The organism is Tautonia rosea (assembly GCF_012958305.1).
Taxonomy (GTDB): Bacteria; Planctomycetota; Planctomycetia; order Isosphaerales; family Isosphaeraceae; genus Tautonia; species Tautonia rosea.
Genome location: NZ_JABBYO010000004.1, coordinates 173014 through 288356, shown reverse-complemented (window position 1 = coordinate 288356; position 115343 = coordinate 173014). Strand labels below are relative to the sequence as shown.

Below are 115343 nucleotides of genomic sequence, written 5' to 3'. Positions count from 1 at the left end.
CATCAGGCCATCCGCCCCGGCGGCAATCGCGGCTCGAGCCATCGCGGGCACCAGGGCCGCCTTGCCCGTGCCGTGCGACGGGTCGACCACGACCGGCAAGTGCGTTTTCATCTGCAAATACGGGACCGACGCCAGCGGCAAGGTGAAGCGAGTATGGTCCTCGAACGCCCGAATCCCACGCTCACAAAGCATCACGTTCTCATTTCCTCGATCGAGAATATACTCGGCCGCCAGCAGGAACTCCTCCATCGTCGCGCTCATCCCACGCTTCAGGAAGGCCGGAATGCCCGAATCTCCCACCGCCTGCAACAATTGATAGTTCTGCATGTTCCGCGCCCCGATCTGGAGCACGTCGGCGTATTCGGCCACCACCGGGACATGCTCCGGAGCCATCACCTCGGTCACGATCGCCAAACCGGTTTCGGCCCGAGCCGTCGCCAGCATCTTCAGGCCGTCGACCTTGTGCCCCTGAAAGCTGTACGGGCTGGTCCTCGGCTTGTAGGCTCCACCTCGCAGGCCGGTCGCTCCCATTTCCTTCAGTTTCCGGGCGATGCTGACAATTTGCTCCTCACTCTCGACGGAGCAAGGGCCGGCGATCACCCCAATCCGTTTCCCGCCCACCTCCAGCGATCGTGCCCGGACCACCGTCCGCTCGGTTTTCAACTCCGACGACGCCCGCTTGTAGGGCGCCATGATCGGCAAGACCTTGACCACTCCCTCGGCCGGTTCCAACGCCTCGACCATCCCCGGTCGCTCCTGACCGATCGCGGCAATCACCGTCTGGTGCTCTCCGACGATGACCTGCGGTTGCAGGCCGAGCGAGGAAATATGATCGCGCACGTGGGTAATCTGCTCTTCGGTCGCGTCCGGTTTCATCACGACGATCACGGCAATCCGCCCTCTTCTGGTGGGGTCAAAGGTGTCCGACCGGCCTGCCGACCCCACAGTGGGACCGACCGCTGACGACCCTCCGGCACCTTCACTCACTGGCTCCCCTCGAATCGAAAGGGAACGAAACGAAACGGAATGAGAACACGAAACGAAAGAAACAAAAAAAGCCCCGAGACCTTCGCAGGTCTCGGGGCCTTGGGGTGATTCGTCTCACTCGACCTTCCGTCGAGTCACAATCCCAGCACTGCCCGGCGACCTGCGGCCGACCACTCGGTAAACGAGCGAGCCCACCACCAATACCCGAAGGTAAAGGAGAAGGAAAAACGGCCAACGGTCGCGGTGAACCGATCCAAGATCGTTCGGCTCCAGACGTCAGGACATCAGATCGAGCCGAGGGTCGCGTCGCATCATCCACAACGCCCAACAGCCTCGATCATTCGGGATTGAGATTCTGAACTTACCAGACCCATTCGCCAAAATGCAAGAGGCCGGACCCGGCGACCCGGATCCGGCCTCACTTACCGCGTTGAACGGCAAGTCTCAGGGTGCGGCTCCCCGACGGGCACCCGTCGGCTGCCGTTAGGCAAGCCGCCTCTGGTTGTCGCTGCTACACACAGGATCACCTCCTTTCAAAACCGGTTCCCCCTGATTGCCGCCGGAGTCCAGCCTCGGACGGATCAGAGCTCCAGTCTCGCCGCGCCACGTTCACGCGGCCCGTAGAGGCCGACCCTGCGTGTGTCCGCTTGGGTCGACAGGGAAACTATAGCCGCGCGGCAACCCCGAATCAACTCTCCATACGCAACCGATTTCTCCGAAGCCGAGAACGGACGCCCAGGCCGCCCGCGGCCACCAGACCGAGGCCGCACAGCACGACCGACGACGGCTCCGGCACAACCGTAATCTCGAACCGGGCGATCTGGTATCCCGGCGCCGTGAAGTCGGCGTTGAGAAACCGCGGGTCGCTCAGAATCGGGCCGCCGGGGATGAATCCGTCGGCCAGGGTGATCACGCCATTCTCGTCGACTCCGGTATCGGGCATCGACTGGCCGAAGAAGGCCGTGTTCTCCGGCAGCTCGTCGTTCACCTCCGTGCCCGCGTCGAGCACCATCGAGCCGAGCACCGTGAACTCGAAGACCCCCCGCCTTCCGGTATTGCTCCGGAACTGCCCCATCGCATCGAAGATTTCAAACGCGAGCGGGTTGCCGTTGGCGATGAAGAAATCGTTGCTCGGCACGATCATCGAGGCATAGCTGAAATACCGACTCGACGCTGCCATCGGGTCGATCATGAGGTCGACATGGGCCATCCCCCCCGGCGCGATCACCGGGGCCCCTGGAAACCCCGGCCCCGCCCCGGCCCCGAAGATCGTCCCCTGGACGTCTCCGTTGCCGCTGCTCTCGAACAGGGTGTTCAGCGGGCCGACATCGCCGTCCTCCGCAATCCGCTCGATCGCCCCCGAGGCCGGCAGATCTCGGTCATAGAGGTCAAAGCCGCCGTCGTGGAAGCCGAACCAGACGGGAGTCAGGGACGTCCCCCCGTTCGGGGCGAGGTTCGTCACCTTCACCCGAAGCGTAATCGACGAGGCCGAGGCCGTCGGGCTCGGCCCCGTCACCCCCGACACCAGCGCCACGACCGCCGAGGCGATCGCCGGGACTCCCCCCCGCACTCCCATCCACGTCAAAATTCTCATCGATGATTCTCCTTCGGACGGAGCGCACGTCGATCGCCACCGGTCGGGCCGCTCAGCCCGAGCCCCGGTCGTTCCATCCGGGGAAGGCCGATCGCGGTCCCCCGGCGTCCGCTCACCCTATTGGTCGTCGATCGCCGCCCGATCCTGACCGGGCCGCCTCGATTTCAACGTTCCTTCATCGCCCGAGTGATCCGCTCGCGAAGTTCCTCGGGCATCGTCGGCCCGACGCCGGGGCCCGGCCCACGCCGCATCATCTCGCGGATCAATAACACCTGTCGGCGATATCGCCGACAGGCGACGCAATAGATCAGGTGAGACCGATACGCCAGCCGCTCCCCGAACGTCAACCGATCATCAAGCGATCGGCTCACCAGCTCCGAGATCCGATGACACGGCAGGTTCATCAACCGCCAGCCATGCCAGAGTCGGCGAATCAGACGAACCATGAGGGTGATTCCAAACCACGACCAGGAACGAGGTCGAGGAGAGGGTCCGAATGCGGCCCGCTCCCCGTTTAACGGGTGCCGAACCAGCGTAGCTCAAGGCACTCCCTGAGCAAGAGACGAGCCCGATGCATCCGCTTCCAGAAACTCTCCGGCGTGATTGCCAGGTCCCGGCAGACCTCGGGGCCGTCAACCCCCTCCACCTCACGCAACAGAAAGGTCTCGGCAAGGTGCTCGGGCATCGCGCCGAGGCACTTCCGCAGCTGCTCCCAGAACTCGGCCGATTCGAGGGCCAGGCCAGGTTCTTCCCAGCGAGACGGGCCGCGGACCCAGAAACCTCGGCGGTCGAATGGCTCCCCGAATGATTCCCGCTCAGGTCTCTCCGCCCCTTCGGTCGCGGCAACCGATTCACGGCGACGCCGCCGCAAGACATCGCCGATCTTATGCTTCAAGATTCCGAGAAGCCAGGTTCGTTCCGAGGATCGGGCGTCGAACCGCATCCGGTGATCGAGCGCCGCGAGAAACGTCTCCTGCACAACATCCGCTGCCGATTCATGATCTCCGAGCCGAAGCACGGCCCAGCGATACAGCACATCGCCGTGCCGATCGACCCATGAGTCAGGATCAACATTCCCGTTCCCGCTCGAAGATTCCTCGGGCTCGTCGACCCGTGGCGTTCGGGATTGAGGCTCGGTCAGATCCTGTCGACTCATCGACTGGGCGTCCTCCCGCTCACGTCGACAGGAAGACTCGGACGGGCCGGGCACGTCCCCGGAGCCGAGCATCCTCCTCGCGACTCAGGCGATCGAGGGACGCCCCGGAACGGTTTCGTATTCGATCCTCATCGGATCGACCCGGAACCGCTCCCGGACCCAATCGCCGACAGCCAGGTCAGCCAGAAAGCCCAGAAACCCGATTCGTACCTCGGCCACCGGCCCCCTCTCAAGCGTAATTCAAGGGGTCAGATCACCTCGACCCGGGCTTCACGAACGGTTCCGGCACCTCATCGCCCGGCTCTGCGCCCCCCAGCTCCGCAAGGGTCGCCCAGCCCAACCGGGCCAGTTGCCCAAGCCGATCATCCTCCCCATGCCCCAATCGTTCCAGCACCAGTCGAAGTTTTTCGAAAATCTGATCCCGACTCGCGTTGAAACGATTCCAGAACGGATCGCCTTCACGCGCCAGGTCGTCAACCATGCTCCGCATATTGTGCAAACAATCGGCCAGCTTGATCGCCTTCGCTGCCTCCGGAGCAGTGGTCAAGGAATCGAGGTGCTCGTGTTTGCGGACGATCCAGGGACGAACATTCCCCTCGCTGTCGGTCTTCTGCTCCGAGCAGTGCGCAACCAGTTCCGCGACCCGATCACCGAAGCGCTCGTGAATCTCGTCGAGCGTTGCATCGGTATCCTCCACCACATCGTGGAGCAGGGCAGCGATCACCACATCCTCGTCGAATCCGAGCCGGTCGAGGATCCAGGCTACCGCGATCGGATGTTGCACGTAGGGCATGGGGCTGGCCTTGCGATGTTGACCATCGTGCCAGATGGTCGCCCATCGCAAGGCCCGTTCGAATCGAGGAGGCAACGGATCGGTCATTGTCGATCTTTCGTCTCCGATCAGGAAACCGTCCGTCGAGCCACCCCCAGGTGACGCGCGATCCGGGCCGACACTTCCTTGCGGTGCGTCAGGAAGCCCAGGTGCCCGGCTCCCTCAATCGTCACAAACCGCGACGGAGCAATCGCCCGAGCCAGGGCCTTCTGCCGCTCTCCCGTGACGATCACATCCCGAGAGCCGGCCAAGATCAGGGTCGGCGTCTCAACCCGCCAGAGCCGATCGGTCGCGTCAAACAGTTCAAGCGCCCGGAGCCGATCGGCCATCACCCCCTGGTCCGTTTCCCAGCAGCGCCGAACCACAAACTCGGCCAGCGGTCCCGACTCGGGCTTCCCGCCGTGCAGCAGGTTGAAGAACTGGTTGATGAACGGGCTATCGCTCGGCATCGGGAAACGTTCCAGGACTCTGCGGGCAATCGTCGCCGCCCACTTTCGCCCAAACTGCGCCTCGGCCCCGAACAGGGCCAGCCGATGAAACCGCCCCGGCGCCTCGATCGCCATCTCCAACGCCACGGCCCCGCCGTAAGAGACCCCCATCAGAGCCGGCCGCTCCAGCCCGAGCCGATCCACCGCCGAGAGCAAGGACTTCGCCTCGTCCACCACCCCGACTCCCGCGCACCGAGGCAAGAACGCCCCGTCTCCCGAGAGCCCCACCAGATGCACCTCATGCCGCCTCGCCAAACGACGAGCCAGCGGCATCACCATCTTCCAGCCACCCGCCAGCCCCGGCAGCAGGACGATCGGCTCTCCTTGCCCCAGCCGAACCACCTCATGAGCCCCTCCCTGACCCTCGACCTGCCATCGCGTGATCGGGCTCCACTCCGTCTCCCAGCTTGGGATCGCGCTTGACTTCGCCGATCGTCGCATCGTGATTCACATTCCCATAAGGATAAGGCTCATGTTCTCAGTCCTGACGACCCTCCCGCCAGGGATATGAATGACCTCCTCCGCACCTGCCATGCCTGAACCTCAGTTGGTGCGACACTCGCCCACATCTCCCTGATCACCTTCTAACACTCTGCCGATTTTTCGCTAGCGATCATCAGCGCCGAACCTCGCCAACTACGAGAATCAACGTCGAATTCCACAACAGAGAAAACATCTGGCAACGCAAACTCATACCGGAAATGAATTTAGAATCTCTTCTCTTAAAATCTCTTTATTATCTCCAAATTTCCCAATTCCACAACACAAGCCAAATCCCCCAAACGATCAAATGAGATTCCGGCAGCGATTCCACAAAATTCGTCTTCGCCAGCCAGGGTGACGACGGATTATTCGTTGCTTTTCGGCGCCGAATCGCTATCGTGAAATCAGCTTCAACCTGATGAACACCTACGAGACCTCCCTGGTGCGTTCTCTCTTCGCCTCTGGCACTGTACCGCGACGATGGGCAATGCCACCCATTCGGGAATGGTGGCCCAATCACTCCCATCAACTGGCGGTGATCCTCGCCACGGTCGCCGTGGTCATCTATTCACTCTCGGTCCTCTGGGTGGTGGCAACCTCGGGAGACATCGGCATCCGCTGCGTCTTCGGCACTGCGCAAAAGGAGCCCATCAGCCCGCGTTACCACTGGTTTGACCCGGTGCAGGGGCCTGATGTCCGCCAGGTTCCCCAGGTCGGCGACCGCATCTCCCGGATCGCCTCGTCCGATGGGGCCTGGAGCATCGAGATTGCCGACAACGACTACACGGCCATCATTCGAGCGCAACGCATGATCGGCCAGACCCCCTCCGGCTCGACTCTGCTCGTCGAATGGCTTCCCCTTGATTGGGAAGGCGAACGCTCGAATGCCGACCCGATCCAGGCCCTAGCCGAGGTCCGCCTGCGACCGTTTGGCATGTATGTCTGGTCCCTCGTCTGGTTCGCGCAGGAAATGGTCATCTTCGCCCTCGGCGCGATCGTATTGTGGCGACGCCCCAACGACCGATCGGCCCGGGTCTTCTTCTGGCTCTGCGTCTTTACGGTGGGGGCCTTCATGGGGGGCTACCACTGGTCCGAGATCGTCAGCGAACGCCTGTTGATCTTCCCGTTCGTCCCCCTTGCGATGGTCGTGCCGATTGCCAGCCTGCACTTCTTCCTGGTCTTCCCAAGGCCCAACCCGCTTCTGCTCCTGCACCGCCGCTGGGTGATGCTCGGCCTCTACGGCGTCTTCGCGGTCAACCTGGCGATCCTCTGGGCGGCCATGTTCTGGATCTCCCTGACCGGCGAGCCCGACCCCGCCACCCTTGGCCTTCGTCTGGCCGCGCAGAGGCTCATCAAATGGGTGGCCCTCGGGCATGTCGGCTTTTCCGTTTTGATCTTCGCCCTCTGTATTGCCTGCCTGCTTTACAGCTATCGCCGCGCCCGCAACCCGATCGAGCGCAACCAGGTCCGCTGGATATTGCTTGCCTCCCTCCTCTCGACCGTCTTCATCGGCTACCTGCTCCTGCTCGCTGCCGAAGACACCTCGGTCCTTGGGCTCGATAGCGCCGCCTGGCCCATGTACACCGTCTCACTTCTTTATACCTCGGCCTACGCGGTGAGCATCACCCGATACAAACTAATGCAGGCCGAGGAGATCTTCAATCGCAGCGTCCGCTACCTGCTCGTCAGCGTCGGCCTGGGCCTGCTCTACTCGCTGGTCCTGGTCGTCGGTGCGTTGGCGGTTGGCTACTCGCTTCAAGATGAACAGACCTCTCGCGAGGCCACCGTGGTCATGCTCACCGCCCTGGTCATCCTGGTCCTCTCGGGAGGCGTCCGCCGCCGGTTCGAGCAGGCCATCGACCGCCGCTTCTTCCGCGAAAAGTACAAATTTGATCAAGCCATGCGCAAGATGAGCCAGGCCGTCGACCGCCTCGTCGATCGTGGAACCCTGGGCCGTCGCCTGCTCGAAGCCGCCGCCGAGGTCCTCGGCCTCGACTGGGGAACCATCTACCTCCGGACCGCTCCCGACCGCCCGCTCTCCGTCGTCGCCAGCCTCGGTCCAGAGCCCGATCAAACCACCTTGCCCGACGACAGCCCGATCCTCCGACGCCTCCGGGCCCGGCCAACCGTCCGCCTCCCCGGCTCGATGGCACGCGCCTCGCACGACCCCACCGCCGACGCCCTCATCGCCCTCGGCGGCGAGGTCGCCGCCGCCCTCTCCTCCGACGGCGAGTTGGCCGGTGTCCTGGTCCTCGGGCCGAAACGCAACGGATTACCGTATGATGATGAAGAAATGGTCTTCCTCGCCGCCCTCTCCTCGGTCGCCGTTCTGGCCCTGCACTCGGCCTCCATCCACCGGACCCTCGAAGAATTGAACCGAGAGCTGCGCGACAAGGTCGAGAAGATCGCCGAACAGCAGCGTCGGATTCTCGTCCTCCAGGATCAGCTCATCGGCCGACACAGTGAGGATCACGACTCCTCACCCCGAGCCGGCCAGGCCTTGCCTCCCCCGTCCGATCTCGACGCCCCCGATCACCCCGCCACCGACACCCCCGCCCTCGGCCGCATCCGAGGCACCAGTGCCCCCATGAAGCGCGTGCTCGACACCGTCCGCAAGGCCGCCGTCAGCCCGTCGGCCGTCCTCATCCTTGGCGAGAGCGGCACCGGCAAGGAGCTACTCGCCGAGGCCATTCACGCCGGCAGCCCCCGCGCATCGAAACCCTTTGTCAAGGTCCACTGCGCCGCCCTCTCCCCCAGCCTCCTCGAATCCGAGCTGTTCGGCCACGTCCGAGGGGCCTTCACCGGGGCCGATCGCGACCGCGTGGGCCGCTTCCAGCAGGCCGACGGCGGCACCTTGCTCCTCGACGAGATCGGCGACATTTCCCTCGACGTCCAAACCAAGCTCCTCCGCGTCCTCCAGACCAAGACCTTCGAGCGCGTTGGCAGCTCGCAGCCAATCACCGTCGACGTCCGGATCGTCGCCGCCACCCACCGCGACCTCCCCGCCCTCATCCGCTCCGGACGTTTCCGTGAAGACCTGTATTACCGCTTGAATGTCATCAGCATTGTCGTCCCTCCCCTCCGCGACCGCCGCGCTGACGTCTTCGAACTGGCCGTCTCCTTCCTCCGCCACGTTGCTGGCCGATCGGGCAAGCCGATCACCCACCTCGACGACGATGCCATCGAGGCCCTCACCGCCTACGACTGGCCCGGCAACGTCCGCGAGCTGGAAAACGTGATCGAACGCGCCGTTGTCCTCTCCGAAGGCCCTGCCATCACCCGAGACGACCTGCCCGACGACCTCTTCGGCCCCCGCGCCGCCGCCGCCTCCTCGCTCCGCCGACGTGCTGCCGCCGTCTCGACCGGCCGCCGAGGCCGACCCCGACGCCTTCCCAGTTCGTCCTCCTGGACCGCTCCTCCTCCTGCTCCCGAACTCGATGACCCCGAGCTTGACGCCTTCGAACGCCACCAACTCCGCGACGCCCTCGCCGAGGCCCGCGGCAACAAGTCCGAAGCTGCCCGCCTCCTCGGCCTCCCGCGCAGCACCCTCGTCAGCAAGCTCAAGAAATTCGGCCTGATGACCCCCGAGAACGACTCCTCCTGAGCCTCACTTCAGGAGCCTGGAGACATGATTTCAGGGGTGGCTGGGGTCCTCGCAGCAGCCCCCAGAGGCAGAGGCCTTGCACCTGGGGGCTGCTGCGAGGACCCTGGCCAACCCGAGAATGTCACTTGTCCACATTCCTTGATTACACCGCCGCCCCCGTGTACAGCGGCTCGATCGGCGATCCCGTCACCAGTCGGATCGGCCGTCCCAGCATATCAACCACTTCCGCCTCTCCCGAGATACCGAGCGCCCGATAAATCGTCGCCGCCAGATCCGCCGGGGTAAACGCCATCGTGGCCGGATAGGCCCCCGACTTGTCCGACCGGCCGATCACCTGGCCCCCCGTCACGCCCGCCCCGGCAAAGGCGGCCGAGAACACCTGCGGCCAGTGGTCGCGCCCCACCATCGTTTGCCCCGGCAACATCGAGAGCTTCGGCGTCCGACCGAACTCGCCAGCCAGCACCACCAGCGTCTCATCCAGCAAGCCTCTCGACTGCAAATCATCGAGCAAGGCCGACACCCCCTGGTCGGTCGGCGGCAACAGGTCCTCGCGCAATCGCCGGAAGATATCCGCGTGCGAGTCCCACGTCTGCACCCGGCCCAGGTTCACCTGCACGATCGGGATCTCCGCCTCGATCAACCGCCGTGCCAGCAACAGCGACTGCCCGAACATGTGCCTCCCGTAGCGGTCTCGCAGGTGATCCGGTTCCTCGGTCAGATCAAACGCCCGGCCCACCTGACCGCGCTGGAGCATCGTATACGCCTGCTCTCGCTGCTTCGAGAACGACTCCGCCTCCGCCTTCGCCTGCCAGATCTCCGTCTCCCTCGCCAGCACCTCGGCCAATGCCCGCCGACCCCCCAACCGCTCGACACTGAACCCCTCTGGCAGGGCCAGGTTCTCAACCTTGAAATCGTCGCGGTTCGGGTCCTGGGTCAACTGCCACGGGTCGTACTTCGGCCCGAGGAACCCCGCGTGCTGCCCCGGCCAGGTCAACGGGCCTTCCATCAAATAGGTCGGCAGCATCACGCCACCCGGCAGGCCATCGGCCCTCGGACGCAGATACGACATGGCCGAGGCGTAGCAGGGGTAATCCCCCCGCGAGGCCACCTTGTCAAAAAACGCCCCCGGTTGCTCCTGGCCGGTCATCACCCAGTGAGTCGCGTTCAGGTGGTTGTTGTGTTTGTGCGACATCGTCCGAACCACGGCCAGCCTGTCCGCCCGTTCGGCCAGTCGGGGCATGTGCTCGGCGAAGTGGATCCCCGGCACACTCGTCGGAATCGTCCCGTATTCGCCTCGAATCTCCGCCGGGGCCTCAGGCTTCGGGTCGAACGTCTCGTGATGGCTCGGCCCACCCGTCTGAAAAATCAGGATCACGCCTCGCGCCTTCCGCGACGGCGACCCCTCCTCATTCCCCCTCGCCCGCGCCGCCAGCAACCCGGAGAGCCCCAGCCCCACGAAGCCCGAGAACCCGACCTGCAAGAACTCTCGGCGAACGACCCCGTACGGGTGCTGATGCCCGAACTTCATGGCGCTTCCTCCCCGAACATCCCCGACCACACGTCATTCCATCGCCCGATCGGCCCCAACGCCGTCTCAATACGATGTTCAACTCGTGTTGAGCGTAGCCCGACCCAACCGCCCCGACAAGCGGAAATCCCCCATCCACCCTCACCCCAGTCTCACATCCTCTCGTTCCTCGATCTCCCCGCGCCCGTTTCGGCAGAAAATTGTGACTCGACTCACCCAATCCTTCGATACTATGGTTGTGATTCGAGCAATCGGCAAACCGCGGCCCTCGAACCACTCGTCCGGCCCTCTTCTCAAAACAGCAACGATTGGAATCTCCGCCTCCGACCTCGAACCAACACCCCAACCCCCTTGGACCGCGCAGCCAAACCCTCTCGATGTCCACCATGACCCGCTCTCGGCCGAACGCAATCATGGACCCATGGATCCCTGGCCCTCCTTTGAGCCCCCTCGCTCCCGCTTCGCGTCGAGGTGAGCCGAGCGTCGCGCCCCTCTTCCCCGCCGGGCCAGGCTTCTGGGAGAGACGATCGCAACTGCTGCGCGCACTCCTGACGAAACGAACCGGACGATCCTCGCATAACCCCGACATCCTCAAAGCTTTCCGTTTCGCCCCCCTCCCGATTGTTGGCGCACCGGGCCGCGCACCCCAGGCGCACCAACCGCGCACCCCGCCTCGATCAACCCTCTCGACCTCGGGTAACCCCGGTTTCAGGCAACCGGGGTCGCACAGCAACGCGTTTCGTAGTGCCGCTTCCAGTCTTCATCGGTGGGTTCACGGTTTTTTGGCGGGTGCCCCGGGTTCCGCACAGCGGACCCCGGGCGGAGCCGCATGGGCCTGCCGCCCCCCGGCCCGGGGTCCGCTGCGCGGAACCCGGGGCACCCAGATCCCACCAATTTCGACGGGAGGCCGCGCCGCCCCGGTTGGCGAGCAACCGGGGCTAACCGGGAAAAAACCCACCATTGGTGAGGGCAAGCGATGCGACTTCCGCCACCAGTCACCAGGACTGGGCCCTGGGCGGGCACGGTCCCCGCATCCGTCCACCAATCGTGACGGAAACCGGAACGACGCCCTTCCCCTCCCGACGACGAAACGAACCGAAACCGATTCTCGCAAACGCAAATTCAAAAAGAACTTACGCCCCGTTCTCCTTGCGATTTCCAGCGCACCGGGCCGCGCACCTCAGGCGCACCGACCGCGCACCGTACCCCGATCCGACCGCTCAACCGCCTGCCTGACGAAACGAACCCATTCCCCTCGCTCCGCGTCTGGAATCATCGCCGCCGAGGCGCCTGACGAAACGAACCCATTCCGCGCACGCCCCTCGTTCTTCAACCCGTTTTCCGCAAACGACTTCCGCTATGCTGTCCGGCCGTGTCCCCAGCGCACCGAACGCGCACCGAACGGGCGCACCGCACTCTGATTGAACCGTCTTCGAGCTTCTTGATTGACCGCCGGTCGCCAACGGCGCGACCGCTTCTTCGCCTGGAACCCCCTCGACCGTCCATGAGTATCGCCGAGCAACTCCCGAAGCAGTACGACCCCCAGGACGCCCAGGCTCGCTGGTATCCCTTCTGGGTCGAGCGGAACTATTTCCAGGCCGACCCCGGCCGCGATGCGCCCCCGTATACGATCGTCATTCCCCCGCCGAACGTCACCGGCGCCCTGCACCTCGGCCATGCCCTGAACAACACGCTTCAGGACATCCTCATCCGCTGGCGACGGATGCAAGGGTATGACACCCTCTGGATGCCCGGCACCGACCACGCCGGCATCGCCACCCAAGCCGTCGTCGAGAAGCGCCTCTTCACCGAGGAGCACAAGACCCGCCACGACATCGGCCGCGAGGCTCTCGTCTCCCGCATCTGGGCCTGGAAGCACGAGTACGAGGCCCGCATCCTCGGCCAGCTCCGCCTGATGGGCTGCTCCTGCGACTGGTCGCGTACCCGGTTTACGCTGGATGACGTCTGCGCCCGAGCCGTCCGTACCACCTTCTTCCGCCTGTTCCAGGAGGGCAAGATCTTCCGCGGCAAGCGGCTGGTCAACTGGGACACCCAGCTCCGCACCGCCGTCGCCGACGATGAGATCGAGTACAAGGAGACCGACGGGCACCTCTGGACGATCCGATACCCCGTCACCGGGTCCGACTCCGAGTTCCTCCAGGTTTCCACCACCCGCCCCGAGACGATGCTGGGTGACACCGCCGTCGCCGTCCACCCCGAGGACGAGCGCTACAAACACCTGATCGGCAAGACGGTCGACCTGCCGCTCACCGGCATGCAAATCCCGATCATCGCCGACCCGATCCTCGTCGATCCCAAGTTCGGCACCGGCTGCGTCAAGGTCACCCCCGCGCACGACCCGAACGACTACCAGACCGGCCTGCGGCACAACCTGCCGATGGTCAACCTGCTCAACCCCGACGGCACCTACAACGAGAACGCCAACGCCTACGCCGGCCTCGACCGCCGCGAAGTCCGCAAGCGCGTCGTCGCTGACCTTGAAGCCCAGGGCTTACTCGTCAAGACCGAGCCTTACACCAACCGCGTCGGCTACTCCGACCGCTCGAAGACCCCGATCGAGCCGTACCTCTCCGATCAGTGGTTCGTCCGCATGGCCGACGACGAGGACGGCTCCCCCGGGTTCGCCCAGCAGGCGATGGACGCCGTCACCTCCGGCCGGCTCAAGATCCACCCCGAGCGCTACGCCAAGAGCTACCTCGACTGGCTCGGCGAGAAGCGCGACTGGTGCATCAGCCGACAGCTCTGGTGGGGCCACCGCATCCCCATCTGGCACGTCGGGAGCTACACTTGCACCGAGGGCGACCTGAAGCGAGCCTTCGCTGGCCGGAACGACGTCTGCTGGCGCGAGACCGAGTCCGGCGGCTGGCTCATCTGCGCGTTGAACGACCTGGACCCGAAGCAGTTGCCCGGCTTCGCTTTCCAGGATCTGGAGCAGGACCCCGACGTCCTCGACACCTGGTTCAGTTCCGCGTTGTGGCCCCACTCGACCCTCGGCTGGCCCGAGCAGACGCCGGAACTGAAGAAGTACTACCCGACCAGCGTCCTCTCGACGGCCCGAGATATCATCACCCTCTGGGTCGCCCGCATGGTCATCTTCGGCCAGTTCAACATGGGGGACGTGCCGTTCAAGGACGTCTACATCCATTCCGTGATCCAGGACGGCGACGGCAAGCGGATGTCCAAGTCGCTCGGTAACGGTGTCGATCCGGTCGACATCATCGAGACCTACGGTGCCGACGCCCTGCGGTTCACCCTCGCCTCCTCGGCGACCGAGACCCAGGACCTGCGGATGCCCGTCGAGCGCGTCACCGACGATCAGGGACGCATCGCCACCCGCAAGGCCCCCGGCCAGCCGATCGAGTTCGTCCCGCCCGAAATGGCGAAGGACATGCCGAAAGAGCAGCTCGTCAACACCTCGAAGAAGTTCGAGGAGGGGCGCACCTTCCCCAACAAGTTCTGGAACGCCGCCCGCTTCGCCCTGATGAACCTGGAAGGCTACACGCCCGGCCCGGTTCGGCCCGAAGACCTGGCGGTCGAGGACCGCTGGATCCTCAGCCTTCTCCGCCGCGCCGCCGCCGACGCCACCGCCCAGCTCGACGCCTTCCGCTTCGCCGACCTGGCCAAGGGGCTCCGCGACTTCACCTGGAACGAGTTCTGCGACTGGTACGTCGAGTTCATCAAGAACCGCCTCCGCGACGAGGCCACCAGGCCCGCCGCCCAGCGCGTGCTGGCAACCGTCCTCGACGGCCTCTGCCGATTGCTCCACCCGGTCATGCCCTTCGTCACCGAATCGGTCTGGCAGGCTCTCGGCGGCGTGGCGAAGGCCCGCGGCCTGCCCGAGCCGACCGAGGCGAGCGAGAGCGTTTGCATCGCCCCCTGGCCGTCGTATCCCGACTCCTGGAACGACCCCGAGGCCGAGTACGACATCGCCCAGTGGCAGGAGAAGATTGCCGCCTTGCGGAATCTTCGCGCCGAGCGCGACGTGCCGAAGAACGCGAAAATCGAGCCGATTCTGATCGCCCAGGGCCGCGCGGCGGAGGCCCTGACGCGAGGCAGCTCGTACATTCAATCACTCGTCGGGGCCGGATCGGTGACGGTCGCCCCCTCGGCCGATCGTCCGGGTGAGAGTGCCGTCACTGTCCTGGCAGACGCCGAGATCATCCTCCCTCTGGCCGGTCTCATCGACCCGAAGGCCGAGCTGGCCAAGCTCTCCAAGGCGAAGGCCGACCTGGAGAAGCAGCTTGGCGGTATCCGATCGAAGCTCCGCAACGCCTCGTTCGTCGAGCGAGCCCCAGCCGAGGTGGTCGAGCAGCAGCGTACCCGCCTGACCGAGCTGGAGGCGCAGCACGCGGCGCTCGTCGCTCGGATGGCCGAGCTGGGAAGTGCGTCATGATCGCCGACAGCTCCGCGAGCCTCCTCGTTGACCGGCGCGGGGAGCGCCCGTATCATCGACCTGGAACGGATTGGGACACGCGGCGGTCAGGGTCCGACGTTGACCCAACCCACCCGCACAGGCCAAACGGGGCATTTGCCGTGGCCGTTCAGATGGCGCTGTCGCGCATCATCATCAGCGAAACCGGCGAGCAGCAGATCATCTACCTCAAGGAGGTCGGCGGCGATCGGACCTTTCCGATCGTCATCGGCATCTTTGAGGCGACGAGCATCGACCGCCGCGTCCGGGGAATCGTTCCCCCTCGCCCCTTGACCCACGACCTCCTGGCCAAGGCGGTCGAGCAACTGGGGGGCGAGATCCAGGATATTTATATCAACGATCTTCGCGATCACACCTACTTCGCCCAGCTTCGCATCCGCCACGAAGGAGAGCTGATCGAGGTCGATAGCCGGCCGAGCGACGCGATCGCCGTGGCCGTGACCGTCGATGCGCCGATCTACGTTTCGGAGGAGGTGATCGAGGAGGCCGGCCGCTGAGCGATTCGGCGGAACCCCCTGGACACGCCCTCCTGTTCATGCGATCATCACGGGGTCGATTGGATCGGCCCCGCACCGCCGGTGGATGTGGGCCGCCCGGAAGGACTCCGCGAGGACCCTCGTCACTGGCGATGTGTGTCGGGATTGCCCTGGCATGGAGCGAACTGCCCACGGACTTGATCGGGCGGCATCGGCTGGAGCGTCGAGCCCATGAACGTGGGGGGGAGCGTGAGGTCCAGTTCCTCTTCCGCGACCGCGATCCCCGCTTGCCCATCTGGCGCGATGGCCGCCTGCAGATTGTCCGCTGGGGTAACGCCCGAGGGCGGAGCCGCTTCCTCCCCCGAACCGGCTGGACCTGGCGGGAGACGGTCGAGTCGGGCGGCTGGCGGCACGTCGAGCCGGTGCTGGTGGACATCCCCGCCACGCTCGGCCTGGAGCAGGGGGTCTGGTTCCGCATCCGCCAGGGGGTCCGCGGCATCCTCGTCCCCGACGAGCGCGGGTTCGCCGTGGCCTACATGATCTGCGAGCCGGCCACCCACTACTACCACATCATGACCCGCAGCCAGCGCATGCCCGTGCTCATCGGCGAGCACATTTAAGCAGATGCCGATCCACCTCGCCTCACCCCGCTCAGGTGGCCGGAACGGTCCGCAGCTGTCCCCGGCGGTCGGCCTGCCAGAGCTGGCCGGAGTGCAGATCCATCAAGGTCAGCCATCCCCCGCCATAACAGTAGGTATCGATGCAAATCACATGGCCCAGGTCGAGCACCTCGCCGTCCTTCTGTGAGGAGTGGCCCACGATCGCCGTCTTTCCCGAGTGGTGCCGGTCGGGGACCGAGTGGTGCAGCGAGGTCCAGTAGAGCAGGTCTGAGGGCTGGCTGGCCATCGGCAACAGCGGGTCGTAGTTGGCATGCATGAACAGCAGGTTGTCCGTCTCGTGCCAGTTGACCAGCCGGTCGAGAAACGCGCGGTGTTCCGGCGGGACCTCCTCCAGCGACCCGTACGACTCGATCGTATCGAACCCTCCACACTGGGCCCAGATCCGCAACAAGGGCTCATTCCAGAACTCGGCGAACCGCGTCGAATCTTCGTCGAGGATGTTCAGCGCCTCGGTGAACATGAGGTCGTGGTTGCCGCGCAGGGCCACGAGCCGGCAGCGGGATTCGAGGGCGATCAGGCGGTCGATGACCCGGCGGCTGTTGGGTCCTCGGTCGACATAATCGCCGAGGGTCACCAGGGTATCGTCCGGCCCAATCTGAGCGGCCTCGACCAGGGCGTCGAGCGGGGCCGGGTAGCCGTGAATGTCTCCGAGAGCGAGAAGGCGTCCGGGCATGGTCATCTCAAGGCTGGCACGTCCCTGGCGGCGATCGCAATCGACTCTCATTCTTCATACGGGCCAACCATCTCGATGGTGACACCGGGGGCACCCTGGAATGCCTCTCACCGTTCTCATAGCCTAGGACAATCACCTCCGAGCGTCATGGGGACGCTCTCGGACCAAACCGCCCCCCGCTGACCGGAGCCGGACCGATGGCCCGCACTCGATCGAACGATCCCGCAACCGACAGCCCCCCCACAGCCGATCCTTCGTCCGGGGCCGCCGCGGCCCGAACAGCGCGGCGGTCCCGAACCGACATGGCGCCGACGCCGCCGGTCAACGCCCCCCGAGACAACGACGAGGTCAATGTCGCCATCGCCGCGTCGGCCGAAGCGGGAGGGGGAACGATCACCGCCCGCAAGGCTGGGGGGCTACGCGACGTGGGGATGAGCGTCGATCCCCGAACCGTCGGACTTCCCGCCGCCTTGCAGCACCTGGCCAAGGGGGTCAACATCGCCTTCCAGACCGACTACGGCGAGAACTACCTCGAAGCCGTCTACCAGGCCGCGATCGTGCACGACGACGAACTCCGGATCGTCCACAAGGAGTACTTCGGCTTCGGCAAGTCCTGGTTCAGCCAGTTCGGCAAGCTCTTGCGGTCGATGCAATTGACCTTCGACGGCCCCGACCCGGCCAGCCCCGAAGGCCAACGGCGGATTCAGAGCCACGGCCCGGCCACGCTCCGAGGTATCCTCAACCTCTTCGGCCGAAAGCTCGACCTCGTCACTGAGTACGAAGACCGCGTGCCGGCCTACGTCGAGCAGATGTTCGACCGGCTCGAAGCCTCCGGCATCATCGACGGCTGGAACCGAGAGGACTGGAAGATCCGAACCACCCGGATCGGCCTCGACATCCGAGTCACCCCGGCCGAGGAGATCCTCGACGAACTCGAAGCCCGGGAACACGCCAAGGCCCGCGCCCGCCGCGCCGCCCTGAAGGCCCAGGCCGAGGCGGAAGCTGAAGCCGAAGTCCAGGCCGAAGCCAAGGCCGAGGAGGACTCCCCCCCCAACACCCAACGGTCCCGATCTTCGAAGGGCACCTCGACGTCGAAGTCCAAGCCGAGGCCCAAATCGAGGACGAAGAAGGAAAGTTGAAGGGCACGTCCGGGGCTCGAACGCGTCCTTCAGCAACTGAACTCACTCGTCACCCGAGAGTGCCTTGATCCGGGCCGCGGCGGTCGCGGCCTCGGGGGTGCCGGGGGCTTCGTCGACGACTCGACGGTAGAAGGTCAGGGCGCCGTCGGCCTTTCCCTGGCGTTCGAGCGACTGGCCAAGCCGAAGGAGCGAGGCCGCTTTCCGGCGTGTTTCGGCGTCGGAGGGAGCGGGATCGTCCGTCTTCGGCTTCGGCGACGGAGGGGTCTCGGTAAGGTCGGGCTGAGGAGTGTCGGCCGGCTCCGACGACGGAGCAGGGGAGGCGGCCGGCCGCGAGGAGGTGAGCGAGGCCCGAAGCTTCCGGGCGTACTTCTCGGGGTTGGCGAGGACCTCATCGCGGCATCCGGAGCAGCAGACGGCGAAGGTCGAGCCACCGGCCGAAACTGTGATGGTGGCCGCCCCTCCCGTAACGATGCACTCAGGTCCCTTGACGGCGGCTCCTCCGGCGAAGTTCTCTCCTTCCTTTCCGAGGTTGGCTCGAACCAGACGGGCGAACTGAGGGGAGCCGGGCTCCTTGCGGTCGAACCAGAAGTCGGAGCGGATTCCGTTGGCGTTGGGCCGGATCGTCAGGCGATCGTCGCCGGCGGGGCCGGAGCGGTCGAGCGTCAGGGCGTTGGTCTTCTCGTCCCGGGTCCCGACATAGACGACCGGCGTCCCCTCGGGGTCGGTCCCTTCCAGGCGGTAGGTTTCGGAGGCCTCGTCAAAGGTAATCCGGGCAGAGGCAAGGATCTTGCCCCCCTCAATGGTCAGGGTCAGGCCAACCGGTTCGCCACCTTGAAAGGCGTAGGACCACTCGTGCGATTCTCGCCAGCCGCGCAGGGGGTTGTCGGCCGGAACGGCCTGACCTTTCCAGCGGCCGAGGAGCGACGCATAGGGCGTGAAGGCCGGTGGAACTGACGGCTCAACCCCTTCAGATTGGGCCAACGATCGATCGTCCTGGAGCCTTGCCGCCTTCGACGGATCAACGAGCATCACGACGAACAGAAGTATCATCAAAATCCGAGCACTCATGAATCGGACTCCCGGATACGGATGCATCGTGGACGAGGCGAGCCTGACGATCTGATTTCGTTGTGACGACGGGGGATTGCCTACGATTCGAGCGGAGCCTGAGGGGCAACGGTCCTTCTGATCCGGCACCTCATGGGAGATCGTCCGCCGATTCCGAAACGGTCAAGAGGGCGTCGATCGAGTACGGGCAGGAGGTGGGAAACGCGGATTCGGGGAGTTCCGTTTCTGCGGCGGCTTGAATCACGGCTCGGGAATACGCAATGTCAAGGACGTCGAGGGCGTGATTCCGGAGAACGCCGTGTTCGATGAGATCGGAAAGTTCATCGCGCTGGTGGTAAAGAGTGACCAGCCAGCTTCTCGATCGCTTCTGAGGTTGGAATTGCCATTTCAGGAGGTGCGCCATGAGAACGGTCAGCCGGGTTTTGACCTCGCGGCGGTCTCGTTTGGCCATGTCTTCAAGAAACTCCGCCAGGTGGGCGAAATCGACCTCGTCGAGCTTCCCCTCACGGATCAAGGCGGCGTTGGCGTCGAGCCAGGCGGTTTCGTCTTGCTCGTAGAGCGCGGACAGGTGGGCCGGGGTCGCCGTGGACATGGGAGAGCGTGCCTCCGGTTCGGTCGGGCCTTGGGAGTTCCCTTGATCCTCAATCCTACGACCCGAGCGGCGGGGGGGCAACGCAAGACGACCGGCTCGGGCCGTTGCAAAGGCAAAGGCCCGGCCGGTCGTCCAGGACGATACGACGCGAACGGAAGCGGCAGGTCACTCCTCGGAGATGCCGAGGGTCGCCACGTCGCCAATCTGGGGGCGTTCTTCGGGGGAGAGGGGGAAGGCGACGTCGATGTAACCGATCATCATCTCTTCCCAGGTTTGATCTCCCCAGCGAACGGGAGAGGTCGGGTCGGGGTTGACCGGGTTGTTCGTTGAGTTGTCGAAATGGGCCAGGCAGTCGAGCCGCTCGCCGGCGCGGAAGGTCACGGGCCGATCCAAGTAGTAATAGCTTTGCCAGTTGAAGTCGTATGCAGGGACATCGAGCAGGGTTTCGCTGGTGCCGTCGGCATAGGTGGCCGAGTAGCGGAACGACTTGCCGCGCAGGTGCATGTGCGGCATGAAGGCGATCAGCTCGGCATCTCGGGGGAAGATGAAGCGGGAGCGGACCGGGTAGTTGCCGGCCTCCTCCTTCGCGTCAGGACCCGCGCCGGGGGGGATCTCGAAGCGAGGGTTGGCCACGCCGATGGTCACGGCTTCACGATCGACCGGCTCCTTGGCCAGCACGAGGCCAACCTTCGACTGGTCGATACGGACCTTGCCGATGGGGGTATAGTGCAGCTCGAAGAGCAGATCCGATCCGGCCGGGATGCGCTTGGCGGTGCCGGTCGGGTACTGGGAGGGCATCTCGCCGGGAGCGTAACCGCAGAGGTGAATGCGGTCGCGGCCTCCGCGATCTCCGTTCGGCGGAATGATGTAGGCGATGATGTGGTGGACAACCGCGCGATCGGTCGGCCGGGCCTCGGCGGCCTGGACCCAGACGTCCTTCTCGAAGTTCAAGGGGACCCGGAAGCGCTGATAGCGCTCGAACCCTTCGGCCTTAATCGTGTAGGGTTTGGGCATTTCGATGACGATGTCCGGCTCGCCGATGACCCAGCCGTCGGGCCATTCGGCGGGCGGGGGCAGGTCGCTCGGGTCCCCCTCGGGGGCCCCTTGCTCGATCCAGGCGAGGACCGTGGCTCGTTCTTCGGGGGTCAGGCTGCGGTCGTTAGCGAAGTGGCCGTCCACGGGGAAGCGAGGGTCGGCATGCCAGGGGGGCATCCGGCGGAGGTCAACGACTTCCTGGATGCCGTTGGTCCGGCGGGCGACTTCCTCAAAGGTCGTCAAGGAGAAGGGTCCGACCTCTCCAGGGCGGTGGCAGGCTTCGCATTTCGCCTGGATGATCGGGGCGACGTGCTTGCTGTAGGTGACGGGGCCGACCTCATCGATGAGGGCGTCGGCGTTGGGGGCGACCTCGGCCCAGGCGGCTTCGAGGTCGGCCGAAGGGGGCCGAACGCGGTCGGCGGCGGCGACGAGGCGGGTGACGCGGTCGGCGATGTCGAGGCTCATCAGGTCGGTGACCTGTTCACGGACCTCTTCGCGCTCGATCGGGCAACCGACGACCGAGGTGGCCGAGCTGTCCGGGCGTCGGCCGTCGAGCACGGCATCGATGGCGTCGGCCAGGTAGGCGCGGGTTGGTTCGTCGCGGGCGAAGCCGAGGCCGTACTGGTCGTCGATCGCTCCTCGGTAGCGAAGCATGGCCTTCTCGTCGAGGACGAGCACTTCACAGGTCCGTTCGGCCAGAAGCTGGTCGGCAACGAGGTTCCCCTCGTCCTTCAGGGTGGGGAAAGGGAGGCCGAACTCGTCGGACTGGGCCACGATCTCGCCGATCGACTGGCTGCGGTTGGAGTTGATCGCCAGGAAGACGACCTCCTTTGGCTCATAGCGCTCGGCCAGGGCCACCAGTCGAGGCATGTAGAGATCGCCGATCGGGCAGTCGATGCCGGTGAAGATGAGCACGGCGGCCTTCTTGCCGCGGAAGTCGTACAGCGACACGGGATCGCCAGTCCGGGCGTCGGGGAGGGTGAAATTGGGGACGCGATCACCGACGCCTCGCCCGAGGACTTCCTCGGCGGCGAGTGCGGCCGGTGTCAGTACCGGGCCGACCATCAGGATCACCAGAGACCATCGAAGCACTCGCAGACTCACGTCGCTCTCCTCGAAATCGTGCGGGGAAGGGACGGAAGAACACCTTTAGGAACCGCTTCCAAGCGAGACGGTCGGCTCCTTGCCGGGGACCATCCGATCGGAATCCGAGCCGAACCACAAAGGGAATCACTGACACCAGGAGGATTACCCAGATGCCTCTCCCGGAGTTTCGCCAAAGACCTCCTCGCACCATTGCATCGAATGGGATCGGAGAAGGGATTGGTCCGATGAGCGATCGGCTGCTCTTGCCAGGACATTGATCCGAAGCGCAAACAGTGGACTCGACCTCGGATCGATCGCAAAGCGCAATCATACTGACGGTGCAACCAGAGAACACACGTGAGGAGTAGACGACGCCTCGCAAGACCAACTCCCCGGCATCACACGCCATCGGCGGTGTGTTCGGGGTCGGATCTCACTCAGTGGCGGCGGGCCTCGATCACGTACTGATGCACCTCAGTGTAATCGACCGGCTTGACTAGATGGAGGTCGAATCCGGAGTCGAGGCTTCGACGGCGGATCGTGTCGCCATCTCGGGCGGTGACGGCGATCAAGGGAGTTTCGGCCATGGCCGGGTCTGAGCGAAAGCTCCGAGCGATTTCGTAACCGTCCATCGGGCCGTCGAGATGAAGGTCGCAGAGGACCAGATCCGGGCGGAGACGGCGGGCAAGATCCAGGGCGGTTGGGCCGTCGGCGGCCAATTCCACGACATGGCCAAGCCGTTCCAGCACCCGCTTGGCGACGACGGCGAGGGCTCGCTGATCCTCGATGAGCAAAATCCGGTACGACGGGGTGCCGTTTCCTCCGTGAGACGCGACCGGGGAGGGGGAGGATGGTGATCGGTCGGGGCCGGGGAGCAAGGACGAGGGGTGGGTGATGCTCGATGGTTCAACGGCCGAACCGGAGGGAGAGGAAGGAGCCACGCGGATCAGGCGGTCGAGATCGGCCACGTCGATCGGCTTGGTCAGGTGATGATCGATCCCGGCGGCGATCGCCCGTTCTCGGTCTTTGCGCTCGCCATAACCGGAGAGGGCAATCAGTCGCGTTTCGGCCAGCGCGGGGAGCTTGCGGAGGCGTCGGGCCAGCTCAAAGCCGTCGAGGCCCGGCAGGCCGATGTCGAGCACCACGACCTCGGGTTCGAGCCGTTCGGCCGACTCCAGGCCCGAGGGACCATCGTACGCGGTATCGACGCGGTGCCCCTGGTCTTCGAGCAGGCGTTGAAGGGCTCGGGCCATATCACGGTTGTCCTCGACCAGAAGGACATGGCGACGTTGATCCTGGTTGGCATCGGTTGGGAGCGAGGTGGCGTCGACCGGCTCGGGAGCCTCGGCGGCGGGCAATCGGACGGTGAAGGTACTGCCTTGACCGGGGCCTTCGCTGGCGACCTCGACAGTCCCCTGGTGCAGTTCGACGAGCCGCCGGACGAGGGTCAGGCCGATGCCGAGCCCTCCCTGCTGGCGGTCGAGCGAGCGGTCGGCCTGAGCAAAGAGGTCGAAGACCCGCTCGCGCATCTCGGCATCGAGCCCGACGCCGTTGTCGATCACGTCGATCCGGACTTGACCCGGGTGGTCGGGATCAAGCCCTCCTCTCACGGCGATTTGGCCACCCGAAGGAGTGTACTTGGCGGCGTTGGTCAGGAGGTTGACCAGCACCTGTTCCAGGCGGATCGGGTCGGCCAGGACCCAGAGCGGACGGGGATGAATGGCACACTCCAGCCGATGCTGCAATTCTGAGATGTTCGGCTGAACGACCCGAACGGCCTGTTCGGCCACCTGGGCCAGATCAATCGATCGGCTCCGCAAGACGATCCGGCCGCGCTCGACCCGGGCGACATCGAGCAGGTCGTCAACCAGCCATCGCATGTGAGCGACCTGGCGTTCGAGGATCGGAAGCACGTCGTCCTCGTCCGAGGGTGCCCGGCGGGAGCCGTTGTGGAGCAAGGCCACGCCATAGGCCATTGCGGCCAGCGGGTTGCGCAGCTCGTGGGCGAGCATGGCAAGAAACTCGTCCTTGCGGCGGTCGGCTTCGAGCAGGCGGGCCTCGGCCTGCTTCAAGGGGGTCACGTCGGTCAGGGTGACGATCGAAGCCAGCCGTCGGCCGAATTCGTCTCGAATCGGTCCGGAATTGAGCAGGAGGACCGCGGGGGTCTCACCGCATCGGAGCGTGACTTCAAGGTTCCGGATCGGCTCATCACCGAGCATCTCGGCGATGGAAAGGGGCAAACCGTCGACCAGCCCGGCTTCCTCGGGATGCGCGATTCCGACATCACCGGGCGTGGCCTGTTGGAGAGGAAAGGCCTCGTCGAACCGCCGACGCAACGGATTGCCGCCGCAAAGACGGTGGGCTTCTCGGCTGGCCCGCAAGACAAGCCCGGCCGGATCGCAGACGATAATCGCATCGACCGCCTGATCGATGATCGATCGGGCCAGGCGTTCGGAAGCAAGCAACTCCTCGTCGCGCTGCTGATGCGACATGTCGGTGATGGTTACGACGATCACGTCAAGATCGTCGACGGTCAGCCGACTTGCACAGAGGTGAACCAGGAGCGGCTGCCCCTCGGACCAATTGAGCCGGAGGTGTCCTTGCTCGGCCTGGTCGGTCCCGTCTCGGGAGGCGGCGATGAGGGCGTCGAGATCGGTGTCGGAATCGATGGAGAGGAACTGGGTCAGGCGGCGCCCGACAAGCCGGTCGTTCGGCTCGCCAAGCAGGTCGAGCAATGCCTGATTGGCCCGAAGAATCCGCCCCTCAAGATCGCAGACCGCCACGCCCTGGGCCATCAAGTCAAGAATCTCCCGGTAAGAACGGTCGGCCCCCTCTCGGATGAAGACCTGGGGCGAACCCTGTCCCGGGATGATAATGGCATCGGCCGCGCCGCTGTAGAGGGCCTCCAGCGCTTGTTCCGCCTGATCGGCCCGCTGATTGGCGGCGGCGAGGGCCTCTCGGAGAGCTTCGAGAGTGGATGCATCCTGATCCAAGGCCATACCTGAAACGCTCGCTCGTGAAATGGCATCCGAGACCGGGATCGCAGGCTCACACGGACCTCGCGGATGAGCGAGATCGGGGAGGGTGTCTGAGCAAACACCAGATCCCAGGGAGCCCGGGCCTCGGGGTCGAGATCACGGGGGCGCCAGGCCCCCTCCGGTACCCGTTCCACCGGTCGCCGGACAACGCGTGGGAAAATCATCAGGAACAGGCCGGACAAGCATTGCAAGTTTCGGACCAGACTCGAAGAAACCAGGCACTTCAAGGCCGGGAATTGGTGGGGAGACGAAACGCTGTTGAACTTCAAGGGCGGAAGCAACGGGAACGTCTCGATCCTGTGGTGTCGGTGGATCACGGAACAGCATGCGGGCTGTTGAACAGGACTTTACTCGGGTCGGCCGAAGAGCGTCAACGGCCGATCCGGATCGGGGGGCGGATCGGTCGATTGGCATAGATGTCTAGCAAGGCGACCCCGGCGGTGGTAGAGTCAATGCATCTGTCGCGGGACGGTAAGGCGATGCTGTCGCAATCCGGCCCGCGGAATTGACTCGACCGTCAGTCAGGGTTCGTCATGCGCCTGGAGGCAGTTGTCCTGCCCAATCTGGGGACCGACCCGGACGAGCCGATCATCATCAGCCACTGGTTCGCGGCACGGGGAGCCGAGGTCTGGGAAGGGGACCGTCTGGTCGAAGTGCTGGTTGGTCCGGCCACCTTTGATGTTCCCGCGCCGTGCTCTGGCCGTTTGGCCGAGATTCGTGGCTTCGAAGATGATCGGGTCTGGCCGGGAATGGTCCTGGGACTGCTGGCCGTAGGCGATGACGGCCCTGATCCCGACGCGCCGTCGTCGGATGAGACCGGATCCCGTTGACCATGAGTCCCTTCTTCGAGCGATCCGCCGGCGTGATTCCGTTCCGGATCGCCGAGGATGGAATCCCGCGGTATCTGGTGCTCCACTCGGCCACGGTCCGTAACCCGAGGGCCCGCTGGGAGTTTCCCAAAGGGGGCATGGACCCGGGCGAAACTACCACGCAAACTGCTGCGCGCGAGTTCCAGGAAGAAACCTCGCTGAGCGACTGGAGCTTCCGGCAAGGCTTCGAGCGGAGCCTCTCGTACACCTATCTTCGCCAGGGGCGGAAGGTCCTCAAGACGGTCGTGTATTACATTGTCGAGGTGCACGACGCCTCAACGCTGGCCTGCTCGGCCGAGCACACGGCCGACCCGTTCGGCCACTGGCACCGCTGGGGGACCTTCGAGGAGATTTCCCGGTTGCTTTACCACGCCAAGATCCGTCAACTCTTTGCCGACGCCCACGAGTGGCTCACCGGCGAGCCGGTCCGAGGGCCGGGACGATGAGGAGCTGGTCCGATCGAGTGAGCAATCCCCCTCGGCCCGGTTGCCGCGAGCGGTTGAATTTCGCATGAGCACTTCTTTTCCCCCCAAGCTCCCGAACGACCTGGACCCCGCTCGTGTCGCGAAGGGGCTTTTTTTCTGTCTGGAAGGGCCCGACGGCGCAGGCAAGTCGACCCAGGCTGCCCGATTGGCCGAAACGCTGCAACGGCTCGGCCTGGGCGTCGTCTCGTGCCGCGATCCCGGCGGTACGCGACTCGGCGACCGGCTCCGCAGCCTCTTGCTCGATAGAGCCAGCGTTCCGATGAGCATGCGGGCTGAGATGCTGCTTTACATGGCTAGTCGGGCCCAGATGGTCGAGCAGGTCATTCGCCCTGCTCTGGAAGCGGGGCGAGTGGTCGTGTCGGATCGCTATCTCCTCAGTAACGTGGTCTATCAAGGGTATGCCGGGGGGCTGGAGGTCGAGGAGCTCTGGAGCGTGGGACAGGCGGCGACCGGGGGAGTGATGCCCGACCTGACCCTGTTGATCGACGTGCCCGAGGCCGTTGCTCGCTCCCGAACCGGAGGGCCGAGGGACCGGATCGAGGACCGAGGGGAGGACTATCGGACCCTCGTCCGCAACGGATTTCTTGAGGCGGCCCGGTCCTATCCGGCTCCGATCGTCGTGATTGACGGCGCGAAGGCGCCGGATGAGGTCGCCCACCGGATCGAAGGAGAGGTGCTGCGTGTCCTGGGGATCGGTCCGCGGTCATGATCGGGTGGTGGAGGACCTGCGCCGGGCGGCGTCCAGCGGCCGGTTCCCTCATGCGCTGCTGTTCGTCGGACCGGAGGGAATCGGGAAGCGGACCTTCGCAAGGAGGCTGGCCCAGGCTTTGTTTTGCGAGCGAAGGGCCGAGGGGTTGCTCGACCCTTGCGGCGAGTGCGCGGCGTGCCGTCAGGTGGTCTCGGGCGATCATCCCGACCTGCACGAGGTTGGCCGCCCCGAGGAGAAGCACGAGCTACCGATCGCCGTCATCCGGGACCTCTGCCACGACCTGAGCCTGAAACCCATGCGAGGGGCTCGCAAGGTGGCCATCGTGGACGATGCCGATCATTTCAATGAGGAAGCGGCCAATGCCTTCCTGAAGACTCTGGAGGAACCGCCAGACGGCGCGGTCTTGATCCTCATCGGTACGTCATCGGAGTTGCAGCTTGATACGATCCTCTCACGCTGCCGGGTCGTGCGGTTCGACCCGTTGCCCGAGGAGGAACTGGCCGCAATCCTCCGCGATCGGGACCCCGAGGCCGATCCGGGTGAGGCCGACCGGCTCGCTCAGCTCGGCGAGGGGAGCGTGTCCCGAGCCCTCAGCCTGGCCGACCCGGAGCTGACGAGCTTCCGACGCCGACTGGTCGACGAACTGGCCGACGCCCGGCCGTTTGATGCGCCGGACCTGGCCCGCCGATTGGAGGAGTTCATCAAGGATGCGGGCAAGGAGAGCCTCGCCCAGCGCACCCGAGCCGCCGCGATCTTCGGCGAGTTGGCCCGGTTTTTCCGAGGGGTGCTTTGGCAAGGTGCTGGGCTTGATCCGCCGGCTCCCGACCCGTCCGACCGTCGAGCCGCCGCCGCCCTGGCCGATCGGCTTGAACCCGAAGATGTTTATTTGCTGGTCGAACGCTGTCTGGAGGCCGATTATCACCTCCGCAGACGAGTTTACATGCCCTTGCTCGTGGATGCCTTTGCGCGCGACCTGGGACGCTTGCTTTCCGGGCTTCGCTGACACGGCGATCGGCACGCCTCGGTGGGTGTGGTCGTGCCCGCAATACGGATGCAATGCCCGGTCCCGACGGGGCAATCGGCAGGGAGAATCGGATGGCCGAAACCAGCAGGCCCAGGACCGTCTTGATCACCGGGGCCTCGTCGGGACTTGGCGCCGCAATGGCTCGAGCGCTGGCCAGGAGAGGTCATCATCTCGCGATCGTCGCCCGGCGGGGAGATCGACTGGAACAAGTGGCTCGGGAGGTTCAGGACCAGGGAGCCTCGGCTCTGGTAATTGTCGAGGATCTGGCCGATCCCGACGCCCCGGCCCGGATCGTCGCGCGAACTGTCGAGTACTTCGGACGCCTCGATGCGTTGATCAACAATGCCGGGATCGGCCTGCCCGACTATTTCGGCCGGTCTGACCCGGCAAACCTTCGGATGCAGCTCGAGGTCAATTTTCATGCGCCGATCATGCTCACGCGGCTGGCCCTTCCGCATTTAATCGCGTCCAAAGGAGTCATCATCTCCATCGGATCGGCCATCGTGCAAATTCCCAACCCGATGCTCGGCGCCTACGGGGCGACCAAGGCCGGTCTGGCCTACTGGTCTGATGCCCTCCGGCGAGAGGTGGCAGTGCAGGGGGTTCGGGTCTGTATGGTCGAGTTGGGGCCCGTGGAAACCGAGTTTTTCGACGCGGTCGGCCGTCTGGGGGAGGAATCGGGACGTCAGGTCGATCATGCTCCTCCCGGCACCGTGTACAACGCCATGCGCGACCGACCTCCGGCGATTCTCTCGGCTTCGGTCGACGAGACGGCTCAGCGGATTATCCGATTGGTCGATACGCCTCGGCCTCGGTTGGCAATTCGTCGTCGGGTCGTCTGGCCGGTTCGGCTCATGGGAGCCTTCTTCCGGATCGTACCGGGGCTGGCGGACCTCGGGATCTCGGCCATGATCCGCCGGATTGACCGCGAAGAGGCCAAAGCTCGGGCTGCGATCGCCGCCGCTCGCGGGGAATCGGGTGGTCGAAGGACCGGAGAAGGGGCACACTCGGGGCATCGAACGCCTTGATCGGCAGATCGGCGAATCGAGCGCTGGAATCCGGGTCCGATCGCTATTCAACGAGGAGAAGCAACCCCATGCGCAGCCAGATGCTCGACGCGATCCGGGACGGCTCGACCTGGGATCTGGTCGTCGTGGGAGGAGGATCGACCGGGCTCGGAACGGCACTCGATGCCGTCACTCGCGGCTACAAGACCCTGCTCCTTGAAGCCAGAGACTTCGCGCAGGGGACATCCAGCCGAAGCACGAAGCTTGTGCACGGCGGCGTGCGCTATCTGGCCAATGGGCAGGTGGGGCTGGTCCGCGAAGCACTCCGCGAGCGGGGGAGGCTGAGAGAGAATGCCCCGCATCTGGTCTTCGCCAGTCCGTTCTTGGTGCCGACGTATTCCCAGTTCGACCTCTTGCAATATGCCACCGGATTGACGCTGTACGACCTGCTTGCCGGGAGCCGGAGCTTCGGCCGATCGCGATGGATCGGCGCGGGCGAGGCGCAGGAGCGTGTCCCGACCTTGCGAACCGAAGGGCTTCGCGGCGGGATTCTCTACTACGACGGTCAGTTCGACGATGCCCGACTGGCCATCGCCCTGATGCGAACCGTTCTCGATCAGGGAGGGACGGCCCTGAACTGGGCTCCCGTGACGAAGATCGTCCACCAGAACGGCCGGGTCTCGGGAGTCGAGGCGCGAGACGAGGAAACCGGCGAGGCGTTGTCGATCAAGGCCCGGGTGGTCGTGAATGCCGGAGGGGTTTTCGCCGATACGATCCGCCATCTTGACCAGCTCGACGCCCGACCGATGATCCGGGCGAGCCGAGGGTCTCACCTGATGCTCGACCGATCGGTCTTGCCGGGTTCGACCGCGGTGATGGTGCCGAAGACCGATGACGGGCGAGTCCTCTTCCTAATCCCCTGGCTCGATCGGGTGATCCTCGGCACCACCGATACGCCAGTTGAGGGCCTCCCGATTGAGCCGAAGCCCTCGCCCGAGGAAGTGATCTACATGCTCGATCATGCGGGACGTTATCTGGCCAGGAGGCCCGGACCGGAGGATGTGCGGAGCGTCTTCGCCGGACTTCGGCCCTTGATCGATCACGCCGGGGTCAAATCGACAGCCAAGCTCTCTCGGGAACACTCGGTGCTGGTCTCCGATTCGGGCCTGGTGACGATTACCGGCGGTAAGTGGACGACCTACCGCGTCATGGCATCGAACGCGGTCGATCGCGCCGCAAAGGTCGGCGAATTGCCGCAACGGCCGTGCAAGACGGCCTCGCTGCGGCTCCGAGGGGCAACCGACGCTCCTGCCGAGGACTCGCTGGCCGAGTACGGCTCGGATGCTCCCGAACTGCGGGCCTTGCTGCACTCGAAACCCGGATTGGATGAGCCGTTGCACCCGAATCTGTCCACCCGAGTGGGCGAGGTGGCCTGGGCGGCTCGCTTCGAGATGGCCCGGAAGGTCGAAGACGTGCTTGCCCGTCGATCCCGCTGCCTGCTGCTCGACGCCCGAGCGAGCCTCGACGCCGCCCCGAAGGTCGCCGCCGTCCTGGCGGAGGAGCTCGGCCGGGATGATGCCTGGCAAGCCGAGCAGATCCGACAGTTTCAATCTTTGGCCGAAGGATACGTGCTTTCCTGAACCGAGGAAGCAAGGCCCATCGAGTGAGAGGTCCGCAGTTCGGGAGCCTGAACGCAGATGTGGCCGGCCTTCAACCTCGCAAGAGGGCATCGGTCGAGTACCCATCGGGCCATCGCTCGTCTCCCCAATTCGGGAATCGTTGGGATTTTTTTGGAAGAGTTTTGGACTTGCTTGCCTCGGATGATTAGGATCATCCGCGGGGAAGACTGCGCAGAATCGCGAAACGCATCTCAGAGTTTCCTGCGCGGAGAATGAATTGATGGAACCGATCACATCCGATTCCGCCCCCCTGGGTGGGTCGAGCCCCTCCTGCGCAAATGAGCAGACGAGCGGAGGGGCTGATCCTTCGACTGGGCCGCCAAGTCCGTGGATCTGGGCATGGGTCGTGGTGGCAGGGCTCGTTGCCGCGCTGATGGGCTGGGGAGCAGGAGAACTGGCGCTCGTCGGCTTCAAGCCGGGTTTCCAGATGGACGACAGTTTGCGTCAATCGCTCGAAACCGCCACGGCCGAAACACGACGGCAGATGAATGAGGCCACGACGCGATCGGCGACGGTCGCGTATGGAGTGCTGGCCGCAGCGCTCGGGCTCTGTCTCGGGGTGGCAGGCGGGATGGCCGGTCGATCAAGGTCACAAACCGTTTCGGCTGTGGCCCTTGCCACCGTGCTGGGAGGACTTGCGGGGGCCGCCAGTACCTATGCGCTGACGGAACTCTTTCACGAGATCTTCCGGGCATCGTCGGCTAATTATTCAAAGGACATGTTAACGCCCTTGCTCTTGCACGGAGGGATGTGGCTACCCGCCGGTTTCTTCGGAGGACTCGCCCTCGGTTTGGCCTCGGGAGGCTGGCGACGTGCGGGACAAGCCGTCTTCGGCGGGTGTCTGGGAGTCGTGTGCGGAGTGGTGGTCTTCGAAATCCTGGCGGCCTTGCTCTTTCCGACCGCCAAGACAACCCATCCTCTTGCCTCCTCAGCCCTTCCCCGATTGTTCGCGCATCTCAGCGTCGCACTGCTGGTCGCCCTGCTCGCGACCTGGTCGATCCGTCACATGCAACTCACCCGCGCCCCTCGATCGCAACGCAGCTAGAGCGCAGGCAGGGCCACAATCGTCCCCCGCTCTCAGGCTCGCGACCCAGAAACATCGACATTGAGCTCGAATGGTGACATGGTCGCGAAGAGACGTCTGAAAGTGGAGCAAAACATGACACGAATTTCGTGAAAAGTCCTTGACAGGTTTGACGGTCAGGATACACTACCGCGAGCGAATTCTCGCAAATCCCCCCATTTTCTGAATTCGCAACGGTATCCTGTCGTGCCAGGGTGAGGAACGCGTTTCAGCGAGTTTTCCCCATCGAGTGCTGCGTGTTTTCCGATCAAGGGAACACGACTTAAGCGTTGAGTCCCAATCAGATCGATCACCTCGATTGCGTACGGATCGATCGCTGATGACACTCACCATCTGTCCCGGGGCTGCCTGCTGAGCCCGTCCGGGTGCTTGCCGTTCGTACCGGTCAAGAAAGTGATTGCGCACGCGGGCAAACCTCACTCAAACCTTGAGAGGAGGGTTTGAATTGTGCGCGCCGATCAACTTTCACGCGATCTTAACAAAACACGTTACCAAACACGTGTTCATGTACCTGCGAGGAGGCTCGCGATGCGGCTCACTGTTGGATCGGGACGGTTCGTTCTCATCGGATTCGTCGGGGCGATGGTGTTGGCCTTCTCGGGTTGCCGAGGTGAGCCGAACGAGGAAGGCATTCGGGACACGGAGACGGTGGTGCCTCCCGATGCCCCGACCTCGATGGATGAGTATTACCAACAGCAAATGCAAGGCGCGACTCAGCCTCCATCGTAACCCGATGCGACAACGGGGAGACTTCGGCGAATGGGGCCATGCAATCCGACGGAGGATGAGCAGCCCCTCCCGGCATCGGGGTTGGTGTGTCGCCAACCGCCCTGGTTCGGTTGGGCCGGGTGACAGATGCAACGACAGAGCGTTACTTCGAAGAATCGATTCCCTATAAGAGGGCTTTTTTATGATTCGCCAACGCCAAGGGTTTACCTTGATTGAGTTGCTGGTGGTCATCGCCATCATTGGGGTCTTGATCGCGCTATTGCTGCCGGCCGTTCAGAGTGCCCGAGAGGCCGCTCGCCGGGCACAGTGTACGAACAATCTGAAGCAGCTTGGGCTGGCGATGGCCAATTACGAGTCGGCCAACAGCTCATTGCCTCCTACCATGATTTGCTATGCCCCGAGTCCGCTCGGGGGAGATAATGCGGGCCAGCAGTGGTCGGTCCACTCCCGGCTCCTGCCATTCCTGGAACTGGGAACGATTTACAACACGATCAACTGGAACTTTGGTGAGCGCTGGGGAGGTCCGGGAGGAAACCTCGTTCCGTCGTTCAACGGCTCCACCGCGGCGGGCACTTACTGGACAGTTGCCAATGCCTCGGCCGTGGCAAACCAGATCAACTCGTTCCTTTGTCCGTCAGACGAGGGCCAGGGCAATCTCACCGGGATGGCCTTCTTTCCGGGCGGACCGATTCAGTTGATCGGTGGGTTCAGCTATCCGTTCAACGTGGGGACAAACCCGTATCGGGCTCCCACGGGACCGGGACAATTGAACGGACCGGCCTACTTCCCCGGCTGGAACATTTCGACGGCGGATCCTCGATTCTCGAGCCGACCGGCGCTCAATGCCGAACGGGTCATTACGATCGCTTCGTTCCGAGACGGCACGAGCAACACCGCGATCTTTAGCGAGTGGATCAAGGGAGACGGCTTGCCACCGGCACAGTCGGCCGATGGTCTCCTCCAGACCTACACCTCGCCGACCGCAGCGACGGCCTACGCGGGCCAGGTGAACCAGGACGTTCAGCAGGGGATCGACTGCCAACAGGGCGGATTGACCAGGAACTGGACCTGGAAGGGTGACTGGTGGCCTTCGGGACAGTCGTGCACGTATTCTCATACGCAAACCCCGAATCGCCGGGCATGTTACTATCCCGGGGTTGGCCAGCCGGGAGCCGCCGCACTCAATGCGCTTGCGGCCAGCTCACAGCACCCCGGCGGCGTGAACGTCCTGTTCATGGACGGCACGGTTCGCTTCGTGAAGTCCACCGTCAATCCTGTGACCTGGGCCGCGCTCGGCACAGTCGCCGGGGGCGAGGTCATCAGCGCAGATCAGTTCTGATCTTCGCATTCGTGAGTTCTGAACGCACGCGCCCGGGGGGCATGCTTTCTTGCCCCCCGGGCGTCTGAACAATCCCAGACCGATGTTTCACGATTCGGTCAGAGTCTGTTCGACATCGCGTCTCGTGTTCGAGCCCAGCGAGTTGCATGATGCATAGGAGAGCCGCCATTGCGCTGGCCACGCTGATGGGTCTTGCCCTGGTGGTCGCAGCTTCGGCAGCGGTAATCCGGTCCAAGGCGCGGTCCGACCTCTTAAGTTCGGGGGAAGACGCTTATGCGTTGAACGCCTATCCGAAGGCACACCGAGCGGCCCTGGAGGTGCTCAAGCAACAGCCCAACGATCGCCAGGCGCTGTTACTGGCTGCTCGCAGTTTGAGCCGTATGTCCCGGATTGATCGAGCCGAACCCCTGTTCGAACGCGCGGGTCCACCGTTCGGGACAGAAGACCTCCACGCCCGAGCTGATGGTTTCCTCAACATAGGGCGGCGTGACGAGGCAGCGGAAATCTATCGCCAACTTCTTGATCAGGCACCCGAGGATGTGCTTGCGCTTCGGCGGTTGGCTGCCCTGGAAATCGCTCGGGACAATGTTCCTGAGGCAACTCGACTTGCGGATCGACTGATTGGGATTGCCGACGGCGCGGTCATCGGCCATACCCTGAAGGGCGTGATCGCCTATAACGGCGGGGTGTTCGAGGAATCGGCCGAGGAGTTTGAACAGGTCTTGACGCTCGACCCGAATCTGGTCGAGATGCCGCTCAATCCTCGACAAATGTTCTGGGGATACCTGGCCAACAGTCTCTTGAATCTGGGTCGCTCCTCCGACGCATCTCGTCATCTTCGTCGTGCCCTCAACGACCATCCGGAAGATGCGAGCTTCATGGATTTACTCGCTCGCTGCTATGAGCATGAAGGGAAACTTGACCAGGCGGTTCAGTGCTGGCAACTGGCCTCTTCCTGGGATCCCGGACTGCCGAGCCCCTGGCTGAATCTGGGCAACGCGGCGTTGCGAGACGGAGATCCGAACGAGGCGGTGCGGCTTCTGGGCAAGGCTGCGGAACTCGCTCCTGAGGCTCCGGAACCGTGCTACGGGCTGAGCCTTGCCTACCGACGGCTTGGTCAACGGGAGAAGGCCGAACACTATCAACGTCTGGCCAATCAACGCAAATCCGGAACAGCTCCGCAGTCCCCCTGAGCGCGGTGATGATGCAAATCATAGTCGGCGTTTCACGTCCCATCACGAGTCGATACTGGCCTCGATCGCCTTTTGGTTCGATCGTCTGCGGTCTGATTCTGCTCTGTCTTCCCGCGTGTCAACCTACCGGGCCGGATTCGGAGGGAGACGTGGGGGTCGGACGCCGGGATGCCTCGAAGGACGTTCGGTCTGAGGCTGCGGGCTCGGGAATGGGGTTTCTCGACCCGAATGCACCGAGACTTCCCGAGTTTCAACCGCCCCCGGAACAGGTGGGGACGATCCGGTTCCGCGAAGTCACGGCCGAGACAGGGATCGACTTTGTCCACCGGAGCGGTAATAGCGTCGAGAAGTACTTCCCGACGGCTAACGGCAGCGGGGTGGCGATGCTCGACTACGATGGTGATGGGAATCTCGACCTCTATTTTTGCTCGACCCGAGAACTTCCGATGGACGTCTCCTCGGATGCGGTCGGGAATCGCCTCTATCGGAATCTCGGCAACGGTCGATTTGAAGACGTGACCGAACCGGCCGGGGTTGGCGTACGAGGATTCTGTCATGGTGTTGTGGTGGGCGACTTCGATGGCGACGGAACGCCGGATCTGTACCTTGCGAACCTTGGCCCGAACATGCTTTTCCTGAACAACGGCGACGGCACCTTCCGTGACGTCAGCGCCGGCTCGGGGGCCGATCTCGACGGTTGGCACTCGGGTGCTGCAGTGCTCGACTACGACGGAGACGGACACCTTGATCTTTATGTGACACGATATGGCCGCTGGTCCGAAGACGACGCCAAACGTTTCTGTGGTGACGAGGCGAAGGGGGTCCGCACATATTGCTCTCCCCTCTCGATTACACCGGATCGCCATGATTTGCTCCGCAATCGCGGCGACGGCACGTTTGAAGACATGACGGAATCAAGCGGCATTCTCCGGCTTGACGGACGTGGGCTTGGGGTTGTCGCCGCGGACCTGAACGGCGATACGTTGCCCGATCTTTATGTTGCCAACGACCTCTGCCCGAACTTTCTCTTCCTGAACCGGGGTGATGGAACCTTCGAGGACGTGACCGAACTCTCCGGGGCGTCACGATCCGAATCCGGCTTTGATCAGGCCGGGATGGGGGTCGATGCCGAGGACATCACCGGAGACGGCCTGCCGGAGCTGGTTGTCACCAACTTTCGAGGCGATTACAACACCCTGTACCGGAACCTCGGTGACGGTTTGTTTCACGACGTGAGCGCCTGGGCCGGCATTGTGAACGATTCCATGCCCGAGGTCGGCTGGGCCTGTGCCCTGGCCGACCTGGACAACGACGGCTGCCCCGATCTGATCGTTTTCAACGGACATGTGGATGATAACTTGCCCGCCCTCGGACAGGAGGTATCGTACGCCGAACCCTCGAAGGTCTGGCGAAATCTGGGCACCGGCCGCTTCCAGCGGGTCAACGGTCCTGGCCCGTTCTTCGGGGCGTTACACGTTCTCCGGGGGGCCGCCTTCGGCGACCTGGACAACGACGGCGATCTGGACATCGTCGTCAATCGCATGGACGGTCCCCCATCGGTCCTCCTGAACGAATCGGACCCCGGCCACTGGGTCCGGTTGGAGTTGATCGGCGCGGGGAACCGGCCGATCGTCGGGGCCTCGGTCGAGGTTCACCTGAGCGATCGGGTTATCCGACGCCTCGTCAAGGGGGGTGGCAGCTATCTCTCTTCCAATGATCCGCGCATTTTGATTGGTCTTGGTGAAGCCGATCGCATTGACCGCCTGGTCATTCAGTGGCCTGGTGGTGGTCAATCCGAGCTGTCGGAACCGGCAATCGATCAGCATCACCGCGTGTTCGAAACCCTCGACGATCGAGATCGGGTGATGCCCCGGGAGCGTGCCGAATGAGTGCTCGACTCGGGTTCGGTTCCGTTGCGATCGCCCTGTGCTGGGTGGCCTTGCTTGCAGGAATCGGCCTGGCCGGCTGGGTGATGCTCCGACCCTCTCCAACGTTTGAAGACGCGGCGGCGCTTGCGGCGGCTGGACGCTTCGACGAGGCGGAGGAACGCATCAACGCTTCAATCAAGGCAAGAGGTTCCGATCCCCGGGCCCATTTGCTCGCGGCTCAATTGCTCCTCGATCGTCCTGTTCCAGAAGGAAAGGAAGGGGCGGAACTCCGGCTTGATCGGGCGAATCGGGCGGCGGACCATCTGCGTCAGGTTCAATTCGAAGAGCCGGCACTGGCAGCAATCGCTGCCTTGTACCGAGGCAAAGCCAGCTATTACCGCCAGCGGACGGGCGAGGCTGAGGCAGCCTGGCTCGACGCGATTCGGCTTGATCCGACCGTTCCCGAGGCAGGCTGGTCACTGCTCGATCTCTATTATCTGCAGGGCCGAGAGGCTGACGGCCAACGTCTCGCCTTGCAACTGCACGAGGTTGAGCCCGACCCTCATGATCGTGTTCAGCTCTTGCTGGAGCTGGTCCGCCAAGACGTGATGCCGCTCGCGCCAGGTGCGGTCGTCGAGCGGTTCGAGCCGGTCGTGGAACAGGCCCCGGACGACCTTCACGCAGTCATCGCTCTGGGCCTCGCCCTGGTCCGAGACAGCCGGGCGCAGGAAGGACTCGCCCTGCTCCGGGCCGAGGTGCAACGCCGACCCGAAGATGTCGATGCCTGGGATGCCCTGCTGACAGGACTCGACGATGCGGGGGAGCTGGATCTGATGGCAGAGACGATTGCCTTGCTGCCGTCCGTTCTGGCCGAATCGCCTCGATTCGCAAGGCACCGGGGGCGGGTGGCTCAGGAACGCGGAGACTGGAACGGCGCGGCGTTGTTCTACCGACACGCGGTTGAGGAGGCACCCGAAGATCTCCGCCTGATTTACCGCCTGAGCCGGGCCCTACGCCTCTCGGGAGATCACGCCGAGGCTGATCAACTCGCGGCAATGCTGGAATCGGCCGAGCAGTCGAAGAGCGAGGTTCCGTCACTCTACGACGAGGCCAATCGCCTTGCGAATCTTGGTGATCCGCAACACGCTGAACTGTTTCGTCGGATTGCCCACCAACGCGAGCGATCGGGAAGGCTTCGGGAAGCGCTAGCCTGGTACCGCCTCGTGATCGAAGCCAGACCGGAGGATTCCGAAAGCCGTTCCGCAGCGGCTCGACTCGCGTCGAGTGGCGGCGTACGATGAGGTTTCGTGTTCATCGTTACGTGAGCTATTGCTTCGAACCACTCACCTTTGGTCCCCAATCTGACACATCGCACCTGTCCGAGCCTGGACGGGATCATCAATTCCGCCCCCCTATTCGCATCGATGCGGACGAGTGAGACCAATCGCCATGAGACGAGGGATCTGGCCCATCGGAATCGCCATCGGACCTTTCTTCGCTGCAATAGCGTTGCTGGGTGCCGAGGGTAGGAACCTCGATGAACCGTCCGCCTCAACGATCACGGCCGAAGCTCACGCTCCCCCTCAGACCGTTTCCAACGACTCCGACGCCCAGGAGCGGTTTCCCTGGACGACGTCCCGGATGGTCGGCTCTCCCGAACCGCCTCGGCCGTACTCGGTGGAGGTGGCGTTCCCGCACCTGACCTTCGACCGACCGGTCGAGCTGGTTTCCGTGCCGGGGACCAATCGCCTGGCCATCGCCGAGCTGGGGGGCAAGATCCTGACCTTTCCGGACGACCCATTGCAAGCAGTCACAACGGATGTGATGTTCGACGTCAGACCTCGACATCCTAGGTTTACGAATCTTTATGGTCTGGCCTTCCACCCGGAGTTTGCACAGAACGGCCGCCTGTTCGTCTGCTATACGATCGGCCACGACGAGGAGGACGGCACCCGCGTCTCCGAGTTCCGGGTCAACTCGAACGATCCCCTTCGGGTCGATCCGGACAGCGAACGCATTCTGATCACCTGGTACTCGGGAGGTCACAACGGCGGCTCGTTGAAGTTCAGCCCGATCGACGGCTATCTGTACATCTCCAGCGGAGACGGGGCGGCGCCGAGTCCTCCCGACCCGTTCCTGGCTGGGCAGGACATGACGACCTTGATGTCGAAGGTCTTGCGCATTGACGTGGACGCTCAGGACGCCGGGCTCGCCTATCGGGTGCCTCCGGACAACCCGTTCGTGGACCTGCCCGGCGCCCGTCCGGAGATCTGGGCTTATGGCTTCCGCAATCCCTGGCGCATGAGCTTCGACCGCGAAGGGGGCGACCTCTGGCTCGGCGACGTGGGATGGGAACTCTGGGAGCTGGTTCACCGCATCGAGCGAGGTGGCAACTACGGCTGGAGCATCATGGAAGGCCGTCAGCCGGTCATGCCCGACGCTCCGAGAGGCCCGACGCCGATCTCTCCCCCGATTGTCGATCACCCGCACTCCGAGGCTGCCTCGGTAACGGGCGGGTTCGTCTACCGAGGCGATCGCCTGGCCGAGCTTCGGGGGGCCTACATCTACGGCGACTTCCAGACCGGCACGCTATGGGGTCTTCGCTTCGATGGTGAGGCCGTGACCTGGCACGAGGTCTTGGCCGAGACACCGTTGCGGCTGGTTGCCTTCGGTGAAGACCGATCGGGCGAGCTTTACCTGCTCGATTACGAACAGACGAACCGCATTTATCGACTCGTTCCGAACCCAGACGCCGCAGAGCCGAACGTGCAATTTCCCCGACGACTGAGCGAAACCGGTCTGTTCGCCTCGGTCGCCGATCTGGAACCGGCCCCCGGCGTACTGCGCTATCAGATCAACGCCCCGGTCTGGAGCGATGGCACCGACGCCGACCGACTCATGGCCGTGCCGAACCTCGACCGAATTACCTGGACCCGAGACGGCCTCTGGACCTACCCCGACGGCTCGGTCTTTGCCCGAACGGTCCTGCTCGACGTGGATGCCACCTCCGAAGGTTCCTCCGATTCCGCTCCGAGGCGGCTGGAAACGCAGGTGTTGCACCTCGAAGACGAGCGTTGGCGAGCATACTCATACCGTTGGAATGAGGAACAGACCGACGCCACTCTCGTCGGCCCCGAGGGGGAATCGGTGACGATCACGCTCGACGATTCCCGGACGATCACCCACCGAATCGCCCCTCGCTCGGAATGCTTGCTCTGCCACAATCCGTGGGCCGGAGAGGGGTTGCTGTTCGGCCGACAGTCGGCCACCCCACTGACGGCCAACACGCTGCAACTCAACACAACCACGGCCGGAGAGGGGCAGACGGTCGAACAGATTCGCATGTTCGAGCACCTTGGGCTGTTTCAGGAGCCGCTGCCCGAGGGTCCTGAGGCACTCCCGAGGCTGGCCAATCCATACAACGAGGCCCTTGACCTCGACACTCGGGCCCGCTCGTACCTTCAGGTCAATTGCGCCCATTGCCACCGGTTCGGGGCAGGGGGATCCGCTAATTTGAACCTTACTTTTGATCGATCGCTGGCGGAGACAGGGATGCTTGGCGTCGAACCGGTCCAGGGGAGCTTCGGCATCGACGATGCCCGGATCGTCGCACCGGGCGACCCGTTCGGCTCCCTCGTGCTCTTCCGCATGGCCAAGCTGGGGGCAGGTCGAATGCCCCGCGTCGGCTCGTCGGAAGTGGATGTCCGGGCGCTCGACCTCATGCACCGCTGGATCGCCGGCCTGACCGATGAGGGAGAGTCAGAAGCGCCGGCCGATCCGTTCCGCAGCCTTTCGGCCGAGGTTTCCGAAGGCCTGGACGTCCTTTGCCGGGCCGAAGGGACCGACCCCGTCACCCGAGCCGCCGCATTTGCACAGGCGAGCGCCAGCGTTCGAGGTGCCCTGGCCCTGCTTCGACGGATCGACGAGGGAGCCATCGCTCCTCCGGTCGTCGAAGAACTGGTGGCGATGGCCCGCACGGCCCCCTCGGTCGAAGTCCGCGACCTGTTCGAGCGGTTCGTTCCCGCCTCGGATCGCCTGGAGCGGCTTGGCGAATCGTTCGATGGAATCGCCCTGCTCTCGCTGACAGGAGACACCGATCGTGGCCGTCGACTCTTTCTTGAAGGGAACGAGGCCCAGTGCCGGACCTGCCACCGGATCAATGGGGAAGGCACGATGGTCGGCCCCGATCTCGACGGCATCGGCGCGAAGTACTCGCGCCAGGAGTTAATGCACCATATCGTGCAGCCGTCGGCGACGGTCGAACCGCCCTACGTCAGCTATCTTCTGGCCACCACAGACGGGCAAATTCTCACAGGAATGCTCGTGGAGCAAACCGCACAGGGTGTCGCCTTGAAGGATGCAAAGGGCCAAACGCTCAGGGTCTCTGCCGATGAGGTGGAGGAGCTCAAGACCATCCCTCAGTCCCTGATGCCCGAAGGACTCCTGGCCCCACTCACGCCTCAGCAAGCCGCCGACCTGCTGGCCTTCCTTTCGGAACAAACCCAGGCCACTCCGTAAGTTCGGGCGAGGACAAGATTCCTGACTGGCAAACCCCCGCAGACAGAAGATTGCCACCCGAGGAACCGATCTCGGTTCCTCGGCGCAGATCGAGACCCCCAGGCCGGTGCGACCTATTGAAGAAAACGTTCGACTCAGAAGAAGACCCGAGAGGAGGGAGTCGGAGGAGGGCAGGCAAAAAGGAGGAGCAAGGCAGGATCGGCACGTCACGGCAATGCAAGGCAAGTCGCGAAAGGGATCGGAGTCGAGCCGACCAGATCGGCAACGACTCCGGGCGTCACGCGACGCCAACTTCGTGACAGTGCGAAGGATCGGTCGAGGGATAGAGAATGTCCGGATCGCACTCGTCGAGCAATCCGCCCACCCGAACCTCCAGTTGGTCGAACCAGTCGAGCAACTGACCATTGGCGTCCTGCTCGAACACCCGACGCACCTCACCGATCTGGTCGAGCAAGGCGAGAACTTCGAGCCTGTCTTGCGGCGATTCGACTCTCAACACCCGATAAGCTTGGGAAGCAAGGTCCCGTAACGCGGCTGCGGGACCATCAGCCACATGGTTGTTCGAAGATTGATTTGGCATGGAAACAGTCCTTCACACGATTCAGCCTTGCCGACACCACCCGACAGGGGCAAGCCGCTTGGCTCGAAGCAAGAGACACTCCGACAGGCCGTCAGGTTCTCCGACTCTTTTCGAAACGGCCGAGGTTGACCAACCTTAGTGTATACGCTCGGCACGACCGAATCTTTTGGTGCTTTTTACGTCTGCACGAAGAAAATGTTCGGTCGCAACACCAAAACGTCCCTCATCGAACGGATTTCAATGCCGAACAATCCCGGCTCATCTTGGTTCCTGAGGGGGTCTGTTGATCACTCGCAATCAGACAGACGACAGCGACACCTTCCCGAGGAGGAATTCGAAGGAGTTCTCCCCCTGATCCCGGGCGAACCTCACGAGCGAACCCATCGATATGGTCAAGAGGAAACAATCTGCCCGTCCTTCATGCGAATTTCACGATCGGCTGCAGCAGCGACCTCGGGACTATGGGTCACAATCAGCAAGGTGATCGACCGCTCGGCCCGGAGCTTGGCGAGCAGGTCAAGGATCTCCTGCTGGGACCGTGAGTCAAGGTTCCCCGTCGGCTCGTCGGCCAGCAGCAGAGACGGTTCGTTGGCGAGGGCCCGGGCGATCGCCACCCGCTGTCGTTCGCCGATGGAAAGCTTGGGGGGCAAATGACCGACACGATGCGGCAGGCCAACCTCCTCAAGCAGCCTGCGCGCCACGCTGGGACGCTCGGCTCGGGGACGGCCACCGGGAAACATCGGGATCTGGACATTCTCCAGGGCCGTTAAGGTCGAGATCAGGTGAAACGCCTGAAACACAAAGCCAACCTCGCACGCTCGATAATTGTCAAGGTCGAGCCCCGAGAGGGGAGTTCCCTTGTAAGAGACCGTGCCCGACGTCGGGCGATCGAGTCCACCAAGCAGGTGCAGCAAGGTGCTCTTGCCGCATCCTGACGGACCGGTGATCGCCACGAACTCCCCCGCTCCCACCGAGACCGAAACGCCCCGAAGCGCCTTCACGTCGCCGTCGGGATAGGTTTTGACCAGCGAGTCACCCCGGAGCAGGGGGTGGTCGACCTGGTCGTTCCGATCGTGCTCAGTCATGGCGAAGCGCCTCGGTCGGTTCCAGCCGAGAAGCCCGGACAGCCGGATAGAGGCCGCCAAGCAAGGTTAATCCGATCCCGAGCGCCACGCCGATGCCCAGAATCATCGGTGAGAGGTTCGGTTCGATGAAGCCCCGTGAGGTGGGAGAAAGCACCAGTGCCCTCGCTCCCGCAATGGCGAGCACGGTTCCCCCCATCACCCCCAGCAAGCCCAACCCCGCGGCTTCTCCCATCAACAGCAGGATGATCCGGCTACGTCTCCAGCCGAGGGCGCGCAACAGCCCGATCTCACCCGTGCGTTCGGTCACGGCCATGGCCATCGTGTTCAATAAGCCGATTGACCCGAGCACCAAGGCGATCATCGTTGTGGCGGTGGCCATGGCTCGGGCAAGCCGAAGTTGAAGGTTTCCTTGAACGTAGTCACGTGACGGGACCACCGCCACACCGGACACCTGACGCTCAACCTCCCGACCCAGGGCACGCGGGTCGGTCTGCGGATCGGCCACGATGACAAACCCGGTGACCTGGCCCTCGCGCCCCATCATGCGTTGAAGCTCGGGCAAGGGCATGACCAGACCTCCTGACTCGAACAAACTGTCACTTTCATAAATGCCGAGCACCTGAAATGGTTCACCGGCGATGTCAACGGAGTCTCCCACGGATTTGTCCAGGTTCAAGGCCAGGACCCGACCAAGCAGCACCTGTCGCCCATCCGACGGGTCGAGCGGCCGCCCTTCGAGAATTCTCAGGCCTTCAATCAACAAGCCGCCGGGCTCCCAGCCGTTCGCCAACACACTGACAAGGTTCGCCTCCTCGAACGAGACGGCATCCATGAGTGAGGGAGCTACGGAAGCGACCCCCGGGATTGCTCGAATCACTTGCTCGAGATTCTGATCCAGGTTGCTGGAAAGTTGATCGCTGATCCCGGCCCGGACCACAATCAAATCGATCCCCCGAGCGCGATAAATCGCCAGGAACGATTGCTCGAAGCCCCACGAGATTCCCGTGAGCAACATGACCGCCGAGACCGCGACGGCCAGTCCGAGGACCGTCAAGACCGTCCGGGCCGGTCGGCCTCGCAAGTTACGGACGATCAACCGCATGTATCCCATTGACGATCCCTCATGCCAAGATGCCTGGGACGGTTGTGCTCCGGATCATTCGGGCACGCGACCCACGAAGACATAACCGACCCCTCGCCAGATGCGTTCGAAATGGCAATCACTGAGGACACGTCGGGCGATCGCCTCGACGTCGAGCTTCCGATGCCGCTCGACCATTTCGGCAAATTCCTCCCCGAGGTTCATGAACCGTGAGACGAGCCATCGCTCGATACCTGCCAGGCCGATCTTGCGAAACGGAAGATAATCCGTCAGGTCCGGAACCTCGTCGGAGACGACGATGGTTCCTCCCGGCTTCACCGCCCGGACCATTTCGCGAAGGGCCTGTTCGGGATCATTGAAGTAGTTAAATGCTCCGATACTCAGCGCGGCATCGAACTGGTTGTCACGAACTGGCAAATCCTCCGCTTCACCCAGCACAAGGGTGACATCTCTCCCCTTTGCAGTCGTGTCTCGGCAAGAGTCGAGCTGGACCTCGGAGATATCAACCCCAACCACCGACCAGCTTTCAGGAAGCCAGGGAAGATAGACACCATCTCCAATCGCAATATCCAAGAGCTTGAGATGTTCACCCTGGGGTAAGTGCCGCAACACACGAGAGCGGGCACGCCGCTCTCCTCCGAGATTGACGAACGTGAACCATTCCCAGAAACGGAATTTCGGCCAGAGTGGACTGTTGTAGAACGACTGAGCGACCTCGTTGTTGGCGGTCACCGTTTCCCGAACGATCACGATCCCTTCGCGCACAGGGTACTGATGCCTACATGCCGAGCAGCGGATCGGTCCACCATCACCTGGATCGGTGGCATCGGCCCCACAGGAAACGCAACGCCACACATGCGCATGCCACTCGGTTTTCGGACGGGAGGCCACGGTTGACATGAATCTGTTTCCTCGTGTTCATTCCGATCGGATCGTTCCGATCGTTACCCTCGGTGCACAAAGCAATACCCCAGGCCACCCCAGATGCGATGCCGCTCGATTCCCGGCAGTGCAGCCTCCACAATCGCATCGAGATCCTGAGGGAGCGTGAACACCATTTCAATAAACGAATCATCAAGCCCGAGCCACCGAAGCCACGCCGCGTCGATCCGAGGAACCCCAATCAGGTGCCCGATTCCCATACGGCAGAGCCAGGGAACCTCGTCGGCCACCACGACGGGTCCACCCGGCTTCGTCACACGGCGCATTTCCTGGATCGCAGCCGCATGGTCGCTGAACATCGTGAAGCCACCCACGCAGAGGGTCGCATCAACACTCGCATCGACGATCGGCAAGTCCTCAGCCTCGGCCCGAACCAGCCGACCTGACATACCTGGAAATCGCCGAAGGCAATCGTCCAGTCTCGATCTCGTGTGATCAATGCCCAGGACTTCCCAGGAGTCCGGCAACAGCTCCAGGTTGTCCCCATCGCCGATTCCGATCTCTAGCAATCGAATCGATTGATTACGAGGCAAGTGCTTCAAGATCGGTTGGCGAGCGTTTCGGTTCCCACCTTGCATGGCCAGGAATGTCCGTTCCCACGGTCGAAATCGTGTCCAGCCACGTCCCCCATAAAACGCTTCCGTAATCGCGTTTCGGCCCGCGAGCGGGCCAATCGCTTCAATGATCCCTCCCCGTTCCGGTAAGGATCGTTTGCACGAGAGACACGTCTCACGCCCCATGAGTGGCGTCCGGCATTCAAGACAGCGAAGGACTCCGTTCAGGATCGACGTCGAGTCGGGAGGTGCCGGAGTTGCCTGTGACATCAACCTAAGCTCGCTTCGGAACCTGATGATCATTCAGAACTCGACCGTTAACGCATTGGGCCCAGCACGATCCATCATCCAGTCGTACACTCGACCGGGCATTCGTCGAAGAAATTCCATTCCCAATGCCGTTCCCAGGGGAAACACGAAATCGCGAGGCTTCCGTTCGATTGCCCGTACGAGATACGCGGCTGCCTGCTCGGGTTCCATCATGCGGATCGGTCGGCGGAAGGGTGTCCCCTCGGTCATCGCTGTGCGGACGAAGCCTGGATAGACCGTGGTGATCGTCACGCCTCGTCGTTTCAAGGCGGGCCGGAGTCCCTCAAGATAAGTCGTCAGGGCCGCCTTCGAGGCTGAGTATGACGCCATCCAGGGCATCCCGCGATACCCAGCGACGCTGGAAATACCGACCAGGTGTCCGTGCGATCGCTCGATCATTCCAGGAAGAACGGCATCGATTGCGTACGCCACCCCCACCACGTTGACCTGCAACATGGACTGCAACGCCTCAGGCTGGAGGTCGGGCAACAAGGTCAGTCCCCCGACCCCTGCGCAGGCAACCAGCACGTCGGGGGGTCCGATTTCGGCTTCGAGTTCTGCCGTGGCGCACCGGACCGTTCCAAGATCCGTAACATCGGCACATCGGACGGCGTGAACTCGTTCTGAGAAACGGAGTTGCTCGGCGAGTATGTTGAGTCCCTCCGCGTCTCGATCCATCAATCCCAGACGATGGCCCCTCTCAGCAAGCGCGAGCGCGGTTGCTCGCCCGATCCCCCGACTCGCACCCGTGAGATAGATCGTTTCGGGCGGACGACGGCTCATCGGATGTCTCCCGCAGCACGTGTCGAATCGACCGAGTCGAGAAAACGTGTCAACGCCTCCAGAAACGCTTCGGGGTTCTCCTCAGGTGCCCGATGTTGGGCACCGGGGACCAGGGCCCGTCGGCAGTTGGGCAAATGATCCACGAGATACTCTGCCGTTGCCAGAAACGGGGACGCTTCTCCGTAAAGCGCCAACACTGGGATATGGATCGAGTCAATTCGATCGACAGTCAATCCCGCTTCCACCTTGGTATCTTCACCACAGGTCGTCTGACAGAGGCGAAGCAGGCGTTCTGTTCCAGGCAAGCCGACCGCTCTACGGAATTTGAGCATGTCTTCATGGTTTAAGTGCAAGACCTGATCGAAGAATTGACCAAGGTCGTACCAGTGCTCATCAGAAAGGACCACTCCGGCATCTTCCGCTTCGCGTCGGAAGTTTTGCCAGTGTCCCCAGCGGCTCACATCTTCGAGGTGACGCAAAGCCGGAAAATACGGATCGGACAGAACGACAGCCTCAACCCGATCCGGAGCCAACACGGCCGTATGGGCTGCGATCACCGCTCCGAAGCTATGTCCGACAAGGCGGGCTCGTTCGGCCCCAATCTCATCCATGAGCGCGATGACATCTGACGCATGATCTGCGGACGTATATCCCGACGGTGGGACTTCGCTGTAGCCATGCCCTCTCAGGTCGAAGGCAGTGACGCGATAATCCCTGGGTAGAGCCTGCATGGCCCGGCAGAGGAACCAGATCGACAGATCCCCGGTGACGCCGTGAATCAGGATCACATCAGGCCCATTGCCGGCTTGTTGAATGTGAAGCCTGAGTCCATTGACCGTCAGGTGTGGCATCGCAACAAACTCCACTCAATCGTTGAGGTGTCGGGCCAGGAACGCAGCGAGTTCACCCATCGAGAGGTCGCGATTCTCGCGTTGGCCAAGCTCACCCATCAGATCTCCAAAAGGAAGCGGGCGGCGGTAGTGTGCCTGCAGCGTTTCCCCGAGCACAACCGCATCGATCGAGGCGAGCCCCAGATCGGCAAAAAAGCGGGTTTCGGGACCAATCGCATCAGAGTATTCTCGTCCTTGAAAATCCGAAAGGATCCGGGCCAAATCATCGAGAATTTCGATTTCACTCATCAGCGATTCTCCGGGTTGTGAAACCAGGCCAGGGCATAACCGTCTCGAATCGCTGATCCGACCCGAAGCGGAGTGCAGGCCAGATCCGGCCGAAGTTTTGCCAGCTCAGAACCAAGTTGCACGGTGATCCATCCGTCCTGTGCGTCCACCGCCACCACCTCAGTACTTGGGGGACCTGCCACCATACCTTGACCTGTGACCTTGCCTACGGTTTCCTTTGCGCACCAGAACCGAGCCACCCAACCCGGCCGATCGTTTCGCCCAAACTGGTCGAGCAACTCTCGCTCTCGATCAAGAAATGCCAGCTCTTCAAAAGATGTGGACCGTGGAACGATCAGCTCCACGTCAATCCCGACCAAGGCATTCGGCGATCGGCTTGCCAGGGCCACCGCAACACCCCGCGTATGAGCAATCGACAGGGCCGGCAGTTCGGCACGATCGGGCTCTCTCCGCGATCTGATCCAAGGTCGTCCATAAGTGTCGGGTTCGATTGTCAGATCCGCAGGATATTCCGTCGGACGCCCCTCTCGGAGATCAAGCCGTCGGACGGCCTCCTTGGCCGCAATGCGACCCCAGAGCCGCAGAGTTCGGCGCTCCTCGGACCCAGTCGGGCGAAGGCAGCCCGTCCGTTCTTCAGGGGAAAGTTGAACATACTCGAGAACATCACGCCAAATCGGCTTACCCATGTCTTCAGGCGGCTGCAACCAAACCGCCACGCAATCGGCCCCCATCATCGGTAATTCCAGGGCTTCGCCAAGTAGTTCCCGGTCGGGTTGACGGAAGACATCGCGATAGCGAGGCGGCCAGTAAAACCGCCAGTCTTCCCAGTCATCAAGACGCATCCAAACCCGACCATCGGGAAGGAGAATCTCGGCGTCCACCACAACACGAAGCCGATCGATTCCCTTGACTTTGATGCGACACTTCAGGTCGTTTCCCTCCTCTGGATCATCACCAAAGATGTGCAAAGAACCCAGTCGAAGCGGAAAGATGACATCTCCTTCCGAAAGCTGATCAAGGCCCCAACATCCCAACAGGTGCGTAAACGCATCGAGAACGATGGGGTTCGTCAAGGGTGCTGGCGCGGAATCAATTGCCTGAATCGCCTTCATGGGGAGGACACGCAAGACGCCCTCAATCCCTTGCTCCGAGGCTTCTCCAATCCCAACCACCGCCTGAAACGCTGGACCGTGAAACAGCCATTGCTCCGTGTAGATCGAATCAGCCGTGAAACGCGTCGGCGAGGCGTGCTCCCCCAGATCGAACGGACGAGCGAGAGGAGGTACTGATCGTTCAGGTTGGAAATCAAGGATGGCCTCGACTTCCGGCTGATCATGCTGGCGTGCTGGGCCCTGAACCGAGCCTCGATGAAACAATGCGGCATGATATGAATTGATTGAATTCGAGAGCCTGGTAATCCGGATCTCAAGCCGGACAGGCACCTCCTCATAACGAATCCAACGCCGAGCCCGAACCTCTCGTAAACCGACGAGAACGCCCGCTTCAGCATACTTCGCAGTAGCCTCTGCCAGCATCTCCGTCATCATGGTGAAGGGTAACACCGGCAAACCCTTCATCTCAGGATCGACCGCTGAGATGCGCCGACCTCCAAACGTATGATGCTCTGCCACCGGATCATTTGTCGCATCCAGAACGCGCCACTCGACCCACACAGAGCAACGGTCGGCTGGCTCCTCCTCGCCCACCCTCGGATCCGTTTCGCCGCATCGCTCCATCACCAAGGCATCAGAAAACCCTTCGCGATCCAGGTCGGCCGAGAAGTCATCTTCATTGATTGGTTCTGAACCACGTACATCGCCGAGTGAAGCTTGAAGCTCTTCGGGCTCTGAATGATCCCATTCCTGCCGCATCACCTGAGGTGATTTACTGATGATAGCACGTAAAATCACATGACGTTGCGTTTCCAAAAACGCGTTCATGGTTCGAAAGTAGGACTGCATGGCAGGATCGTCAGACGAATGCTGTCGAACCTCGCCAGAAGAACCCGCCGATGCTTCATCCTCTACCATCTCGAGTTCACTCGACTGCCATGCAGTTGAGGGAAACGATCGTGTTTCCTCAGCACGAGATCGATCTGATCGCGCACGGAGTTTCAGGGCCAGTTCGTCCGGGATTTGCATTTCCGGGAATCCGAGTTGAAGCGTGACCCTCGGGGCTTGAGCTTCGAGTACCTGATCGAGATGAACACGTTGCGGTCGCCTCCGAGCCACAAGGACTGTCGGGTCGATCGAAACCCCTTGAGCGAACAGCGAAGCGACCAGATGATTCAGCTGGGTGATCCCGGAACGTCTTGGAACGTTCGCTGCCACCGCGAACGCCTCTCGGCCGCGAAGTGTATCATCGACGAAGGACGCCAGATTCCCCCGACCACCGACATCAACAAAGATCCGAAGACCATCGGCATACATCGCCTCGATTGTCCGACGGAACTCGACCGGCTTCGTCCACTGCGCAACCGCGAGGTGGCGGACATCCGCGGGCTGGTCTGGGAAACGCCCCGCCAGGCAGCACGAATAGACCGGAACTGCGGGCGTCCGAATGGTCATCGATTCAAAAAAGGTTTGTATCGGCTCAATCGCAGCTGAAAACAACGTGTTATGATAGGCTTTGGTAAACAGCAACTCCTCGCAACTGATCCCATCCGCCTTCAGACGATTCGCCATTGCAGTCGCCGCTTGTGGAGTTCCGACGAGCACCACTTGATGCGGACAATTATCCACAGCAACTGCCATCGGGATCGCATGTTCGTTCACAATTCGCTCGATGAGATCCCGGTGAGCAGCAACGCCGAGCATGCGCGCCTCTGGTATCACCCCATTCCGTTCAAGCTGAGCAAACACTGAGGCAAGCTCATTGAATCGCCCCTCCAGTAAATCGTCTTCCGGAATCGCACCCGATGCGACAAGTGCTGGGAACTCGCCGCTACTATGTCCACAGAGGGCATCGGGAGACAGGCCCAACCGGATCAGGATTTGATAAAGAGCCCACTGGGCCGCAAGAACGACATGCACCGCGGTTGATGTTTCCCAGAGACCTGGATCCTCCAGGCCGTCGTGACCGAAGAGTCGTCTGCTCGGTGGCTCAATCGAACCTGAATTCAGTGCCATTCGTTCGATCCGATCGAACGGAATCCGGACCTCGGGAAAGTGAATACAAAGATCCGCAAGCATTCCGGGATACTGCGACCCCTCCCCAGGAAAGAGAAACGCGAGGCCTCCCTGATCGCCAAGAGTTCGATCCCAGTAGTAAGCTCCCTTGGCGTCTCGAATCGACACTCTGCTCGGATCGGAGAGACGCTGACTTATCGAATCAAGCCGATCAATCAGAGCATCAACGCTCTCCACAACAAGACCGATCCGACTGGTCAATTGCGACTGAACCGCCTCGGCATTCAGCGTAGCGGCCAGATCTTTCAGAGAACAATCAGGCTGGCGACGCAGCTGACGAGCAAGACTGCGAACCCGTTCGATTAAAGAGTTCCGATCCGATTCGGCAATCAAGATCGTTTCATCGGGCCAGCGAAGCATCGCGCCTGGCTTATCGCCATCAGAAGATGGGTGAGCCTCCAGGACAGCATGGGCATTGATTCCTGCGAATCCGAACGCATTGACTCCTGCCCGTCGAGGAGTCTTGCTGCCATGAATCCAGGGGCGGCTTGCAGTATTCCAATGAAAACGGTCGCCCGCGTTTCGTAAACGAGCATGAGGCTTTCCCACGGGTGGGCTGGTCGGGAGCACTCGGTGATGAAGAGCGAGCGCTGTCTTGATCAGACCGGCCATTCCCGCGGCCGGCATCGCATGACCAATGAGGGCAGATGAGGCGCCAAGCACCCGGTTTGGACCGGAGCCGGTCGGGGGGAACGCAGCCCGCAAGGCCCGTAGTTCCTCTCGATCGGCTGCCGGAACACCGAGTCCATGCCCCTCAATCAGTTCAACCGACTCAGGCTCGATGTCTGATTGACGATATGCGCGGCGAATGGCACGCAAGTGCCCCTTCGCATCCGGAGAGGCCAATCCTCGACCTCGACCGTCACTCGCCAATCCAACTCCTTTTACAACAGCATAAATCCGATTGCCGTCGCGCTCGGCGTCACGCAATCGCTTCAGAACAATCACCCCAACCCCTTCACCCGGCACGAGTCCGTCGGCATCTTCGGAAAAAGGACGGGGCTCACCCGAACCGGAAAGCACGTCGAGTTGTGAGAAGACCATGGGAAAGTCCACGTCTGCTTCGATGTAGACTCCTCCCACGATCACGAGATCGGCTCGCTTTGATCTCAAGGAGTTTGCTCCCAGGTCAAGCGCCACCAACGCCGAGGCGCTGGCCGCATCGACCACGTAACTCGGACCAGTCAATCCCAATCGATGACTGATGCGTCCGGCCGTCGCGTTGGTAACCTGTCCGGGGATGGTTGCCGATTCGAATGGCGGGAGGGTCCGTTTCAGCGTTTCCCGTACTTCCTCCCGCTCCGCGTCGGTCCATTCGGGATGTAATGCGTTCAGAATGGCAAGGGTTTGAGCCAGCACACGCCCATGCTGCAGCCGTGCAAGATTTCCTCGATTGAAATAATTACCCCGACCAACGACCACCTCGACCCGTCGACCATCCCGTAATCCATCTGGATGCCCGGCATCTCTCAAGGCCGATCGCGCCGCATCCAGCACAAGAAACTGCTCCGGTTCCCCTCCTTCCAGCGTCCTCGGCATCACACCAAGCGACGCTGGGTCCATCAGGATCGGCTCATCAAGATACCCCCCTCGCTTTCCACGGACCCGATCGCTTGCAGATGACTGAGGATCATAAAATATCTTCGCATCCCATCGACTCGACGGAACCTCGGTGATGGACACGCGACCCTGGAGCATGTTTTCCCAAAATTGGAACAGGTTGACGGCTCCAGCAAATCGACAGGCCATGCCTACAATGGCCACATCGAGCGGCCGAGCGCCCCGTCTCATCGCGCGACTCCCTGCCGAACTAACTCCAATCGCTCGAGAGGAGCATCAAGCCCACCGAGGTCTGATGCAAGAATGACTTCAACATCCCCCTTACGGCCGAACCGAAGCTCATCGACAAGTGCCTTGCATCCAAGTCCCGGATCGATCATGCCGAGACCCCGACGGCCCAGGTGCTCCTGCAGTTCGGAAACCATTCCGACTCCGGCCCACGGCCCCCAGTTGACCGAAACAACCCGACCCGGCCACTGACGATCGAGCCAAAGTGCGAATTTGTTCAAAACTTCATTTGCTGCGGCGTAGTCGGACTGTCCCTGATTGCCGAATCGACCCGCGACCGAAGAGAAGAGTGCAGAGAATCGAAGCGAATCGCCTCTCAACAACCGGGCAAGATTCAACGCACCGTCAATTTTGGTCCCCAGAACATGGTCAAACGATTCGGGAGTTTTATCTCGAAGTAACTTGTCATGAATAACGCCGGCCCCGTGAATCAACCCAACTGGCTCACCGTATTGCCGTTTCCATCGGTTCAGCACACGCCCCAGAGACTCGTGATCGCGCACATCCACCTGGGCGTAATCGACCGTCGTTCCCTCGGCTTGAAGGCGATCGATGGTGGTGCGAATCTCGCGGGCACGTAGAAGTGACCGATACGATCGCTCCAGATCTGAAGGACTGATCGAACGGCCTTCCCGTCGTGCTCGATCCAGTATCGCAGCCTTCAAGGCCGACGCACCGTCAAGCCCCAAGGTTTCTGCGGATTCCTGCCCCTCGGGTCTTGGGCTTGTGCCGAGAAGAAGGAGGGTCGGGTGCCAACATCGAGCCAACTCAACCGCAACGGCAGAGGTGATTCCTCGAGCCCCTCCCGTAATCAAAATCGGTTCGCCCGAGTGAATCTGAATCACGGGCTCTCGTTCCTCGAGTTCTCGCTCCACCGCTCGAAGCCGAATGCGACGACGTTTCCGATAGCCGACTTCAGGCCACCCATCGTCGTGCATTGCCTCGAACATCAGATGATCGGCAAGGATTGCCGGATCCTCAGACGGGTCCAGATCAACGACTCTCGACCGAACTGCAGGCCATTCCCTGCTTAGGGTTTTCACCAAACCGGAGATGCCGCCCTGACCTGGGAAGAACCGGTCCGGAAGCGCTCCCAGGGAACCAAAGGCACCTCCCATCGCCGTCGCGGCAATCAAACATGATCCCCCGAGACGAGCCGAACGCTCCAGATCCTCTGCGGCGGCACGAGCCAACAAAAACAAGCCACGCAATTGAGGTCCGAGTTGATCGAACCACGCAATCGGATCGCAAGAACCCGAAACCGAATTCCCAAGGGGTTGCACATGGAGTATTCCAGTAAGTGGACCCTGGGTGCGAACTTCGTTGTACCGTTCCGTCACGGCCGTCGGCGACGTCAGATCCGCCCATTCTGACCCGACTCGTTCCACATTGAATCCGAGGGTACCGAACTGATCGGCGAGTAAACGAGCCACACCTCCCCGATCTTCGGTCACCAAGAGCGTGCCCCCTGGTGTCAGGGAAGATCGTCCGTTCTCGACAGGTGCTTCCACGGATTCCAGGACCATCCGTTGCAGTCGTACTCCGCCAGATGGATTCTCCGGACTCACGGACGGTTGCTCAGCGTCGCAAATCGACAAGGCGTCCGAATGGTAGGCCTCGAAACCAACTGGGCCTCGATCCAGTTGCCCGTTTGCGCTGTGTTTGAATTGATCGAGCGACTCCTGGCTTCCGTTTGGGGCTTGATCACGTCCTTCGGATTCCGCGAGCGCCGATTCGACGCGATCGACAATCTCTCCCAGTGTTTTTGATCTGGTCAGTCCATCCATCAAACGGGAAGCAGTGAGCGACTGGAGCCCCTCGATCGAATCACGTAACGTTCCCAGAATTTCGACACGTTTGATCGAGTCGATTCCCAGATCCGCTTCCAGGTCCAGATCCATCCCGAGCATTTCCACCGGGTAACCTGTGCGTTCCTGAACAATCGCCACCAGTCGTTGTGCCACCGCAAGGTCGGGCAAGGTATCCTTCGAATCCTTCGTCTCGATCTCTGTTTCAGGAATTGCTGACGAATGGCTGGGCGAGGCTGGGACCAGGTCCGAGCGGATTGGCACTTCCTCAGCACTCCGATGCGTCGCCGAGCGGAATTCGGTCTCCGCAAGCCGGTTCGGCCGAGTGGGTTCCTGCTCAGCGGCCTTCCTCGAACGACTCCTGTTGACTCCTGAATCATGACGAATTCGATTGCGATGCCCCGTACCTGACGTCTGTATGTTCTGATCAATCTCCGAGGTGCCAAAATCCTCTGGAAGGGCAGTGCGAATCGTGTCGGCAGATCGCCCCGTAAGATAGGTCCGCATGGTCTCTCGCTGCACTTGCAGAAAGAGCCGCATCGTTTCCTGAAACGATTCCATGACTCGCTCGGACCCGGACGGAGTGACCGAGATTGGCGAAGGTACACGAGCGTCGGGTATAGCACTCGCAGTGTTGGGAAAGGGGCCTCGACTCATCACGCCCTCGCTTCCCGTACCCAGAGACGAAGTCTCTTGATCGTTCACAATTGGTTCTTCATAACTCTGTAATTGAACCTGATTTGCTCCACTCCCATTTCCAATTGGGTGTCCATTTCGAGCTGAGTTTCCGGGATGGGTGGGAATCGGGTCCTGCGGCATGGTTCTTCCCCCATTCGACTCTGGGCGATGGGACGGATTCAAGATTGGACCGGATGAATTCCCTTGCTTCAAATGGTCAAGGGCCATGCCCAACCGCTTTGGTTCTTGCCCGTTGATGGGTCGCGCGCGACTTCCATTAACTAGCCAGGTGGAGGCCGAAATCGCTTTGTCTCGGTCAAACCCACGACTGAGATCCAGGGCTTGAGCGTTTCGGCGACGGGTCAGACGCTCTAATCCGTCCATTGCGACACCGGCAACGAGCAATCGCCCCAGCGTTTTCAAGAGAGTCGGGATTGCGGGACTCCCCGGGACATCGCAAGATACGGCCAGGTGCGGCCGATCTCCGAGAATCGACTTCACCAGGGGTGCCAGAATGGCTCCTGGTCCACACTCAATGAACACCTGCGCTCCGGCATGGCTCATTGCCTCGATCATGCTCGAAAATTGGACGGGGGATGCGAGATGATCTCCGAGTCGTTGCGCGATGCTTGCTGGATCGTTTGGATAGGGCTGAGCATCCAGATTTGAATACACAGGTATTAACGGAGAGGACGTGATCATGTGGCCCGAGGATTCGGTCATGATCTTGCGGGCTCCCGCAACTCGGGGAGAGTGGAAGGCTGCCCCAACCGGCAAATCGAACGTGCGAACACCACACGACCGGGCGAGCTCAATCGCTCGGTTGACGGCATCGCGGCCTCCGGCAACGACGGATTGTCTCGGCCCATTCCGGTTGGCAAGCACCACATCGTCGAGACCGTCGATCAAGGCAGTGGCCTGGTCGGCATCACAGGCAAAGGCGGTCATCACGCCCGGATCGGTCCCTGCCGCCTCAATCATCCATCGTCCACGAGCCTCGGAAAGCACCGCAAGGGCCTTCACATCGAGCGACCCGCTCGCATGCAAGGCGACGAGTTCTCCGTAGCTGTGCCCCGCGACCAGATCGGGACGAATCCCCAGTGCGTCGAGGCAGCGGAGCATTCCGACGGATGCTGCGCCCACGGCCGGTTGAGCCACATCGGTTGCCGTGAGAGCCAGACGGGCTCGAGCCCGATCGGCATCGTCTAAGGTCGGCGGAGGGAAGACGTTCGGCCCGACCGGAGAGCGTCCTGCCTCAAACAGGGCTGTATCAACGCTCTCGTATCCGCTTCGAACTTCATCAAAGGCAATCGCCAGGTCGAGCAGCATCTCCAGGCGCTGCGCTCCCTGACCCGGAAAGAGAAAGGCAACCTTTGCTCCCAGAAACGGCGGCCGTTCCTCGAACGCGATCCCACGAGGATCGTGAAAGGATGTGTCGCCCCGATCAATCGCCTGGCGAGCGATATCGAGAAAGTCTCGCAACTGCTCGATTGAGCCCGCAGTGATCGCAAGTGTCGGTCGCGGCCGGTCTGCGGGAGGACAACCACGAAGGAGCGTATGAGCGAGGTCTCTGAGGATTGGGGGAGACCCCTGATCCAACGAGCGAGCAAGTTGGTCCAGGGTCTTGCGCAATGCGTCTCGGTCGTCGGCTTTCCAGACAAACAGTTCGGCGGGCCACTCGTGGATCGGATCGGGCCGAGGGGCCGGGTCACCCTCGTATGCTTCAAGCACCGCGTGAAAATTCGTGCCCCCGAATCCGAACGCACTGACCCCAGCCCGCCTCGGATGCCGCCGGTCTGAATGCAGCCAGGGACGGACTGCGGAGGAGACGCGAAGAGGGCCATCCCTCAGGTCGGCTGCGGGATTGAGCCTTTCCACCCCAATGGTCGGAGGAAGCGTTTTGTGATACAATGAAAGTGATGCGTTGATGAGTCCGGCCAGGCCCGCCGCGCATTTCGTATGACCAATCATCGACTTGACCGAGCCCACGGCAACGGAGCCCGGCGCCGCACCATCCTGTCGAAGAAACTCGGCCAGCGCGTTCACCTCGACCACGTCCCCCACCGCCGTCCCGGTCCCGTGTGCCTCCACATATCCAACACTTTGCGGTTCCACTCCCGCCTTGGCATAGGCTCTTGCCAGTGCTCGGGTCTGACCATCGCCATTGGGAGCCGTCAGGCCACGGGCTCGGCCGTCGCTGGAACTTCCTAGTCCCTTGATGACGGCATAGATCCGGTCTCCATCGCGCTCGGCATCGGCAAGCCGTTTTAGAACAACGACACCGACCCCCTCGCTGATCACGATTCCATCGGCCGAGGCGTCGAACGGCCGACAGCGCCCCCGAGGCGAAAACGCGTGTGTTTTGCTGAAAGCGAGATAGGTGAACGGATTTTGAACCGTGTCAGCTCCTCCAAGGATCACCATATCGGCCGCGTGCGTCTCCAGCTCGCGAACCGCCAGGCTCGCCGCCGCCAGAGATGATCCGCACGCAGCATCGACCGTGTAATTTGCTCCCCCCAGATCAAACCGGTTTGCGACGCGGCCAGCGGTCACATTCAACAGAAAGCCGGGGAAGGCGTCTTCTGTCCATTCGGGCAAGAATTGCTCGGCCTGCGCTCGTACAGTTCGACCTGCCTCGGGAGCGATCGATTCCAGCATCGGCAGATATGATCGGAACGCATATCCCATCGCAAGCTGAGCCGCGCCTCCTCCCATGCCAAGGACCACGGCGGTCCGGTCCTTCGGAAACGGCCGATCGGAGTAGCCCGCGTCATCCAAAGCGGCGCTCACTGCTTCGAGGACAAGCAATTGAGCCGGTTCGATGGACGGAAGACTCGTCGGCGGCATGCCGTAACGCAGTGGGTCGAAAAGGATGTCGGGCAAAAAACCGCCCCACTTCGAAATGATCTTGTCGGGCGCTTTCCCATCCGGATCATAGTATGGCCGCCAATCCCAATGATCCGAGGGAACTTCGACGATTGCATTCACACCCTTGAGTGTATTGTTCCAAAACGCGTGCAGATTCTGGGCACCCGGCATGATCGCAGCCATGCCGACAATGGCCACATCCGAAGGAGAGGCTGGCGAAGTCTTCGGTACCGGCTCGATGGTCGGCCGATCCAGGAGTGCAGTGCTTTGCACACACATCTGATCGTGCAACTCGGCAATCGTTGTCACACGATCGCGCAACGTGGCAACCTGGCCAATCATGTAGAGCCCGCGGGCATACTGCTCCGACTCACTCAACGGTTGGAGTGAGGCCCCCGCACCCGGTCCTCGATCCAATCCTTTGCTCGCCACTCTCAAGCGTCCGACATTCAAGGCTTCCAACGCATCCTGGATCGCCTCGGGAGCGGTCCCTGCCTCGATCAAGCGTTTTCGCTCGGTCGCAAATTGTTCTGTGAACGGCGACGGTACCGCCCTCACCTCGTGGCCAGGGCCGGTTGGCAGCAAAACGGTCGATCGGCAACGAACTGCCTCGGCCTGAAACCTTGGCGCAATGGCTTCGGTCTCCACCGCCTCCTTTGTGAACAGGTAAGCAGTTCCAACGAGTAATCCAACCTTAACACCTCGACCGGAAAGCTGCCCGGCTAGCGTCGCCACTCCCGCTGCCGATCGAGCATCATGAACACCTCCAGCAAAGAGCACATGAATTTCTTTCGGATCCTTGATCCACCCCTGATCGATGCCTTCCTGGAGAAGCGCGACCGCTTGATCCCAGAGTACGAGGCTCGATCTGGGCCCGACATGCCCACCACATTCGCGTCCTTCCAGAACGAATCGCCGGGCCCCGTTGCGGAGGTACTGCCCGAGCAGCCCGGGCGAGGGCGCGTGCAGAAACGTTTGAATCCCGATCTGTTCCAGCTCCTCCGCCTGGTCCGGTCGACCTCCAGCAATCAGGGCGAACGGGGGCCGGACTTGCCGGATCGCCTCGATTTGCTCAGCCCTCAACGCTGGGTCGACAAAACCGAGCAGACCAACCCCCCAGGCCTTGCCCGCCAGTCGCTGAGCCGTCTCGTTCAGAAGTTCGACGGATGCCGGCCCTCGAAGCATCGCCAGGGCGAGCATGGGGAGGGCACCGCCCTCAGCCACCGCATCGGCAAATCGCGCCGAGTCACTGACCCGGGTCATCGGACCTTGAACGATTGGGAACCGCGTTCCCAGCGACCGTGCCGTTGGCGATTCGGGAGCAAGCGGTTGTGTCGTCGCCGCAGCCGCCAGGGCGTCGCCCATACTCTGCGACACGATCTGAACAATCCCACCAATCGTCACCCCGCGGCGAGCCAGGTCCGAGGCAAACGCCCCATCCTGGCCGATTGGCCGCGCCTGACCGTCAGACCAACCGACCTCATCGATCGTGGCTTGAAGCCAGCGGAGTCCTCCCTCGTCGGCTGCCGCCTTCAAGCGTGCCACGGCCGAACTGCCGGGTGGGGCATCAACCCGAATTTTCAGGCCATCTTCGGGCCCGAGGGCCAGTGTCTCGCCGCCGTCAAGTCGGGCGATTCGGGCACGATCCGAGTCCTGAAGCGGCGACTCGCGGGCCAGCAGAACCGCGCCTTCGAGAATGACTCCAGAGGCTCCCGCCCCCAGGCACGCCGCGGCCGAATGTTTGCCGATTCCTCCTCGAACCCAGCACGGGGTGGGGCCGTCAGCCAACACCCCTTGAAGCAGAATGAATGACGACTCCGAACCGCAACGCCCTCCCGCTTCAAGGCCCGCCACGATCAGGCCATCCGCCCCGGCTTCTCTCGCGGCTCGCGCAGCGTCTCGGTCAACCACCTCGGCCACTGCCACGCGACCCGTTTGGTGAATTGTGCGGAAGACGTCGTCCCAGGGGGTCAATCGGTCTCCCACGCAGATCACCACTTCAAGCCGATCGGGCCAGCGCTCCGGATCGAGGTTATGCGACTCGATCCGCGCCGCAAAAGGGCGATCGACCCAACGTTGAACGCGGTCCAGGGCCGACCGGCAGGCCAGAGGGTCGAGCCGGTCGAGGTCGAGCACTCCGAGCGCTCCGGACCGGCCGGCGGCGACCAGCGACCCTTCCCAACCCGTCTCGCTCGGAATCAGGATCAGGATGCGAGGCAGGCCAGGATGGCTCGGGGCGATGTTCCTCATGGTGCGAGTTCCTCCAGACGTCATTCGCAAACCACCTCGGCCGCCTCGATCGCTCGAGCTCTGATCGATCCGTTGTGGTTCCTCATCGTCCCCCTCCATCGATTCAGACCAATTCCTCATGCTTCGACATCCGCGGCAACACTCAGTTGCAAAAAAATAGACGCGAGAACGCGAGGGGTACTCAAGGGAAGGTTCGCAATGGCCCAGTGTCGTCAGGCAATCCTTTCCAGGCTCTTGAGCACTCCCTGGAACGGGGGCATCATCGTCCCTCTCACTCGGCCACTCGTCCCTTCGAAATCAGAGTGACCTGGTTTCGTGCTTGCCGATTATCTAACTTTACCCGAAACTCAACCTGGGCAAAGCTCATTGACTGGAGAAATTAGAGAATCAATAGCTCCAATCGGGTCTTTCTTCCTTCCTGGGCGTCATTGGTCGTTGAACCAGGCGTAAGTGAACTTAACCAAACTTTGAAAGCGAACGGCTTGCCAAACGGTTCTGCCTCATCGCTCCCCACACGCACAAATCAACGCAAACCGTTTTTCAAAAATGACATACAACCTAAGACACTTTTCAAACCCAAGTTCTCCACCATCCTCGGCAAATCGTGTTTCTGGTTGCATCGTACCAGATTTCTGGCGACCAATCCTCGTTACACTTTGGCGTGTTCAACCGCAATTACCCATGCACACACGAACGCACCCCTGAGCCTCAAGTTGAGAGTCGAGCGTGTTGATGAAGGACGTTGAGGAGCATCTCCCAGGAACGAGGACTTCCTTGACCATGGTGCGTAATCTGGTCCGGATGATCTGGCTCTCGATCCTCTCGCTGTCGATGGCCTGCGGGAACGGCGATGCGGCGAATCGGGTGCCAGGCGAGCCGTTGGTGTTGCCATTCCTCGTCCATCTGGAGCCAGGTGCCGAGGTGGGACTCGGTCCGCCGGAAGGGTGGACGCATCGGGTTGTCCGGTCGGTCCCTCGGATGGTCTCGGGAGACCTGGCGCAGCTTCCCGACTCGGCCAGTGCGACGGCCACTCGATTCCGGACGGTCATCACGGCAGAGGTTGAGCCGCCGGGGCCTCGGAAGCAATCGGCTCGCCTGGTTCGGGTTGGGGTCGGCAACGCGGTGCCCGTCGGAGATCAAGAACTGGTCGTCACACGCCTCGGGCCTCGGGAGGCATTGGAGACGCTCGGGGTCGTTGACCGGGTTGTCTTGATCGCGGCCGAGTCGAAGCTCAAGCGAGGGCGGTTGATTGCCCGGTCTCCCACATTTGCCCTCTTTCGAACTCCGACAGTCCTGGTCGTTGAGGGCAGGCACCGGGAGGTGGAGTTGCACTACGCCTTGCTTGTTGACCCGGACTCCGGGGCCTTGACCACCCTTTGCTGGCCTCAGCCTGATAACGACTGGTCGCCCCCCGAGGCGATCATCCGGCTGGCTCCCGGCCTCAGTTTCGATGCCCAGCTTGATGCCCGGATCACCCGGCGGATCGGGCCGGCTCCGGTGTCCTGGTCGTTTGCGATGAACGGTCCGCCTCCGGGCAATCATATCCTTCTGAGCGGCACCGATGCGGCTGCCCTCGTCGACCCGCTCACTGACGATCGCCTAGAGGAACGTTTGCGAACCATGGCCAAACGAGCAGTTCAGACGATCGACCCCTCACCGAGGGGGAGCCCTTGAACCTCAATCGGACAAGGGGCTCAGCGGTTCAATTCTCGTCTTAGGCGGCGAATCTGATCCTGAGCGATCAGGCTGAATTTCGATCGCAGGATCGGAGCGCCATTGAACCAATTGGTCGGCTCGGCGAACGCAAAACGCAATTCGACGAGAACGGTTTTCGGGTCGTCCTTCAGCCGGGTAAGCTTGGCGTAACCGATTCCCCCAGCATATCGTTCCGGCGGTCCGGTCGATTCGGAGGTCCCTTGCCGATCGATGGTCCACCACCGGTTCGGCCATCGTTCGTGATCGTCGAACCGCCGATCAGTCTCTGAGGCGACCACGACGGAATCTGCCGATCGCGAGGCCGACACGCGGGCCGTTGACTCGACACCAATCCGGTCGAGCAATCTGCCCTTCGAATGCACGAACCGAGCCGAGGTCGAACCGATGCGTTCCTTGTCCGGATCATCGAGAACCTGCGCTTCGAACCTCATGTTCCCTGCCTCGACCGGCTCGCTGTCGGACTGGCCAAACAGGGCGTCGGGGTCGATCGTGTCGAGATCCACCTGAATCGCGAAAAACAGTTCTCCCGAGCGGATCGTCACCCCGTCAACTGTTTCGTCGTTCAAGGAAAGAAGAAACGGCGCTGTGACGGAGGACCGGAGCAAGCCCTCGACCGCTCGATCCGATCCGGCGAGGTCCCGGAGTGCCTCGCGTTGCTGCGAGGCGCTCTGATCATCCGTAAAACGGGGTCGATCGAGCCGGATCGTCAGTTCGCCGACGGTCAACCCTTCCTCCTGCACCGAGGCAAAGACCGTGTTCTCCTCGTGCGAGGCGGCGGGTTCGTCCGCTCCTCCCATTATCGCGGCCAGGCCGACGCTAACGATCATTCCGATCATGGCAATTGCGATCCTCTCCTGCATGGTTCCGCTTGCAAGTCTCCTCAGCGTGCAACCGATTACTTCGATTGTACCGAACCTACGGCAAGCGCGATGGCCGAGCCGTTGTCATGACTCGAATCGGGGTTCCCTCGGACAGTTTGAGTCTCGATATGCTCGACCTCGACACACGCAAAGCCGCAAGACGGGTCAAGGGTCCAGACGGAGCGACGGACAAAACCCAAGATTAGGGAGAATTCCGGGTGTCGTTGATGGGATCTCAACACCTGACCCGAGGTCGACTCCTGAAGCTGCTCGCAGGGGTCGTCGTGCTGTCGGGGTTCGTCGGCTGCGGTCACATTCCGGTGATCGGCCGCTTCGACACCGACTCGACCTTTCGCGGTCAAGCCGATGTGGCCGCGACCGTTTCTGCGCGGATGGAGGGGCCGATCGAGATTAACCTCCCGACCGTCACCGACCCCGGACCGATGGCCGTCGTACCGGTCCGATCCGGAAGAGCAGGGGGGGGAGGTGCCCGGGTTGCCCTGGTCGAGGTCGATGGTTTGCTCCTGAACCAGGCCCCGACCGGACCATATTCGGCCGGAGAAAACCCGGTCGCCGCCTTCCGGGAACGGCTCGATGCCATTGCGAACGATCCCAGCATCCGGGCCGTCGTAGTCCGGATCAATAGCCCGGGAGGATCCGTTACGGCTTGCGACATCATGGCCGAGGACCTCCGCCGCTTCCGGGAACGCTCGGGCCTGCCGGTCGTCTGCTGCCTGATGGATCTCGGAACCTCCGGGGCCTACTATCTGGCCGTCGGGGCCGATCGGATCGTCGCGCACCCGACGACCGTCACCGGCGGCATCGGGGCCCTCATCAACCGATACAACCTTCAGGACGCAATGGCCCAGTTCAACATCCTTGCCGAACCGATCACCTCTGGCCCTCTGGTCAATATGGGGAATGTCGCCGAACCCCTGTCCGACGACGCCGCCCGCCTGCTTCAAGGCATGGCAGATCGATTTGCCGAGCGCTTCGGCCAACGAGTTCTGGAGCACCGGCCGAACCTCGACGACGATGCACGCGACCTCCTGGCCGACGGTCGTGTCGTGCCGGCCGACGAGGCGCTCACGCTTGGGCTCGTCGATCGCCTCGGCTACCTTGATGACGCCATCACCGAGGCCGAACAACGGGCCGGCATTCCCGAGTTCGGGGCCGAGGTGGTCCTCCTGAAGCGGCCCGGCGACCCGGCCCGATCGGTCTATTCGGTCACGCCGAACCGGCCGATCCAGCGAGAGCTGTTCCCGATCAGCTATCCCGGGCTCGATCGCGCCAAGGTGCCGACCTTCCTCTATCTCTGGGCTCCCGACCCGACCTTGATCTCGCTCGGGAGCCCCTGACCGTGCCTGCGATCACTCCGGGAGATTGGCCTGTCCTCGTGACCGGAGCCGGCGGCTTCGTCGGGGGCCATGTCGCCCGAGCGCTCTCCCGGGCCGGTCATCCGGTGCGAGGCCTTGCCCGAAGGCCACCGGCGATCGAGCCGGACGACCCACTGATCGCTTGGCAGATCGGCGACCTACTCGACCCAGCCACCCGACGCGCCGCCGTCCGGGGAATGAGGGCGGTCATTCACGCTGCTGGATGGGTCAGCCTCGGCCCCGATGACGAAGACCTTGCCCGACTCGTCAACGTCGAGGCCACGCGTGCCTTGCTCGACGAAGCCGACGCTGCCGGGGTTGAGCGCTTTGTGTTCACCTCGACCCTGCACACGGTCGCTGCCGGAACCTCCGACGAACCGGCCGACGAACAAACCCCCTGGAACCTTCATCCCGTCGATTCCCCCTATGCCCGGACCAAACGCGAGGCCGAGGCGATGGTTCTCTCAGGGATCGGCGATCGAATGCAAACCCTGGCGATCTGTCCCGGCATGGTCGTCGGCCCCCGAGACATCCGACCGACCTCGACCGGCCTCTTGCTGATAATGGCCCGGACCCCGGTTGTCGTCATTCCCGGCGGCGGCATTCCGATCGTCGATGCTTCGGTCATCGCCCAGGCCCACCGCGCGGCCCTCTCGCTCGGCGAACCTGGCCGTCGCTATGCCGTGGTCGGTCCGTATCTGTCATACACCGAGATGGCTCGTCTTGTCTCCCAAATCACCGGCCGCCCCCGCGTGATCCATCGTCTCCCCGACGCCGCCCATCGGCCGATGCGTTATTCCTACGCCGCCGGCGGATTGATCTCTCGCCGCCTGCGAGCCATCGGCTCACCGGCCCTGGTTGCCGGGGCCTTCCTCCGCCTTCATGTCCGAGGCGACCTGGCCGACGCCACCTTCGGCCTCGCTCACCCCGATCCGATCGTCACCATCCGATCCGCCCTGGCCGATGCCTACCACTCCGGCCGAGCCCCCTGGCTCCGCCTCCGTCCCGAACCGTCCGCGTAGGCCAGGCCCGCTTCACCCGAAGGGTCACAACCCCGGTCGGATTCCCATGCGGGGCCGGTCCGGATCGGGCGGCGCATTCAAGGCCGTTTCCAGGCTCGACAGCGGTTGCCAATCGGACACAAGATCTTCGAAGGGAAACGCCCCGGCCGCCGCGAGGAAGTCGAGCGCCTGGCCGAGATGATCCGGTCGATAATTATGCACGCCTCGAATCGTCAAACAGCGGCGAACAATCTGCTCGGGCACGATCGACACCGGCCTCGTCGGGCAAACCGCGCCGACCCAGACGAACACGCCGCCGATCCGGATGATCGGCAAGGCAAGCTCAATCGCCTCCGTCGCCCCGGTCAACTCGATCGCGACATCGACGCCTCGCCCCTCGGTGCTATGCGAGACGACCCCGGCCAGCGTCTCGGGCGTGGCCGTTTGTGTTGCGCCGAAGGTCCTGGCCAGGGCGAGCCGGCGTTCGTCGGCATCGCAGCAGATCACCTCCGCGGCCCCAAGGATTCGAGCCCAGGCCGAGGCCGTCAGGCCAAGCATCCCCGCGCCGAGGATCAGGACCCGGTTCCCCCCGATCGAGCCTGCCGCCTCCAGCGCCGCGGCGACGGTCGCCGTCGCGCAGTTGGCCGGACAGGCGACTGCGTCGGGCAAGTCTTCCGGGACAAGGAAAATGGCCGTCCCCGGCGCGAGCACGCAATACCCGGCCAGGCCGCCGGTCAGTTCCAGCCCTGGTCGAATCGCCTCATGACCATACTTCACCATCCGCTCACATTTTTGCGGCAAATCGTTTCGGCAGAAAAAACAGTCGCCGCAACAGGCAACCACGCCCCACGTCACGCGATCGCCGACCTTCAAGGGCCGACCGTTCGCGTCCTGCATGGGAGCGTCCGGGCCGAAGGCGGCGATCCGGCCCAGGATTTCATGACCGAGGATCGTCGGCACCGGCACGTTGCGTCGGCCGTGATAACTGTGCAGATCGCTGCCGCACAGGGTGCAGGCGACGACCTCGACCAGCACCGACGCCCCCAGCCGGTCGGGAGCGGGCAAGGGGACCTCCAGGAATTCGAGGGGCACTCCCGAACCGTGAAAGATCGCCGCCATCGAGGAACCTGTCACGCCCGTTGTCCTCCGACCGCCTCAATCGCCGTCACCCGCCGGGAGAAGAATCCCCAGCTCATCGCCAGGCTCACGCTCGTCAAGAGCGCGACGATCCCACAGGTCACGGCGAAGAAGGTCATGAACGATTCCCCGGTCGGCAAAAGCCCCCGAGCGATCATCAATGCCGCGTAGCCAAGGTATCCGGCCGAGTCGGCCACGTACATCAGGAAGCCCAGGTTCCCCCGGTCCCTCGTCATGGCGATCAATCGTTCAAAAATCGTGGTGTGGATCGCCACATAGGGCAGATAGAGTCCGGTGCCGACCAGGACCATGAACGCGAACCCGCCGACCCAAGCTTGCCGCAGCGCCACCAGGGCGAACAGCATCATCACCCCTCCGCTCAGGGCCACGGCAATCGAGGTGAAGAACGCCTTGCGGTTGTCCAAAATCAGGACGCTCATCCCATTGGCCACCAAAACGAACAGCGTGACCAGCACCTCCGAATTTGCGAATGTCGCCGGTACGGCCTCCACCCCTAATCCTCGCCAGAGTTCGGGCATGAAGTCGGCCCGGATACTTCGCAGTACCGTGATGAGCATGTAGGCCAAGACGATCAGCAGCAACCCCGGCCCGTACTTGAGAATCATGGCGGCCCGGTCGTGCCGATCCATCGCTGATCGGTGCCCCCGGCGCTCGATGTCGCGACGATCGGGAGGCGGAATCCGCGTCAGCATCCCAACAAACAGCAGCAACGGCGGCACGAACATCAAACCCGCCATCCCCGGCATCCAACGCTCGGGCACCCCTTGATCGAGCAACCATGTTCCGACCGACTTCGCGACCCCGTCGGCCAGAATGAAGCTTCCGCAAAGGCCCGCCGCCAGGGCTTCGGTACTTCGTCTCCCCTCAACGAACCCGAGCACCATCCCGAAGACCATCCCCAGCGCCAGGCCGTTGACGAAGAGGCAAACCACATGCAGCGGCGATGGGAGGACCGCGAACAGCAACAGCGCCGCCAGGGCCGATCCGTTCAGGACCAGAATCCCCGCCGCCCTCCGGTTCGGCGGCAGTTCGGCAATCACCCGGATGCCGATGATCTTTGAAAGTGTGTAGCCGAACACCTGCGCCGTCACCAGCACGGTCTTCTCTTCGAGTCCCCAGAGTGTTCCCTGTGGAAACGACGCCGCCGTGAACGGCTTCCGAAAAGCGTACATGCAAAAATACGTTCCGAATGCCGCCACCAGCGACCAGAGGGCGATCATCGGCATCGCCTGGCCGGTTCCGGCCCCGGGCTCCGGTTCCGACTCAGACTCGGCCGGTTGCTCCTGGGCAGTCGTCATGGAATAATCTCCTCCGCGACCCTCGGCGTCGCATCCCGATTGGCCTCGGCGGCTCGACTCGACACCAGGCCAACTCGGCCGGCGGTCCGAACGTGCGAACGCGTCTCTAGACTATCGCAACCGTGTGAAGATCGGATGGAGATCCGAGCCGATGGCCCACACTCCGGCCGAGACACTTGCCACCATCCGCCGCCTCTTTCTCGATCGCGGCCACGCCGAATACGGCGGCGAGGCTGTTTCGCAGCTGCAGCATGCGCTTCAGGCCGCGCACCTGGCCCGGCAATCGGGGGCCGAACCCTCGTTGATCGCCGCCGCCTTGCTTCACGACATCGGCCACCTACTCCACGACCTGCCCGAGGACGCCGCGGAACAGGGCATTGACGACCATCACGAGGGGCTCGCCGGTCGATGGCTTGCCCAGCATTTCGGGCCTGCGGTCGTTGATCCGGTTCGCCTTCACGTTGCCGCCAAGCGCTATCTCTGCGCCGTCGAACCATCCTACCGCGACCAGCTCAGCCCGCCATCCCAGCTCAGCCTGCAACTGCAAGGCGGCCCGATGTCGGCCGAGGAGGTCGAGCGATTCCGCGCTTCTCCCCACCACGAGGCCGCCGTCTCCCTCCGCCGCTGGGACGATGAGGCCAAGGACCCGAACGCATCCGTTCCCGACTTCGACACCTATCTCCCCGTTCTCGAAGCCGCCCTCATTTCCGCTGATGCCCCCCGAGCCGATCCATGAGCGATCCCTTTCCCCCTTCGGAACCTATCGAAACCGTCGGCATCGTCGGGGCCGGGATCGTCGGACTGGCGCATGCCTGGTCGGCGGCCCGTCGAGGCCATCAGGTGACGGTCTTCGAGCGCTCCCCGATCGCCTCCGGCGCCTCGGTGCGCAACTTCGGCATGGTCTGGCCCATCGGTCAACCGAGCGGCGAAGCCCTCGCCATCGCCCTCCGCAGCCGCGCCTGCTGGCTTGAACTAAGTGCGCAAAGCGGAATGTGGGTCAATCCCTGCGGCTCGATCCACCTGGCCCACCGCGAGGATGAATGGGCCGTCCTCGAAGAATTCGCCCAGATCGCCCCTGACCTTGGATATTCCTGCGAATTGCTCACTCCCGCCGAGGTCCTTTCCCGATCGCCGGGAGCGAATCCCGACGGCCTGCTCGGCGGTTTGTTTAGCCCGATGGAGCTGTGCGTCAATCCTCGGGGCGTCATCCGCACCATGCCCGGCTGGCTGGCCGATCGGTTCGGCGTCACCTTCCACTTCGGGACGGCCATCACTCAGATCGAGCCTGGCCTGGCCCGATCGGCCAATGGCCGTTCCTGGTCGTTCGATCGCCTGATCGTCTGCGGTGGTGCCGATTTCGAGACGCTTTTTCCCGAGCTGTTCCACGGTTCCGGCCTCCGGCGCTGCAAGCTCCAGATGCTCAAGGCCGCTCCGCAACCGGACGGCTGGACCCTCGGCCCTCATCTCGCCAGCGGCCTGACCCTGCGGCACTACGCGAACTTTGAGGTGGCCGGAAGCCTCGCAACCATGAAGCAGCGCATCGCCGGCGAGACGCCGGAACTCGACCAGTACGGCATCCACGTCATGGCCTCGCAGAACGAACTCGGCGAGATCATCCTCGGCGATTCGCACGAGTACGACGACGCCATCGACCCGTTTGACAAGAGCCTGATCGACGATCTGATCCTCCGCGAACTTCGCCACGTGATTCAACTGCCCGACTGGTCGATCACCGAGCGCTGGCACGGCATCTACGCCAAGCACGCCGCCGCTCCCGTGTTCGGGGCCGAGCCGATGCCCGGCGTCTCCGTCCGGACCGGAACCGGCGGATCGGGCATGACCATGTCCTTCGGCCTGGCCGAACGCTCCTGGGAGACGACCCGATCATGACCCCCGCTTCGCCCCTTCCCATCGGCGCCATCCTGTTTGACTGGGCCGGGACCACCATCGACCATGGCAGCCGGGCCCCCGTCGAGGTCTTCGTCGAGGTCTTCCGCCGCGCCGACGTGCCGATCACCACCGCCGAGGCTCGCGGCCCGATGGGCATGGCCAAGCGCGAGCATATCGCCGCCATCCTTGCCGTTCCCCGAGTGGCCGAGGCCTGGCAATCCCGCTTCGGCCAAGCGGCCACCGAGGCCGACATCGACCGGCTTTATGCCGACTTCCTCCCCTTACAAAAAGAGGTGCTGGCAAGGCACTCCGACGTGATTCCGGGCATTCCCGAGGTCGTCGCCGAATGCCGTCGCCGAGGGATCCGGATCGGCTCCAGCACCGGCTACACCCGCGCCTTGATGGAGGTCGTCGCCCCGATCGCCCGCGCCCAAGGCTTCGACCCTGAGGTCATCCTCTGCGCCGACGACACCCCGAAAGGCCGCCCCGCCCCCTGGATGATCTTCCGGGCCGCCGAGGCGCTCGACGTCTTCCCCATGTCCCGCGTCGTGATCGTCGATGACACTGTGCCCGGCATCGAGGCCGGTCGCAATGCCGGCACCTGGACCGTCGCGATCACCCGAACCGGCAACGCGCTGGGCCTTTCGCTCGACGAGGTCGCCCAACTCGATCCGGCCGATCTCTCCTCTCGCCTCCGAGCCGCCGAGGCGACCTTCGGCAAGGCCGGAGCGCACGCCGTCATAGAAAGTGTCGCCGACCTGCTCCCCGTGCTCGACACCTTCGCCAAGGGCGATCCCATCCGCTCTTGATCTCCCCTTGGCCAGGAAAGGCACGGTTGCCCTCAACCCCGCTCCTCCGTTAAACTGCGGTTCAACAATTGGCCGGATTGCGTGCTGATCCGACGAACTGCCGTTTCGCTCTCGCCTTGCCTCGCCCAGAGGGGATTGCCCGCCCATGACCCTCCGCCGACGCTTCCGAACCCCCGGCTTCCTGCTCGCCTGGCTCGTTCTTGTGCTTCCCGGAGCCGGTGCTTCGGCCAGGGCAGGGGAGACCGATTCCCCGTCCGATCCGGCGTCGCTCAGCTTCGAGCGCGACGTGCGGCCGATCCTCAAGGAACACTGCTTCCACTGCCACGGCGAGGAACCGAAGCTCAAGAGCGGCCTCGACCTCCGCTTCGTCCAGACGATGCTCGACGGCGGCCTGACCGGCGAGGCGATCGTTCCCGGCGACCTTGACGGCAGCTTCCTCTGGCATCGGATCGACGCCGACGAAATGCCCCCCGGCGATGCCAAGCTCTCAAGCGAACAGAAAGCCACCATCGCCGCCTGGATCGACGCCGGCGCCCCCACCCTCCGCCCTGAGCCCGAGGAAATCCCACCCCCCGGCGAGATGGTCCTGACCCAGGAAGACGCGGGTTTCTGGTCCTTCCAGCCGATCCAACGCCCCGACGTGCCCGTGGTCGAAGCCGACGCCTCCCTCGTCCGCACCCCGCTCGACGCCTTTCTGCTCGATCGTCTGCACGACAAAGGCCTCAGCTTCGGTCCTGAGGCCGATCGCACCACCTTCATCCGCCGCGCCTCGATGGACCTGCTCGGCCTGCCGCCGACCCCCGAGGAGGTCGCCGACTTCCTCGCCGATGACGCCCCCGACGCCGTCGATCGCCTCATCGATCGCCTGCTCGAATCCCCTCACTACGGCGAGCGCTGGGCACGGCACTGGATGGACGTGGCCGGCTATGCCGACAGCGACGGCTACACCCTGGCCGACCCCGTCCGCCCCTGGGCCTACCGCTACCGCGATTACTTGATCCGGGCCTTCAACGCCGATCGCCCCTGGGATGACCTCATCGTCGAGCAACTGGCCGGCGATGAACTGGTTGCCCCCCCTTACGAGCAGCTCGGCCCCGAGGACCTCGACCGCCTCATCGCCACCGGCTTCCTCCGAATGGCCCCCGACGGCACTGCCGACGGCGAGGTCGATCCCGTCGTCGCCCGCAACGACGCCGTGGCCGAAACGATCAAGGTCGTCTCGACCGCCTTCCTCGGCCTGACCGTCGGTTGCGCCCAGTGCCATTCCCACCGCTACGACCCGATCTCGCACGAGGATTACTTCCGCTTCCGCGCCCTGTTCGAGCCGGCCCTCGATGTTTCCGACTGGAAGCTGCCGAACGCTCGCCTGATTTCCCTCTGGACCGACGCCGACCGCGAACAGGCCAAGGCCGCCGCCGAGGCTCTGGCCCAGGTCAACACCGAGCGCTCCGAGGCCATTAACGACCTCGTCAACCGCATCCTGGAGAAGGAGCTGGAGGCCGCCCCCGAGGAGCTTCGCCAGCCACTCCGCGAGGCCCGCGACCTCAAGCCCGCCGACCGCTCCGAGGAACAGGTCGAGCTCTTGCGGACCTACCCCCGCGTTCTGGTCACCTCCGGAAACGTCAGCCTCTACGACGCCAAGGCTTACAACGAGATTACCGCCGAGTTCGCCAAGCGTACCGCTGCCGTCGAGCCGAAGCGACCGGCCGACAACTACGTCCACGCCCTGACCGAGATCCCTGGCAAGGTCCCCACCACCCACCTCTTTCTCCGCGGCGACCCGAACCAGCCGGCAGAGGAAGTCGACCCCGGCGAGCTGACGATCCTGACCGTCGCTACCGGATCGCCCGACATCCCGATCGACGACCCGAACCTCCCCACCACTGGCCGACGCCTTGCCTATGCCCGGCACCTGACTGGCGGCGAGCATCCCCTGGTCTCCCGCGTCCTGGTCAACCGGATCTGGATGCACCACTTCGGCCGCGGCCTTGTCGCCTCGACCGGCGACTTCGGCGTCCTCGGCGATCGTCCCTCCCATCCCGACCTGCTCGACTGGCTGGCCGACGACTTCATGCAAGGCGGCTGGACCCTCAAGCGCCTGCATCGAATGATCATGACCTCGACCGCCTATCGCCAGGTCTCGACCCGTCGCCCTGAGCTTGACGCGATCGACCCCGAAAACGTCCTGCTCGGTCGTCAGAATGTCCGGCGCCTGGAGGCCGAAGTCGTCCGAGACGCCATCCTCGCCACCTCCGGCACGCTCAACCCCGAGGCGTTCGGCCCTTCCGTCCCCGTCGCCCCCGACGAGGCCGGGCGGATCATCGTCGGCAAGGACAACCGCGACTCCGCCGGACGCCCCTCGAACGCCGATCAGTCGCTCGGCAATGCTGCCCTCCGTCGCACCCTTTACGTCCAGATCCGACGGACGATGCCGCTGGGCCTGACCGAATCGTTCGACCCTCCCGACCTCTCCCCGAGTTGCCCCCAGCGCGACAGCTCGACGGTCGCCCCGCAGTCCCTCATGCTCATGAACAATCCGTTCGTCCTGGAGCAGTCCGAGGCGATGGCCGACCGCGTGATCGCCTCGGCCGGTGACGATCCGAGCGACCGCATCCGCCTCGCCTGGCAACTCGCCTTCGCCCGAGAACCCGACGCCGAGCAGGTTGCCGGCGCGCTCGACTACCTCGATCGCCAGCGCTCTACCCTCGCCGATCAGCTCAAGGCCGACGACGCCGAAGCCGAGACGAAGCCCGATCCCGATCGCCTCCCCCTGGCGAGTTTCTGCCACGCCCTGCTTTGCTCCAACGGATTCCTTTACGTCGATTGATTCGCTTCGATCTGATCCGATCTGCTTTCCTGGAGAAGGCTCATGGCCGCTCATCGAGCCGTCGGCTGCTCGTCTCGCCGTCACTTCCTCGCCTCGCAAGGCGTGGGTATCGGCTCCCTCGCCTTGGCCTGGCTCGCGCACCAGGAGCGTGCCTCGGGTCGGCAGGAGGCTCCTCGCAAGCCAACGCTCGAAACCCCGACCTACGACCTCACCCCCAAGGCTCCCCCCGCCCCCCCTCGGGCGAAGAACATGGTCTGCCTGTTCATGCAAGGCGGGCCGAGCCACCACGACCTGTTCGACCCCAAGCCCGAGCTGACCCGCCGCAACGGCCAGGCGTTCACCGGCGAAATCAAGTTCGACAACGCCGGCCAGGCCAGCTCCAAACTGTTCGCCTCTCCCTGGAAATTCCACCACCGCGGCGCATGCGGTATGGAACTGAGCGAGTTGCTCCCCGGCCTCGGCGAGGTGGCAGACGACATTTCCTTGATCCGATCGATGCATACCGGCGTGAACAACCACGGTCAGTCGATTTCCGCCATCCATACCGGCCGCATCCAGCGTGGTCGGCCGACAGTCGGCTCGTGGCTCTCCTACGCCCTCGGCACCGAGAACCAGAACCTGCCCGCCTACTGCGTCCTCACCGATCCCGGCGGTCTGCCCGTCCTCGGGGTCGAGAACTGGTCGAACGGCTGGCTCCCCTCCCTCTACCAGGGCACGGCCATCCGGCCGAAAGAACCCCGCATCGCCGACCTCGAACCTCCCGCTCACTACGAAGGCCAGGTCCAGCGCCAGTTCCTCGACTACCTTGGCACGATCAACCGCGACCACCTCTCCCAGTACCCCGGCGAGCTTGACCTCGCCGCCCGGATCAGCAGCTACGAGCTGGCCGCTCGCATGCAAGGCGCCGCCGCCGAGGCGCTCGACATCTCCGAGGAATCAGCCGCCACAAAACGCCTGTACGGGATCGACGATCCCGATTCGGCCGAGTTCGGCACCCGATGCCTCATCGCCCGCCGTCTCATCGAACGCGGCGTCCGCTTTGTTCAGGTCTGCACCGGCAACCAGGACTGGGACCACCACGGCAACATCGCCAACCTCTTACCCCGTATGTGCCGTCGCGTCGACCGACCCTCCGCCGCCCTCGTCCGCGACCTGAAAACCCGAGGCTTGCTCGACGAGACGGTCGTCTGGTGGGGCGGGGAGATGGGTCGCCTCCCCGTCGTCCAGAACGAGGCGAACATCGGCCGCGACCACAACACCTACGGCTTCTCCGCCTGGATGGCCGGTGGCGGCATCAAAGGGGGCTACGTCCACGGCGCGACCGACGAGTTCGGCATCCGCGCCGTCGAATCCCCCGTCTCCCACGCCGACTATCACGCCACCTTACTTCACCTCTTCGGCCTCGACCCAGCCTCGCTCACCTTCCCTCGCCCCGGAGGCGACGCCTCCCTCATCGACGGCCAGGAAGCCCGTATCGTCACCGAACTTCTTGCCTGATCCGCCCATCTGTTGATTCGTCGTCCTGCCCCCTCACTCGCTCTTGTCTCAACGAATCGTGTCCGAGCGCGATCGAGACCAGGAGTGCCACCCTGAGGGGTAGCGACAACAGGGGACTCGAAGCCAGCCGCACCCATCAGGAGAGATACCCGAGTCCTCTGAGCCGTTCCAGGACCGTGTTCTCATCCTCTTCGAATCGGAGAGCCATCTGATCCAGAGCGAGCGGAGTTCCCCTCAGCTCATCCGGAATCGGCCTTCCCGCCAGTTTCAGAAGCGTCGGGACGAGGTCGATCATCCGAGCGCCCTCGATCTGTCCCGAGGGGAGTCCCCGGGACGAGGAGATCACAAACGCCCCAGACGGTGTCGGACGACCGGTGTCACCGGCTTCAGTGGCTCGGAATCGATCCCGAACAAGGAGCAGAATGGTCGTCTCATCGTGATTCCCGAGAAGGAGTTCAAGGGTCAAACGAAGTTCGTCATCGAAGCTCACCAGCCAGCCGTCCTCTGCACGATCCTCGTCGGAACCCGTCGACTGGCCGAGCAACTCGAAGATGATTGCAGCAACGCTCCAGGACTGGCATCTCAAGCAATGCCGAAGTTCTTGAAAACCGGAACGGATGCTCAAACCTGAGCGAGATTCCTCGTGACTCCACCCCTGGGGAATGCCTGGCGATCCCTTCCAGCCTGTGTCATGCGCTCGGTCCAGATCACATTCGACCGATAAACGACCTCCAGAATCAGGCGATTCTGTTCTGTCGTGATCATTATGAAAGAAATCGACGAACGTCGCCACTCCTTGAACCGTATCCATGTCGCGGCGTCTGAGCGACTCCGCCAGGGGCATTCCCGAACGATAATGATGCGCGTGCCGTAGTGAAGACCAAAACGTCAATACTCCCTCATCGTGACGAACACTCAATCGACCAAGAATTCCCTCGTCAACAAGTGCCTGGACATGAACGAGTCGGGGATCCTTCAAGAGCTGGTCGGGAGCGATCCCCTCGACTCCGATGACGATGGTTTTCATCGCAGCAAGGTTCTCCCTTCCATCTTCGGACCGGCGGGCAATCCGAAGGTGTCGAGCACCGTCGGAGCAAGGTCCAGAAGCGACGCACCTTCCGGCCGGAACGGCCGATTCATCAGAAGGATACCGGGAACGAGGACCGGATCGACGATGTGATCCCCCGCCCAGAGCCTCGTGTTCTCTTCGAAAACTGCCTCGCCGAGCTGCCCCATGGCCGATCCCCAGGAGGTCCGGTAGCCAGTCCCGAACCGGATGAGGAGATCGGGCGCCTCGTCGACGAATGGTCCCGAATAGACCTGCTCTCGGGCGATCACCGATCGGATGGCGACGGCTCCATGTGCCGGGTCGACCAACCCACTTAAGGATGCGGCCAGAGCCGCCTTGAGCGGCTCCGCGTCTTCGGGGTCGACCACCCCGAGCCCTTCTCGTCCTCGGAGATTTAGAAAGATCCCACCCAGTCCGATGGAATAGGCCTTCGTCCGCGACCAATCGATGTGCCCGAGCGGAGCCCCGTTCGGGTCGCCGGCACGGTCACCCGTCGAAACTGCCAGCAAACCCTGCTCGTAAAGCCATGTGTTCAGATTGACCCCTCGCCGGAACGGACCGAATCCGTGATCGCTGAGAGCGATGACGAGTGTCTGATCGTCTGCCGCCCTCAACGCCCGGCCGACCTGAGCGTCACTGCGGCGATACGCTTCGGCAATGGCATTCTTGTGATCGGCAACGAAGGGCCGTCCGCGGTTCGCCGGATGACCAGGGTCTCTGTAGCGCCAGAACAGATGCTGAATCCGGTCAGGAATCCCGAAGAGGCAATAGAGCACGCCCGACTGGAACCTGGAGAGTTCGTGCTCGAACATCGCCTCGCGTTCCCGCCACAGATCATTGCACTGGTCGAGAAACGCCGATTCACTGATCCGTCCGTTGCTCAGCGCCGCGTGATCTTCGGCCAAACCGGTAGTGTGATAGCGGCCAATCGCTCGTTTCAGATCGCCCGCAAACGCCTCGGGAGAGCTGATCGGAAACGGCGGGGCCTCCGGATCAAACTGGATGGGTGAACAATAGAGCGAAAGACGATCGGGCCCCATGCTTACCAGAAAAAACCGAACCAGTCCGGAGGTCGATTGCAGCAGTCCCAGACGAAATGAGACACGCAGCCAGTCACTCCATCGTCCCACCTCCAGCACAAGCGACTGGGGTTCTCCCGTGGATCGGAGAATCACCTTACCCGCGTCAGGCACCGAATCGAGGACGATCGGCACCCGGATTTCGGCCCGAGTCCGGGGATGATTGGGGCCAAGGATCACCGTTTCGATCGCCCCCGGTCCGGCCCCTGGAAGCCGGACCACGCGCTCGGCCTCGCCGGCGGTGATCCCCTCGGCCGTTGAATAATAGGTCCCCGTGCCGAAACCGCCCCGCAGGTCGGGAACTCCCATCCCGGAGAGCATGCGTCCCTCAATGGGATCCGGGGGATAGGTACACGGACATCGGATCACCGACGACGGAATTCCCTGATCCGAGAGCAGCCGCCAAAAGGGGGTTCCGCGCTGGAGATTGACGACTCGAGGCGGTTGAAACACCCCGGCCTGCTCGTATCGGTTCAAGGCAAGCTCAAGTCGATACGTCTGCGGATCCCGTGAGACAAAGTCGAAGATGCCGTGTGCGCCAGGGTTCGTCCCCGTGGCGAAACTCGACCAGGCGACCGGTGTTTGTGCCGGGAGCGTGGTGGCAACCCGGCCATAACCGCCCTGATCGCGCAGCGTGGCGAAGTTTGGCAGTTCACCCGCGGCGAGCATCGCTTCGAGGATCGCTGGGTCGAGACCGTCGAGCCCAACAATGATCACCCGCTCGATCCCGAGCCTTTTCACACCGACGAACCTCCATGTGATCAAAACTTGACCCGTTCGAACCGTTCCGTAACTGCTCGAGAGTCCCAATCACAACACTCGCTCGAAACATCTCCCAGGATGATTCATTCGACTCGGGGAGGCCTCCGAAAGATCCGTCCGAGCCCCCGCAACACGTTACGCCCGAACATCATGGCGACTCCCATGGCTCCGGCCAGCACCGAGGTCAGCGGAAGCACCGTTTCGGGACCAATGTAGGCCAGCAATGGTTCGAACATGGGTCTTTCTACCTCTCGATGGTTCCCGTCGAGCGCAGGGATACCGAACCACCCCGTGTTCGGGGTGTTTTCCTGCGAATTCAGGGGAAACCCTTCGGAATTGGGAAAAACACGTTCACTCCATCAGGCGAACGCATCCTTACAATCCCATGAACTGCGTCAAGGATACGGCCGAAAACCCTCTCGTTGACGCTCTCTCAAGTCTGTAGGCGTCACGGCTCGATCGGCTGGCCACTTTTTCGAAATTGAGTCGGGTTTGATTGAGCGATCGTCGGAGGTTAATGCGGGAACGATTCGAGAGGAATTCATGAGCCAGACGAACCACGAAACGCCCAGCAGGAGCCCTTCCGTGCAGGCTGAACCTCGGACGGAGCAGGGCAGCGGCCCGGGTCCGATCGGGCTCCTGGCGCTTGCGGCCTGGTTGGGACTTCTGGCCGGCGCGGCGGAACTGGCCGTGTTCCTCCTCATCCGGACAAGGTCTGGCGAGGTCTGGCCTTATCTCGGGAAGATCCGGGCCTATCCGTGGACGATCCCGATGGTCAACGCCGGCTTCCTGCTCTCCATTGCAATCCCAATCGCAATCCTGACCGCCTTTCATCCCCGGCTCGGCCATCGGCTCGGCCCGCAAGTGCTGGTCGCCCTGGCGATGTTGCCGACCCTCCTGATCCTGGGTCAGGGCCTCCATCCCGGGGCTCTCCTGCTTCTCGCCTTGGGGGGAGCATCGATCATTGTCCCGATCCTCCAACGCCGATCAGGAGTCATCGCCCAAATCGTCCGGTTCACCCTACCCGTGTTGCTTCTCGGCCTCCTCGGGATCGTGGCCTGGAGACATGCCGACCGACCTCCTCTCGTCCACAACACTGAAGAACCTCAAGGCCCGAACATCGTGCTCCTTGTTCTGGACACGGTTCGGGCAGACCATCTGAGCCTTCCCGGTTCCGGATCCGAGCGCCAGACCTCCCCGAACCTTGAAGCGTTCGCCAAGCGAGGGGTCACCTTCACCGGAGCCCGAGCCACGGCGCCCTGGACCCTCCCCTCGCACGCGACTCTCATGACCGGCCGATGGTCCTTCGATGTCTGCCAAGGACGCTTCGGCCCGATGTCCGAGGACGGCCCAACCCTGGCTGGCAGCCTGGCCTCGATCGGCTACGACACCGTCGGAATCGTCGCCAATACCTACTACACCACCTACGCGACGGGCCTTTCCCGCGGGTTCGCTCACTACGAAGATCTCCCCTTCAACCTTTCCACAATCCTTGCAAGTTCCGAGGTTGGGGGGCGCCTTGTCGATCTGATCGGCAGGATCGCAACGTCCTTGAGGCCAGGAGAGCCTCCCCCGCTCCGGCGGTTCGCTCGTATCGACGCTGCGTCAATCAATCGCCGCTTCCTCGAATGGCTCGACCACGATCGGGCCAGAGACCGTCCCTTTTTCGCCTTTCTGAACTACTTCGATGCCCACGACCCCTACCTCGTTCCTCCGGGGGAGGAACATCGATTCGGAGATCAACCGAGCATCCCTACCGATCGGGCCTTCCTGGAGAACTGGTGGCTGAGTTCCGACAAGTCCGAGATCACCCCCGAACAGCAGGCCCTCCTGATCGACGGCTACGATTCGTGCATTGCCTCCCTGGACCAGCACCTCGGCCGGCTCTTTCACGAGCTCGACCAGCGCGGGCTCCTTAACGACTTGATCGTCATTGTGACCTCCGACCACGGCGAGGCCTTCGGCGAGCACGGTCTTTTTGGGCACGGTGTCAGCCTTTACGAAGACCAGTTGCACGTCCCTCTGCTGATTGTCGCCCCCGGCCTGGCTCCGAACGCGCAGACCATCGACCGAGTCGTCAGCCTCCGAGATCTTCCTGCAACGATTCTCGACCTCGCCGGCCACCCCGGCGAACCGCTCCCCGGCACCTCTCTCGCATCACTCTGGAGACCAGGCAAGAACGATGCAACCGATCAAGGGTCCATCCGAAGCGCCAATCTCCCGTCCCCAGCCGTGGCATCCGTCCCTGGACCGGACATGTTCCTCCCGAACGGGGGACACTCTCCCGTCTTCGGAGGTCCGATGATCTCGATCATGGATGACCGTCAACTCAAATACATCCGAACCGAACGCCCACCAATTCCCCAGGAAGAACTCTATGCCCTGGGAACCGACCCGGGCGAGACCGACAACCTGGCGATGCCGTACAGCATCTCGCTCCTCAACCAGTTTCGGTCCACCCTCATTGAACTGCTGCGGTCCAGCGGTTCCGAGTGACCTCAGAACGCAAAGGGCCAGCTCATTCACACACCACGACCATCCACAACCCTACCCACCCGCCAACAAGCCCGCTTCAATCTCAACACAACGGAGGGGGAGGGATTCGAACCCCCGGAGACGTTGCCGCCTCAGCGGTTTTCAAGACCGCCCCAATCGACCACTCTGGCACCCCTCCAACAGTGCAAACCTCCCGAACGGCGGAGCCGGGAAGAAGGCATTTCTTCATCCTAGCGAATCAAAGCGGAGCAGGGTAGTCAGAAGCAGAATTTGCCACGGATGTCGCAGATATCGAAGCCGTTGGCCGCGTCGCGGTAAACCTCGGCCAGGGGGAGCGTGGCGGCGCTGCGGAGGGAGAAACGGCCGTGGCGGTGGTTGATCGTTTCCTTGAGCTGGGCGACGGCCTCAGCGCGGTCGGCGGCGGCGGGCGAATCGAACAGGCCTCGGGGAGAGGAGGTGCGACGAACGAGGCGCTCGGCGATCAGATGCATCCGGGTCGCGGCGACCCGGGGGACGTACGCCCGTCGCAGGCACACCCGAGCCGCGTCGAGCAGCAGGTCGAAGCGGTCGGTCGGCACGGTCGGGTTAACCTGGCCGACCCCCACCTCGCCGTTGCGGTACGAGACCCAGACGGTCAACCGACCGGTACAGAGGCGGTGGAACCGTAGTTCCTCGATCAGACGTTCCAGGTTCCGGACGAGCCAGGCATACAGGACAATCGGGTCGACCGCCGGCTCGCCGAAGCTCCCCCCACGCGACAGGACACGCTGTACCGGCCGCTCGGGCTGGATTGGGTGGACCGCCTCGCCGTTGAGCTCCCACCAGAGCGACTCCCCCGAGGCCGTCAGCAACCCCCGGACGAGCCGGCGGTCAGCCTCGGCCAGGTCGAGACAGGAGCGAATCCCCCAGGGGGCCAGCCGACGCTCGCGGCGACCGGCAATGCCGGTGATCTCCGTCACGGGCCGATCGGCCAGCAAAGCCCGCTCGGCCTGTTCGTCCAGCACCGCCAGGGCGCCGAAGGGCTTGGCCGCGTCGGAAATCAGCTTGGCCAGCGTTCGAGATCGGGCAATACCGACCGTCACCGGCACGCCCAAACGCTCCCAGATCGCATCGCGGATCGCCTCGGCCGTCTGCTGGAAGTCCTTGCCCCGCAGGGGAATGGCGCGAAAGAAGAACTCATCGATCGAGTAATACTCGACCCGATCGGACAGCTCGCGTGTCACCTCCAGCATCAGGCGGCTGAGCACCTCGTACCAGCGGAAGTCTCGCTTCAGGTAGACCCCCGTCGGGCAGCGGTCGAGGGCGTCCCAGATGGGCATTCCCGTGCCGACGCCGCTGGCCTTCATCTCGTAACTCTTGGCGATGACGCACGCCCCCTGATTGCCCAGCACGCCCACCGGCTTGTCGCGCAGGAACTCGTCCCGCACCCGCTCGGCCGACACGTAAAAGCAATCCGCGTCCAGATGCCCCACCGCCCGATCAATCGTCCTCATGAACGAAAGCATAGTTTGTACAAAAAACCAGTCAAGCCTGAAGCAAGATCGCGCGGTTCCTCGTCATCTTCGTGGGCGAAACACAGGCAGAGCCAATCGGTTCAACCAGGAGCGTCACCACCGAAGACGGGCCGGATCAGGAGACCAGCACAGCACAACCCGCAATCCTCGATCCCGGCCACGCCCTTGCAGTCGCCGAACCTGATTCCGATGATGGTCGAGATGCTCCTTGGTGAGGTGTCTAAACGCGTGTCGGCCATTTCAAGACCCTCCTGAAAATGGCCTTGCGGCGTGTATGAACCTGATTGATCCAGCCGGAGGGGAGGGACGCCTTGCGGGACATCCTGCATCGACGCGTCGAATCCTGGGGGACCTGGCCGAACGTGGCCCTTTTGCTGGTGGCGTTCCTGGCGTGCCTGAAAGGTTTCGACTGGCGTCAGAAGTGGTTGGGGCCGTCGTCCGATCTCCCCGATGCGCGCCTCGGATACACGCCGGATGAACTCCGAGCGGTGTTCGACGCCTGGGGGCAGGGCCGGTGCCAACTCTATGCCATCACCCAGGTCACACTCGACGCGGCCTTTCCGCTGGTTTACGGCCTGCTGTTCGCCCTCTGCGTGGCGCGGCTCTTCACGGGTGATCGAGGCCGGTGGTTGGTGGTGGTCCCCCTGCTGGCCATGCTCGCAGACCTCGTTGAGAATGTCATCCTCGCCTTCCTCGCCTGGAGTGCTCGGGAAACCATCCCGCCCCTCGCCTGGATCGCTTCGGCAGCGACGCTGACCAAGTTCGCCTTCTTCGGTGCCTCGCTCCTGCTGCTGCTGGTGGGCGGAATTGCCGGGCGTCGTCGATCGCTGACCTCCGACTGACCGCGATCATGATGCTTGGTGCCGCCAGGTCGACGGTCGACGACCCGAAGCGGAAGAACGCGAACACGAGCCAGGCCGGGATTGGTTCGGGCGGGGTTCGGCGGCCTCGCCGTCAGACCACATCCACATGGACAGGACCTCTGGCACTCGTCACAAAAACCAGGACCGTGAGACAACTGCGGCGACTCATCCCCTATGGACTCGCAAATCGCTTGGGCTGGCCTGCGGCGTGCTGCCTCGGCTTGCCCAAACGTGTACGCTATGAACAGATTGAGGAAGCCTGGCGAGGGACGCTTGGCGATGCAACATTCCACGAACCGCCCGCCTGGTCCCGGCCACGGCTTCCTTGCCTCTCAACGAACCCGATCGGATCGCGGCACGACGGCCGCGACGACGGACCGTCACCGCGTCTCGTAAGGAGTTCGCATCCGAATGACCTGGTCCATCAAGCTCGGCAAGCTCGCCGGCATCCCGCTCTATGTGCACTGGACGTTCTTGATCCTGCTCGGGTTCATCGGCTGGCGGGCCTACAGAATCAGCGATCAGGACATCGGGGCGGCGCTGGCGGCAGTCGCGATGGTCATCGCCGTCTTCGGCTGCGTCGTGCTGCACGAACTGGGCCACGCCCTGATGGCCAGGCGCTTCGGAGTGCCAACGGCCGACATCACCTTGCTACCGATCGGCGGCGTCGCCCGGCTCCAGCGCATTCCCGAGAAACCCTCGCAAGAACTCCTCGTCGCCCTCGCCGGCCCGGCCGTCAACGTGGTGATTGCCGCCGTCCTGATCGGCGGGCTCTTGCTCTCGCGCAAAGACCTCGCGGAGATCATGCCGACCGGCAACCTGTTCGATGCGGGTAGCGACCCGTTCGGAACACTTGCCTTTATCAATCTTTTTCTTGTCGTTTTCAACCTGATCCCCGCCTTCCCGATGGACGGCGGCCGGGTCCTGCGGGCCTTGCTGGCCATGACCCTGCCCTACGCCCGGGCGACCCGGCTGGCCGCCACCATCGGCCAGTCGCTGGCCATCGCCTTCGGCTTCCTCGGCCTGATCTCCAACCCGTTCCTGCTGCTGATCGCCCTGTTCGTCTGGATAGGGGCCGAGGCTGAGGCCCGGCAGGTTGAGGAACGCGTGAACATGCAAGGTGCTTATGTCCGAGATGCCATGATCACCGACTACCAGACCCTCTCGCCCGACGACTCGCTTGGCCACGCCGCCGAGTTGTTACTGGCCGGCTCGCAGCAAGACTTTCCTGTCGTCGAAAACGACGATCGCCATCGACCGATCGGCGTTCTCACCCGGTCGAGCCTCATGGATGGCCTCTCCAAGGCCGGGCGCGAAGGCCGCGTCGCCGACTTCGTACAGCCCACGCTCGGTACCATCGCGCTCGATTCCCCCCTTGTTCCCGCCCTCACTCAGCTCCGAGAAGGGGGAGGCCCTTGCCTTCAGGTCGTCGATGGCATGGGACGACCCATCGGCCTCCTGACACTCGAAAATATCAGCGAGTACATCATGGTCCGCACGGCACTTCAGAGCATGCCGCCACAGCTTGCCGCGTCGGGCGTCTCGCGAGCACCCGAGCACTGGAGAGGACCCGGATCGTCGTGAACCTCGCCCGAACGTTCGACCAGGTCGCCCGCACCGACGCCACCTTCGAGCGGCGAGGCGACCTCTGGGTCGGCAAATGCCTGATTTGCAACGGCCCGATCGCCTTCAACGCCCGCACCGGCGAAGGGGCGACGCTCGAACATATCCGCGCACGAAGCCGAGGAGGCACCGACGACCCCCACAACCTTGCCCTCGTCCACGCCTCGTGCAACCACGAAAAAGGCCGACGCTGGGACCCTCGCCGCCGACGCTCTCAACGCGATTACGACAGCTTCATCGATCGCCTGCTCCAGCGACGCCTCGATCGCTGGCGAGACGCACCGCCTTCCGGCACACCTCCACCTCCCCCACGCTGATCGACACCGCTCGACCGTCTCCCCCTGAACGCATCCGTGCTCAGGCCGCCCGAGTCGACATGACCTTCCAGCCGACGAGCACCGCCACCACCGGCCCGGTCATTCCAGCCCTCACGGCAATGGGGGCGCCTGGCTCAAGAGCGATTCGATCGCCTGGTCCAACTTCAAGCCAGACGTCGCCGGTCAACACTCGGCCGACCCCGTCCACCACCACGATCATGGCCGCGCCACACTCCCAGGGGTTCGGGTTCATCCCCGAGCAGCCTCCCGGCTCGACCTGGATCAGTTGCACTTCGGCCCCGCCACCCTGCCATCCGTTTGCGACCATTGGAATCCTGCCCCCTCCTTCGAGCCGCCCCAGACCAGACAATCCCTCCTCATCCTCCATCGGTCCCACCCTTGGTGAGACTTGAGCCTCCCCAAACGGTTGACTCCCTTCAATTCCGAGAACCTCAGCGGCCAAATCCCGTTTGCTCCAATCCGACTTCCCTACTTCTTCGACCGGATCGCGTGTGTCGTCCGTCCCGACCGCACGGCAGAGACCACCGATACCCCGAGTGCCAGCACCGTCAGGGGCAACACGAACAGCAGCATCACCGTGCTGAATTCTTCCAACAACGAATGCTGACCCTGCTTCAAGTACAAGTATGCCAGATACGCAACGTAATACCCGAGGAACAGCAACCCCTCTCGACGGGCAATCCGGGCTCCCGTAAAGACCACCGGCAAGCAGCTCACCGCCACGGCAATCATCACCGGAATGTCAAAATTCAAGGCCGCACGAGACACCGAAACCCCATCCGGCGCGACCAGACTTGCAAGGCCAAGCACCGCAAAAATGTTAAAGATATTACTCCCCACTGCATTTCCGAGTGCCATCTCCCGCTCACCCTTCAGCGCGGCGATGAGCGACGTGGCCATTTCGGGTAACGACGTACCGATGGCAACCACTGTCAGGCCGATGATCAGCTCGCTCACTCCTAGGCCCTTGGCAATCGCCGTTGCCGCCTGCACCAGCAGGTCGGCCCCGATCACCAGAATCGTCAGGCCGAAGACGATCCAGAAAAACTGCAAGGCAATCTGCCCCGGCCCTGTCGCCGGTCGATCCGGCACCTCTCCCACTCCTCCTGAGGCAGCCCGCTCTCGGGCCGTTACCCAACGACCGTGGTAGATCGAGGCAACCGTGTACAACAGGATCCCCGAGAAGAGGATCGCCCCATCACTCCGGCTCAACTGGCCGTCTCGACCCAGCAGCAAGATCGCGACCGAGGCCACGATCATCACCGGCACGTCCCAGCCCACCAGCCTCGATCGCACCACCAGCGGCGTGATTAGCGCCGAAAATCCCAGCACCACCAACACATTCGCAATGTTACTGCCAACGACGTTCCCAACCCCCAGGTCCGCCAAGCTCGGGTCGCCCGACCAGGCCGCGCGCAACGTCACGGCCAGCTCCGGCGATCCTGTGCCGAAGGCCACAACCGTCAGGCCAATCACCAAAGGAGACACTCCAACGGTGACGGCCAGCCGAGCCGCACCCTGCACCAGAAATTTCGCCCCGAAGATCAAGCCCACCACACCCAGTAGGAATTGCCCGATGATGACACCACTCACTCCCCAATCCTCCCCTTCGGTTGATTCCCGCCCTCGATCGCTCGCGATCTCCCGTCCCACGGAAAATTCACGATTCTCTTCCACCATCGCCTGGGCACCGATTGGCCCAATTCAGCATGTTGTGATCAGCCGACGACAATCCGTTGGGGCGGCCTGGTGAATCCGTCTCGACCCGAGGCCAGCGGACTCGATCGCTTCTTCTCGTTTCGTTTCAACTCGATGCGGTCCCAGGACACCCAGGCATCTCATCGCGAGCGATCAGGTTCCTCCCGGCCACAGCCGATACCCTTCCACCGCCACCGGAACCCGATAGACCGTCTTGCCAGCCGTAACGTACAGAGTCGTTCGCTGTGGGCCTCCAAAGGTCAGGTTGGTCACCAGGTCCTCGGCAATCGGGATCCGCCCAATCGGGTCGCCATCGGGTCCGAACACGTAAACTCCCGGTGGAACCTCGTCGCTTTCGCCCTCGTTGCGCGGCCTCGCCACACCGGCAGCCACCCAGAGATGCCCTTGAGAGTCGAGCCGGATGCCGTCTCCACCACGTCCCCGACCGAAATTGACCACCAGGCGTCGGTTCCCCAGCAATCCGTCATCCTCCACGTCGAACGCCCAGATCTTCCGGTTCCCGCCTGGTCGACTGTGCGAATCGACCACGTACAGAGTCCGAGCATCGGGCGAGATCGCCAGGCCGTTCGGCCGCTCGATCTCCGGCTGTGACAGCACCCGAGTCACCGCGCCGTCGGGGTCGATCCGGTACACTGCCTCGGCCCCTTGCTCCAGAATCTCCCGGTGCGGACCGTAATAAGGGTCGGTGAACCAGATGCGGCCGAGCGGGTCGACGACCACGTCATTGGGGCTATTGTAGCGCTTCCCTTCAAATCGGTCGGTCAAAACCTCGACCGCGCCGGTTGTCATGTCCGTGCGAACGACCCGACGCCCGCCGTCGAGCCCTTGCTCGGTCCCCTCGCAGGTTACGAGCCTCCCCTCAGCATCGAACGTGTTGCCGTTGGCCCGGCCGCTCGGTTCGCGCAGGGTGCTCAGCGAACCATCCGAAGATCGCCGCAGCAAACGATTTCCGGCAATGTCACTGAAGAACAGGTTTCCCCGATCGTCCTCGGCCGGCCCTTCCAGGAAGCAAACGGCCGCATCGACCGAAACCGTCGCCTCGGGCGCCAGCAAGGCATCCGGGGCGTCCATAGCAGCGAAATCGATGCGATCCTGCCCCATGTCCGGCCTCTTTTCCTCACCGAGGGTCACGTTGGTTCCGGCCTCATCGGCCTCGTCCTGGTCCTCCATCGACGCGACATTCTCTCACGACCCCTCGATCGATACCAGGGACCGGTGATCGACCCACGCCAATTCATCACTCCTTCATGCTTCGCCGCGTGTGTCACGCTCCCGTTCCTCAATACGACCCACCTCCGCGCAAAAAAAAACCGACCGACGACCCATCGGCCATCGATCGGTTCGGGTGAGCATGATTCCAGGAAACCGTCAGGGCCCCTCAGCCGTGTCGCCGTCCACCGTCGGCTCCTCCTCGGGAGAGTCCGGCTCGGTCGATTCCTCCGCACCGTCAGATCCCGACTCAGGAGCGGGATCGGCCAATTCCTCGGCCGTCGGCGGATCGAGCAGGGGGCCTTTCAGGTCGAAGTCGAAGGTGCCACCCTCTTCGGGCACAGTCACACTCAGTTCGGTCTGCCCAAGGTCGCTGTACCTCGGCGGCACCAGTTCCTCGGCCACGGCCAGATCGGCCACCGGGGCCAAACTCGACCGCGCCGACAGCCCGACCGGCTTGCCCGAGGGGGGCATCAGGTAGCTGATCCCAACCTGATAGCGACCGGGAGCGATTCCCTTCTGCATCATCGCCTGGAGCGTGTACGTTCCTTCCTCATCGGTCTCTCCGTTGGCGGTCGTCCCCTTCTCGTCGGTCTGCAAGAAGGTGATCACTGCCCCAACCAGCGGCTCACCGTCCACCGTAATCGTTCCACTGACCGGAACAAACGTGGTCGGCGTCGTTGCGGTCTCTCCTGAGCAACCGACTAGCAAGGCAACCGCGCCGAGCGCGGTGAAGATTCGGAATCGCATGGGTGTTGATTCATCTCCTAAAAGGGCAAGAGAGTGACACGACAAATCAATGGAACATCAGTTTTTTCGCTTATTTGGGTGACTTGGCCTGATCCGTAACGACAAACGGTTCAGGATTCCGAATCACCCTTGACATCGAACTCGAACACCCCGCCTTCTTCAGGCACCTCGATGTTAAAGTCGCTCTTCAACGGATCGGCGTATTTTTCTGGAAGGGTCTCTTCCATGTAGCCCCCCATGGCCGCCATGGTTGGGTCTCCCATGATCTCCGGAGGAGCATTTTCCGCTCCTTCTCCGGTGCCTGTTTTCTTGCTGATCAGCACCGTGTACTTCCCGGGAGCAAGCCCGGATCGGAAATTGTACATCGCTTTGTAATTGCCGTTCGGTCCGGTCTGGTCCCCTCCAGGAGTCATCTCCGCATTGCCGGGATCAGGAACGAACGTCAGTTCCGCCCCCTCCAGCGGTTCGCCGTTGAGGGTCACAATGCCGGAAACCGGAACGAGCTTCGGGCCGGAGCCGCACCCCGTCGAGATCAACAGGGCCGAAACGACCGCCACCGAGAAAAGCATCCTGATCGTCATTGAAGGTAGATCCAAAGAACGCAGAGAATACTGCATTGATCAACAAGCAACATCCGCTCTGGCCGGTCGGCCCAACGAACACAGACCGGCCAGAACGTGATGAGAAACTCAGAATTGGTCCGCCGAAACGACTTCACCACCCTGAATCGTCTGCAACGACCACCAGACAAACGGGTTGATCGTGTCCTTGATGAACCGGACGCTGCCGTCACCAAAGGTCATGTTCGCACCGCCCGGGTGATAGCTTCCGATCCGCCAGGCGTAGATCAAACGCTGATCGTTGGGTGGGAAACGGTTGTCTCGCCACGGGGCGTTCGGGGTGCTCGACCAGACCCAGGTATGCGTCGGCGGGTAGACCGTGCCGTGAGTCGACGTGTGAGCCCCGGCTCCCCAGAAGGGACCGAAGTACCGGGTCGTGTTCCAGCTCCACTTGATCTGCGGCGACTCGCCGATCATCACCGTGTTACTCAGACCATCGCGAACCTCGCTGAACTTCACCGCCAGATCCGTGAAGAACATCCCCTGGTCTCGCTTCACCGGCGCGGCGAAGGCCGGGCAATCATACTCGGTGAACCGGCTCGACATCATCACGTAATTGCTGCGCATGGCCTCGGCCATGGCATACGGACCGGTGCCATTCATATCCTGATTGAACCGTTCGGGCGGATCATCCGACGGGCACGCGTAGGTCGCAACCAGCGAGCCCACCACCGTCGTGTTCACCCAGTGGCTCCCGATCAGGTTCGTGTTACCATTCCGCCAGGCCGCATTGCTCGACGCCTGACCAAAGTTGTAGGCATCGTGCAGCGGCTGCTGTTCGAGGAAGTTCAGGATCATCGTGAAGCCGGTCGTGTTCAAGACCGAGCCGTTTGGAAAGCCCGGCACTCGGTTCGGTGCGTTGCAGCTTCCCGAGGCCAGCTTCACCGGAGGCATCGAGCCGTTGGCGCTCTCGTAGTTGTGAATCGCCAGCCCAATCTGCTTCATGTTATTCGTGCACTGAGCCCGTCGCGCGGCTTCTCGAGCACTCTGGACCGCAGGCAACAACAACGCGATCAAAACACCAATAATGGCGATCACCACCAGCAGTTCGATCAACGTGAAACCACGTCGTCGATCGGGGTGAATCAAGGGATGCGGTCGATGGTGTTCCATCTGGAATTGCTCCGTGCAAGGAAGGGAATTGACGAAGGCACGTCATGGCATGAACGATCACGCAACTTCAAGTCACATGATGGCCGGGAGCAGTCATTCATGCAAACGCATGCCGAAGCAAGTTCGCCAATGCGTTTTAGAGGAGGCAAGGTGCACCGGGAGAGGGATGCACTGAGAGAGAGGTTGAACAGAACAGAATGGTGAAACCATTCAGGTTCATCAAACAGAATGGCGCGTTGAGATTCATAAAAGGTGTTCTCTTTGCCAGTCTGTTCGAACGAGGTTTAACTTCCCATGATCCTCCCACACTGTCAACACGCCACCGCCACGAACTACTCAAAAAATTCATCCTGACACAGGGAATTCTTGTATCTCATTCTGAGAGAAACGTTTATCTCATCCTCAAAGTCAATCATCACCTCGCTGCAAACGATTCCCCAGGGTTTCGACCTCCACTCAAATGAACCTCGATCGGCTCGGATTCATCGTCTTCTCCCGAATCCCGAACGACTTCAAGGCTGACGACCTCCACTCGTCCTGTTAGACTGACCCGCCTCTTGACGAGACCTCACGAGACCCCACCATCAGGCCTGGAGAGTCACCATGATCCATGTCATCGCCACCATCACCACCCACCCCGGACGACGCGCCGACCTGCTCACCGAATTCACCAAGATCCTCGAACCCGTCCGAGCCGAAGACGGTTGCATCGAATATGGGACCGCCGTCGATGCCAAAACCGACATTGCCGCGCAGATCCCCTTCCGCCCTGATGTCGTCACCGTCGTCGAGAAGTGGGAAAGCCTGGACCACCTCAAGGCCCACCTCGACGCCCCTCACATGCACACCTTCCGCGGCCGCGTCAAAAACATCGTGACCGAGACCTCGCTGAGCATTCTTGAATCGGCTTGAACCAACCCGCTCGGCGGCTCGATCGGCACCAAAAGCCCCTTCGGCACAAATTCGAGCCTGGCCCCGGCCGCATCCCGGTTCTCGGGTTCGCGCCCGGGGCTGGTCCGGTTAAACTCCCCGGAACCCTGGGGCGTTGCGTGACTGCGCATTGTTCCAAAGGAGACGGACGGAACCGAGTTCGATCAATTTCCGACGTGAACGCGAACACGATCGCGAACTGACCCCACCATCCGCAACCAGGGAGGGAACCCGATGACGCGCCGGATCGCGGTCTTGAACCAGAAGGGGGGCGTGGGCAAGACGACCACGACCGTCAACCTCGCCGCCGCCCTCGCCCACGAAGGGCACCGGACCTTGGTGCTCGACCTCGACCCTCAGGCCCATGCCACCCTACATCTCGGCCTGATGCCCGGCCGATCGGGCCCGTCCCTCTATGACGTTTTGACCCAGGGACTCCCCCTGAAGGATGTCCGCCGACAGGTCGCCGACAACCTATTCATCTGCGGGAGCCATATTGACTTGGCCGCCGCCGAGGTCGAGTTGATCGGAACCGTCGGCCGCGAGGTCATCCTCCGCGACCTCCTCGCCGCCGACGAGGCCGACGACGCCCCCTACGACTTCGTCCTCATGGACTGCCCCCCCTCGCTCGGCATCCTCACCCTCAATGCCCTCTGTGCCGCGCAAGAGGTGTTCATCCCCTTGCAGGCGCACTTCCTCGCCCTGCACGGGCTTTCCAAACTTCTGGAAACGATCCACCTCGTCTCGAAGCGCGTCAACCGCGACCTGCGCGTCTCTGGCGTCGTCCTCTGCTTGTATGACTCCGGAACCCGTCTCGGTGCCGAGGTCATCGACGACCTCGAACGCTTCTTCGAGGCCCGTCGCCAGGCCCATTCTCCCTGGTCAGACGCTCAAATTTTCAAATCTCGAATTCGCCGTAACATCCGCCTGGCGGAGTGCCCCAGCTTCGGCCAGTCCATCTTCCAGTACGCCCCGTCCAGCCGAGGAGCGGCCGATTACTCCTCACTCGCCGGAGAAATCCAGGGCCGCCCCCCCACCGGGTCCTGGGCATCGACCGACTCCGCCACCACTGCGCCCGAGCCTGACTCTGACGGCGAGCTCCCCGCCGTCACCCGGCCTGCTCGCGTCGACGAACCATCCTCCGCCCCTGCCGCATAACCAAAGGGAGTGACACACTCCTGTTGGTGTTCAATCCATCGAGCCTGCTTTGCCCATGCGCTGGATCGGCATCGACGAAGCCGGATACGGCCCCAACCTCGGCCCCCTGGTGATGACTGCGGTCGTCGCCGAGGGGCCCGACATCGCTCGCCCCGACCCCTGGCTCGACTGCTCCACAACCGTCTGCCGATCCGGATCACGCGACACCCGCCTCTGGATCGACGATTCCAAGCGCCTCTATCGTCACGGGGTCGGTCTTGATCGGCTCGACGCCGCCGCCCTCGCTGTCCTCGACGCCGCCGGGCTTCCACGTCCCAGCGATTTTCGATCGCTCCTGACCACGCTTGGCGTCGATCCCGATCGTGACGGCGAGCTCCTCCCCTGGCTCCCGATCGGCACCGATTCCCCTGTCCCTCATCCTTCCTCCGCTGCTCGCGTGGCCGAAACGCTCCGGCTCCGTCCCTTCGCCTCCGCTCCCTGGCGGATCGTCTCCCTCCGAAGCGTGGTGATTGGCCCGTCGCGCTTCAACCAGTCACTCGACCGCACCGGCTCCAAGGCCCTTTTGCACTTTTCCGCGTTCGCCGAGTTGCTTTGCTGGGCCTGGGACATGGCGGCTGATGGCCTCCCCACGTTCGTCCGATCCGACAAGCACGGCGGTCGGCACTTCTACGCCGATCTGATCCGATCATGTCTGCCTCCCTTTTCCGTCTCGATCACCCCCGGCCCCGAAGGCCCCGACCTCAGCCGATACCAGATCCGATCGGATGCTGCGGCAAGCACCCGGTCCCGCTCTCTCACCCTCGATCTTCTTCCCCACGCCGACGCCGACGACGCCCTCGTTTCCCTCGCCTCGATCCTCAGCAAACTCATCCGTGAATACTGGATGACCTGTTTCAACGCCTACTGGGCCGCCCGAGTCCCTGGCCTCAAGCCCTCCGCCGGTTACCCCGTCGATGCCTCCCGCTTCCGCCGCGACCTGCTCGCCTCGCTTCCAGACCCCGATCCGCCCGTCTCGTCCTGGTGGCGCATCAAGTAATTGCTCGTTGATTCCTCCAGGTCGACCCCTTTGCCCCCACGAGACCTGCCGCTCTGCCTTCTCGTCTGCGGGGCGATCATCGAGTAGAGTTGTCTTGCCCTCTCGAATCGGAGGAGCCGCGCGGATCGCGCCCTTCGCCTGAGCTCACATCGTCAATTCAACGGCCGCTGCTGGCGCCCACCCTTTGACTTCGAGAATCGAATGAAGCAACGAATCCTGGGATCGTCGCTAGCGAGACTTGCCCTCTCGACCCGGTCCATGATGAAGCTCGGGGGAGCAGTGCTGAATGGCAAGGAAGTCGTGGAGACGCTCGTCAACGACCAGCTGGCCGAGTACCTCATGGTCCGATTCGCCAGGCCCGGCACCCTCTTCCTCGACGTCGGAGCACACATCGGGTCGATCATCACGGAAGTCCTGCACTATTGCCCCTCAACCACAATCGTGGCCATCGAAGCGATTCCGGAAAAGGTCGACCAACTGCGACGAACCTTTCCCACGATCACGGTCCACCAGTGTGCGCTGGGCGAAGCGGAGGGCACCGCGTCCTTCTTTATCCATCCCCAAAAGTCGGGATACAGCTCGCTCCAACGCCCTTCGCACGCGCGACAGCACGAGTTCCAGGAAATTCAGGTCCCCCTCACCACGCTCGACCATCTCATCAAATCGGAATCCGTTGATTTTATCAAGATCGACGTCGAGGGGGCTGAACTGGGAGTCCTCCGGGGAGGCGATCGGCTCATCTCCGCCAATCGTCCCACGATCCTCTTCGAGAGCATGCCCGAGGCCGAGAACAGCCTCGGCTATTCGAAGGAATCGCTCTGGCAATGGTTCCACGACCACTCGTACGAGGTCGTCATCCCGAACCGTGTGGCCCACACCGCTCCGGGGCTGAGCCTGGACTGCTTCCTTGACAGCCACTGGTTCCCAAGACGCACAGGAAATTACTTCGGCATTCCGAAGGAACGACGCAACGAGGTCCGGGCCCGCGCCCGAACGATCCTGAAACTGGATCGCTCCTGAAGGATCGCACGCGATCCAGCTCCCTGGCGAGTCATCTTGACTTCAGCGGAATCGAAGCCCAAGAACCTCAGGACAAATTTATTCGTGGACCTCCCCCTCTTCTCTCAAACTTGAGAGCGAGGGGGAGGCGTTCGTCAAATCAACCAACTCACACGTAACACGAATCAAGGAACCGTCACGCCCGGCCACGAATCGGTTCGGAAGGGAGTCGCAGGCAGATCCGCGCCGTTCCAGAGGTTCACCACCGGGTAATCATCCCAGCCGAACCGGACGGCGACCGGATGCTCAACCTCGGGGCTCGACACAACGATCGTCTCCTCGTCCACGATCTCGGCCTGAGCGTTCACAAACGTCTGATCCTCCCCGGCGATCGTGAACCCGGTCAACGACCCATCCTTGGCGACAAGACCACCATTCGCATGATCAAATTTCAAGGTCGCCTTGCCGTTGGCGAAGCTCGCCGAGCGAAGGATCGGCCCGGAGTAGGGAATGTCCTTCCCATACTCCAGCGCTAGCGCCGCCAGCGCCAGCCGCTGACCAACCGGCTCCTTCGCCTTCGGGTGAATGTCGTCTTCCTCACCCACGTCGGTGATGACCGCCATTGCCACGTTGCGGAGCACCTGGGTAGCCAGCAGCTGAGCCTCGCGCAGCTCGGCCCAGTCACTCGGGCCGGGCTCGGTTCGGATCTTCTTGAATGGAGCCAGCTGCACGAGCAGGAACGGGAAGTCCCCTTGCCCGAAGGCGTCTCGCCAGTTCTCGATCATCGCCGGGAAGAGGGTCCGATACTCGAAGGCTCGGCCCGCGTTCGACTCCCCTTGATACCAGATCGCCCCAGCGATGCCGTAGGGGACGATCGGGTGGATCATCGCATTGTAGAGCCAGCCCGGCCGGTGCGATTCTCGCTCGTTCTCCGGTCGGTCGAGGATGCCCTTCAAGTACGGATGAGCAGCCAGGGCGGCTTTGTCGGTCCAGGCTTCGGCCGGGGTGCCGCCGAAGTTCGTGCTGATCAAGCCGACCGGTACATTCAGCTCCTTGCGGAGCATCTTGCCGAAGTGATACGCCACGGCCGAGAAGCCGGGGATCGTCTCCGGTCCCGAGGCCGACCAGGAAATGTCGACTGTGTCCTGCGGCTCGGCCGTTCCCACCCGAGGCACCGTCAGCAGGCGGAGCAGGGGGTCCTCCGACCCGGCAATCACCGATTCCGGGTCAGCGCTCTGGGTCACCGACCACTGCATGTTCGACTGCCCGGAGCAAACCCAGACCTCGCCAACGAGCACATCGTCGATCGTCACCGAATCGTCGCCGCTGGCAATCGTCAGGGTGTTCCCCTTGCCTCCCACGTCGAGATCGTTCAGATAGGCCATCCACTTCCCGTCGTCGCCGGCCGTGGCCGTCGCCTCCTGATCCCGGAAGCTCACCGTCACCTCGGCTCCGGGTTCGGCCGTTCCCCAGATCGGCACCGTGGCGCCTCGTTGCAGCACCATGCCGTCCGAGAAGATTGGATTCGGCGTGACTTCGGCGACAGCCGGCATTGTCGCGGCCATCCCCATCGCCACCACGGCGGCAAACCATTTGCTCTTGCGGAGAGTCATCGATCAATCGCTCCTTAGGCGCCCGTTTGCGGTATCCAAGGCCAATCCTCCTCCCAGGGGAAGGAGCATTCGGCGATCATACCCCCCACTCGCCACTGTCGCCACGATCCAGAACTCCCTCTCCGCGCGACTCAGTCCATCGCCCGATGTTCCCGTAACGCGTCCAGAACCGTTTGCATGTCTTCCGGCACTGGCGAAACCAGCTCCATCGGCTCCTCTGTTTTCGGATGAATCAGCGAAAGTCGATGCGCATGCAACGCCTGCCGATCGATCAAGACCCGGTCCGCGTCCGGCCCCTCGGGGCCGACCAGGTCCCCCATCGTCAGCCTGTCGCGCCCCGAGTACAGCTTGTCCGCCACGATCGGGCAGCCGATGTGCGTCAGGTGCACTCGAATCTGATGCGTCCGCCCCGTTTTCGGCTCACACAAAATCAACGCATACCCGCGAAAGCGCTCCAGCACCTTGTAAAACGTCCGAGCGACCTTGCCGCCATCCTCCGGCCTCCGAATCGCCATCTTCTCGCGATGCGTCGGATGATGACCGATCAGCTTGTCGATATAATCACTATCGCGTTCTGGTGATCCCGACACGATCGCCAGATACTGCTTCCGGATCGTCCGGTCCTCGAACTGCTTGGCCAGGTGCGTATGCGACCGATCCGCCTTGGCAATGAGGATCAGGCCCGACGTATCCCGGTCGAGCCGATGCACGATCCCCGGCCGCAACTCACCCGAGACACTCGACAGCCGATCGAGATGATGCTGAAGCGCGTTGACCAGCGTCCCCGACCAGTTCCCCTTCGCCGGATGCACCACCATGTTCGGCGCCTTGTCGACCACCGCCATCGTGTCATCCTCATAAATAAACTTCAGCGGGATATCTTCCGCCTGCGGCACGTCGTGGTCGAGCACCGGCAGCCAGACCCGCACCCGGTCTCCCAGCTGCACCTTGTACGACGCCTTCACGGCCTGGTCGTTCACCAGCACGGCTCCCGCGTCGATCACCTTCTGAAAGACGCTCCTCGAATAGTCCGGGAAGCGGCTGTGCAAATAATGATCAATCCGCTTTGCCTCCGACCGGGCCCGGATCGTGAACTCGGTCGGTTCGTCTGACAGCGATCGCTCGCGAGGCATGGCAAGATGGGTCCGTTCGATCGCTCGGGCAGAGGCGATGAAGAAATGAGAGATCCAGTTGAGTTGAAGAACCAATCAGCGACGAAAGTCACGCGCCGACCGTCACGGCAGCTGCTCGACGAACCGGGGATCGCCTCGGAGAAGAACCGAGAGCCCCTCGCCCCGAACCAGCAACGTCTCCGACGCTTCAGTCACGGCCGAGAACTCAATCGATGCCTGACGCACATCGAGCGGGATCGGGATCTGATTCTCCCATCGCGCACCGTCGATTGAGAAGGCCCCATCCGCCAGGATCGTCGGCAACCGCGTCGGCAACGATTCCAATGTCGCCGATCGGATGATCAGGTCAACTGCCTGAACCCACCCCGTCCCCGGGTCCATGCCGGGTCTTTCTTCCGATTGATGCACATACGCCGGCCGCAACCGGACCACGATCTCGGATCCGACCCATTCCAGCCCCCCGAGCGTCGAGTCGTGCAATTCAATCAGGCGATTCATCGGCCAGAGTCACTCAGGACCGGGCTTTCGGAACAGCCTCGGGCAATACCATCGTAAGCAGTTGTTCCAGCGGATACGGGCACTCGCTCGGGAAACGATCGACGGGCAACCCCGTTTCTGCGGCCGCCCGCTCGACGGCCCGTTCGTAGACCGCCGGAAGCGTTTCCTCCGCATGAGCACGGAGCACGCCCTTTGATGCGACTGCGTTCAGCTCTTGCCGCTGTTCAATCAGGGGTGCTCGCCAGCTCCGAGTGCGTCGATCGGGCTGAAATTCCCACTTCAGCAGATGAAGGAGCAGGACCACAAGGCGGCTTTCCACCTCCCGACGATCACGCCGGGCGATGTCCGAGAGGAACTCCGCGAGGTGAGCCAGGTCGAACTCCTCAACCCGGCCCTCACGAGCCAGGTCGGCCATGAGATCGAGCCAGGCCGTTTCATCGAGCTCGTAAAGCGAGGACAGGGTGTCGAGTGCTCGGGTGGCAGCCATTCAGTCTCGCACCGTGCTCGGAAACGGCGGTTCTCTCCGATGCGTTGTTGCTCAGCTCAGTTCGAGCCCCCCGACGGGAACACCTCGTCCGGCAATTCCCCACTCGGAGCCGGAGCCTCGGGTTCCGAGGCCGGTTCCGGCTCGACGGGTGCCGGAGTCTCCGGAGCCGGATCCGGCTCGACAGGGGCCGGGGTCGGCGTACCGAACGGATTCTCGGGCACTCGCGGCGTCTCCAGAACCGGCGACTCGCTTGGGGCAGGGGCCGGGGTCTCGCTCGGAGCCGGCTCGGGGGCGGGGATCACCGGCACGTCGGCCGGTTCGTCCGTCGTCGCGGGAGGAAGTTCCGGCAGGCCGACCGGGGCGGGCATATCGGGCGCATCCGGGGCGTCTGAGGGCGTGCTCAGGTCAATCGAGGGAGACAGGTCGAGCCCTTCGAGCCCCGGAATCGTGCCACCGGGGCTTCCGCCTCCGGGAGGAAGGCCGAACAGCCCTTCCAGCGGGCTCGATGCTCCGGGCGCGAGGTTCAGGCCCGGCAGGTCCAGTCCCGAGGCGGCTCCGGCCGAAGCACTCGGCTCATACGTCGAAAGCGCCTCGTAAAAGGCGATGCTGTCGCTCCGCTTCAACCGTCGCAGAGTGTTCGAGGCCTGCTGGGCCTCGGGGGTCTCGGGGAACTCCTCGATGACCGACTCATACAGCGCCAGCACGTCGTCGAGCTTGGCGTGGTCGGTGTCGTCGGCGTTCAGCCCCATCCGGGCCTCGGCCGATCGGGCTCGACCGAGCGCGGCCAGGCGCTTCAGCGTGTCGTTCTCCCCGGCGTCGCGGTACACGCCGTTGAACAGGTCATCGGCCTCGACCACCTTGCCCGCCCCGGCCGACCGCCGCGAGGTCGCCAACTCGGCCGAGCCCTCGTTGAGCAACAGGGAGGCAGCCCGCAACCGCGCCCACTGGGCTGCGGCCGTGTCGGGATGCGTTTCGGCAATCCCCTTGAGCCGTTCAGGCAGCCCAGCGTTGGGATCGCTCCCAAAGGCCGCCGCGACCGAAGGCGCCACGCTGATCGACGCCAGCTCATTCCAGGCCGCCACGGACGTCTGGTTCGGCCCACCAATGCGATAGGCGATCCAGAGTCCACCCACGATCCCGGCCAGGATCAAGACGACCCCTGCCCAGAACCCCGGCCCTTTCTGGATCATCCGACGGATCCACTGTTCGAGCATCGTCGGCTCGTCGTGGTGAATCAACGACTCGGGGGGCGGCTCGCCCTCGTGATGGTGGCGAGGTTGGGGCTCGGTCTTCATGGTCGCTCGGCACGCTCGGCCCCGGAACCGGGGCGATCTCGGGATCGGCAACGCAACACGCGAACGAGGGGCTCCCCCCGTTTGTCATCGCGTCATCTTAGCGGCCGGTCCTCAGGACGGTCAAGCGCAGCCGGTCGTTCCGCTTCAATCGGCCCGCGATGGCTTCTTCCTCACGATCAGACCGTGAGCATCGAGACGATCCCCTCCGTCACGGAACCATTTCGAATCGCGATGCTGCCAACTTCTTGCGTGTCTGGATCCCGATCCAGGGGCGCTCGATCAACCCCCCAGGAATGCCTGGCGGGGTTCCTCGGCAGAAAGCCCCTTCAGAAGCTGGTCGCGTTCGGCGAGGGTCGCGCGGTAGTCCTCGTTCTCGGGATCGAGGGCCAGCGCCTCCTCAATCGCGCGAATGGCCAGGGTCAGGCCCCGTCGGATCTCCCGGGGGTCATCCTGATCCTGCCCGATTTTGACGAATTGCATCGACGCCTCGGCCAGCAGGATGCGGGCGGCCGGCTCCTCGGGCATCCGGGCGATCAGTTCCTGGCACAGCTCCACGAAGCGGCCCGTGGTCTTCCGGGCGCGATCGAAATTCCCCTCCTGCCGTTGCGTGTACACGAAATAGCCGACCGCCTTCTGAACGGCGAGGGACATCTCCCGGGGCTCCAGGCCCAGCAGCCGACTCTCATCGACGATCAGGTCGGCCATCGCGGTGGGAGAGCCGACCATGCGCGGGTCCGTGACCCCGTTCAGCAGCGGCAGGTCGTCGATGGCCCCGAGGCGGAAGATGAGCCAGCGAATGGCAATCGCTTCGAGCATCACCGCGGGATCGATGATCCCCTTACCGCGAGGGATGTCCGAGAGCAGGGCCCGAGCCTCGTCCATGTCCCCCTCAACCATCGCAACGGTGGCCAGGTATCGGGCGACCCTCGGATCCGCGAGCCACTCTCCGGGCGGGCCGGAGCGATCGATGTCGTAAATGATCCTTCGGCCCTCGTCGAGCCATCGGAGGGCCGCCCCACAATCGCCCAGCGCGTAGTGCCGGGTTGCCATCGAGAAGGGCATGTCCACGATCGCGCGAAAGGTGGGCCGGCAGAGCACCTCGGGCGGCAGCGAGCGGACCATGGCAAGGGCCTCCCAGGCCCCTTCCTCGGCCTGATCGAGATCCATCAGATAGATGTCCGCCAGAAATCGCATCAGCTCCGCCTCGATGAGTGACTCCCGAACGTAATCAACGTTCGGAGCGTAACGAATCGCCTCGCGCAGGGCGTCCAGGCCGTCGTCGAGCGCCGGGTCGAATACCTCCTTCGGGAGAGAGTTCCGCTGCATGAGATAGACGATCATCAGGTTCAACTGGCCGAACGCGACAAGGTTCGCCGCGTCGATCGTCCCGGCCTCTCGGGCGGCCCGGAGTCGGTCCCGCAGCGGGAGGAGCTGGTCGAGCAAGTCCCCAACATCATAGGAGTCCTGGAAGAAAACCTGGTTGGCGACGTCCTGGTAATTCTCGAAGACCTGCGCAAAAAGCTCCAGGTTCTCCTCCAGTCGGGCGACCTCACGATCATTGCGTTCCTGCTCGATCCGCAAGGCCCGAAGTCGGGCCGCCTGGACGACGAACAAGGCCACCCCAAGCACCAGCAAGGCCGCCACCGAGGCTGCAATCGTCCGGTGGCGGCGGCACCACCTCGCGGCGAGCACCGTCCGAGGGGTCGGCTTCGCCAGGATCGGCCGGCCCTCTCGGAATCGCCTCAGGTCGTCGGCAAGGTGCAGGGCGCTCCGGTATCGCTTGGCGGGCGATTTCTGAAGGCACTGCAAGCAGATCGTCTCCAGCGCCTTCGGCACCTCGGGGTTGAGGCGCCGGGGGGCGACCGGGTCGCGGTCCCGGAGTTGGTGGTAGGTCTCTACCTTTGATCGACCGAGGAACGGGGGTCTGCCCGTAAGCATCCGATAGAGAATCGCCCCCAGCGCGTACACATCGGCCGCCGGGCCGATCGTCTCGGGCCGGGGCGCGAGCTGCTCCGGGGCCATGTACGGCGGGGTGCCCCGGGGGCCGGGGGCCATCGTCCAGGTGAGCTCAGGGTCTCCCCAGCCAAGGACGAGGCCGAAGTCGGCGACCATCGGCCGGCTCTCGGCAATCGAGCGCCCCGGCCGCTCTCCGAGCAAAATGTTCGACGGCTTCAGGTCGAGATGCAGGAAGCCGCGCCCATGCACGTGATCGACCGCCTCGGCGAGCAGCTCGACCACCCGCGCCGCCTCTTCGGGAGCAGGGGCCGGGTCGAGCCGATCGGCCAGGCTCCCGCCGGGTGCGTATTCGATGACCAGGCAGACCCACCCGCCGATCTCGGCCGAATCGAGCAGCCGGACGACCCCAGGATGGTCGATCTGCCGCATCGTCTCCGCCTCGCGACGCCACCGCGCCCGGTCGTCCGGCCCACCGCCGAGATACTTCAGGGCAACCGCCCGGCCGTCCTCCTCCCGGGTTGCCAGCGAGACGACCCCCATCCCTCCCCGGCCCAGCTCTCGAACGAGCCGATAGCCGGGCAAGACCGGGACCGGGACCGGCATCGCCTCCTCGACCTGACGGAAGGCCCCTCCGGCCCGGGTCTTGGCAACGAGTTCCCGGTCCAGCGTCTCCTGGCAGAGCGAGCAATGCTCAAGGTGCGACTCCAACGCCTCGAAGGCTGCCTCGTCGAGCGATTCGGAGATGAGCTGCCTCAGATCGTCGAGGCTCGGGCACTCAATCATCAGGCTCGATCCAGAGGGACAAGGGCAAGGGAGCCGATCAGCCCGGCTCAGTCGAGTTCGAGGCCGAAGCCGAACCGAGTCGGGCGCGAGCTTCCTCCCTGAGCATCCGGGCAATCCGCTCCTGATTTCGGTAGGCAGCCGCATACGACTTGCCGACGGCCCTCGCGGCTTCGGCCACGGGAGAGCCCTCGACCCTGATCATCCAGAAAACCCGCCAGTTCTCGGGACTGACCCGCTCCTTCACGGCATCCTGGACCGACTCGGCCAGATCGGCCAGCCGGCCGCCCAGGTCCCTCGGCGTCGACTCGTCTCCCAGGCGATCGGCTCCGTCGTCGGGTAGATCGTCGGGACTGGGCAGAGAGCGGGTCCCCTGGCGACGGGAGCGGACCAGTTCCACCACCTGGCTCCGCAAGACCGTTCGGAGCCAACCCCGAAAGGTCTTCGACGGGTCGTAATCGAACCCTTCGGCCCGGTGCAGGAACCGGAGGATGACCATCTGGCAAAGCTCGTCCAGGTCGTCCCCCTCGAACCCGAGCGATTGCCCCCAGCGCCGGATCATCGGCCGATAGGTGTCGTCAAACCGCGTCCAGGCCGAGTCATCATTCCACCGGGCCACCCTCTGGAGCAGCCGGCGATCGGTCTTCGCGTCGTCGCTGCCGAGTCTCATCGCCACCTCGGATTCAACCCGAAGATCCCCCCCGATCCAGAAAAAATCGGGCGGGCGTGTTCAATCCCACTGTAAGGACCATTGAGGGGAGAGGCCCAGACGCATCGAGCCAGGACGAAGGTCGACCTGGTGTCGCCAACGCTACCACCCTCAAACAAATGATGTCAAGCAATGATCGAGTATTCCCCTCAATGTGTTGATTTTTCGACATCACGTCTGCGATCCCCATCCTCGCCTCTCGGCCAGGCACAAGGCCACCCAGGCCAAACGAGGTTCACAATCAAGAATTGATGCGATCCTCAAAAGGCGATTCGCACGTTGACCTGTGTTCCTCATGCAGCACCATGACGGAGAAACGTCGCCCCTCCCCGTTCCCGAACCATCTGGTTTTGTTTGATCCTGCGTTTCCTCGTTCACTCGCCTGCCCCCTCGAATGCTTCGAGGACCGAACGAGGACGTCCGCGGGTCGAGAGGAGGCCGAAGGGCTCAATCATGTCCCAGATCGAACTGCTCGATGGTGAGACGATCGTCGCCGAACTCGTGCCGCAACCCGCCTACCAGAAGAACCTGAATCAGGTCGCTTGCGTGACCGATCGCCGGCTGGTGTTCCTCAGGAAGAAGAAATTTGGGGTCGCGCTCCCCTATACGATCGAATATGTGCCGATTTCCGAATGCCAACAGATCAGCTACTCGAAATCCCTGGCGATCTTCAAGGCCCTGGCCGGTGGCTTGATGGTCGTGTTTGGCCTCTTCATGATCGTCCTCGCGCTAATGGCCTTGCTCTCCGGCGACTCCTCGAAGCCGGCGGGGAATATCCTCTGGTTGGCCATGATCTCGCTGCCGTTGGCGGGTACGGGGGCGGTGATGGTCGCAGACCTAAAGCGGCACAACCTGCGCTTTCAGTGCGGCGACCGGAAGCTGCATTGGGTCTCATCGGGGGGCCACGGGATGCAACACTGGCTGCCGTCGCTCAACGGAATCAGAGCGTTGGCCCAGTCGAAGGGCATTCCGACCACCGATTTCCCCGAGTCGGCCGTCAGCCCCTGACCCCCTCGGCCACCCGCCCCGCAACACATCGGTTCCGTTCCCTCCCTCACCCTCGGAGATGCTTCCCGTGAATGACTCGCGAATCCGTGGCATGTCGATCGAGGAGCGCCTCGGCCGCTTGGAGGATGAGAATCGGTCGCTCAAAAGGCGGTTCCGCCTTGCCCAGGCCGGTCTGGCCGGGCTCGCGGTGCTCGGGCTGATGCTCGGCAGCGCCGGCGGCCCCGACGGCTCCTTCCGCGCCCTCGACGTCGAACGCCTCACCATCCGTGACGAGGACGGAACGATCCGAGCCCGGATCGGGTTGGAGGAGAACGGCGACCTCGCTCACAGCCTCCTCGACGCTGAGGGCATCGAACGGATCCGGCTCGCGGTCACCAGCGACGGCGAGGTCCAGCAACGCCTCTACGACCACGAGCACCAGGTGAGGCTCGATGCCGTGATCCATTCGGACGGCGAGGTCGCCCAGCACTTGCTGGACGAGGAGGGTTCGAGCCGCATCATCCTTGGCGTTCCCGCCGATGGCTCGGCGCTCCAGGGGTTCTCCGATCCCAACGGCACCCCGCGAATCTTCCTCGGCGTCCGCCCCGACGGGACGGCCATCCAGGAGTTCTTCGACTCCGACGAGGCGAGCCGATTCCGCCTGGCCGTTCTCCCTAACGGGGCGGCGATTCAGAATTTCTTCGACGCCGACGAGGTACCCCGGATCGCCCTCGGCAACCTCCCCGATGGACCGGCGGGCCTGCGGTTCTTCGACAGCGACGGCGCCTCGCGGATCGGCCTCGCCACCCTCCCCGACGGGGAGGCCAGCCAGTTCTTCTCCGACGCCGACGAGGTACCGCGTCTCAGTCTGGCCACCTACTCCGATGGCCAGGCGATTCAGCACTTCTACGACAGCGACTTCATGACGCGGATCAGCCTGTCCACCTCCCCCGGAGGCCAGGCGATCCAACGCTTCCGCGACGGCGATGAGATGCTGCGAGCCAGCCTGAGCACCTCGCCCGATGGCGAAGTGGTCCAGGAATTCTTCGATCCAGACGGCTCGCAGCGACTCGTCCTCGGCCTCCGAACCGACGGCGCGGCGGTCCAGCAATTCCGCGATTCCGACGGGACCGGTCGCATCGTCTTCTCCCTCGATTCAGACGGCGAGGCAATTCAGCAATTTCGTGATCCGGACGGCGGACTCCGGGTCGCCATCACCGCCCTCTCCGAAGGCGAGGCGACCCAGTCCTTCTTCGATAACGACGGCAACCTGCGGATCGGCCTGGGCACCCTCCCCGGCGGCATCGCGATGCAGGACTTTTACGACCCCGACGAGGTGCAGCGGATCAGTCTAGCCACCTACTCCGACGGCGAAGCCATTCAGAAATTCGCCGACGGCGACCACATGAGACGGATCACCCTGGCCACCTATCCCGACGGCGAGGCGAGCCAGAACTTCTACGACCCCGACGCGCGGCGTCGGATCGGCCTCGTCACCTTTCCCGATGGCGAGGTGGGTCAGAATCTCTATGACGACGACGGCGTACGGCGCATCAACCTCGGGATCCTCTCCGACGGCGAGGCGAGCCAGGACTTCTACGACCCCGACGGCGTGCGGCGCATCAACCTCGGGACCTTCTCTGACGGCGAGGCGAGCCAGGACTTCTACGATCCCGACAAGATGCGGCGCATCGGGCTGGCCACCTACTCCGACGGCCAGGCAAACCAGGTCTTCTGGGACCGCGACGGCAATCATCGGATCTACCTGGTCAACTTACCCGACGGCCGAGCCGGACAGGTGTTCTTCGGCCCGGAACAGGACACGAAAGCGTCGACCATGGTGACCGCCGACGGCACCGTCTCCCAGTACACGGAGAAGGGATACGCGGAGCAAGCCTGGGACGTCGGCAACGTCCTGTTCGATCTCTTTCAGATCGGTCGGGAAGCCAAGAAGCTCTACGACGAGGCGAACCCTTAAGTTCAGCCATCCCGCCGAGGTCGTTTGCCTCTGATTGGCCGGCAAGCGTGGGGAAACCGGGCGAGCGGGAGACGAGTTCTTCCCGTTCTGCCCTCCGGCCTTCCGGCAAGGAACCCGAACACTCCCATGATCATCGGCTGGATGGACCAATGGCGCTGATCCCCTGTCCCGAGTGTCAGACCCAGATTTCCGACCTCGCTCCGACCTGCCCAAGATGCGGCTACCCAATCGCCATCCGGCCGGCGTCCGCGCCGAGCCCGAGCCCCACCTTGGCCTCAGCAAGCAGGAACGCGGTCCGATCCGCCCTGCGTTTCCTTGTCTCCGCAGTCGGTTGGACGTTCGCCGCGCTTACGTTCGTGGCTATTTTCATGTTTGGCCTCCCCTTTGTGCAGTCCCTGAGGGACGCCCACGAGCAGTCCCGGCTGCAACCCACCCATCAGATCGAATACGTCCTGGCCGGCGACCGGCTCCTCAAGGCTTGGGCTGAGGCGACCGCCGCCGACGTCGACGACCCGAATCGAGCCATCGAGGCATGGGAGGCTTACAACGTGGCACGGAAGGGGCTTCTCTCCGAGATGCCAGAGCTGACCGAGGACTTCCGCGCCACCTATCTCGAGCACACGCAGATCTACGACGCAATCCTCGATCTGCTCCGCAGTGTCCCTCAGGACTCCCTCTCCCTCGCGGCCCTCGGCGCCGCGAACCTCATGCAGGGGGGCCGCATCGCGCAGGAGATCCAGGAGCGAAGCGTCTCGCTTGAAAACCGCTATCGCGACACCACCAACCGCCTTGAGCAGATCGCGCTCCGCGAGGGAGCCCGGATCAACTGGAATCCCCTGCCCATGGTTTCGAGCGTCGAGGAGGGGGCCGCGACCGACTCGGGCATCGGGAGATCCTGGCTGCTCGTCGCAATCGACGGCCGCCCGCTCGACGGCTCCGAAACCGACCTCAACGTGTACCGAGAGGTGCTCGACCCCGACCGTTATGAGAATCGCATCCGAGAAATCCCTCTGGAATTCCTCACCCCACACGGTCGCAGAGAGGTCCAGATCGCCGGATGGGACGCGCCGGCGATCACGCTCCTTGACGCCTCCAACCAGACGATTGAACTCTGGAGCCGGTCCGACCATCCTGATCCTTAAGGAAACCGCTGGCCCTCGGAGAGAATCCCAGGGGGGTTCCCGAAGCAACCAGACCCGCCGGGAGGAGTGACCCATGAGAGTCAGCCGTCGAACCCTGATCGCCGGGGCCCTCGCCGTTCCGGCCGCCGCGGCGACCGCTGCCTATGTTCTCTCCGATTCGGCAGAGCGCGTCTCGTCCGAACGCTCCATCACCACGAGCGACGGTAAGCGGCTGGTCTCGGCCAATGGCATGCCCGACCACGCCATCGGAGACTTTCCCAACCGTCACGATCCGGTCCCGCTCCGGCCTCAGCGCCATCGGCTGGAGATGCCGCTCACGCCCGTCATCGCCGAGCAGCCGGTGCCAATTGCCATGTGGCTCTTTGGGATCGCCGTCAATGGCGTTCCGTTCGACCCTTCTGGACCCTTCTGGGACTCCAACGGCGACAGCGGCTGGCAGTTCGAGGTGCTGCATCCGGCCAACGCCGTGGCGCTGGGCATCGACGCCAACCGGGCGCACACCCAGGGACGGGGCACCTACCACTACCACGGCCTGCCGACCGGCCTGCTTTGGGATCTCTCTGTCGCCTCGCCGGATCGACCCATGCACATGCTCGGCTACGCCGCTGACGGCTTCCCCATCTACGGCCCCGAGTGCCCCGCCGACCCAACCGACCTGGCGAGCCGAACCCGGCGCCTTCGGTCGAGCTATCGGCTTCGGAGCGGTCTGCGGAAGGACGGGCCGAAGGGCCGCTTCGACGGGGTCTTCGTCGAGGACTTCGTATTCGAGCCAGGATACGGCGACCTGGACGAATGCAACGGCCGAAACGGACCGACCCCGGAGTTCCCCGACGGCACCTACTACTATGTTCTGACCGACGAGTTCCCGTTCATCCCCCGGCTCTGGCGCGGCTCGCCCGACCCGAGCTTCCGACACGGCCCCCCACCGGGCGTCTCGCCGCCGCTCCCCCCGGAACTCCGGGAGTATCGGAGCCGGACCTGACCGACGCCGAAACCGCAAACACCGCCAATTGACCCCGATCCCGCGCCGCCATCCTTTGGGATTCCAGACCACTCAATACGCAGACCCTCGGTCTGCCGACTTCCGCAACGGGAATGCCCTGAGTCCCCTCGTCCGATCGTGAGGACTCAATCGCTCATCCGGATGATCCCCCCGTTTCCATCGGGGATCGCGCCGTCCCCTCGCGGTTCAATCCCGAGGACGGTCGACCCCCAACTCACCAGGCCCCGGCTCGTCTCGATCGTTCGGTGGCGTTGGCGGCGCGTGTTGCCCCGCAAACCGGGCGATCAGGTCGCGGAACAGCTCGGGGGCCGGTCGGAGCGGCGGCCCCTCCGGATGCGAGGCCACCCACTCGAGCGCCAGCACCAGCGGCACCCAGTGGATCGTCTCGGCCTCGGGCGACGGATCGCACAGCCTCGCAAACGACATCCAGACCGAACCCGGCAAGTCCACCCCCTCAACTGCCCCCGGAGTCGGCTTCGCGCAGTGCTCGGCGGGCGAGGTCACCAGGTATTCTCGGCAGGTCAAGGGACGCTCCGGGTGGATCGAACACGATTCGTCCTCCAGGAACGGGCAGGGGACCCCCAACGCGAAGTACGCGCGCCCCAGCCGTCCCCTCGCCTCGCGGTCCATCGTCCGACGATCCTCCGACCGCAACGGCTCCAGCAATCCCCCCTCGTCGAGCCGCCGCCGCGCCTCCTCGAACCTCCCGCGCACCGCCGACCGCCTCGGCTCCGGCATTCCCTCGACCATCGCCGCAACCCGCCTCGCCTCCACCTCCGAAACCGGCACGAGCTGCCTGCAACACGCCCCGCACCCTGCCTTGCACGACACTCGACGCCCCGTCGCCTCGACCTGATGCACCGCCAGCTCGACCACCCGATCCTCCAAGGCCCTGGCCAGCGGCAACAGCTCCTCCAGCTCCACCAGCCTCGTCGGCAGCCTGACCTCCAGATCCAGCGTCCCCCCCGGCAACTTCAATTGCAGCTTCGCCGACACCGACTCGCTCGCTCCTCCCCCGTAGCTTCCGGCCTCGTCCATCGTCCCGCCCTCCCGCTCCCGATGGTTCTCCACCTCCCTCCCGATTCTAAGGGTCCGGCCCATGCTCCAGCAACGAGGCAGCCCCAAATAATTCAATACCATGACAAATGTTCATCATAAGTTTCAATCTGTTGCCGCAAACAAAGTAGAGTGTCCCTGTTTTCGCATGCCACCAGACCGGCGGCGGCACCGGCCTGGCCAGCTACGCCTACGCCTACGACGCGGCCGGCCGCCTGACCCGCGAGTCCAACGCCGAGGGCGTCGCCACCTTCGCCTACGACGACGCCGGCCAGCTCACCGCCGTCGACCGCCCGGCCGGCCAGGCCGACGAGGCGTACGCCTACGACCCGAACGGCAACCGGACCCCGGCCGGCTACGCCACCGGCACGGGCAACCGCGTCTCCGCCTCGCCGGGGTTCACCTACGCCCACGACTTCGAGGGGAACCTCGCCTCGAAGACCGAGACGGCCACCGGCCGGGTCACCACCTTCGCCTACGACCACCGCAACCGCCTGACCGGCGCCACGGCCAGGGATTCGGCCGGCGTCGTGGTGGGCCAGGCCACCTACACCTACGACGCGTTGGACCGCCGCATCCGGGTGCAGAATGACGCCGATGGCGCCGGGCCCGGGGCGCCCGCGACCACCTGGACGGTCTACGACGGCCCGCACGCCTATGCCGACTTCGACGGCTCCGGCACGCTGCAAACCCGCTACCTGCACGGCCCGGCCGTCGACATGCTGCTGGCGCGGACCACCGCCGCCGGCACCTCGGCCTGGTACCTGACCGACCGCCTCGGCAGCGTCCGCGACCTGGCCAGCACCTCCGGCTCCGTGATCAACCACGTCGCCTACGACGGCTTCGGGAAGGTGCTCGGCGAGACCAGCCCGGCCCACGGCGACCGCTTCAAGTTCACCGGACGCGAGCAGGATGCCGTCACCGGCCTGCAGTACAACCGGGCGCGGTACTACGACGCGGCGATCGGCCGCTGGACCCAGGAGGACCCGATCGGCTTCGCCGCCGGCGACCCGAACCTCTACCGCTACGTCGGCAACGGCCCGACGAACTATGTCGATCCCGACGGGTTGCGAGGCATCGGCTCCTGGATCAATCGGCAGGCCGGATGGGTCGCAGAGCAGGCCTCCTCGGCGTGGGACTACACGTATCGGTCGGGCGAACAGCTCATCCTGGGCCATTACTCGGACGAGGTCACGGTCCTCGGCACGGCCGGGCAGATCGGCACGGGGCTCATCGGCGTGGATCTGCCCGGCGACATCCGCGATCTGTCCTACGACGTGACGCACTGGGAATGGTCGTGGCAGCATGCCGGTCAGACCGGGCTCGATCTGGTCGGCGTCTTCCCGGTGATCGGCGCGTTGAAATACACCGACGAGGCGGTTACGCTCGCCCGAGGCGGCTCGCGGGCTCGGGCTCCCCTGGCCGACCGGGTGGCCGGCCGAGCCGACGCCCGCCACGCCGAGAGCTGCACGGTCACGACCCGGATCGACGTCCTCCCGAGCAACCAACTCGTCAGCCGTTTCGACACGGTTACCAATGCCCCAGTACGCAATGCTCCCGTTCCCTATGGGACGCCTTACCGACAGTTGAGTCGAAGCAAGTACGACGAGTTGCTTGGCAAGGTTGAAGCTCGCACCATCACAAAAGATGAATGGAAGAGATTGCAGTGGTACGAGCGACTGACGGACAGACGGCAAGCGGGAATTGATGCGTTCTGGGATCGAGAACGAGAACTGCTTTCGCAGAGGCTGCCGGGAACCCGCAACTGGAACGATCAAGCTCGAAGTGCGATTTTGGCTGGGGGTCAGCCACAGGGTATTTTTAGCCACCATAGTTACAGTGTGTCCCTTTATCCGCAGTTGGCCAATGACCCAGACATCATCATTCCGTTGACGTTCCGTGAGCATTTCTTTAAGCATCACGGCGGCAACTGGCGGAATCCAACACATGGTGTTCCGTTGCGACCAGACTTGTCAGATGACTTTTGAGGTAGTTCGCATGGCCCAGATAGCACTGATCCTTGAAGATCTTGGGGCGATGAAAGCGGACGTCATTCGAGAACTTCGCACATTTTGTGCATTAAGTATTTCGGAGGTAACCGCCGCGGTGGCATCCACAAGGCCTATTTTTGTGCGTCCACTTTTTGGTCGAGATAATCCGGAGTTTCCTGAGCAACTCCTGTCGTTTTTGAAGTGGCTTGAATCCAACTCGCTCCCATACAAGGCGTATCAGGTTTTGGATGGTCAACGCTTCGACGATACCAAATGTGACAAGTATTATGTCATCACCGCAGAGCGGTTGAAAAATATCATTTCGACCCGACTTGCGTCTCTGGAGCAGCAACGAGAGTTGGGGCGGTTGCAGGAAGGAATCGACGATTAGACCTGAAACAAGCGTAATGCGATCTTCTCACCTGAGTTGCAGCCCGGCATGGCTGACTACGCACCGTCCCCGGGCCGGGCCATCGCCACCCGGTTCCTGCCCCCCAATCCTCGGTCACGCATCAGCACACCGCCTCTCGTCGGTTCGTCGCCCATACGGACCGGGGCATCCGGACCCCGAAGGGAGATAAGGGGACAGGGGAGAAAAGCGGACATTCTAGAATGGCATTAAGTTAAGCCAGAACCTGTTGATCGAGAAGGTATAGTGGACCCCAGATTTCGGACCACTCGATAAGTTATCCTTGAGGGGAACTGATCGAGGACGCACCATGGGACGAATCCGCAAGCGGCACTCACCGGCCTTCAAGGCGAAGGTCGCCCTTCAGGCCACCAAGCAGGAGGCCACGATCACCGAACTGGCACGAGAGCATCAGGTCCATCCGGTCCAGATCAGCCAGTGGAAGAAGCAGTTGCTCGACGGCGTTGAGGACCTCTTCGAGAAAGAAAAGGGAAGAAAAGGGGACATTCTACTTTTTCAATAAGGGGCGTTCTACTTGTCCACCTTCCTCGGTCGTCCCCGGGGCCGAAGGCTCGATTCAAGGCCTAGTATCGAGGCGGTGTCTCGGGTCCAGTCCTCCGAGCCGTAGGGCGTGCCGCGAGCCACGCTGTGCCGCATCGCGGCCAGTTCCGCGTCGCTCAGCGGCCGGTTGACGCGCCTGGCCCACGTGCGAGGGTTCGTGGTCCCGGACACCGCCTCCAGCCGCACGGGGCCGGGCGGGTTGAGGCTCGCGTGCAAAGAGCCGTAGGGCCAATCCTCGGCTCGCGGAACCAGACCGGCACGCAAGGCGTTACGCTCGACATACCGCAGGACCGTCAGCAGATGGCCGTCGTTCTGGCAAGGGAAGGCCTTGAAGCGTCCCTGCCAAACGTGGCCGCTAGAGCCATAGTGGCGGTGATAGCGCCGCACGTGGGTGGTCAATAGCCACTGCATCCAGCTCGACAACTCTCCGTCGCCATGAGGCCGAAGGACCAGATGGAAGTGGTTCGGCATCAGGCAGTAGCCCAGCACTCGCATCGGCAGGCGCGCCGACGCCTCGGCGATCATCCCGAGAAACGCCTCATAGTCGTCCTGCGTGTGGAAAACCTCGGCCCGGCCATTGCCCCGATTCAACACATGGTAGCAATAGTCGGCCACCGACGCCCGTGCCGTGCGTGCCATGCGAACGAACGTAACCGCCCCGAAATCACTCCGTCAACCAAAAAGAAGAATGTCCCCTTTATTTTCCTCCCCTTTATTTTCCAACCAAAAAGAAGAATGTCCCCTTTATTTTCGTATTTCTCCCAAGATTCCCGGAACTTCCCGTTGGCATGAGACACCCATCGCGGTTAGCCTCATTCAACCCCCTCATTTGCGCTGTCTCGTTCGTGACTCGACGATCGCCCGTCGGCCCGTCCAAACCCGAAGGATCGGACTTGCCCATGGCCCGCATCTGCCTGATCAACCCTCGATTTCCGACCTCGTTCTGGGGGCTTAACCACGGCCTGCCACTTTTGGGCAAGAAGTGCAACATGCCCGTGCTGGCCCTGCCGACCATCGCCGGCCTGACCCCCGACGAACACGACGTCGTCGTCATCGATGAAAACATCGAAGACCTCGACTTCGACGCCCTCGACGGTTTCGACCTCATCGGCGTCACCGGCATGACCGTCCAGCGCGACCGGATGATCGAGATCCTTCAGGAACTCAAGGCCCGAGGCCACTTCACCATCGTCGGCGGCCCCTGGATCACCGTCGCCGAGGGCTGGGAACCCTTCGAGGGGCTCGTCGATGTCGCCTTCATCGGCGAGGCCGAGGAAACCTGGCCGAAGTTCCTCGAAGACTGGAAACGCGGCGAACACGCCGACCGCTACGAACAGGCCGACAAGACCGACATGACCAAGGTCCCCATGCCGCGCTACGACCTCGTCAAGTTCGAGGAGTACGCCATGGGATGCGTCCAGACCTCCCGCGGATGCCCCTTCCAGTGCGAGTTCTGCGACATCATCGTCATCTTCGGCCGCCGCCCCCGCATCAAGACCCCCGAAATGGTCGTCGACGAAATCGACTACCAGTACCGCCAGGGGGCCCGCATGATCTTCCTCGTCGATGACAACTTCATCGGCAACAAAAAGGCCGCCAAGGAGATCCTCCGCGCCATCATCACCTGGCAGCGCAAAAACGGCTACCCCGTCGTCTTCGGCACCGAGGCCAGCCTCAACCTCTCCGAAGACGACGAGCTACTCGAACTCATGTCCGAGGCCAGCATGAACACCGTCTTCGTCGGCATCGAAAGCCCCGACGAAGAGGCCCTGATGGAAACCAAGAAAATCCAGAACGTGAAGAAGGGCTTCACGATGATCGACCGCGTCCACAAGATCCAGAACGCCGGGATCGAAGTGTACGCCGGCATGATCGTCGGCTTCGACTCCGACGACCTCTCCGTCTTCGACCGCCAGTACGAGTTCCTCACCGCCGCCCGTATCCCGAACGTCATGGCCGGCATGCTTTCGGCCATTCCTAGCACCCCGCTCTACGACCGCCTCCTCGCCGAGGGCCGCCTCGACAACGCCGCCGCCGACGACCCCGCCATCGCCACCAACATCATCCCCCTCCAAATGTCCGTCCACGAAATGCGCGACGGCTGGCTCGACCTGATGGACCGCCTCTACGACCCCGAAGAATACTTCAAGCGCTTCGACTCCCTCTTCGCCGAAAACGCCATCCCCCTCGGCGCCGCCAAGATGCGCTGGATGCGCCGCCACCGCCCCGTCTCGTACGTCCTCCAGCACATCGGCATCGTCTTCGCCGCCCTCACCGTCCTCTACCGCATCTGGCGCGACCCCCGCACCAAACCCTTCCGCCCCGTCTACGCCCGCACCCTCCGAAAACTCATCCGCAACCGCCGCCCCCTCCGCTTCCTCTTCACCTTCGCCACCCGCTGCGTCATGCACACCCACTTCGCCGTCATGACCCGCCAAATGGTCCGCGGAGAATCGCGTCTTGTGAATACGTGACGACCAGACTCCGGATGGACCCTCTTGCAATGGTCCAGGAACGGATGCACACTCGGAGGCATGAACGAACAGGATTGCCCTTCGCCAACGGGCCGTGTGGCTCTGGAGGTTGGTCGATTTTGGGGGCAATCCTGACGAGTCCTCCCATCGAGATGCGTCCTCCATGCCCGCCTCTCGGCTCGACCTGATCGCCGCGATGGCTGACGGCCAGGCCCGCTTGCTCTTGGCCGACAGCATTTCGGATGCGCTGGCGACCTTGCGCGAATCGCTCCCCGATCCCAGCGACTCCCGCGTCGTCTCGGTGATCCTCGACCCGATTCCCGGCCCCTCTGAAATCCTCGACGCAGCCATCGCCGATCTGGCCGAGGTCGCCCTGGCGCTCTGGCCCTCCTGGTACGCGGGGACGATCCCGCTTCAGGACGACGGACCCGCCGCCCTCTCCTGGCATCGGCTGATGGCCTCCGGGCCGATCCTGACCGATGCGCCTCGACGAGAGTTCGTCCTGCCCTGGTTCCGTAAAGCCGCAGCGCGCTGTCGGGACCGGCAACTGCCGACCCTCCCGGAATTCGCCCCCGCTCTCCAGGCCAGGCAGCTTGCCCAGGCCATCGCCCCGAGCAACCTGGTCATCGCGCTCGGCATCGGTGACCAGACGCCCGAAACGGGCCGACTCCTTGGCCTCACCCGCTGTGCCGAATGGCTGGCCCGTGAAACCGCCGCGAGGGTCCTGGTCGTCATCCCCGAGGCCATCGCGGACTCCAGCGAGCTGGCCTCGATCAACTTCCGCCCCCTCCGAATTCCTCCCCCTGAGCCTCCGACCGGCCATCTTCCGACCGACGACGAACAAGCTCACCGCGTCTGGCCGGTCGTCGGCCGCCCGCACCCGTACAGCCTCGGAGAGCTGAAGCTCGCCGCCCTCCTCGCGTCCGACCCGGACCTCGGCCCACTCTTCCGACACAACGCCCGTGTCCAGTCCCGCCGCGGCCAGTCCTTTCTCGTCGATCTGCTCTGGCC

88 protein-coding genes and 1 tRNA gene (2 of these 89 only partly in view) are annotated in these 115343 nt (G+C 63.2%); 43 read left to right on the top strand and 46 right to left on the bottom strand.

Translation table 11 applies throughout. The features are described 5' to 3' along the window. The 7 genes from aroF to HG800_RS08725 all read right to left on the bottom strand — a co-directional run. Positions 1-888, bottom strand: the 5' portion of a protein-coding gene (gene aroF / locus HG800_RS08750; RefSeq protein ID WP_169975901.1) for a 3-deoxy-7-phosphoheptulonate synthase. It extends 126 nt beyond the left edge of the window; 888 of the gene's 1014 nt are visible here — the first part of the coding sequence; its start codon is at positions 886-888; its stop codon lies beyond the left edge, outside the window. Between the two features lie 787 nt (positions 889-1675). Continuing rightward, on the bottom strand, positions 1676-2581 hold the full coding sequence (locus HG800_RS08745; RefSeq protein WP_169975900.1) for a spondin domain-containing protein: 906 nt from the start codon (positions 2579-2581) through the stop codon (positions 1676-1678). Between the two features lie 164 nt (positions 2582-2745). Further along, positions 2746-3027 carry an anti-sigma factor family protein gene (locus HG800_RS08740; RefSeq protein WP_206352184.1) on the bottom strand — a complete coding sequence of 94 codons (282 nt, stop codon included), beginning with the start codon at positions 3025-3027 and terminating at the stop codon, positions 2746-2748. A 68-nt stretch (positions 3028-3095) separates the two neighbouring features. Then, positions 3096-3737 (bottom strand): sigma-70 family RNA polymerase sigma factor, encoded by a 642-nt coding sequence (locus HG800_RS08735; protein WP_169975897.1) that lies wholly within the window; start codon positions 3735-3737, stop codon positions 3096-3098. A gap of 84 nt (positions 3738-3821) precedes the next feature. Next, positions 3822-3956, bottom strand: coding sequence for a hypothetical protein (locus HG800_RS27945; RefSeq protein WP_261345903.1), 135 nt, complete (start codon positions 3954-3956; stop codon positions 3822-3824). A 34-nt stretch (positions 3957-3990) separates the two neighbouring features. Then, positions 3991-4617, bottom strand: coding sequence for an HD domain-containing protein (locus tag HG800_RS08730; protein ID WP_169975895.1), 627 nt, complete (start codon positions 4615-4617; stop codon positions 3991-3993). A 20-nt stretch (positions 4618-4637) separates the two neighbouring features. Further along, positions 4638-5498: an alpha/beta fold hydrolase gene (locus HG800_RS08725; RefSeq protein WP_169975893.1), complete on the bottom strand. Its 861-nt coding sequence runs from the start codon at positions 5496-5498 to the stop codon at positions 4638-4640. 529 nt (positions 5499-6027) lie between these two features. Between HG800_RS08725 and HG800_RS08720 the strand changes: the two genes are divergently transcribed. After that, positions 6028-9144, top strand: coding sequence for a sigma 54-interacting transcriptional regulator (locus HG800_RS08720; protein WP_169975891.1), 3117 nt, complete (start codon positions 6028-6030; stop codon positions 9142-9144). Positions 9145-9286: 142 nt separating this feature from the next. On the opposite strand, the gene HG800_RS08715 is transcribed toward HG800_RS08720, so the two are convergent. Further along, the gene (locus HG800_RS08715; RefSeq protein ID WP_169975889.1) at positions 9287-10672 is read right to left on the bottom strand and encodes a DUF1501 domain-containing protein; all 1386 of its coding nucleotides are present in this window, start codon (positions 10670-10672) and stop codon (positions 9287-9289) included. Positions 10673-12176: 1504 nt separating this feature from the next. Between HG800_RS08715 and HG800_RS08710 the strand changes: the two genes are divergently transcribed. The 3 genes from HG800_RS08710 to HG800_RS08700 all read left to right on the top strand — a co-directional run bounded on the left by HG800_RS08710 (position 12177) and on the right by HG800_RS08700 (position 16221). Beyond that, positions 12177-15086 (top strand): valine--tRNA ligase, encoded by a 2910-nt coding sequence (locus HG800_RS08710; protein WP_169975887.1) that lies wholly within the window; start codon positions 12177-12179, stop codon positions 15084-15086. Between the two features lie 140 nt (positions 15087-15226). After that, complete coding sequence (locus HG800_RS08705; RefSeq protein WP_169975878.1) at positions 15227-15622, top strand: bifunctional nuclease family protein; 396 nt, start codon at positions 15227-15229, stop codon at positions 15620-15622. A 131-nt stretch (positions 15623-15753) separates the two neighbouring features. Then, positions 15754-16221, top strand: coding sequence for a hypothetical protein (locus tag HG800_RS08700; protein ID WP_169975876.1), 468 nt, complete (start codon positions 15754-15756; stop codon positions 16219-16221). 31 nt (positions 16222-16252) lie between these two features. Here HG800_RS08700 and HG800_RS08695 read toward each other — a convergent pair whose 3' ends face one another. After that, positions 16253-16954: a metallophosphoesterase family protein gene (locus HG800_RS08695; protein WP_169975874.1), complete on the bottom strand. Its 702-nt coding sequence runs from the start codon at positions 16952-16954 to the stop codon at positions 16253-16255. A 197-nt stretch (positions 16955-17151) separates the two neighbouring features. On the opposite strand from HG800_RS08695, the gene HG800_RS08690 reads away from it, so the two are divergent. Continuing rightward, positions 17152-18093 carry a hypothetical protein gene (locus HG800_RS08690; RefSeq protein WP_169975872.1) on the top strand — a complete coding sequence of 314 codons (942 nt, stop codon included), beginning with the start codon at positions 17152-17154 and terminating at the stop codon, positions 18091-18093. 42 nt (positions 18094-18135) lie between these two features. Here HG800_RS08690 and HG800_RS08685 read toward each other — a convergent pair whose 3' ends face one another. The 4 genes from HG800_RS08685 to HG800_RS08670 all read right to left on the bottom strand — a co-directional run bounded on the left by HG800_RS08685 (position 18136) and on the right by HG800_RS08670 (position 24873). Continuing rightward, positions 18136-19161, bottom strand: a complete 1026-nt coding sequence (locus HG800_RS08685) for a tetratricopeptide repeat protein (protein WP_169975870.1) — start codon at positions 19159-19161, stop codon at positions 18136-18138. Between the two features lie 130 nt (positions 19162-19291). Continuing rightward, on the bottom strand, positions 19292-19753 hold the full coding sequence (locus HG800_RS08680) for a DUF29 domain-containing protein (protein ID WP_206352183.1): 462 nt from the start codon (positions 19751-19753) through the stop codon (positions 19292-19294). Between the two features lie 165 nt (positions 19754-19918). Beyond that, on the bottom strand, positions 19919-21892 hold the full coding sequence (locus tag HG800_RS08675) for a redoxin domain-containing protein (RefSeq protein WP_315852000.1): 1974 nt from the start codon (positions 21890-21892) through the stop codon (positions 19919-19921). Between the two features lie 419 nt (positions 21893-22311). After that, positions 22312-24873 carry a response regulator gene (locus HG800_RS08670; RefSeq protein ID WP_169975850.1) on the bottom strand — a complete coding sequence of 854 codons (2562 nt, stop codon included), beginning with the start codon at positions 24871-24873 and terminating at the stop codon, positions 22312-22314. A gap of 572 nt (positions 24874-25445) precedes the next feature. On the opposite strand from HG800_RS08670, the gene HG800_RS08665 reads away from it, so the two are divergent. From HG800_RS08665 to HG800_RS08605, 13 genes are all read left to right on the top strand, one after another. Further along, positions 25446-25742 carry a biotin/lipoyl-containing protein gene (locus tag HG800_RS08665; RefSeq protein ID WP_169975848.1) on the top strand — a complete coding sequence of 99 codons (297 nt, stop codon included), beginning with the start codon at positions 25446-25448 and terminating at the stop codon, positions 25740-25742. 2 nt (positions 25743-25744) lie between these two features. Then, the gene (locus tag HG800_RS08660) at positions 25745-26227 is read left to right on the top strand and encodes a bis(5'-nucleosyl)-tetraphosphatase (RefSeq protein WP_169975846.1); all 483 of its coding nucleotides are present in this window, start codon (positions 25745-25747) and stop codon (positions 26225-26227) included. A gap of 64 nt (positions 26228-26291) precedes the next feature. Beyond that, on the top strand, positions 26292-26975 hold the full coding sequence (gene tmk, locus HG800_RS08655; RefSeq protein WP_169975844.1) for a dTMP kinase: 684 nt from the start codon (positions 26292-26294) through the stop codon (positions 26973-26975). Further along, on the top strand, positions 26947-27978 hold the full coding sequence (gene holB / locus HG800_RS08650; protein WP_169975842.1) for a DNA polymerase III subunit delta': 1032 nt from the start codon (positions 26947-26949) through the stop codon (positions 27976-27978). Before tmk ends, holB begins: the two co-directional genes overlap by 29 nt. 92 nt (positions 27979-28070) lie before the next feature. Beyond that, a complete protein-coding gene (locus tag HG800_RS08645) occupies positions 28071-29027 on the top strand; it encodes an SDR family NAD(P)-dependent oxidoreductase (protein WP_169975840.1) in 957 nt (318 codons plus the stop codon). A gap of 68 nt (positions 29028-29095) precedes the next feature. Beyond that, positions 29096-30646: a glycerol-3-phosphate dehydrogenase/oxidase gene (locus HG800_RS08640; RefSeq protein ID WP_169975838.1), complete on the top strand. Its 1551-nt coding sequence runs from the start codon at positions 29096-29098 to the stop codon at positions 30644-30646. 259 nt (positions 30647-30905) lie between these two features. Continuing rightward, the gene (locus HG800_RS08635; RefSeq protein ID WP_169975836.1) at positions 30906-31730 is read left to right on the top strand and encodes a hypothetical protein; all 825 of its coding nucleotides are present in this window, start codon (positions 30906-30908) and stop codon (positions 31728-31730) included. 567 nt (positions 31731-32297) lie between these two features. Further along, the gene (locus tag HG800_RS08630; protein WP_169975834.1) at positions 32298-32498 is read left to right on the top strand and encodes a hypothetical protein; all 201 of its coding nucleotides are present in this window, start codon (positions 32298-32300) and stop codon (positions 32496-32498) included. Between the two features lie 181 nt (positions 32499-32679). Beyond that, positions 32680-33837, top strand: a complete 1158-nt coding sequence (locus HG800_RS08625; protein WP_169975832.1) for a DUF1559 family PulG-like putative transporter — start codon at positions 32680-32682, stop codon at positions 33835-33837. A gap of 146 nt (positions 33838-33983) precedes the next feature. Next, on the top strand, positions 33984-35030 hold the full coding sequence (locus tag HG800_RS08620; protein WP_169975830.1) for a tetratricopeptide repeat protein: 1047 nt from the start codon (positions 33984-33986) through the stop codon (positions 35028-35030). 149 nt (positions 35031-35179) lie between these two features. Beyond that, entirely contained in the window at positions 35180-36919 is a 1740-nt protein-coding gene (locus HG800_RS08615) for a CRTAC1 family protein (protein WP_169975828.1), read from the top strand. Next, positions 36916-38199, top strand: a complete 1284-nt coding sequence (locus HG800_RS08610) for a tetratricopeptide repeat protein (RefSeq protein ID WP_169975826.1) — start codon at positions 36916-36918, stop codon at positions 38197-38199. The genes HG800_RS08615 and HG800_RS08610 overlap by 4 nt, the downstream gene beginning before the upstream one ends. A gap of 148 nt (positions 38200-38347) precedes the next feature. Further along, a complete protein-coding gene (locus HG800_RS08605) occupies positions 38348-41416 on the top strand; it encodes a PQQ-dependent sugar dehydrogenase (protein ID WP_169975823.1) in 3069 nt (1022 codons plus the stop codon). 277 nt (positions 41417-41693) lie between these two features. Here HG800_RS08605 and HG800_RS08600 read toward each other — a convergent pair whose 3' ends face one another. The 10 genes from HG800_RS08600 to HG800_RS08555 form a co-directional block, all read right to left on the bottom strand. Next, positions 41694-41996: a hypothetical protein gene (locus HG800_RS08600; RefSeq protein ID WP_169975821.1), complete on the bottom strand. Its 303-nt coding sequence runs from the start codon at positions 41994-41996 to the stop codon at positions 41694-41696. A gap of 392 nt (positions 41997-42388) precedes the next feature. Then, positions 42389-43081, bottom strand: a complete 693-nt coding sequence (locus HG800_RS08595; RefSeq protein WP_169975819.1) for an ABC transporter ATP-binding protein — start codon at positions 43079-43081, stop codon at positions 42389-42391. Beyond that, a complete protein-coding gene (locus tag HG800_RS08590) occupies positions 43074-44192 on the bottom strand; it encodes an ABC transporter permease (protein ID WP_169975817.1) in 1119 nt (372 codons plus the stop codon). Before HG800_RS08590 ends, HG800_RS08595 begins: the two co-directional genes overlap by 8 nt. A 45-nt stretch (positions 44193-44237) precedes the next feature. Further along, complete coding sequence (locus HG800_RS08585; protein WP_169975815.1) at positions 44238-45083, bottom strand: class I SAM-dependent methyltransferase; 846 nt, start codon at positions 45081-45083, stop codon at positions 44238-44240. A gap of 44 nt (positions 45084-45127) precedes the next feature. Next, positions 45128-45703, bottom strand: a complete 576-nt coding sequence (locus HG800_RS08580; RefSeq protein ID WP_235963527.1) for a class I SAM-dependent methyltransferase — start codon at positions 45701-45703, stop codon at positions 45128-45130. A 279-nt stretch (positions 45704-45982) separates the two neighbouring features. Beyond that, positions 45983-46771, bottom strand: coding sequence for an SDR family NAD(P)-dependent oxidoreductase (locus tag HG800_RS08575; RefSeq protein ID WP_169975811.1), 789 nt, complete (start codon positions 46769-46771; stop codon positions 45983-45985). Continuing rightward, positions 46768-47622, bottom strand: coding sequence for an alpha/beta fold hydrolase (locus HG800_RS08570; protein ID WP_169975809.1), 855 nt, complete (start codon positions 47620-47622; stop codon positions 46768-46770). The genes HG800_RS08575 and HG800_RS08570 overlap by 4 nt, the downstream gene beginning before the upstream one ends. A gap of 15 nt (positions 47623-47637) precedes the next feature. Continuing rightward, positions 47638-47910 carry an acyl carrier protein gene (locus HG800_RS08565; RefSeq protein WP_169975807.1) on the bottom strand — a complete coding sequence of 91 codons (273 nt, stop codon included), beginning with the start codon at positions 47908-47910 and terminating at the stop codon, positions 47638-47640. Continuing rightward, positions 47910-52889, bottom strand: a complete 4980-nt coding sequence (locus HG800_RS08560; RefSeq protein ID WP_169975805.1) for a type I polyketide synthase — start codon at positions 52887-52889, stop codon at positions 47910-47912. Before HG800_RS08560 ends, HG800_RS08565 begins: the two co-directional genes overlap by 1 nt. Beyond that, entirely contained in the window at positions 52886-60550 is a 7665-nt protein-coding gene (locus HG800_RS08555) for a type I polyketide synthase (RefSeq protein ID WP_169975803.1), read from the bottom strand. Before HG800_RS08555 ends, HG800_RS08560 begins: the two co-directional genes overlap by 4 nt. A gap of 780 nt (positions 60551-61330) precedes the next feature. Here HG800_RS08555 and HG800_RS08550 point away from each other — a divergent pair. Then, positions 61331-62224: a hypothetical protein gene (locus tag HG800_RS08550; protein WP_169975801.1), complete on the top strand. Its 894-nt coding sequence runs from the start codon at positions 61331-61333 to the stop codon at positions 62222-62224. 20 nt (positions 62225-62244) lie between these two features. Here HG800_RS08550 and HG800_RS08545 read toward each other — a convergent pair whose 3' ends face one another. Continuing rightward, positions 62245-63102, bottom strand: coding sequence for a hypothetical protein (locus tag HG800_RS08545; RefSeq protein ID WP_169975799.1), 858 nt, complete (start codon positions 63100-63102; stop codon positions 62245-62247). Positions 63103-63353: 251 nt separating this feature from the next. Here HG800_RS08545 and HG800_RS08540 point away from each other — a divergent pair, with 251 nt between their 5' ends. Further along, complete coding sequence (locus tag HG800_RS08540) at positions 63354-64484, top strand: S49 family peptidase (RefSeq protein ID WP_235963525.1); 1131 nt, start codon at positions 63354-63356, stop codon at positions 64482-64484. A 2-nt stretch (positions 64485-64486) separates the two neighbouring features. After that, positions 64487-65524, top strand: coding sequence for an NAD-dependent epimerase/dehydratase family protein (locus HG800_RS08535; protein WP_315851999.1), 1038 nt, complete (start codon positions 64487-64489; stop codon positions 65522-65524). Positions 65525-65548: 24 nt separating this feature from the next. Here the strand turns inward: HG800_RS08535 and HG800_RS08530 are convergent, their stop codons facing one another. Next, on the bottom strand, positions 65549-66637 hold the full coding sequence (locus tag HG800_RS08530; RefSeq protein ID WP_315851998.1) for a zinc-binding dehydrogenase: 1089 nt from the start codon (positions 66635-66637) through the stop codon (positions 65549-65551). Beyond that, on the bottom strand, positions 66634-67959 hold the full coding sequence (locus tag HG800_RS08525) for a DUF5690 family protein (protein ID WP_235963471.1): 1326 nt from the start codon (positions 67957-67959) through the stop codon (positions 66634-66636). The genes HG800_RS08530 and HG800_RS08525 overlap by 4 nt, the downstream gene beginning before the upstream one ends. 151 nt (positions 67960-68110) lie before the next feature. Here HG800_RS08525 and HG800_RS08520 point away from each other — a divergent pair, with 151 nt between their 5' ends. From HG800_RS08520 to HG800_RS08500, 5 genes are all read left to right on the top strand, one after another. Beyond that, the gene (locus HG800_RS08520; RefSeq protein ID WP_169975797.1) at positions 68111-68695 is read left to right on the top strand and encodes a phosphonate degradation HD-domain oxygenase; all 585 of its coding nucleotides are present in this window, start codon (positions 68111-68113) and stop codon (positions 68693-68695) included. Further along, positions 68692-69849 (top strand): TIGR03364 family FAD-dependent oxidoreductase, encoded by a 1158-nt coding sequence (locus HG800_RS08515; RefSeq protein WP_169975795.1) that lies wholly within the window; start codon positions 68692-68694, stop codon positions 69847-69849. The genes HG800_RS08520 and HG800_RS08515 overlap by 4 nt, the downstream gene beginning before the upstream one ends. Then, positions 69846-70658 carry a phosphonoacetaldehyde hydrolase gene (gene phnX / locus HG800_RS08510; protein ID WP_169975793.1) on the top strand — a complete coding sequence of 271 codons (813 nt, stop codon included), beginning with the start codon at positions 69846-69848 and terminating at the stop codon, positions 70656-70658. Before HG800_RS08515 ends, phnX begins: the two co-directional genes overlap by 4 nt. A gap of 145 nt (positions 70659-70803) precedes the next feature. Continuing rightward, entirely contained in the window at positions 70804-73485 is a 2682-nt protein-coding gene (locus tag HG800_RS08505) for a PSD1 and planctomycete cytochrome C domain-containing protein (RefSeq protein WP_169975791.1), read from the top strand. A gap of 42 nt (positions 73486-73527) precedes the next feature. Beyond that, positions 73528-74982, top strand: a complete 1455-nt coding sequence (locus HG800_RS08500; protein ID WP_169975789.1) for a DUF1501 domain-containing protein — start codon at positions 73528-73530, stop codon at positions 74980-74982. A 136-nt stretch (positions 74983-75118) separates the two neighbouring features. Here HG800_RS08500 and HG800_RS08495 read toward each other — a convergent pair whose 3' ends face one another. The 3 genes from HG800_RS08495 to HG800_RS08485 all read right to left on the bottom strand — a co-directional run bounded on the left by HG800_RS08495 (position 75119) and on the right by HG800_RS08485 (position 78128). Next, positions 75119-75277, bottom strand: a complete 159-nt coding sequence (locus HG800_RS08495) for a hypothetical protein (protein WP_169975787.1) — start codon at positions 75275-75277, stop codon at positions 75119-75121. A 728-nt stretch (positions 75278-76005) separates the two neighbouring features. Next, positions 76006-77871: an alkaline phosphatase family protein gene (locus HG800_RS08490; protein ID WP_315851997.1), complete on the bottom strand. Its 1866-nt coding sequence runs from the start codon at positions 77869-77871 to the stop codon at positions 76006-76008. A 104-nt stretch (positions 77872-77975) separates the two neighbouring features. Continuing rightward, positions 77976-78128, bottom strand: a complete 153-nt coding sequence (locus HG800_RS08485; RefSeq protein WP_169975785.1) for a hypothetical protein — start codon at positions 78126-78128, stop codon at positions 77976-77978. A gap of 349 nt (positions 78129-78477) precedes the next feature. Between HG800_RS08485 and HG800_RS08480 the strand changes: the two genes are divergently transcribed. After that, positions 78478-80388, top strand: a complete 1911-nt coding sequence (locus tag HG800_RS08480) for a sulfatase (protein WP_169975783.1) — start codon at positions 78478-78480, stop codon at positions 80386-80388. A gap of 91 nt (positions 80389-80479) precedes the next feature. On the opposite strand, the gene HG800_RS08475 is transcribed toward HG800_RS08480, so the two are convergent. Then, positions 80480-80566, bottom strand: a tRNA-Ser gene (locus HG800_RS08475). Between the two features lie 79 nt (positions 80567-80645). Continuing rightward, positions 80646-81881 (bottom strand): DNA polymerase Y family protein, encoded by a 1236-nt coding sequence (locus HG800_RS08470; RefSeq protein ID WP_169975781.1) that lies wholly within the window; start codon positions 81879-81881, stop codon positions 80646-80648. Between the two features lie 332 nt (positions 81882-82213). Between HG800_RS08470 and HG800_RS08465 the strand changes: the two genes are divergently transcribed. The 3 genes from HG800_RS08465 (at position 82214) to HG800_RS08455 (ending at position 84705) form a co-directional block, all read left to right on the top strand. Continuing rightward, positions 82214-82744 (top strand): hypothetical protein, encoded by a 531-nt coding sequence (locus tag HG800_RS08465; protein ID WP_169975779.1) that lies wholly within the window; start codon positions 82214-82216, stop codon positions 82742-82744. Positions 82745-83176: 432 nt separating this feature from the next. Next, complete coding sequence (locus tag HG800_RS08460; RefSeq protein WP_169975777.1) at positions 83177-84349, top strand: site-2 protease family protein; 1173 nt, start codon at positions 83177-83179, stop codon at positions 84347-84349. Beyond that, positions 84346-84705: an HNH endonuclease gene (locus HG800_RS08455; RefSeq protein WP_206352180.1), complete on the top strand. Its 360-nt coding sequence runs from the start codon at positions 84346-84348 to the stop codon at positions 84703-84705. The genes HG800_RS08460 and HG800_RS08455 overlap by 4 nt, the downstream gene beginning before the upstream one ends. Before the next feature lie 40 nt (positions 84706-84745). On the opposite strand, the gene HG800_RS08450 is transcribed toward HG800_RS08455, so the two are convergent. From HG800_RS08450 to HG800_RS08425, 6 genes are all read right to left on the bottom strand, one after another. Further along, positions 84746-85033: a cupin domain-containing protein gene (locus tag HG800_RS08450; RefSeq protein WP_169975775.1), complete on the bottom strand. Its 288-nt coding sequence runs from the start codon at positions 85031-85033 to the stop codon at positions 84746-84748. 161 nt (positions 85034-85194) lie between these two features. After that, positions 85195-86319, bottom strand: coding sequence for a calcium/sodium antiporter (locus HG800_RS08445; RefSeq protein WP_206352179.1), 1125 nt, complete (start codon positions 86317-86319; stop codon positions 85195-85197). A gap of 258 nt (positions 86320-86577) precedes the next feature. Beyond that, positions 86578-87615 (bottom strand): SMP-30/gluconolactonase/LRE family protein, encoded by a 1038-nt coding sequence (locus tag HG800_RS08440; RefSeq protein ID WP_169975771.1) that lies wholly within the window; start codon positions 87613-87615, stop codon positions 86578-86580. A gap of 198 nt (positions 87616-87813) precedes the next feature. Continuing rightward, positions 87814-88404, bottom strand: coding sequence for a carboxypeptidase-like regulatory domain-containing protein (locus HG800_RS08435; protein WP_169975769.1), 591 nt, complete (start codon positions 88402-88404; stop codon positions 87814-87816). Between the two features lie 110 nt (positions 88405-88514). Beyond that, complete coding sequence (locus HG800_RS08430; RefSeq protein WP_169975767.1) at positions 88515-88985, bottom strand: carboxypeptidase-like regulatory domain-containing protein; 471 nt, start codon at positions 88983-88985, stop codon at positions 88515-88517. Positions 88986-89093: 108 nt separating this feature from the next. After that, on the bottom strand, positions 89094-90137 hold the full coding sequence (locus HG800_RS08425; protein WP_169975764.1) for a DUF1559 domain-containing protein: 1044 nt from the start codon (positions 90135-90137) through the stop codon (positions 89094-89096). A 603-nt stretch (positions 90138-90740) separates the two neighbouring features. Here HG800_RS08425 and HG800_RS08420 point away from each other — a divergent pair. The 4 genes from HG800_RS08420 (at position 90741) to HG800_RS08405 (ending at position 94281) form a co-directional block, all read left to right on the top strand. Continuing rightward, entirely contained in the window at positions 90741-91049 is a 309-nt protein-coding gene (locus HG800_RS08420; protein ID WP_169975762.1) for a putative quinol monooxygenase, read from the top strand. Between the two features lie 252 nt (positions 91050-91301). After that, positions 91302-92225 carry a ParA family protein gene (locus tag HG800_RS08415; protein ID WP_169975760.1) on the top strand — a complete coding sequence of 308 codons (924 nt, stop codon included), beginning with the start codon at positions 91302-91304 and terminating at the stop codon, positions 92223-92225. A 55-nt stretch (positions 92226-92280) separates the two neighbouring features. Next, entirely contained in the window at positions 92281-93261 is a 981-nt protein-coding gene (locus HG800_RS08410) for a hypothetical protein (RefSeq protein WP_169975758.1), read from the top strand. Between the two features lie 201 nt (positions 93262-93462). Next, positions 93463-94281 carry an FkbM family methyltransferase gene (locus HG800_RS08405; RefSeq protein ID WP_169975756.1) on the top strand — a complete coding sequence of 273 codons (819 nt, stop codon included), beginning with the start codon at positions 93463-93465 and terminating at the stop codon, positions 94279-94281. Positions 94282-94445: 164 nt separating this feature from the next. Here HG800_RS08405 and HG800_RS08400 read toward each other — a convergent pair whose 3' ends face one another. The 7 genes from HG800_RS08400 to HG800_RS08370 all read right to left on the bottom strand — a co-directional run bounded on the left by HG800_RS08400 (position 94446) and on the right by HG800_RS08370 (position 102692). Beyond that, positions 94446-95873 carry a sialate O-acetylesterase gene (locus HG800_RS08400; protein ID WP_206352178.1) on the bottom strand — a complete coding sequence of 476 codons (1428 nt, stop codon included), beginning with the start codon at positions 95871-95873 and terminating at the stop codon, positions 94446-94448. 131 nt (positions 95874-96004) lie between these two features. Continuing rightward, entirely contained in the window at positions 96005-97006 is a 1002-nt protein-coding gene (locus HG800_RS08395) for an RluA family pseudouridine synthase (RefSeq protein ID WP_169975754.1), read from the bottom strand. A gap of 102 nt (positions 97007-97108) precedes the next feature. Then, positions 97109-97504, bottom strand: a complete 396-nt coding sequence (locus HG800_RS08390; RefSeq protein WP_169975752.1) for a hypothetical protein — start codon at positions 97502-97504, stop codon at positions 97109-97111. A gap of 13 nt (positions 97505-97517) precedes the next feature. Beyond that, a complete protein-coding gene (locus tag HG800_RS08385; protein ID WP_169975751.1) occupies positions 97518-97991 on the bottom strand; it encodes a DUF29 domain-containing protein in 474 nt (157 codons plus the stop codon). Between the two features lie 56 nt (positions 97992-98047). After that, positions 98048-99286, bottom strand: a complete 1239-nt coding sequence (locus HG800_RS08380; RefSeq protein ID WP_169975749.1) for a hypothetical protein — start codon at positions 99284-99286, stop codon at positions 98048-98050. 279 nt (positions 99287-99565) lie between these two features. Then, entirely contained in the window at positions 99566-102025 is a 2460-nt protein-coding gene (locus tag HG800_RS08375) for a serine/threonine-protein kinase (RefSeq protein WP_169975747.1), read from the bottom strand. Between the two features lie 37 nt (positions 102026-102062). Further along, positions 102063-102692, bottom strand: coding sequence for an RNA polymerase sigma factor (locus HG800_RS08370; protein ID WP_169975745.1), 630 nt, complete (start codon positions 102690-102692; stop codon positions 102063-102065). 492 nt (positions 102693-103184) lie between these two features. On the opposite strand from HG800_RS08370, the gene HG800_RS08365 reads away from it, so the two are divergent. From HG800_RS08365 to HG800_RS08350, 4 genes are all read left to right on the top strand, one after another. Continuing rightward, entirely contained in the window at positions 103185-103739 is a 555-nt protein-coding gene (locus HG800_RS08365; protein WP_169975743.1) for a hypothetical protein, read from the top strand. Between the two features lie 67 nt (positions 103740-103806). Then, positions 103807-105696, top strand: a complete 1890-nt coding sequence (locus tag HG800_RS08360) for a hypothetical protein (RefSeq protein WP_169975741.1) — start codon at positions 103807-103809, stop codon at positions 105694-105696. Positions 105697-105845: 149 nt separating this feature from the next. After that, positions 105846-106838, top strand: a complete 993-nt coding sequence (locus HG800_RS08355) for a zinc ribbon domain-containing protein (RefSeq protein ID WP_169975740.1) — start codon at positions 105846-105848, stop codon at positions 106836-106838. Positions 106839-106911: 73 nt separating this feature from the next. Then, positions 106912-107820 carry a YHYH protein gene (locus tag HG800_RS08350; RefSeq protein WP_169975738.1) on the top strand — a complete coding sequence of 303 codons (909 nt, stop codon included), beginning with the start codon at positions 106912-106914 and terminating at the stop codon, positions 107818-107820. Between the two features lie 207 nt (positions 107821-108027). Here the strand turns inward: HG800_RS08350 and HG800_RS08345 are convergent, their stop codons facing one another. Beyond that, positions 108028-108879, bottom strand: a complete 852-nt coding sequence (locus HG800_RS08345) for a YkgJ family cysteine cluster protein (protein ID WP_169975736.1) — start codon at positions 108877-108879, stop codon at positions 108028-108030. Between the two features lie 548 nt (positions 108880-109427). Here HG800_RS08345 and HG800_RS08330 point away from each other — a divergent pair. The 3 genes from HG800_RS08330 (at position 109428) to HG800_RS08320 (ending at position 111820) form a co-directional block, all read left to right on the top strand. Next, a complete protein-coding gene (locus tag HG800_RS08330) occupies positions 109428-110885 on the top strand; it encodes an RHS repeat-associated core domain-containing protein (RefSeq protein WP_169975734.1) in 1458 nt (485 codons plus the stop codon). A gap of 10 nt (positions 110886-110895) precedes the next feature. Then, complete coding sequence (locus HG800_RS08325; protein WP_169975732.1) at positions 110896-111279, top strand: hypothetical protein; 384 nt, start codon at positions 110896-110898, stop codon at positions 111277-111279. 328 nt (positions 111280-111607) lie between these two features. Beyond that, entirely contained in the window at positions 111608-111820 is a 213-nt protein-coding gene (locus tag HG800_RS08320) for a transposase (RefSeq protein WP_169975730.1), read from the top strand. A gap of 8 nt (positions 111821-111828) precedes the next feature. Here HG800_RS08320 and HG800_RS08315 read toward each other — a convergent pair whose 3' ends face one another. After that, a complete protein-coding gene (locus HG800_RS08315; protein WP_169975727.1) occupies positions 111829-112497 on the bottom strand; it encodes a transposase in 669 nt (222 codons plus the stop codon). 260 nt (positions 112498-112757) lie between these two features. Between HG800_RS08315 and HG800_RS08310 the strand changes: the two genes are divergently transcribed. Together HG800_RS08310 and HG800_RS08305 are read left to right on the top strand one after the other, a co-directional pair. Next, positions 112758-114332: a B12-binding domain-containing radical SAM protein gene (locus HG800_RS08310; protein WP_169975725.1), complete on the top strand. Its 1575-nt coding sequence runs from the start codon at positions 112758-112760 to the stop codon at positions 114330-114332. 163 nt (positions 114333-114495) lie between these two features. Beyond that, positions 114496-115343, top strand: the 5' portion of a protein-coding gene (locus HG800_RS08305) for an endonuclease domain-containing protein (RefSeq protein ID WP_169975722.1). Its footprint extends 226 nt past the window's final position; only the first 848 of its 1074 coding nucleotides appear in the window; it begins with the start codon at positions 114496-114498; its stop codon lies off the right edge, out of view.

Bases quoted from the DNA above. Each gene is read 5' to 3' on its own strand.
- HG800_RS08470 (WP_169975781.1), bottom strand. From the start codon at position 81,881: ATGAGGACGATTGATCGGGCGGTGGGGCATCTGGACGCGGATTGCTTT.
- HG800_RS08355 (WP_169975740.1), top strand. From the start codon at position 105,846: ATGGCGCTGATCCCCTGTCCCGAGTGTCAGACCCAGATTTCCGACCTC.
- HG800_RS08645 (WP_169975840.1), top strand. From the start codon at position 28,071: ATGGCCGAAACCAGCAGGCCCAGGACCGTCTTGATCACCGGGGCCTCG.
- HG800_RS08415 (WP_169975760.1), top strand. From the start codon at position 91,302: ATGACGCGCCGGATCGCGGTCTTGAACCAGAAGGGGGGCGTGGGCAAG.
- HG800_RS08680 (WP_206352183.1), bottom strand. From the start codon at position 19,753: ATGTCCACGGCGACCCCGGCCCACCTGTCCGCGCTCTACGAGCAAGAC.
- HG800_RS08565 (WP_169975807.1), bottom strand. From the start codon at position 47,910: ATGAGTGAAATCGAAATTCTCGATGATTTGGCCCGGATCCTTTCGGAT.
- HG800_RS08660 (WP_169975846.1), top strand. From the start codon at position 25,745: ATGAGTCCCTTCTTCGAGCGATCCGCCGGCGTGATTCCGTTCCGGATC.
- HG800_RS08585 (WP_169975815.1), bottom strand. From the start codon at position 45,083: ATGTCAACCGTGGCCTCCCGTCCGAAAACCGAGTGGCATGCGCATGTG.
- HG800_RS08400 (WP_206352178.1), bottom strand. From the start codon at position 95,873: ATGACTCTCCGCAAGAGCAAATGGTTTGCCGCCGTGGTGGCGATGGGG.
- HG800_RS08345 (WP_169975736.1), bottom strand. From the start codon at position 108,879: ATGGACGAGGCCGGAAGCTACGGGGGAGGAGCGAGCGAGTCGGTGTCG.
- HG800_RS08435 (WP_169975769.1), bottom strand. From the start codon at position 88,404: ATGCGATTCCGAATCTTCACCGCGCTCGGCGCGGTTGCCTTGCTAGTC.
- HG800_RS08430 (WP_169975767.1), bottom strand. From the start codon at position 88,985: ATGACGATCAGGATGCTTTTCTCGGTGGCGGTCGTTTCGGCCCTGTTG.
- HG800_RS08460 (WP_169975777.1), top strand. From the start codon at position 83,177: ATGACCTGGTCCATCAAGCTCGGCAAGCTCGCCGGCATCCCGCTCTAT.
- HG800_RS08440 (WP_169975771.1), bottom strand. From the start codon at position 87,615: ATGGAGGACCAGGACGAGGCCGATGAGGCCGGAACCAACGTGACCCTC.
- HG800_RS08600 (WP_169975821.1), bottom strand. From the start codon at position 41,996: ATGCCAAATCAATCTTCGAACAACCATGTGGCTGATGGTCCCGCAGCC.
- HG800_RS08385 (WP_169975751.1), bottom strand. From the start codon at position 97,991: ATGGCTGCCACCCGAGCACTCGACACCCTGTCCTCGCTTTACGAGCTC.
- HG800_RS08550 (WP_169975801.1), top strand. From the start codon at position 61,331: ATGGTGCGTAATCTGGTCCGGATGATCTGGCTCTCGATCCTCTCGCTG.
- HG800_RS08405 (WP_169975756.1), top strand. From the start codon at position 93,463: ATGAAGCAACGAATCCTGGGATCGTCGCTAGCGAGACTTGCCCTCTCG.
- HG800_RS08725 (WP_169975893.1), bottom strand. From the start codon at position 5,498: ATGCGACGATCGGCGAAGTCAAGCGCGATCCCAAGCTGGGAGACGGAG.
- HG800_RS08605 (WP_169975823.1), top strand. From the start codon at position 38,348: ATGAGACGAGGGATCTGGCCCATCGGAATCGCCATCGGACCTTTCTTC.
- HG800_RS08665 (WP_169975848.1), top strand. From the start codon at position 25,446: ATGCGCCTGGAGGCAGTTGTCCTGCCCAATCTGGGGACCGACCCGGAC.
- HG800_RS08685 (WP_169975870.1), bottom strand. From the start codon at position 19,161: ATGAGTGCTCGGATTTTGATGATACTTCTGTTCGTCGTGATGCTCGTT.
- HG800_RS08595 (WP_169975819.1), bottom strand. From the start codon at position 43,081: ATGACTGAGCACGATCGGAACGACCAGGTCGACCACCCCCTGCTCCGG.
- HG800_RS08545 (WP_169975799.1), bottom strand. From the start codon at position 63,102: ATGATCGGAATGATCGTTAGCGTCGGCCTGGCCGCGATAATGGGAGGA.
- HG800_RS08325 (WP_169975732.1), top strand. From the start codon at position 110,896: ATGGCCCAGATAGCACTGATCCTTGAAGATCTTGGGGCGATGAAAGCG.
- HG800_RS08745 (WP_169975900.1), bottom strand. From the start codon at position 2,581: ATGAGAATTTTGACGTGGATGGGAGTGCGGGGGGGAGTCCCGGCGATC.
- HG800_RS08320 (WP_169975730.1), top strand. From the start codon at position 111,608: ATGGGACGAATCCGCAAGCGGCACTCACCGGCCTTCAAGGCGAAGGTC.
- HG800_RS08740 (WP_206352184.1), bottom strand. From the start codon at position 3,027: ATGGTTCGTCTGATTCGCCGACTCTGGCATGGCTGGCGGTTGATGAAC.
- HG800_RS08425 (WP_169975764.1), bottom strand. From the start codon at position 90,137: ATGGAACACCATCGACCGCATCCCTTGATTCACCCCGATCGACGACGT.
- HG800_RS08555 (WP_169975803.1), bottom strand. From the start codon at position 60,550: ATGAGGAACATCGCCCCGAGCCATCCTGGCCTGCCTCGCATCCTGATC.
- phnX (WP_169975793.1), top strand. From the start codon at position 69,846: ATGACCCCCGCTTCGCCCCTTCCCATCGGCGCCATCCTGTTTGACTGG.
- HG800_RS08375 (WP_169975747.1), bottom strand. From the start codon at position 102,025: ATGATTGAGTGCCCGAGCCTCGACGATCTGAGGCAGCTCATCTCCGAA.
- HG800_RS08575 (WP_169975811.1), bottom strand. From the start codon at position 46,771: ATGAGCCGTCGTCCGCCCGAAACGATCTATCTCACGGGTGCGAGTCGG.
- HG800_RS08500 (WP_169975789.1), top strand. From the start codon at position 73,528: ATGGCCGCTCATCGAGCCGTCGGCTGCTCGTCTCGCCGTCACTTCCTC.
- HG800_RS08570 (WP_169975809.1), bottom strand. From the start codon at position 47,622: ATGCCACACCTGACGGTCAATGGACTCAGGCTTCACATTCAACAAGCC.
- HG800_RS08485 (WP_169975785.1), bottom strand. From the start codon at position 78,128: ATGTTCGAACCATTGCTGGCCTACATTGGTCCCGAAACGGTGCTTCCG.
- HG800_RS08670 (WP_169975850.1), bottom strand. From the start codon at position 24,873: ATGGCCTTGGATCAGGATGCATCCACTCTCGAAGCTCTCCGAGAGGCC.
- HG800_RS08310 (WP_169975725.1), top strand. From the start codon at position 112,758: ATGGCCCGCATCTGCCTGATCAACCCTCGATTTCCGACCTCGTTCTGG.
- HG800_RS08610 (WP_169975826.1), top strand. From the start codon at position 36,916: ATGAGTGCTCGACTCGGGTTCGGTTCCGTTGCGATCGCCCTGTGCTGG.
- HG800_RS08735 (WP_169975897.1), bottom strand. From the start codon at position 3,737: ATGAGTCGACAGGATCTGACCGAGCCTCAATCCCGAACGCCACGGGTC.
- HG800_RS08505 (WP_169975791.1), top strand. From the start codon at position 70,804: ATGACCCTCCGCCGACGCTTCCGAACCCCCGGCTTCCTGCTCGCCTGG.
- HG800_RS08580 (WP_235963527.1), bottom strand. From the start codon at position 45,703: ATGCAAGGTGGGAACCGAAACGCTCGCCAACCGATCTTGAAGCACTTG.
- HG800_RS08695 (WP_169975874.1), bottom strand. From the start codon at position 16,954: ATGCCCGGACGCCTTCTCGCTCTCGGAGACATTCACGGCTACCCGGCC.
- HG800_RS08560 (WP_169975805.1), bottom strand. From the start codon at position 52,889: ATGAGACGGGGCGCTCGGCCGCTCGATGTGGCCATTGTAGGCATGGCC.
- HG800_RS08715 (WP_169975889.1), bottom strand. From the start codon at position 10,672: ATGAAGTTCGGGCATCAGCACCCGTACGGGGTCGTTCGCCGAGAGTTC.
- HG800_RS08410 (WP_169975758.1), top strand. From the start codon at position 92,281: ATGCGCTGGATCGGCATCGACGAAGCCGGATACGGCCCCAACCTCGGC.
- HG800_RS08730 (WP_169975895.1), bottom strand. From the start codon at position 4,617: ATGACCGATCCGTTGCCTCCTCGATTCGAACGGGCCTTGCGATGGGCG.
- HG800_RS08525 (WP_235963471.1), bottom strand. From the start codon at position 67,959: ATGACGACTGCCCAGGAGCAACCGGCCGAGTCTGAGTCGGAACCGGAG.
- HG800_RS08380 (WP_169975749.1), bottom strand. From the start codon at position 99,286: ATGAAGACCGAGCCCCAACCTCGCCACCATCACGAGGGCGAGCCGCCC.
- HG800_RS08700 (WP_169975876.1), top strand. From the start codon at position 15,754: ATGTGTGTCGGGATTGCCCTGGCATGGAGCGAACTGCCCACGGACTTG.
- HG800_RS08420 (WP_169975762.1), top strand. From the start codon at position 90,741: ATGATCCATGTCATCGCCACCATCACCACCCACCCCGGACGACGCGCC.
- HG800_RS08590 (WP_169975817.1), bottom strand. From the start codon at position 44,192: ATGGGATACATGCGGTTGATCGTCCGTAACTTGCGAGGCCGACCGGCC.
- HG800_RS08515 (WP_169975795.1), top strand. From the start codon at position 68,692: ATGAGCGATCCCTTTCCCCCTTCGGAACCTATCGAAACCGTCGGCATC.
- HG800_RS08450 (WP_169975775.1), bottom strand. From the start codon at position 85,033: ATGGTCGCAAACGGATGGCAGGGTGGCGGGGCCGAAGTGCAACTGATC.
- HG800_RS08365 (WP_169975743.1), top strand. From the start codon at position 103,185: ATGTCCCAGATCGAACTGCTCGATGGTGAGACGATCGTCGCCGAACTC.
- HG800_RS08720 (WP_169975891.1), top strand. From the start codon at position 6,028: ATGCCACCCATTCGGGAATGGTGGCCCAATCACTCCCATCAACTGGCG.
- HG800_RS08640 (WP_169975838.1), top strand. From the start codon at position 29,096: ATGCGCAGCCAGATGCTCGACGCGATCCGGGACGGCTCGACCTGGGAT.
- HG800_RS08315 (WP_169975727.1), bottom strand. From the start codon at position 112,497: ATGGCACGCACGGCACGGGCGTCGGTGGCCGACTATTGCTACCATGTG.
- HG800_RS08690 (WP_169975872.1), top strand. From the start codon at position 17,152: ATGGCCCGCACTCGATCGAACGATCCCGCAACCGACAGCCCCCCCACA.
- HG800_RS08390 (WP_169975752.1), bottom strand. From the start codon at position 97,504: ATGAATCGCCTGATTGAATTGCACGACTCGACGCTCGGGGGGCTGGAA.
- HG800_RS08635 (WP_169975836.1), top strand. From the start codon at position 30,906: ATGGAACCGATCACATCCGATTCCGCCCCCCTGGGTGGGTCGAGCCCC.
- HG800_RS08520 (WP_169975797.1), top strand. From the start codon at position 68,111: ATGGCCCACACTCCGGCCGAGACACTTGCCACCATCCGCCGCCTCTTT.
- HG800_RS08395 (WP_169975754.1), bottom strand. From the start codon at position 97,006: ATGCCTCGCGAGCGATCGCTGTCAGACGAACCGACCGAGTTCACGATC.
- HG800_RS08540 (WP_235963525.1), top strand. From the start codon at position 63,354: ATGGGATCTCAACACCTGACCCGAGGTCGACTCCTGAAGCTGCTCGCA.
- HG800_RS08630 (WP_169975834.1), top strand. From the start codon at position 32,298: ATGCGGCTCACTGTTGGATCGGGACGGTTCGTTCTCATCGGATTCGTC.
- tmk (WP_169975844.1), top strand. From the start codon at position 26,292: ATGAGCACTTCTTTTCCCCCCAAGCTCCCGAACGACCTGGACCCCGCT.
- HG800_RS08625 (WP_169975832.1), top strand. From the start codon at position 32,680: ATGATTCGCCAACGCCAAGGGTTTACCTTGATTGAGTTGCTGGTGGTC.
- HG800_RS08350 (WP_169975738.1), top strand. From the start codon at position 106,912: ATGAGAGTCAGCCGTCGAACCCTGATCGCCGGGGCCCTCGCCGTTCCG.
- HG800_RS08710 (WP_169975887.1), top strand. From the start codon at position 12,177: ATGAGTATCGCCGAGCAACTCCCGAAGCAGTACGACCCCCAGGACGCC.
- HG800_RS08620 (WP_169975830.1), top strand. From the start codon at position 33,984: ATGATGCATAGGAGAGCCGCCATTGCGCTGGCCACGCTGATGGGTCTT.
- HG800_RS08495 (WP_169975787.1), bottom strand. From the start codon at position 75,277: ATGATCGACCTCGTCCCGACGCTTCTGAAACTGGCGGGAAGGCCGATT.
- HG800_RS08370 (WP_169975745.1), bottom strand. From the start codon at position 102,692: ATGAGACTCGGCAGCGACGACGCGAAGACCGATCGCCGGCTGCTCCAG.